Raw genomic sequence first — 113055 nt, 5'->3', positions numbered from 1 at the left:
GCGCTGAGTTTTTCGGTGAACTGGGTTTCCAGGTCCAGGTATTGGGCCCAGTTGTGACGGGAGGTACTGCCGGCGTCGGCATCACGGAACCCACCGAGGCCCGAACTGCCGGTCTGATAGTAGGACGCCGGCTCGCCCGCTTCGATTTGATAACCCTGGCGCAGGTATTCGCCGCCAAAAGCCACCGAGACGGGATAGGGCAAGAAGCCCACATCGAACTCACGGGACAGGTCCAGGCTGACTTGGCGCTGATCGTTGCTCAGGGTGCCATTGTTGAATTTGCGCGGTGTGGCCAGGCCGAGAGAGGTGTTGATGGTCTCGGTGCCCAGTTCGTACTGGTTCTTGCCGTAGTTGGCCGACAGGTCGTAATGCCAATCGTAGGCCAGTAAGCCGCGTAAGCCGACGACCAACGAGGTGTCTTCCAGGTTGCCTTTGATCAACGGCAGGTAGCCATTAGGGTTGAGCGTTGCAATGTTGTTGGACGCATTGCTCGCCCGGTAGAACGCCGCCGTCTCGCCGCGCCGCTTGCTGTAGCCGCCGAAGCTGTAGAGTTCGGCCGCATCGCTGAAAGCGTATTCGGCGTTGAACTGGAACTTGCCTTCATCAGTAGCCGGCTCGCCCTGGCGGAACACGCGCTGGCCATAAGTCGTGGAGCCTACGCTGCCGGGCCGTAAATCATGGCCGGCGCGGTTGGTGTAATCGTTGTCGGCCCCTTCGCCCGAGAGGTTGATAAAGCCGTTATCGCCCAGCGCCAGCCCGGTGTTGCCGCTGAGGTTGCGCTGGATACCATCGCCTTTTTTGTACTCACCGAACTTGCTGGAGATCGAACCGCCGTGGTCAGCGTGCTTGAGGATCACGTTGATCACCCCGGCAATCGCATCCGAGCCGTAGCGGGCGGACGCGCCATCGCGCAGCACTTCGATATGGTCTACCGCCGACAGCGGGATCGCATTCAAATCCGCCGGTGCCGAGCCACGCCCCACGGCACCGCCAAGATTGACGAAAGCGCTGGTATGACGGCGTTTACCATTGACCAGCACCAGTACTTGATCCGGCGACAGGCCGCGTAGCTGCGCCGGGCGCACCAGCTCGGCACCATCCACCAGGCTCGGACGGGGGAAGTTGATCGATGGAATCAACCGCGCGAGTACCGCTCCCAACTCATCGGAGCCGGTGCTGCGCAGGGCTTCGCCGGAAATTACGTCGACAGGCGACAGTGATGCACTGGCGGTGCGCTCTTGGGCGCGGGTGCCGGTGACGATCACGGTGTCCAGTCTGGGTGCCTCGGCGGCGGGTGTTTCGGCCGCCAGGGCTGAGTTGAATCCCACAGCGGTCAGCAAATTGGCCGACAAAATCGCTGTGTACAGCGCGTGCTTCTTGTAGCTCCCCATACCGCTCCCCTTGGAATCTACCCGGAACTTCAATGCTCCGAGTTCTTGCGATCGATCCGGCTGGCGGCGGTGGCGGTCATTTATTGGTTATTGGAAGAAAGTCGGTAGTCCGTTGCTTATAGCTTAATAAGATCTCTCCTACTGAAAAAATAACCAAATTGCATAAGCATAGGCAACCTTGCTTTCAGCTCAGGTTCAGGCCACTCGGAACGCCAACCGTCAAACTGTAGACGTTCAGCGACCCACCCTAGCCGCCCCTTCAAACGACTACCGAGGTCGAACCATGAAATACCTTTTTACCAGCCTGCTGCTATTGGCGCCGGCCGCGACAGCGCTGGCCACCGAAGACGAAAAAGGCTTCTGGTACGCACAGACCAGCCTGTACACCCGGCATTTTTCACCGGACCCACAGCACAATAATCATCAGGATTTGATCAACCTGGAGCGCAATGAAGCGTCAGGGCAGGTGTATGGCGCAGCAACGTTTCGTAACTCGTTCAGCCAGCGTTCTTACTATGTCTACGCCGGCAAGCGCTACGACATTGCTGATTCACCGCTCTATGTGAAGGTGACGGCGGGCGCACTCCAGGGTTATCGCGGCCAATACCGCGACAAGATCCCGCTCAACAAATTTGGCGTGGCACCGGCGATCATTCCTTCAGTGGGCGTGCATGCCGGCCCGGTCGCCAGTGAGTTCGTATTGCTCGGCTTCAATGCAGCGATGCTGACGGCCGGCGTGCGCTTTTAAGGGCGAGGTGCGTAGGCAAACACGTCGGCACGCATCTGATGCGCATCCATACCGGCGTCGACCAGCGCATCCAAAGTGCCATAGATCATGGCCGGCGAGCCGCTGGCGTAGACATGTACGGTCTTGAGGTCGGCAATGTCCTCACATACGGCTTCGTGCAGCAACCCGCAGCGCCCTTCCCAGCCGCACAGGTCGCTGACAACCTTGTGCAGGAACAGGTTGGGCAGTTGCTGCCACTGTGCCCAGTGTTCGATTTCGTAGAAGTCTTCCGGGCGACGCACGCCCCAATAGAGATGCACCGGGTGCTTGAAGCCGGAGGCACGGCAATGCTCGATCAGGCTGTGCATCTGCGCCATGCCGGTGCCGGCGGCAATCAGCACCAGTGGCCCGTCGGGCAACTCGGCCAGGTGGGTGTCACCAAATGGCAGCTCGACGCGCGCCATCTGGTTGCGCTGCAATTGTTCCAGCAGGTTGCGGGCACTGTCCTCACGGGCCAGTACATGCAGCTCCAGATCGCGCCCGGCGTGGGGTGCTGAAGCCAGGGAGAATGCCGATTTCTCACCGTTCTCCCGCTCGATCATCAGGTACTGGCCGGCGTGGTAACGCACCGCCTTGCCGGCCGGCGCACGCAGGCGGACACGCCATACATCGCCGCCCACTTCCACGCACTCACTCAACTGGCACGACAATTTGCGCAACGGCAACTCTCCCGGCGCCAGCACGCCATCCCACAACACAATGCAATCTTCCAGCGGTTCGGCGATGCAAGTGTAAAACTCACCATGGTCACGTACCTCGCCGGCCTGCTGTACCCGGCCCTCCACCAACAGCGCCGCACACACATGGCACACGCCGTTGCGACAGGCCTGGGGGCACTCGTAGCCGAGGCGGCGCGCGCCTTCGAGGATTCGCTCGCCAGGGACCAGCTCCAGCACCGCGCCGGAAGGTTGCAGGGTTACACGCATCAATCTATTCCCAATTCTTTCCAGATCGCATCGACACGGGCAGTGACGGCTTCATCCTTGACGATTACACGGCCCCACTCGCGGGTGGTTTCACCCGGCCATTTGTGGGTGGCATCCAGCCCCATCTTCGACCCCAGGCCCGATACCGGCGAGGCGAAGTCGAGGTAATCGATCGGCGTATTATCGATCATCACCGTATCGCGCTTGGGGTCCATGCGCGTGGTGATGGCCCAGATCACGTCGTTCCAGTCGCGGGCATTGATGTCGTCGTCGGTGACGATAACGAACTTGGTGTACATGAACTGTCGCAAAAACGACCACACACCCAGCATTACCCGCTTGGCATGGCCTGGGTACGACTTTTTCATGGTCACGACGGCCATGCGATACGAGCAGCCTTCCGGCGGCAGGTAGAAGTCGGTGATTTCCGGAAATTGTTTTTGCAGGATCGGCACGAACACTTCGTTGAGTGCCACGCCGAGAATGGCCGGCTCATCCGGCGGACGGCCGGTGTACGTGCTGTGATAGATCGGCTTGATCCGGTGAGTGATGCGCTCCACGGTGAACACCGGGAAGCTGTCGACTTCGTTGTAGTAACCGGTGTGGTCGCCGTAGGGGCCTTCATCGGCCATTTCGCCCGGATGAATCACGCCTTCAAGAATGATTTCCGCAGTGGCCGGTACTTGCAGGTCATTGCCACGGCACTTCACCAGTTCGGTGCGGTTACCGCGCAGCAGACCGGCAAAGGCGTATTCGGACAAGCTGTCGGGCACCGGAGTTACCGCGCCCAGGATGGTCGCCGGGTCAGCGCCCAGAGCCACGGAGACCGGGAACGGCTTGCCCGGGTGTTTTTCGCACCACTCACGGAAATCCAGGGCGCCGCCACGGTGGCTCAACCAACGCATGATGACCTTGTTGCGGCCGATCACTTGCTGACGGTAGATACCAAGGTTCTGGCGGTCTTTGTTCGGGCCTTTGGTGACGGTCAGACCCCAGGTGATCAGCGGACCGACGTCGCCGGGCCAGCAGGTCTGCACCGGCAGCATGGCCAGGTCGACATCATCGCCTTCGATGACCACTTCCTGGCAGACCGCGTCCTTGACCACTTTGGGCGCCATGGCAATGATCTTGCGGAAGATCGGCAGTTTCGACCAGGCATCCTTCAAGCCCTTCGGTGGCTCGGGCTCTTTGAGGAAGGCCAGCAGCTTGCCGATTTCGCGCAGCTCGCTGACCGACTCGGCGCCCATGCCAAAGGCCACGCGCTCGGGTGTGCCGAACAGGTTGCCAAGCACCGGGATATCAAACCCGGTCGGCTTCTCGAACAGCAGCGCCGGGCCCTTGTTACGCAAGGTGCGGTCGCAAATCTCAGTCATTTCCAGCACCGGGGAAATCGGCATCTGGATACGTTTCAACTCTCCGCGCTGCTCAAGTTGCTGCACGAAATCCCGAAGATCCTTGAATTTCATTAACCATGCCACCCGTAAAATAGGCGTACATCCTACCTGCTCTGAGGGCGGCTGGCAGCTTAATTGGCCGTCAGCCCCCGTGATTGCAGCGAACGGAACAGAGGTTCCAGGAAGGCTTCAATGTGCCGGGCGCCTACGTCGGAGATATGGTTGTCGTCGGTGTACAACGACTGGCCATTGAGCTCTACCCGGCACAACCTATCGGCACCGCACAGCAATGGCGCAGGGTCCAGCACTGCCACGCCGCTATCGGCGGCAGCCAGTTGGTCAAACAGCCCGGTAATGAACGCCTGACGCTTGGTGTGTTCCGCCAGGGCGAGCCCCTCGCCGTCCACTGGGCGGTTCATCATCGCCAGGCGACTGAGGCGGTAAGGCACGATGATTTCCTGCAGCGGCACTTCCTTGACCAGCCAGACCCGATGCCCGGCCGCACGCAACCCACGGATGCGCTCGCGCAGGCCTTCGGCAAACCGTTGTTCGGCGACGGCACGTACGTACTTGCCGGTGGCGGGGTCCTTGAGCGCATGCTCCGTGTCACCCGACATCTGCCCGTAAAGGTACAGGCTCCAACGCGCCGCCAGCACTACATCGCTGAAGCGTTGCTCGGTCATCGCCTTCTCGACGCGCTGGTTGAAATGCGCGCACCGGGCAATATTTTCCAGGCCATCCAAGGGTATGCAACCTGCAAAGCTGGCTTCGACCAGGCTGATATCGTGGCGCTTGGCGCCCTCTTTGAGGGCCGGAATCAACGCAGTGGCATGGCTGTCGCCCCATACCAGAGCCGATAACGAGCCATCTTTAGGGCCGAAGTGGCAGAACAGCCGCTCGTCGGGCGTGTCCTTATCCGCCATGCAGGCCAGCAGCTCCGGGCTCCATGTCTTGGCCCGGGCAAACTGCAGCGCTTGTTCGGACAGGCGTGAAGGCACACCGTCGGATGTGCGAATCGCCACACCGGTCAGGCCAAGGCACAGGATGCCGGCGCCGGCAGCAGCCAGGATCGCCTTGCGTCCGGCGAGCAAGCGTTTTTCCCGGAACGGTGCTTCCACAAAGCGCCATGACAGGTAGCCCAGTACCAATGAAAGCAACATCAGCCCAGCCAGCTCCAGTGGGCTCAAACCATCCACTGCGGCGTAGGTGGCATAGACGAACACCGGCCAGTGCCACAGGTACCAGGAATAAGAGATCAGCCCGATGCCCACCATCACCCGCGAACTCAACAGTCGTCCGACCCAGGTGTACTGCTGGCCGTTGGCCCAGATCAACCCGACCACGCCCAGCACCGGCAGCAGCGCGGTGGCGCCTGGGAACGGCGTGGTTGCGTCGAAACCGAACACCGCGATCAGGATCAATGCCAGGGAAACCAGGCTGACCCCTTGAGCCAGGGCCGGCGAGGCCCGCCAGTCGCGCATGGGCAGTACCGCAAGCATGGCACCGGCCAGCAGTTCCCAGGCTCGCAGATGCAACAGGAAGAACGCCTTTTGTGGCTCATGGGACACCGCCCAGACGCTCATGCCAAACGACGCCAGCAATACACCGAAGAGTGCCACGCGCCAGTGTTTCAAGCGGCTTGAGAGCAACGTCAGCAACAGCGGGAAGAAAATGTAGAACTGCTCCTCCACGGCCAGCGACCACGTGTGCAGCAAGGGCTTGATGTCGGAAGACGCATCGAAGTAACCATGCTGCCGGGAAAACAGCAGGTTAGACGTGAATATCACCTGATAGTGCGCGGAGCGCCCCAACTCCTCATAGTCCTTGGGTGCCAGCAGAAACCAGCCCACCGCCAACGTCGCGGCCATCATCACGAACAGCGCCGGCAGGATGCGTCGGGCACGGCGCGCCCAGAAGTCGATGAAACTGAAACGCCCCGCCTGGCGTTCGCGCCAGATAATGGAAGTGATCAGAAATCCGGAAATGACGAAAAATACGTCAACACCGACAAAACCGCCGGTAACGCCAGGAACGCCGAAGTGAAACAACACGACAGCGAGGACAGCAATGGCACGCAGCCCGTCGATGTCTCTTCGGTATGCAAGAGTGGTCATAAAGTGATGGTCAGTCTGTTGCGAAAGGGATGAGCGTAGCCGCGCGTAAAACTTTTGGTACCTAACGGACACTTATGCCATAAAAAAGCTCAATTTCGACGCAAAAAAAAATGGCGCCACTGGGGGCGCCATTTTTCGGACCTGAAACGTCGTATTACTTGCGCTTCATCGACAAGAAGAACTCGTCGTTGGTCTTGGTGGTTTTCAGCTTGTCGACGAGGAACTCGATGGCGGCTACTTCGTCCATCGGGTGCAGCAACTTGCGCAGAATCCACATGCGTTGCAGTTCGTCGTCGGCTGTCAGCAACTCTTCACGGCGGGTGCCGGAACGGTTGATGTTGATCGCCGGGAACACACGCTTCTCGGCAATGCGACGGTCCAGGGGCAATTCCATGTTGCCGGTACCCTTGAACTCCTCGTAGATCACTTCGTCCATCTTCGAGCCGGTTTCAACCAGCGCGGTGGCGATAATGGTCAGCGAGCCGCCTTCTTCGATGTTCCGCGCAGCACCGAAGAAACGTTTCGGTTTCTCCAGGGCGTGAGCATCGACACCACCGGTCAATACCTTGCCGGAGCTCGGGATCACGGTGTTGTAGGCACGGGCCAGACGGGTGATGGAGTCGAGCAGGATCACCACGTCCTTCTTGTGTTCAACCAGGCGCTTGGCCTTCTCGATCACCATTTCGGCAACCTGCACGTGGCGGGTTGGCGGCTCATCGAACGTCGAGGCAACCACTTCGCCGCGCACGGTGCGCTGCATTTCAGTCACTTCTTCCGGGCGCTCATCGATCAGCAGCACGATCAGATGAACTTCAGGATTGTTACGCGCGATGTTCGCTGCAATGTTCTGCAGCATGATGGTCTTACCGGCTTTCGGCGGTGCGACGATCAGGCCACGCTGGCCTTTGCCGATCGGGGCGCACAGGTCGATCACACGACCGGTCAAGTCTTCGGTGGAACCGTTACCGGCCTCCATCTTCATGCGCACAGTCGGGAACAGCGGGGTCAGGTTCTCGAAGAGAATCTTGTTTTTCGCGTTCTCGGGGCGATCGAAGTTGATCGTGTCGACCTTGAGCAGGGCGAAATAACGCTCGCCTTCCTTCGGGGGACGGATCTTGCCAACGATGGTGTCACCGGTGCGCAAGTTGAAGCGACGGATCTGGCTCGGCGAGACATAAATATCGTCTGGGCCGGCGAGATAGGAAGCGTCTGCAGAGCGGAGGAAGCCGAAGCCGTCCTGGAGAATCTCCAGCACGCCATCACCGGAGATTTCCTCGCCGCTTTTCGCGTGCTTTTTCAGCAGGGAGAAAATCACGTCCTGCTTGCGCGAACGGGCCATATTTTCTATGCCCATCTGTTCGGCCAATTCGAGCAGTTCGGTAATCGGCTTTTGCTTGAGTTCAGTCAGATTCATATAGGAATGACGTAATCATTTATGGAGGGGGGAAATTAAGCTTTTGGCTTAATGAGGCCGCGCCGCAGAGAAGGCGACAGGATCGCGTACTAATCGAAAAGGAATGCGTCGGCGACGGCTTGCAGGGGGCAGTGGAGAAACCAGTGCGGGGCCGAATGTACCACCTGAATTTGGGAGCGTCTAGCCCTGTTTCACGAAAAAGCCCCGCAATTTGCGGGGCTTTTTTGTCGGCGCTTAGATGTTGGCGTCGAGGAAAGCTTGCAACTGAGACTTCGACAGCGCGCCTACCTTGGTGGCTTCGACGTTGCCGTTCTTGAACAGCATCAACGTTGGAATACCACGCACGCCATGCTTGGCCGGGGTTTCCTGGTTGTCGTCGATGTTCAATTTGGCAATGGTCAACTTGCCTTCGTAGGTGGTCGCAATGTCGTCCAGGACAGGAGCGATCATTTTGCAAGGGCCGCACCATTCAGCCCAGTAGTCAACCAGCACCGGGCCTTGAGCCTTGAGTACTTCGGCCTCAAAGGTCGCGTCCGTGACGTGCTTGATAAGATCGTTGCTCATGGATGTCTCCGGATTGTAAGCAAAAAAAACGTTGCCCATCATAGCCGCCCTTCCCCCGTTCAGGAAGCCGCCTCTGATTGAGTCTTCCTATGATGATGCATGAGTTTGGGTATAGGCCAACTCACGGCGTCACGGGAGTGACGAAGGCGATACCGGTGCGCAATGCCGCATTGCGCACGTGTTCCTGCATGGTTTTCTGTGCCGCCGCACTGGCGCGCCGGGCCAGGGCACGCAGGATCCTGCGGTGCTCCTGCCAGGTCTCCATGGCACGCTCTGGCCGGATGAACGGTAGTTTCTGACTTTCCAGGAATACGTCGGCGCTGGCGCTCAGAATACTCACCATTGCCTGGTTGCCGCTGGCCAGCAAGATGCGCTGATGAAATTCGAAGTCCAACCGGGCGGCGGCTTCAAAATCACCCGCCTTGAGCACCTTGCGCATCGCCTCAAGGTTATCTTCCAGCGTGTCCAGCTCATCGATCGTCAACATGACCGCCGCCAGCCCTGCGGCAAACCCTTCCAGGGCATAGCGCAATTGGAAGATATCCGAAGGGGTGGCCTGGGCGGCGAAGGGCCAGGCAAACCCCGGCGCCTCCTGTACCTCTTGAACGAACACACCTTTCCCCGGCTGCACACTGACCACGCCCAAGGCACTCAAGGATGACAATGCCTCACGCAACGAGGCTCGGCTCACCCCCAACTGCACCGCCAGGTCACGCTGGGACGGCAGCGCATCACCGGCCGCAAAGCCCTGTTCCTTGATCAGTTTGCGGATGGCCTGCAGGGCCGCTTCCGGTACGGCTTGGGCGATGGAATTCATAGAATGACTCAAGGTTCCAGACAACTGAGCGCCTAGTTGTAAAGCTATTCGCAGCCCCCGGCAAGCCACGCCCCAAAGGAGCCCGCGCGGCTTTGTGAACGCCCGAAAAGGGTGCGAATCGCCAGCCAACTGTTCAGACCAGTAAGACCACATAACTCAGCAAATTCCAGTGATCCAGGCCATCTGCACCGTCATGGCATGGGCCATGCAATAGCTCAAAACAGAACATTCCCTCGTCTCTTCCGGAGAGTTGCCATGACCAAGCGCTACAGCGCCCTGCTCACTGCCTTGTTTGCCAGCCTGATGCTGGGCCAGGCACCCGCCCAGGCCAACGGTCTGGACGATATCGTTGCCCGCGGCACCCTCAAGGTCGCCGTACCCCAGGATTTCCCACCCTTCGGCTCGGTCGGCCCCGACATGAAGCCACGCGGCCTGGACATCGACACCGCCAAACTGCTGGCCGACCAACTCAAGGTCAAGCTGGAGCTGACCCCGGTCAACAGCACCAACCGCATCCCGTTTCTCACCACCGGCAAGGTCGATCTGGTGATTTCCAGCCTGGGCAAGAATGCCGAGCGGGAAAAGGTCATCGATTTCTCCAAGGCCTACGCACCGTTCTACCTGGCCGTGTTCGGTCCGCCTGACGCGCCCATCAGTACCACCGACGACCTCAAGGGCAAGACCATCAGCGTGACCCGTGGCGCCATTGAAGACATCGCGCTGACCGCCGTGGCCCCCAAGGAAGCCACCATTAAACGCTTCGAAGACAACAACTCGACCATCGCCGCCTACTTGGCCGGTCAGGTCGACCTGATCGCCAGCGGCAACGTGGTCATGGTGGCAATCAGCGAGCGCAACCCGAAACGCGTACCGGCGCTGAAGGTGAAACTCAAGGACTCGCCGGTGTACGTGGGCGTGAACAAAAACGAGCCGGCCTTGCTGGAGAAGGTCAATCAGATTCTGGTCGCGGCCAAGGCCGACGGCAGCCTGGAAAAGAACGCGATGCAGTGGCTCAAAGAGCCGTTGCCTGCCGATCTCTGAAGCGGAGCTGATCCATGGCCTATCAATTCGACTTTGTGCCGGTGCTGGCCAATACCGACCTGCTGTTGCGTGGCGCGTTGTTCACCCTTGAACTGACGGCCATCGGCGCGATCCTGGGGGTGGCCCTGGGCATCGTCGGCGCCGTGGTGCGGGCGTGGAAAATTCAGCCATTCGCCTGGCTGTTCGGTGTGTATGTCGAGTTGATCCGCAACACGCCGTTCCTGGTGCAGTTGTTTTTCATCTTTTTCGGCCTGCCGTCCCTGGGGCTGAAAATCACCGAGTGGCAAGCCGCCGCGCTGGCAATGGTGATCAACCTCGGCGCTTACTCAACCGAGATCATCCGCGCCGGTATCCAGGCCATCCCTCGCGGGCAACTGGAAGCCGCCGCCGCGCTGGCGATGACGCGCTTCGAAGCGTTCCGCCACGTGGTGCTGCTGCCGGCGCTGGGCAAGGTGTGGCCGGCCTTGAGCAGCCAGATCATTATCGTGATGCTCGGTTCGGCGGTGTGTTCACAGATCGCCACTGAGGAACTCAGCTTTGCCGCCAACTTTATCCAGTCGCGCAACTTCCGCGCGTTTGAAACCTATGCCCTGACCACCCTGGTATATCTGTGCATGGCGCTGATGATTCGTCAGTTGCTCAACTGGATCGGTTACCGATTTGTGATGAGGAACAGCCGATGAGTGATTTTTCCTTCTGGGATATCGTGCGCAACCTGGCCACCGGCCTGCAGTGGACCTTGTTGTTGTCGCTGGTGGCGTTTCTCGGCGGTGGCGTGATCGGCCTGCTGGTCATGACGATGCGCATCAGCCGTAAAGCCTTCCCGCGCAATGTCGCCCGTACCTACATCGAACTGTTCCAAGGCACGCCGCTGTTGATGCAACTGTTCCTGGTGTTTTTCGGTATAGCCCTGCTCGGTGTGGACATCTCACCGTGGTTGGCGGCGGCGATTGCCCTGACCCTGTTTACCAGCGCCTACCTCGCCGAAATCTGGCGCGGTTGCGTCGACTCCATCGCCCATGGGCAATGGGAAGCGTCGGCCAGCCTGGCGCTGAACCCACTTGAACAACTGCGCTACGTGATCCTGCCCCAGGCCTTGCGCATTGCAGTGGCGCCCACCGTGGGTTTCTCGGTGCAGGTGGTCAAAGGCACCGCCGTAACCTCGATCATCGGCTTCACCGAATTGACCAAGACCGGCGGCATGCTCGCCAACGCCACCTTCGAGCCCTTCATGGTCTACGGCCTGGTGGCCCTTGGTTACTTTTTGCTCTGCTACCCCTTGTCCCTCAGTGCGCGCTACCTGGAAAGGAGACTGCATGCCTCTGCTTAGAATTTCCGCCCTGCATAAGTATTACGGCGATCATCACGTACTCAAAGGCATCGACCTGACGGTGGATGAAGGCCAAGTGGTAGCCATCATTGGCCGCAGCGGCTCGGGCAAATCCACCCTGCTGCGCACCCTCAATGGCCTGGAGTCGATTAACGATGGCGTGATCGAAGTCGATGGCGAGTACCTCGACGCCGCTCGTGCCGACCTGCGCAGCCTGCGGCAGAAAGTCGGCATGGTTTTCCAGCAATTCAACCTGTTCCCGCACCTGACGGTGGGTGAGAATGTGATGCTGGCGCCCCAGGTGGTGCAGAAAGTGCCGAAGGCCAAGGCGGTACAACTGGCCAGGCAGATGCTGGAGCGCGTGGGTCTCGGGGAAAAGTTCGACGCATTCCCTGATCGCCTCTCCGGCGGTCAACAACAGCGAGTAGCGATTGCCCGAGCCCTGGCCATGTCGCCCAAAGTGTTGTTGTGCGATGAAATCACCTCGGCCCTCGACCCGGAGCTGGTCAATGAAGTACTCAGCGTAGTGCGCCAACTGGCCAAGGACGGCATGACCTTGATCATGGTGACCCACGAAATGCGCTTTGCCCGGGAAGTCGGCGACAAGCTGGTGTTCATGCACCAGGGCAAGGTGCATGAAGTGGGCGACCCCAAGGTATTGTTTGCCAACCCGCAAACCCCGGAGTTCGCCAATTTCATCGGCTCAGTGGAACAGCCGGACTGACCAGTTCGAAACTGCCCTGGCTTTCCAGTACCGTCTGATAGCGCACCTGGAAGGTATCGGCCGGCACATCGGTGTCGACATCGACCTGGGCCGTCAGCCGTTTGCCTACCGCTCTTGCCACCAGGACCTGGCCCGGTAATAACTGCCCGCGCGCAGCTTCACCGGGCAGGTGTGCCAGCGCCCAGTCGACGGCGCGCCCATCCATCTGGGCATGCTTGAGACTCAGGCGCAAGCGCCCCTGTTGCCCAAACCGAAAACCTCGCCCATCTGCCGCGCCAATAAATCGCAACGCGATTGCCGAAGGCTCTGCACACAGCACGTTCAAGTGCAGCGTGCGCGAACCGAGCGTCACCGAGGGGCTTTCGAGCAATGCCTCACGGTGAACAACGCCGTAGTCGATACGCGACTGGCTCAGCGATAGCCGACAATTTTCTGCCCGAGCCCCCTGGACCATCCACACTGCGCAGAACAGTGCGAATCCTGTGCATTTCAGCTTAACGCCCATGGCACACCGCCGAGCCTGTCTCATAGAACTTGTCATTGTCGGGCTGGGCCTTTGAGGCAAGGTTCAACACACAGGAGGACGAGTCCGACATGGAAACCCGCAAATTTTGCGCGTCGTTGAGGTCGTTCAGGAAAATCATGCCCTCTCCCACCACACTGGTCAGAAAACGATTGTGCTTGTCGAACACCGAAGCGCCCTGGGGCAGAGGTCGACCTTGTTGGTCGCTGGCAGTCAGTAATACGCGGCGCACTTTGACGACCTCGAAAGCCACGGTATTGACCGACCCTCGCCCTGCGACGAGCACCTGCGTGCCGTTCTTCAAGTCAACACGCTTGGGCAGGGACTGGGTTTGCACTTCGATACGGCTGCGGGTGTACGCGGGCAAGCCCGGGATCACCGCCTGCCCTTTGAAGTCGGTCCATACAGGCCCTTGCGGGGTGTCGATTCTCGCAGCGCCGATGTCACCCACCGAGGCGATCCCAAACGTGTCCTGCACGGTATAAGGCGAGAATGTCAGCCCGCCTTCGTGAGCCACGACGCCGCCCTGCAACTGCCCTGTATAGCTGGTGGTCTGGCCATCCCGGCTGACACCCAGGCCGAGCCGGGTATAACGGGGCATCAGGTCCAACTGGCCACGAACCGACTGCTCCCGGTGACTGAAGTCACGCTCGGTGCCCACTTCGTAGCGCACGTAATCATTGACCCGCTCACTGAACGCGGTACCGGCACGGGCCTGATTCCCGCGACGACTGACGTAACTGTTCACGCGACGCTCGCCCCCCAGGGGCACACTGACCTGCAGTCGCATGGACAAGTCATTATCCAGGCCACGCTCACCACGACTGTCATCGCGCGTAGCATTAAAGCGGGCCTGAGAGCCGCCTACCTGCGAATCCGCGACCAACGCCACATCGGCGTAGCGAAACGACTTGTTCCATGCGGCAAATACATGCTCGGAGGTTTGCCCGTCAAATTGAGCACTGCGGGTATAGCCCAGCGAAAATACCCCCAACGTGGGTTCAACCCAGCTCATACCCGCCGTGTACTGATGCTTGAAGCGCGAACCCAGCTCATCGGCCCTGGCTGGGCGTCCCGCTTCAAGGACCTCGCGGTAACCTCGGGTCTGCAGGGTCGAACTGAGGTTGAGGTCAATGTTGGCGGCCACCGGGCTGCTCACGGTTACGCTGCTGCGTGAACCGGATACCGCGCCGCGATTGTCCCGGGACAGGTTGTGGCGTGCTCCAACGGAAACCCGCTGGAAAAATACACTGCTCAGAGCACCGCCCGCCGACCAATACTCATCGGTACTCAACAAACCGAATCCCGCCGACGAATCGCGCCCCAAGCCCCACGTACCGCTGCCCATGGCAACGACAGGCGTCGGAGCCTCATCAAGCGTGTTTTCACGTACCTTGCCCAGGGAGAAATAGTAACCGGGGGCCGCCGGGGCCGCCCCCGCGAACGAAGCCGCGGGCACCACGAAGTTACGCTTGGCGCCCCGCACGTCGATGACGCTGACCTCCAGGTCGCTGGTGCCATTGAGCAGAGGCAAGCCTGTGAGCCTGAAAGGCCCTTCGGGCACCAGCGTGCTGTGGACCAACACCCCCGATTGGCGCACCTCAATTCGCGACTGGCTTTGGGCCAGCCCCTCCACCACGGCACTGTTGCTGCCTGACGGCACGCGTGACTGGCCATCCGGCGAGAACTGCACACCGGATAACTGGATACCGCCAAACAGCGGGTTATTACTGGAAATCTGGCCGGCCTGGAAAGTCGACTGCAACGCAGCGATATCCCGCTGTGCATAGGCATACAGGTGCTCGGTTCTGGCGTTCCCATTGTCGGACACATAGAACTGGCGACTGCGAACAATCCAGTCGCCCAAGTTGAAACCCGCTTCGGTATAGGCCGAAACGAATCGGCTCGGCCCGCCGCGCGAATGGCTGTCGAACCCCTGCACGTCATAGTTGAACAGAGCAGCAGCTCCGCCTCGGGAAAACGCGGCGGCCTCCCATTGCGGTTCACGCAGTGACTGAGTAGGCACGACCAGTGCTACTTCATTGCTGCCGGGCCGAAGCCGCACCATTGTCGTCGGAAAGGCGCCAAGGAAATCCTGGCAGGCAGGCCCCGAGGCAACACCTTCATGGACGGTGCCACCAGGGTTAACCAGACCGGCTTTCTCCAGCAAGCCGGCGGTGAAACACAGCTGCCCTTGAGAGTCGAACTGCGCATCAACCAACCCGAGCGGGCTTCCATTAACGCGCAGTCCCACCACATGCGTGCCTTCGCGAAAACGCGCCGCACTGCGAAAGTAATCGGACACCTTCGGATCGATACCGTGGGTGGTGAGTGCCGCCAGGTCGAAACCTTCCCCCAACTCCAGCGCGGGGACAAAACCGGGCAAGCTCCAGAGCGTCGCAACCCCCACAAACAAGGTGGGCCGCCTGGGCCATAACGATGCGACAAGCCTGTTACTCGATGTCATGGATCGATCAACCCCCACTGGTGCTGATCGGGGCTCGGTAGGGATCCGCCGAAAACCCGTAGACCGTGGCCGGTTGAATCTCGACCCCCGTCAAGCCTTCCAGCACACCCTCAACCTTCACCGCCAGGGTTTCACCCGGCAAAATGTAGGTACGCGGCAAAGTAGCCGGGGTGCCTCGTGGAAGTAACTGCACCTCCGGCGCCAGGCGCACCACATAAGGACTGTCGTTGTGAACCTTGAGATGCGCCCCTGCTTGCACCCACTTCAGTAGTTCCCAAGGGGTTTGATGCACCGGCAAATCCCGTGGGTGCAGGATCAGCGGTAAATTCTGCCGCAGGGTGATACCGATGGTCGCACCATCCGCCGCGCGCGCCTGGGGAATACCCTCGAAGGTCACTCGCTTCAAGCGCTGGGTCTGGAGGGACGTCTTCAGGGTACTGATGAACCGTACCAACTGAGTCTCACCGGCCTCCACACGGGTAATAGGCGGTGTAACAATCAATAGCGGCTCCATGTCCTCGGGAATGTTTTCAATCACCGAATGAAGCAGGGCCGGTATTGCATCGGTATTTTTTATGTTTATCGTGGCTTCGCCCTGTGCTTCATAAAGCATGACTACTGTCGTTTCCGGCAACATACCGTCCGCAGTTGCTACGCCAATAGAACTCAAGAAAAACCCCGCACATAACAACCACGCATTATTTATTACTGAAAGACTGGGCACCCAGTACGCTCCACGACTTAGAAGTGACGATTAATCAACTGACGCCCACTTAAAAACAGCCGACAAGAAACAGTCAGTTTCCTGGTCGGCTGTATTTCAGTCGCTTAGATGTAGCTCAGTTCAAGTGTGGCGCGCCCATCAAGGGTAATGTCTCGGCTGAGGTCCAGATCCTGGCCTTTATTGATGACCGCCCTGACAGCGATAGTCCCGGTCAACTGCGCGATCGGGGCGGGAACGGCAGTTACGCTGGATCGCCAGGAGTATTGGGAAGGCGACTGCGCGACTTTTCCATCACTGTTCTGCCAGGCACCGCTGCCGATACGCATGATGGGGTTGAGCACCGTGGTCGACGCCCTGAGGTCCTTCAGGGTGACGGCAAAACCACCGGTCTTACGGCCGGCCGCCAGGCCCAGGCCGAAGTTGTGTGTCTCGGTATAGCCCGCCCCAAGCGCATTCAGGATCCCAGGTACTTTGCTGCCCGCCTGCAGGTCGATAAATTTCAGCCCGAACTTGGCGGGCGTAGTACCGCAACTGACGGTCAGGGGGGTGGTCTTTTCCGCGAGTGGGTTGAATGCCGTCGGGAGCAGTTGACCCGAAGGAATTTCGCCGTAGTTGATAATGCCACCACCGGTCATGCTGAGGTTACACGCGGCCGGTTTGATCGTGCCCCTGACGATCAGTTCGGCAGTAGTGGATGCCTGTGCGTTGAGGGTCGTGGCCAGGCAAGCGATACCAAGAGTCAATCCAACAATTTTTTTCATATTCAACCTGTCACAGAAATTTATCAGGTGTATTTATTTTTTTTACAAGACAATCCATAAATAAATAACACCACGGCAAAATTGCCGAGTGACAGTCTGTCTGCTTGGTACTTGACTAAAGAATAAGACGGCACTTCAATTATTGTGGGAGCGGTAAAAATAAAGTGTCAGCGTGGCACCTCCCTACGGTAGGCGTAATTGATATAAAGAATAAAAACCCGGCATTTGGATTGTAGGCAAAGTGATAATCAAACTTAAAACCTGCATTAGTTAAAGCTTCCTACATTGCCTAGAAGTCCTTCGATAGAAGCTCGGGAAGACTGCCTACATTTCCTACAGTAAAGCCCTACAAGCAGTCTCAGAGAAATTCCCGAAGCACAACGCGTTGGCTCCAGCGGTCGATCGTGGCACGATGGCAAGGTTATCGACCGAGACCCCAAACCATGCCGCAATCCCAAGCCAAGAATCTGTCACTGATCGCCGCCATCGACCTGGGCTCCAACAGCTTTCACATGGTCGTGGCCAAGGCCCAGAACGGCGAGATCCGCATCCTTGAACGGCTCGGCGAGAAAGTACAACTGGCTGCCGGGATCGACGATGAGCGCCAGCTCAATGAAGAATCCATGCAGCGCGGGCTCGATTGTCTCAAGCGCTTTGCGCAACTGATCAACGGAATGCCCTCGGGCTCCGTACGGATCGTGGGCACCAACGCACTACGCGAAGCGCGTAACCGCAACGAATTCATCCATCGCGCCGAAGAAATCCTCGGGCACCCGGTAGAAGTCATCTCCGGCCGTGAAGAAGCCCGCCTGATCTACCTGGGCGTCTCTCACACCCTGGCTGATACGCCCGGCAAGCGCCTGGTGGCGGACATCGGCGGCGGCAGTACCGAGTTCATCATCGGCCAGCGCTTCGAGCCGTTGCTGCGTGAAAGCCTGCAGATGGGCTGCGTCAGTTACACCCAGCGCTATTTCAAGGACGGCAAGATCACCCCGGCACGCTACGCCCAGGCCTACACGGCGGCGCGGCTGGAGATCATGAGCATCGAGCACGCCCTGCATCGCCTGACCTGGGATGAAGCCATCGGCTCGTCCGGCACCATCCGCGCCATCGGCCTGGCCTTGAAAGCCGGCGGCCATGGCACTGGCGAGGTCAACGCCGAAGGGTTGGCGTGGCTCAAGCGCAAGCTGTTCAAGCTGGGCGATGCCGAGAAAATCGATTTCGATGGTATCAAGCCCGACCGTCGCACCATCTTCCCGGCCGGCCTTGCGATTCTCGAAGCGATCTTCGACGCCCTCGAACTGCAACGCATGGACCACTGCGATGGCGCCCTGCGCGAAGGCGTGCTCTACGACCTGTTGGGTCGCCATCACCACGAGGACGTACGCGAGCGCACCCTCAGCTCGTTGATGGAGCGCTACCACGTCGACCTGGAACAGGCGATTCGCGTGGAACGCAAGGCTCTGCATGCCTTTGATCAGGTGGCCGCGGACTGGGACCTGGAAGACGGCGTATGGCGCGAGTTGCTCGGCTGGGCCGCCAAGGTGCATGAGGTGGGCCTGGACATCGCCCACTACCATTACCACAAGCACGGCGCCTACCTTATCGAGCACTCCGACCTTGCCGGGTTCTCCCGCGAAGACCAGCAGATGCTCGCACTCCTGGTGCGTGGCCATCGTCGTAATATTCCCAAGGACAAGTTTGCCGAGTTCGGTGACGAAGGCATCAAGCTGATACGCCTGTGCGCGCTGCTGCGCTTTGCGATCCTGTTCCACCACATCCGTGGCACCCAGGAAATGCCCCAAGTGACCCTGAGCGCCAACGGCGACAGCCTGGACGTAGTGTTCCCCAACGGCTGGCTGGATGAGAACCAGTTGACCCAGGCGGATTTCGCCCAGGAAGCGGAGTGGCTGACGCGGGTGGGGTTCAGCCTCAACGTGCGCTGACCCGATCTGAAGAACACTGAAAGACAAATGCGAGAGGGGGCTTGCTCCCGATGACGGTATGTCAGTCACTGAATACGTTGACTGAACCACCGCGATCGGGAACAAGCCCCCTCTCACATTTTTGGACAGTGTCGGGTTTTAGTTTACCGACAGAATCGGGCTGCCCAGCTTCTCCAGCAACGTCGCCTGCGCACTGCGCGGGTTCTGGTTGCCCGTTGGCGTGTTGCGCACGTAGCGGCCGTCCGATTGCAGGCTCCAGCTGTGGGTGTTGTCGGTGAGGTAGCTTTCCAGCTCCTTCTTGACCCGCATGATCAACTTCTTGCCTTCCACCGGGAAGCACGTCTCGACACGCTTATCGAGGTTGCGCTCCATCCAGTCGGCACTGGAGAGGAACATCTGCTCCTCGCCACCGTTGAGGAAGTAGAACACTCGCGTGTGCTCCAGGAAGCGGCCAATGATCGAGCGCACATGGATGTTATGCGAAACACCCACGATGCCCGGGCGCAGGCAGCACATGCCACGCACCACCAGGTCGATGCGCACGCCGGACTGACTGGCCTTGTACAGCGCACGGATGATCTTCGGATCGGTCAGCGAGTTGAATTTGGCGATGATGTGCGCCGGCTTGCCATCGAGGGCGAACTGGGTTTCCCGGGCAATCATGTCGAGCATGCCCTTCTTGAGCGTGAACGGCGCGTGCAGCAGCTTCTTCATGCGCAAAGTCTTGCCCATGCCGATCAACTGGCTGAACAACTTGCCGACGTCTTCACACAACGCATCGTCGGAAGTGAGCAGGCTGTAGTCGGTGTAGAGCTTGGCGTTGCCGGCGTGGTAGTTACCGGTACCCAAGTGCGCGTAACGGACGATCTCACCGGCTTCGCGGCGCAGGATCAGCATCATTTTGGCGTGGGTCTTGAAGCCGACCACGCCGTAGATCACCACCGCACCGGCTGCTTGCAGGCGGCTGGCCAGTTGCAGGTTGGACTCTTCGTCAAAGCGCGCGCGCAATTCGATCACGGCGGTGACCTCCTTACCGTTACGTGCAGCATCGACCAATGCGTCAACGATTTCCGAGTTGGCGCCGGAACGGTACAGCGTCTGGCGCACAGCCAGCACGTGCGGGTCTTTGGCAGCCTGGCGCAACAAGTCGACCACCGGGGTAAAGGACTCGAACGGGTGCAGCAGCAGGATGTCCTGCTTGCTCACCACATTGAAAATGTTCTCGCTGTTTTGCAGCAGTTTCGGGATCTGCGGAGTGAACGGGGTGTATTGCAGCTCAGGGTGGCTGTCCAGGCCGGTAATGCTGAACAGGCGCGTCAGGTTCACTGGGCCATTGACCTGGTACAGCTCGGTCTCACTCAGGTTGAACTGCTTGAGCAAGTAGTCCGACAGGTGTTTCGGGCAGGTGTCGGCCACTTCCAGGCGCACCGCATCGCCGTAGCGCCGCGAGAACAGCTCACCGCGCAAGGCGCGGGCCAAGTCTTCGACGTCTTCGGAATCCAGCGCGAGGTCGGCGTTACGGGTCAGGCGGAACTGGTAGCAGCCCTTGACCTTCATGCCTTGGAACAGGTCATCGGCGTGGGCATGGATCATCGACGACAGGAATACATAGTTGTCGCCAGCCCCCCCCACCTCTTCCGGTACCTTGATGATCCGTGGCAGCAAGCGTGGCGCCGGGATAATCGCCAGACCAGAATCGCGACCGAAGGCGTCGATGCCTTCGAGTTCCACGATGAAGTTCAGGCTTTTGTTTACCAGCAACGGGAACGGGTGTGTCGGATCGAGGCCGATAGGGGTGATGATCGGTGAAATCTCGTCGCGGAAGTAACGGCGCACCCACGTCTTGATCTTGGTGGTCCAGTGACGACGACGGATGAAGCGGACCTGATGTTTTTCCAGTTCCGGCAGCAGGATGTCGTTGAGGATCGCGTACTGGCGATCCACATGGCCGTGTACCAGCTCGCTGATCCGCGCCAGGGCCTGATGCGGCTGCAGCCCGTCGGCACCGGCTTGCTCACGGGCAAAGGTGATCTGCTTCTTGAGGCCGGCGACACGAATTTCGAAGAACTCGTCCAGGTTGCTGGAGAAGATCAGCAGGAACTTGAGCCGCTCCAGCAGCGGGTAGGACTCATCCAGCGCCTGCTCCAGCACACGGATGTTGAATTGCAGCTGTGACAGCTCGCGGTGGATGTACAGGCTGCTGTCATCCAGGTTAGTTACCGCAGCGACCGGGGCCGCTACCGGTGGCTCGGTCACCGCGGCAGGCGGTGCTGGCTCAAGTTCCGGCGGCGTCTCGGTGACTTGTTCAACCACCGGATGAGCGTCTTTTACGGCAACTTCTGTAAGTCCTTCGGTATTCATCGAGTGTTCCTGTGAGGGCTATTGTTGCTCTCTAAGCAATTGGGCAGCGCGGGCGGCGAAGTAGGTCAGAATGCCATCGGCGCCGGCACGTTTAAAGGCTGTCAGGGATTCGAGGATCACCCCTTCACTCAACCAACCGTTCTGGATCGCGGCCATGTGCATGGCGTATTCACCGCTGACCTGGTACACAAAGGTCGGCACTTTGAATTCCTCTTTGACCCGGTAAAGGATGTCCAGGTAAGGCATCCCTGGCTTGACCATCACCATGTCGGCACCTTCAGCCAGGTCGGCCGCCACTTCGTGCAGGGCTTCATGGCTATTGGCCGGGTCCATCTGGTACGAAGCCTTGTTGGCCTTGCCCAGGTTAAGGGCAGAGCCCACCGCATCGCGGAACGGGCCGTAGTAGGCGCTGGCGTATTTGGCCGAATAGGCCATGATCCGCACATTGACATGGCCGGCCAGTTCCAGAGCTTCACGAATCGCCTGGATGCGGCCATCCATCATGTCCGACGGCGCGACAACCTGGGCGCCTGCCGCTGCATGGGACAACGCCTGCTTGACCAACGCATCGACAGTAATGTCGTTCTGAACATAGCCATCTTCGTCAAGAATGCCATCCTGCCCGTGGGTGGTGAACGGGTCCAGGGCCACGTCGGTGATCACACCCAGCTCCGGGAAACGTTCGCGCAGGGCACGGGTGGCGCGCTGGGCGATTCCGTCCGGGTTCCAGGCTTCGGCAGCATCCAGGGACTTGAGTTCAGACGGGGTCACGGGGAACAGCGCCAACGCCGGAATCCCCAATTCAACCCAATGGGCTGCTTCTTCAAGCAGCAAATCAATGGTCAAGCGCTCCACACCCGGCATCGACGCCACCGCCTCCCGACGATTTTCCCCGTCCAGCACAAAGACCGGCAGGATCAGATCATTCGTCGTCAGTACATTTTCACGCACCAGGCGGCGGGAAAAATCATCACGACGATTGCGACGCAGACGGGTGGCGGGAAACAGGCGATGGGCAGGGGTAAAGCTCACGACAGACTCCTGAGCCCGCGTTTACGGGCGAGCGTTGCAGTTATAAGCGGCCATTATGACGAAGGAATGACAGTTGTGCTTATCGATGCGACCTGTAGTCGCATTCGTCGTTTATGTAGGATTTGTTCACTTCGTGACACATCTCGATACTTTCATGAATGTTCACGAAGGCGTAGGCTGCGCGTTCATTTCGCCAGCACCCCCAGACCATGCTTCAACAATTTCTGCATGACTTCGGCTACTTTGCGCTCTTCCTGGGCACCTTCTTCGAAGGCGAGACCATTCTGGTTCTCGCAGGCTTCCTGGCTTTTCGTGGATACATGGATATCAACCTGGTGATGGTCGTTGCCTTTTTCGGCAGCTACGCCGGCGACCAGCTTTGGTATTACATGGGCCGCAAGCACGGTCGCAAGCTGTTGGCGCGCAAGCCGCGCTGGCAATTGATGGGCGACAAGGCCCTGGAGCATATCCGCAAACATCCGGATATCTGGGTGCTGAGCTTCCGCTTCGTCTACGGGTTGCGCACGGTAATGCCCGTGGCGATCGGCCTTTCCGGTTACCCGCCGTTGCGCTACCTGCTCCTCAACGGTATTGGGGCCGCTATCTGGGCGGTGGCCCTGGGCGCTGCGGCGTATCACTTCGGCGCGGTGCTGGAGGGCATGCTGGGCAGCATCAAGAAATACGAGCTGTGGGTATTGGGCGCGTTGTTGGTACTGGGCTTCGGCCTGTGGCTGCGTCGTCGGATCAAAAACGCGCGCATCGCCCGCGAGGCCTGCGCCGAGGCCAAGGCGCGGCTCGCGGCCGAGCAGGCCCCTGTCGAGACGCCTAAGACACCAGTCGAGTAACCGGGCCTCTGCAGCAGTAGAGGCCAATCACGCTGAGCAGGCTGTAGCTCAGCAGGCCCAGCCAGCCCAGGTTGCTGGCCGGCCATAACCCGACAGCCGGCGCCAGCCATACCAGCGGTACATTCAGCACCAAGCGCGAGAGCTCTGCCTTCAGCGCCCATGGGCGATTCTCCAGGGCCACGCCCAAGGTGAACAGCCCCAGTGCCATGGCCCCCCACCCCAGAATCAACGCCGCCGTGGGCAACCCCTCGCCGAAATTCATCAAATAACTGCCAAACCCTACATACGCGGCAAATTGCAGGGCGATATAGATCTGCTGCCGCGCGTCCAACGATACTTCGAATTTGCGGAACTGGCTCAGGTCATGTTTGGCCATCGGATACCTGGCTTTCACATCCGCAGGACGCCAGCCGGTGCGCATGAACCAGATCCGCAGCTTGTCCCACCAGCGCTCGGTACGCCGCGCATCGTTCCACAGCTGTGCATAAAACTGCAGATTGGCCCAGAGCGGGTTCCAACTGGCCAGGGGCGTGGTGACGCCAAAGATCACCGGCTCGTTATCGTCCTCCTCTTGGAAAGAGCCGAACAGCCGGTCCCAAATAATGAACACGCCGCCGTAATTGCGATCCATGTAGAGCGCGTTCTGTGCATGGTGGGCGCGATGATTGGATGGCGTAACGAAGAACCACTCGAACCAGCCGAGCTTGGGCACATGACGGGTGTGCACCCAGAATTGGTACAGCAGGTTGAGCGACGCCACGCTGATAAACACCACCAGCGGCACACCGAGTACAGCCAGGGGCAGATAGAAGATCCAGCTCAACAGAAAGCCGGTACTGGTCTGACGCAGTGCGGTGGTGAGGTTGTAGTCCTCGCTCTGATGGTGCACCGAGTGCGCGGCCCACAGGATATTGCGCTCATGCCCCATGCGATGGAGCCAGTAGTAACAGAAGTCGTAGAACACGAAGGCGAACACCCAGGTCCACACGCTGTGGGCCGAGAGTTCGATCAACGCCAGGTGCTCAAGGGCGAAGGCGTACGTCAGCAACCCTACGCCCTTGGTCAGAAGCCCCGTGGTGGTAGACAACACACCCGTGCTGAGGCTGTTGATGGCGTCCGCCACGCGATAGTTGCGCGCGCCACGCCAGCGGTCGGCGAGCAGCTCGATCACGATCAAGGCGATGAAAAACGGTACCGCGTAAGGCACGAAGTCCATGGGCTAGTCCGATGTTTTTTGTTACATCAAGATTAGGTGTAGCGGCAGGAGATCCCATTGGCAACAGGTGACAAATTAGTAGACATTTAACGCCACGAAATAGGGAGAAATACTCATGAGCAAAAAGATCGCAGTGATCCTTTCCGGCTGTGGCGTATACGACGGCGCAGAAATCCACGAAAGCGTGATCACCCTGCTGCGTCTCGACCAGCGTGGCGCTCAGGTTCAATGTTTTGCCCCGGATATCGCGCAACGGCATGTGATCAACCACCTCACCGGCGAAGAGATGCCCGAGTCACGCAATGTGCTGGTGGAGTCGGCGCGCATCGCCCGTGGCGAGGTAAAGGACATACGCGAGGCGAGCGTCGACGACTTTGACGCGCTGATTGTGCCGGGCGGATTTGGCGCAGCCAAGAACCTGTCGGACTTTGCCGTAGAAGGCGCCGCTTGCACCGTCAACCCGCAGCTGCTGGAACTGGCGGAAGCCTTTGCAGAGGCCGGAAAACCCGTAGGCCTGATCTGCATCTCCCCTGCCCTGGCCGCCAAGATCTACGGCCCCGGTGTGACCTGCACCATCGGCAACTGCCCTGACACGGCAGCGGCCCTGGACAAGATGGGCGCCACCCACCAGGAATGCTCGGTGGAAGATATTGTTGAGGACAAGGCACGCAAGTTGGTGAGCACGCCGGCCTATATGCTTGGCAAACGCATCAGTGAAGTCGCTTGCGGCATCAACAAGCTGGTGGACCGGGTGTTGGAGCTTACCCACGAGAACGATTGATCGGGCCGTCGGGCACCTACGTTGGGGCGCGCGGGCTTATTCCACGCCGGCTAGCAAGCCGCCCCCAACCCAGCAATCGCGTTTTAGCTGAATCACCGCGCTGGCTGGATCAGGGCGGCTTCGCTACCCCGGCGCGGGGCAAGCCCGCTCATTGCAGCGTCAGGCAACCACTCGACGCTTTTCCGCCAGGCGACTACGGCCATACAGCACCATAATCGCCAGAATCGCCACGGCCTGCGCACTCAGCGAGTACGCATCGGCATGAATGCCCAACCAGTCGAAGTCAAAAAACGCCACCGGCCGGGTGCCGAAGATGCCCGCTTCCTGCAAAGCCTTCACACCATGCCCGGCGAATACCACCGACAGCGCGCACAATAGTGCCGCATTGATGCCAAAAAACAGCGCCAATGGCAGCTTCGCCGAGCCGCGCAAGATCACCCAGGCCAAGCCCACCAGCAGCACCAGCGCCGTGGCACCGCCGGCCAACACGGCGTTGTGCCCGGCCGGGCCTGCTTGCAACCACAAGGTTTCGTAGAACAGGATCACTTCGAACAGCTCGCGATAGACCGAGAAGAAAGCCAGCACGGCAAAACCAAAACGCCCACCGCCGCCCACCAGGCTGCTCTTGATGTAATCCTGCCAGGCGGCCGCGTGGCGGCGGTCATGCATCCACACGCCCAGCCACAACACCATCACACTGGCGAACAATGCCGTGCAGCCTTCAAGCAATTCGCGCTGGGCGCCGCTCACGTCAATCACATACGCCGCCAAGGCCCAGGTGCCCAGGCCGGCCAATAACGCCAAGCCCCAACCGACGTTGACGCTGCGCACGGCCGATTGCTGACCGGTGTTGCGCAGGAATGCAAGGATCGCCGCCAGTACCAGGATCGCCTCCAGGCCTTCGCGCAACAGGATCAGCAAGCCCGAGATGTAACTCAGTGACCAGCTCAGGCCGTCACCGCCCAACAGGCCGGCAGATTCGCTGAGTTTGCCCTTGGCCACATCCAGGCGTTGCTGCACCTGCTCGATCGGCAAACCATCCTGCAGCGACTGTCGATAGGCCATCAACGCCTTTTCGGTGTCCTTGCGCACGTTGGCGTCGACGTTATCCAGGGAGCTTTCCACCAGCTCGAAACCCTCCAGGTAAGCCGCTACCGAAAGGTCGTAGGCCTGCTCGTGCTCACCGTTGCGGAACGCGACGAGACTCTTGTCCAGGGTGGCGGCGGTGTAGTCGAGCAACTGCGCCGGGCCACGCTTGACCTGCGGCGGTTGCGCGCGCTGGGCGCGGAAGGTTGCGGCGACAGTCGGGCCGTCTGCAGCCAGCACTTCATTGGGGGTCTGGCGAGCCAGGTCGGCAAGGTTGAACACTTGCTCGCTTTTGGCGGCGGCCGGGTCGGCGGTGAAACCTGCGATGTAGGTGGCCAGGTCCCAGCGCTGACGGTCGTCCAATTGATCGGCAAAGGACGGCATGTCAGTGCCTTCAACGCCCAGGCCGAGGGTGTTGTAGATCGCGTAGAGGCTCAGGCGGTCCAGACGCGCGGCATCGCGCAGGTTGGCGGGTGGCGGGGTCATGCCCGTGCTGGCAGGCCCATCACCGGCACCGGCAGTGCCGTGGCACACCGAACAATGCTGGGCATATAGCGGTGCGCCGCGGGTCGGGTCGGGTGTAATGGCCGGTGCCTGGCTGACTTCATAAGCCACCGCCAGTTTGGCGCCCAGTTGACGAGCCTGATGGGCGACCGCCACACCGTCTTCATGGGCGGTAACCGCCGCCAGCAATTCATCGACGCCTTTGATCAACTCCGCGCGTTCAGGCCGTTCCGGCAACTGCGCTACCAAGCCTTGCAGTACCCCCAGAAACTCAACCTGTTCGCGGAATTCCGAGTCATCAACCACCTTGCCGGCCTCCACCGTCGGAGGGTAGTCGGCACCAATATAGTCCAGCAGATGCAGGGCTTGGGGGGCGCCCTCGGCAGTCGCGGCCAGCAGATTGAAACTGCACGACATCAGCGCCGGCAACATCAACCAGGCGAGAAAACGGAAGGGGGCAATCATGAATGAATCTCAAAGGTAAATACGAAGTAACACATTGTTGTGCTTTAGAGGGTTTGACTCAAGGCGTAAGTGACTTGATGTGTTGAGGGCGGGGGTTTAAAGCGAGGTGGTTGTTTTCTGGAATACTGCACAGGATCAAGAAGCGCAGGTGAAATAATCGTGCTGGGATAAAGCCCCGAAGGTATTGCGCCGAGTTTCAACGCTACAGGCAATAGCAACCGCATGTGGGAGGGTTTGCTCCCTCCCACATTTTTAATTGGCTTCGTCGATTACGCCGTTGCGCGGTGCAGGCTGGCCAGGAAACCCGCCGCGCCCACGAACAACCCGGCAAACGTCCGGTTCATGCGTTTTTGCTGTTTCGGCATACGCAACAGGCGCAGGACTTTCGACGCCAGCCCCGTGTAACCGGCCATCACGATCATATCGACGCTGATCATCGTCGCGCCCAGGATCAGGTACTGGACCAGCAACGGTGCTTGCGGGTTCACGAACTGTGGCAGTACCGCCAGCATGAACACCAGCGCCTTGGGGTTGCTGGCGTTGACCAGGAACCCCCGGAACATCATCGCCAACGGCTTGCCGATCGGGCGCACTGCCGCGTCATCGGTCATGTCCATGGGCAAGGCGCGCCATTGCTTGATCGCCAGGTACACCAGGTACGCCACGCCAAACCATTTGATGGCGTAAAACGCTGTGGAAGACGTCGCCAGAATGGCACCCAGGCCCCCCGCGACCACGGCGATCTGCATCGCCAGGCCAATTTGCAGGCCCAGGGCATTCCAGTAGCCACGTAAAAAGCCGTATCGCAGGCCGCTGGACATCGAGGCAATGGCACCTGCGCCAGGGGAAAGGGAAATGATCCAACTGGCCAGGAAAAAGGCCAGCCATGTATCGAATGCCATTACACACCTCGTTGCAAATTCGTCGTAAGCGCTAAGCTAACTCCGACCACCGAAGGCTGGCTATAAATTTCTATGCAGGCGTGTTCCAGCGTCGCACCGAGCGCTGGAAGAACAAACTGTTGGGCACCTGCACTATCGCGCCGTGAGTTCCTGCTTCTTCCAACTCGATCAGCGTGGTGTAGAGCAGGTTGATCGCCACCACACGTCCCTTCACGCCCGGCTTGTCGAGGGTGTCCACCAGCTCGACGATGTCACCCAGGCGGAAGGGCCCGACGGTGAAAATCAAGATCGCGCACAGCAGGTTGGACAGTACCGACCACATGGCAAAAAACGCCACGGCGGCGACCGCGACAAACCCCGACAGCGCCGTCCACAACACCGTGGCGGAGACACCCAGGCGGCCCAACACGAAGATCAGCGCACTGCCCATGATCAGCCAACGCAGACCACCGCGCAGGGGCATCAGCAGTTGCGGCGGGAATGGGTAGCGCTCACCCAGGCGGGTGAGCCCTTTGGCCACAAAGCGTTGAGCGAGGTAGCCGGCCAACAGGATCAGCAGAATCTGCACGCCAATCCACACCGGCTCGACCCACTGCGCCGGTAACGGCAATTGCAGCGCTTCCATCAGGACAGTGCCTCCAGCTCCGCTTGCAAGGTTTCCAGCAGTTCGAGGGCTTCCATCCAGGCTTCTTCCAACTGCCCTTCACGCACCTTGAGCTTGGCCTGTTCGGCCAGCAGGTCACGCAGCTCGTCCTTGCGTGCGGCTTCATACACGGCGCTGTCGCCCAGGCTGGCCTCAATACTGGCCAGGCGCTCGTGCACCTTGCCCAGTTCAGCTTCCAGCTTGTCGGCTTCACGCTTATGCGGCGCCAACTGTTGGCGCAGTGCGGCGGCAGCCTGGCGCTGGGCCTTCTTGTCGGTCTTGTCCGGGTTGACGGGCGTGTTGCTGGCCGGGGCGTTACGCAGACGGTAGTCCGTCAGCCAGCGGGCGTAGTCGTCCAGGTCGCCATCGAACTCTTCAACCTTGCCGTCAGCTACCAGCAGGAAGTTGTCGGTAGTGCTCTTGAGCAAATGACGATCGTGAGACACCACCAGTACCGCACCGCTGAACTCCTGCAAGGCCATGGTCAACGCCAGGCGCATTTCAAGGTCCAGGTGGTTGGTAGGTTCGTCGAGCAGCAACAGGTTGGGCCGGTCCCAGGCGATCAACGCCAGGGCCAGGCGGGCTTTTTCGCCGCCGGAGAAGTTCAGCACCGGCTCGTCGATGCGCGCACCGCGGAAGTCGAATCCCCCAAGGAAATCGCGCAAGGTCTGCTCGCGCTCGGTTGGCGCCAGGCGTTGCAGGTGCAGCAAAGGGCTGGCCTTGGCGTCCAGGGAGTCCAGTTGATGCTGGGCGAAGTAGCCCACCACGGTGTTTTCGCCGCGGGTCAGGCGACCCGACAAAGGCGACAGCTCCCCGGACAGGTTCTTGATCAGCGTCGACTTGCCCGCGCCGTTGGGGCCGAGCAAACCGATGCGGGCACCCGGCGTGAGCTGCAGCTTGACCTTCTCCAGGATGGTTTTGTCGCCATAACCCAGGCGGGCATCCGAGAGGTCCAGCAGCGGGCTCGAAATCTTCACCGACTCGCGGAACACGAAATCGAACGGCGAATCGACGTGGGCCGCCGACAGCTCTTCCATGCGCTCCAGGGCTTTGATCCGGCTCTGGGCCTGGCGGGCCTTGGTGGCCTGGGCCTTGAACCGGGCGATATAGCTTTCCATGTGCGCACGCTGCGCCTGCTGCTTCTCGTAGGCCTGCTGCTGCTGGGCCAGACGTTCAGCACGCGCACGTTCGAACGCGGTGTAGCCGCCACGGTAGAGGGTGATTTTCTTCTGTTCGACGTGGGCGATGTTATCGACCACGGAGTCGAGGAAGTCCCGGTCGTGGGAAATCAGCAACAAGGTGCCCTGATAACTCTTGAGGAAGTCTTCCAGCCACAGGATCGCATCGAGGTCCAAGTGGTTGGTCGGTTCGTCGAGCAGCAACAGATCCGAAGGGCACATCAGCGCCTGGGCCAGGTTCAGGCGCATGCGCCAGCCACCGGAGAAGTCGGCAACCGGGCGGTCCATCTGTTCGTTGGTAAAGCCGAGGCCGGCGAGCATCTTGCGAGCGCGAGCGTCGGCGGTATAACCGTCGGCACTGTCGAGTTCCGCGTGGAGGCGGGCCTGGGCGGCGCCGTCCTGGGCTTTCTCGGCCTCGGCCAGGTCGTGTTGCACCTGGCGCAGACGCAGGTCGCCATCGAGCACGTAGTCGATCGCAATGCGGTCCAGGGTGTCGACCTCCTGGCGCATATGGGCGATGCGCCAGTCGGCCGGCAGCAGACAGTCCCCGGAATCAGGGGTCAGCTCACCCAGCAACAGGGCGAACAACGTGGATTTTCCGGCGCCGTTGGCACCGATCAGGCCGGCTTTGTGACCGGCGTGCAGGGTCAGCTCGGCGTCTTCGAGAAGACGTTGCGGGCCACGCTGTAATGTTAGGCTTTGAAGTCGGATCATAATGGCGGCGGAGTCTACCAGCTTCGTTGACCGCTGGCTTGGGTGTGAATATGTGCGCTGACCTGTGGAGCTTTGCCCTTTCGACTTACGCCCGCCCGGGCGTCGAAGCCGCTTGCCTGCGCTTGCAGGAGCAGGGAGCGGATGTGTGCCTGTTGCTCTGTGGGGCATGGCTGGAACAACGGGGGGTGGCCGTGCGCACCGAGCGAATTGAGGCACTGAAACAAATCGCCGGACCTTGGCAGACACAAGTGGTTAAACCGTTGCGGCAGATGCGCGTGCAATGGCGAGCGTTGTCGCAACAGGATGAGCCGTTGGCGTCGTTACGCGAGCGGGTCAAAGCCCTGGAACTGGAGGCGGAACGCGAGTTGCTGGCACGCCTGGAAGCGTTGTCACAGGAGTGGCCGACGGAGGTGGGAGCAGGTCACCAGCCATGGCTGGAAAGACTGGCGGCTGAGGATACCGCCAATCTTGACCACGACGCGCTGCAACTGCGCGCCGTGGTCACCAGCACTTAGGAAGCGCTGGTTGGAGTGGTGCTTGGCGCTGCCGGTGCAGGGGTGCTGCTGGCCGACGCGGAGGGTGAGGCAGACGTTGCCGGGGCAGCAGCAGGTGTTGCTGGCTTGACCGGTGCGGGTGTTGCGGCGGCAGGTTTGGCAACTGGCTTAGCGGCTGGTTTTGCAGCAGCAGGTTTGGCAGCTGGCTTAGCGGCTGGTTTTGCAGCAGCAGGTTTGGCGGCTGGCTTAGCGGCTGGTTTCGCAGCAGCAGGTTTGGCAGCTGGCTTGGCCGCTGGTTTTGCAGCAGCAGGTTTGGCGGCTGGCTTAGCGGCTGGTTTTGCAGCAGCAGTTTTGGCAGCTGGCTTGGCCGCTGGTTTTGCAGCAGCAGTTTTGGCAACTGGCTTGGCCGCTGGTTTTGCAGCAGCAGTTTTGGCAACTGGCTTGGCCGCTGGTTTTGCAGCAGCAGGTTTGGCAGCTGGCTTAGCGGCTGGTTTTGCAGCAGCAGTTTTAGCAACTGGCTTGGCCGCTGGTTTTGCAGCAGCAGTTTTGGCAGCTGGCTTGGCCGCTGGTTTCGCAGCAGCAGTTTTGGCAACTGGCTTAGCGGCTGGTTTTGCAGCAGCAGTTTTGGCAGCTGGCTTGACCGCTGGTTTTGCAGCAGCAGTTTTGGCAGCTGGCTTGACCGCTGGTTTTGCAGCAGCAGTTTTGGCAGCTGGCTTGGCCGCTGGTTTTGCAGCAGCAGTTTTGGCCACTGGCTTGGCTACCGCTTTAGCAGGTGCTTTAGTGGCAACCGCTTTGCTCGCCGGCTTTTTCGCCGTGCTCGCTGCAACCGCTTTTGCAGGGGTACGAGCGCCCAGTGCTTTAGCGACGGCTTCCTTCACACGACCAACGCCCTGAGCCAATTTCAGGCTTTCCTGAGCATCTTTTTTGAGTTGGGAAATATAGGTGCGGGTTTCAGCCTGGCGATCCTTGAGGGCGTCGAGCAAGTCCTCGAGTTCTTTGACAGCGTCTTTGGCTTTGGCTTGAGCCTTGGCCTTGCCGGCAGTCGCGGCGTCTTGCAGTTTGGTGCGGGATTTGTGCAGTTTTTCTTGCGCTTTACCGCGTTGTTTTTCCAGCTTGGCGAGCAGTTTTTCTGCATCGGCCAAGGCTTGGGAACACGCGCTTTCCAGATGTTCGAGCAGGCTGCCCGAAAGTTGTTGGAGTAAGTGCAACGGGGTATTTACAGGCTTCTGTTTGGCCGACATGGTTTACCTCCTGGCTGACGTGGGTGCGGCTCATACTAGCCCTCTGCTCTTACCGCCGCTAGGGCATGTTGACAGTATCATTTGCCTTGCGTTGCAACGTGAGAAAATTCTTATCGATATAACGAAAAACCACGGCACTTTTTACCCACTCACACTGGCATAATCCGTCGCACTTTCGCCGGGAGAATGCCCATGTCGCGTTACCTTTTTCTAGTGCTTGGCTTGGGGATTTGCATGGCCAATGCGAGCGAGCAGCCCTCCTCCAAAACCATCGCGCCCGACCCGCACGATCTCGCGTACAGCCTGGGTGCAAGCCTCGGCGAACGTCTGCGCCAGGAAGTCCCCGACCTGCAGATCCAGGCGCTCGTCGACGGCCTCAAGCAAGCCTATCAAGGCAAACCGCTGGCGCTGGATAACACGCGCATCGAACAGATCCTCGCCCAGCATGAAGCGCAGATCGCAGCCGACGCCCAAGCTCCGCAAAGCGAAAAAGCACTCGCCACCGAACAGCAATTTCTGACTCGGGAAAAAGCAGCCAAGGGCGTACGCGAGTTGGCGGATGGCATCCTCCTCACCGAGTTGGTGCCGGGCACGGGTAACAAACCGTCAGCCACTGATGAGGTGCAGGTGAAATATGTAGGGCGGCTGCCCGATGGAACGGTGTTCGATCAGAGCACACAGCCGCAGTGGTTCCGTCTGGACAGTGTGATCAGTGGCTGGAGTTCTGCATTGCAACAGATGCCGGTAGGCGCGAAATGGCGCTTGGTAATTCCATCTGCACAGGCTTATGGCGCAGACGGCGCCGGTGAGTTGATTCCACCATATACACCGTTGGTGTTCGAGATCGAATTGCTCGGTACTCGCCGCTGACCCAATAAAAAACGGTGCGCCATGCGCACCGTTTTCTGTACTGCTATCGAGGGTCAGGCCTGGGTAGCAGGTTCTTGCATGTGAGCGTTGTGCAGCACTTCGATCAGGCAGTCTTCCAACTCAAAACGCTCATGCAACAGCGCGCCCAACTCTTTGAATTTTGCCGCAACACATTTACCGGCATCACACAGATCGGTGAACGCCAGCAGGCTCTCGGTAATGGCATCAATACGCGGGTAGATCGTCTCCGCCAGCTCCAGACCACGCTGATCATCAAAGGCTTGCGCCTCCTTGGTCAGTTGCTCGTAGACGCCAAAATGGCCGGCAGACACGTAGTCCACCAATACACCGCAGAAGTCTTGCAACGGTTCGCGGTTCTCAGCCAGTGCTTCGGGCTTGGCACCGAGAGCATCAAAGGCCCGAACCAGTTCGTGACGTGCCTTCAGCCAGCTGTCGATCAGCTTGTGCACCCCACCCCAGCGTTCCTGAGCATTCTGACAACTTTCCAGCATGATGATCTCTCTTCCCTATAGGGGCGCTGCTGCCTTGTGCCCATGCAACATTCAAGGATAAAGCAGCAGCCGGACAAGGCCGCGTCCGATAAACAGATTTGATAACGCGTGCGGGCCAGATTATGCCCGCATGACTATGGCTTCAAGGTACGCAGGAGAGAAAGTTCATACAAGTGTTTAATCCCGTCCTACAACCCGAACCCCATATTCATGACAGCGCAATGCGCAAACGTTGGCTGAACAACAACCGTGAAAACTGCATGAATCCCAAAACAAGCATCGCTGAAAAGAACAATAAGCTCCATTCGGGAAGGCTCAGGTCGAACAGCGTCCAGTTGATCTCAACGCAATCGACGGTGCCGTTGAAGACCGACCGTACCGCCTGCCAAAAGGAAAGGTTTTCAATCATGTACTGAAGGCTCGGCCAGCAATTCTGAATCTGGTCCGATGGCGCGTTCTGCAGCAATACCTGGCGCACGGCGGTGATGGCGCCGAAACACGCACACCCCATGCTCGCCAGTCCGTACAGGTAAAGGCCGGAGCGTCCCGGGTTATGAAGGGCCGCGATCAAGCTGATCAGTGCATAGATGGCGAGAAACAACCGTTGTACCTGGCACAGGAAGCAAGGCTGTAACAGCGCGCCGTATTCCAGGTAGAAAGACGCGCCCAACGTCAGCGCACCAACCATGAACGCCAGGAAAAACATAGAGCGTAAAGGGGCCAAAGACATTGTTTATCCGTACCGCGAGAGATAGGACGCTACGGTAGAGGAAAGGCCCGACCCCTTTCAATACGTCCCAGAGCAGACAATTCCGCGAAACCGTAGGGATATCCCGTAAGAACCTGGAGGAAACCCCACAATTACACGTAGGAATTGAACAGCAAGACATTTGCAGCGGGGGTTTGCGCAGAGTTCAGGGTTGAGCGTTCAGGGCTGGCTGTCAGATAGCTCCACGCCAACCCTTCACCTTTTTCTAACGTCAAACCCGCGCAGGTACGGGCAATGGAGAGGCCAGGAGGCGGTTGTCGAGCAACCCCAGGCCTTCCTGAAACAGTTGGTTACTGCGCTCGGTATCGCCCAATTGGGCCAGCAGACGGGCCAGCTCGGCACATGCCTCAGGGTTACGCTGCACCTGCAGGCTGCTTTCCAGATAGTCACGCGCCTTGCCCCACAAACTGTTTTGCAGGCATAGGCGTCCCAGCGTCAGCAACAGGCTGGCATCATCCGTATGATCCTTAAGCCAGCTTTCGGCAAACTTCAGCTGACGGGCCGGGTCACTGCCGCGCAATAACCCATAAAGCCGAATAAGGTGACTGTCGTATCCACGCTTGATCGCACCGCGCAGCACCTCTTCGGCTTTGGCGTCAGCGCCCAGTCGACGCAGTTGGTCGGCGTAAGCCAACACCAGTTGCGGTTCCTGACGCTGGGCGGAAGTCAGCTGCTCCCAGGCCCGCTCAAGCGACTGCAAGCCGGCTTCGCCCCGCTCTTCACGCTGGGCCGCCACACCCAGGTTTTCACCCCAGGCGCGACGCTCCAATTCAGCCAGTTCGCTGGCGGGAAGCACCTTGTCCTTACGCAGCTCCGGTAACAAGCGAATTACCGACGACCAATCGCCTCGCTGCTGATGCAGGCGCTGCAACTGGCGCAATACCTGCGCGTTATGGGGGTGACGCTCATGCATTGCCTGCAACGTGACCAGGGCGCCGTCAGTATCGCCACGGTCCATCTGCAATTGCGCATGGCTCAAGGCAATGGCAAGTTCCGCCTGAGGCTGGCGTTCCAAGGCACGTTCCAGCAAACCGTCGGCCTCTTCGTAACGCCCCTGCTCATTGGCCGCACGTGCTGCGCCAAGGTAATACAGCAATGGTTGGCGCTCCGCCTCGGCGGCGCGATACAGATGGCGCTCGGCGCTGGCCCAACGGCCCTCGGCAAGGTCCATCTGGCCCTGTTCGATCGCAATCTGTACACGGCGACTGCGATTGCGCCGCGACCATGGGTTGACCACGCCCCCGGAGGTGGTGACCAGGCTCCATAAAACACGGACCAGGTAGATCGCCAGGCCGATGGCAAACACCGCCACCAGCGTGGCCCACAAGCTCGATTCGTAATGCAGCACATGGGGATAGGTAATCAGCACGTAGCCGGTGTGTTTCGAAATGCCCACGGCCAATGCCAGAGCGATTGCAATCGCCAGCACCAGGATCACATAGAAACGCTTCATCGACTCTACTCCTGGGTCGTCGGCGTGCCCGCCGACGCCTTGGCTTCATCGGCAGACAGATGACGGCGCTCAAGATACGCCTGCACCGCCGCGAGGCTTGCGGCCAGGTCCGGCGTCACCACCGACACAGCCTTGGGCTCCAGTTCGGCAATACGCGCCAGCATCGCTTTGCTCTGCGGGTTGTCCTGGTTGAAATTGTCCTGCAGCACGCTGCGCGCTTCGCCCAGGGAGCGGCTGTACACCGCAGCCTCACCGTTGAGCGCCGCCCATTGGGCTTGCTCAAGAGCCAGACTCAGGGCCAGACGCACCTGGTTCAAGCCTTGGCCGGCCAGCAGCGGGCGAATGTTGTCGTCAGGGTTGAAGTCGATGCGGAAGTAGCGGGAAATCTGCTCCCACCACTGACTCAAGCGGTTTTCCGTATCGGTGGTCGGACGCCCCTGGGAGGCCGGCTCGGTGAGCTGGTACTCCGGTGCGACAGCCGCCAGCTGTACGATCTGGTCACGCAGCGCTGCCAATTGCAGATAGAGCCCGGTGCGGTCTGGCTGCTCGGTACTACGCAGTGCGGCAAGGCTCTTGGCCAGTTGCTCGCGGGCGGCGAAGGAACCGGGATCGCTCTGTTCGCGAAGAATTTCGTCGGCACCCTGGACCAGTGACTGAGCACTGTTGATGTCCTGCAGGGCGGACAAACGCAAACTGGCCAGACGGATCAGGTGCTCGGCTTCGGCCAGGCGCCAATCCTTGCGACTGGCGCCCAGCACCGTCTCCAGACGCTGGCTCAAACGCTGCTGATCACCTTGTAACTGAGCCACCAGGCGGCGACGTTCCTCCAGCTCGTCAGCACTGGGCAATTGTGCCAGACGCGCCGCCAGCTGTTGCTGGCTCTGCTTGAAGGATTGGGACTGGTCGTCGAGGGTCTGCACCTGGCTCAACTGCTGCTGGTTGCTGGCCTGCAGGCTACGGACCTGCCAGATCCCCCAGCCGCCGGCGGCAACACCCGCGGCGCCAAGCAGCAAGGCGACGATTGCCAGGCCATTGCCACGGCGCGGCGCGGTGACCGGTGCAACCTGCGCATCGAGCGCGGGCTGAGCTTCATCTTTAGGCAAGGCTGTTTCGCTCACGTATCCGTCCTTTGCGTATCAGAGAGTGGGAACGGAATGGCTCCGTAACGCCACTAACAAAGCCGCGGCACTCGCGCCACGACAATCCACAACTTTTTCTGCACCTGCGGCCCGCGCCATCTCATAGACTCGCGGGCTGGGTACGAACAATGGCAGCCGTGCCACCTGTGGCCAATCCGGCCCGGCCAGGGCTTGCAGGTGCAAAAAACCCTGCCCACTGCTGACCACCACGCCGTTCAAGCGTTCCAACTGGATGCGCTGCATCAGCACCCCAGCGTCATAGGCCGGCAAGAAACGGCGGTACAACTCCAGATAGTCGACACTAGCACCTTGTTCGCGCAAACGCTCAGCCAGCAACTCTCTGCCGCCTTCACCTCGCAGGATCAGTACACGGGCATCCGGGCCTGCGACAGCCTCGCGCAAGGCGGGCATTGCAAGCAAGGCCTCACTGTCGTCGCCGGTTTGCGGATATTGAACGTTCAGGCCGTGGTCGGCCAGTACCTGTGCGGTGGCGGCGCCGACGCTGAACCAGGGCAATTGCGGGCAGACACGATCGAGTTGCTGCAAGGCAAGACGCGCGGCAGGCTTGCTTACCACAATCACCGCGCAATAACGGCCCAGGCCCCTGAAAACAGCCTGTTGCTTAGCCGTGACCGGCAGCGCTTCGATATCCAGCAAAGGCAGGCTGCTGCTGAAAACGCCGGCCTCGGACAATGACGCCGCCAGCGCCATCGACTCTTCAGCAGGCCGCGTCAGCAGCACACGCCACTGGGTCACTGCGGGCCCGCCTCACCGTAGACTTTTTGCAAAATGGCGCCGGCGCCCTTGGCCAACAGTTCCTCGGCCACCTGGATGCCCAAGGTTGTGGCGTCACGCTGTGGCCCACGCGCTTGAGCGGTGAGCAACGTACCGCCGTCGGGGTCGCCTACCAAGCCACGCAACCAAAGGTTTTCACCTTCCAGAACCGCGTAACAGGCAATGGGCACTTGGCAACCACCGTTGAGGTGCTTGTTCAGGGCGCGCTCAGCCGTGACACGGACTTCCGTATCAGGATGATCAAGGGGTTTGAGCAGGGTGTGAATTTCACTGTCGGCAGTACGGCATTCGATACCTACGGCACCCTGCCCGCCTGCGGGCAAGCTGTCTTCGATACTGATCGCCGAAGTGATGCGATCTTCGAAGCCCAGCCGGATCAAACCGGCAGCTGCGAGGATGATTGCGTCATACTCACCGGCATCCAGCTTGGCCAGACGGGTGTTGACGTTGCCGCGCAAGAAGCGGATTTGCAGGTCCGGACGACGGGTCAACAACTGCGCCTGACGACGCAGGCTGGAGGTGCCCACGATACTGCCCAACGGCAATTCGTCCAGGGACTTGAAGGTATTGGAAACAAACGCATCACGCGGGTCTTCGCGTTCGCAGATGCAATACAGGCCCAGGCCTTCGGGGAAGTCCATAGGCACGTCTTTCATTGAGTGCACGGCGATGTCGGCTTCATTTTCCAGCAGCGCCGTTTCCAATTCCTTGACGAACAAACCCTTGCCGCCGATCTTCGACAGTGGCGAATCCAGCAGCTTATCGCCACGACTGACCATGGGCACCAGGGTCACCTTGAGACCCGGATGGGCCTGTTCAAGGCGTGCTTTGACGTATTCGGCCTGCCACAAGGCCAAGGCGCTTTTACGGGTGGCGATGCGGATTTCGCGAGAGGACATGGATCAATCCGTACTGAATAGATACGGCAGATAATAACAGCTCAGGCAGACACGCTTTGATTTGAATCAGCAAGTGCGGGGCCTCCCTGGCCGCATCGCACCGGGATCGGAATTGAAAACCTCGCCGCAGCCCTTGGGCTAAAGCTGCTGCATCATCTTGCGCACGCCGGCGACATGGCGTCGGCTGACGATCAAGGCATCACCGTTAAGCCCTTTCAAAAACAGCTGAAAGTGCCCAAGGGGTGTGCGCTGCAGGCGCTCTATCCGCTCACGGGCCACCAACGCGTTGCGGTGGATACGCACGAAGCGGTCGCCGAACTCATCCTCGAGGGCCTTGAGGGGCTCGTCGAGCAACACTTCGCCCGTCTCGTGCCGCAGGGTCACGTACTTGTGATCGGCAATAAAGTAGACCACCTGGCCCAAGGGAATCAGTTCGATGCCCTTACGGGTCCGCGCACTGATATGGCTGCGAGGCCCATTGCCACTTTGGGCGGCGGGCAGGGTCAGGGCACCGAGTTGGACGCGATTCGGGCGCTCGGCCTTTTTCAGGGCCTTGAGCAAGGCTTCGGCGGTCACCGGCTTGACCACGAAACTGACGCCACTGGCTTCAAGCGTCTGCGCGGCGAACTCCTCTTGAGCGGCGCACAACACCACCGCGGGTGGCGACTCGCGCTCGCTCAATCGCGCGGCGACTTGCAGGCCATCCAGGCCCGGCATACGGATATCGAGTAACACCACATCCGGCTTGAGGCTGTCGATCAGCGTCAACGCCTCCTCGCCGTTGGTGGCGCTCGGTTCAAGGACGGTATATCCCTCGAGCTCACTGACCAGACGGCTCAGTCGTTCGCGGGCTTGGGGTTCGTCATCAACGATCAGGACATTCATATTGCGCTGGATTCCTGCGTGAGTCTCGCACAAGGATAACGTAGACAGGTGCGGTGACTTGCGTCACAGCGATCCACGCTAAGACTAGCGCGAGCGGCAAAAAGTGCCCCAAGAGTGGCACTCATATTTACCCGGACCTGTTCAATTGCGCCCAAGACCGGCCGCCTTAGGGCATCGTCGTAGGGTTTACTGATACACAATCCGAATACCCCCCTTTTTAATGGATAGTCCGGGCTTCGACCGCATCACCCGACTTTGGTGCATTCACGCTCTATCAGTGCAACTGTAGACGCTCACTGAGACCACATTGCTCAATCGTCAAATATCGTTTCAATAAACATCTGGCTCCAGTCTCTTCCCGGACGCGTTCGGCGGCAAGGCACTTAGCCATCCTTTGTACAAATAAAAATGCCGACCACCCGCAGCACCGCCTCCACAAGCAACCCTGTTATTATCGCCGGCACACCTCCATGCCTCTTTTAAGCAGATCACGAGCGAATCCATGAGCACCGACAAGACCAACCAGTCCTGGGGCGGCCGCTTCAGTGAACCCGTCGACGCCTTCGTCGCCCGCTTCACCGCCTCCGTCACCTTCGACCAGCGCCTGTACCGTCACGACATCATGGGCTCGATCGCCCACGCCACGATGCTGGCCAAGGTCGGCGTACTGACCGATGCCGAGCGCGACAGCATCATCGACGGCCTGACCACCATTCGCGGTGAGATCGAAGCCGGTACGTTCGACTGGCGCATCGACCTGGAAGACGTGCACATGAATATCGAAGCGCGCCTCACCGATCGCATCGGTGTGACCGGCAAGAAACTGCACACCGGTCGCAGCCGTAACGACCAGGTAGCCACCGATATCCGTCTGTGGCTGCGCGACGAAATCGACCTGATCCTCTCCGAGATCACCCGCCTGCAAAAAGGGTTGCTGGAACAGGCCGAGCGCGAATCGGACACGATCATGCCCGGCTTCACCCACCTGCAGACCGCGCAGCCCGTGACCTTCGGCCACCACCTGCTGGCCTGGTTCGAAATGCTCAGCCGTGACTACGAACGCCTGGTGGATTGCCGCAAACGCGCCAACCGCATGCCTCTGGGCAGCGCCGCGCTGGCGGGCACCACTTACCCGATCGATCGTGAATACACCGCACAACTGCTGGGTTTTGACGCCGTGGGCGGCAACTCCCTGGACGGCGTGTCGGACCGTGACTTTGCCATCGAATTCTGCGCCGCAGCCAGCATCGCGATGATGCACCTGTCGCGGTTCTCCGAAGAGCTGGTGCTCTGGACCAGCGCGCAATTTCAGTTCATCGACCTGCCAGACCGTTTCTGCACCGGCAGCTCGATCATGCCGCAAAAGAAAAACCCCGACGTGCCTGAGCTGGTGCGTGGCAAGAGCGGTCGTGTGTTCGGCGCGCTGATGGGCCTGCTGACCCTGATGAAAGGTCAGCCACTGGCCTACAACAAGGACAATCAGGAAGACAAGGAGCCGCTGTTCGACGCCGCCGATACTCTGCGCGACTCGCTGCGCGCCTTTGCCGACATGATCCCGGCGATCAAGCCCAAGCACGCGATCATGCGTGAAGCGGCCCTGCGCGGGTTCTCCACCGCAACCGACCTGGCTGACTATCTGGTGCGCCGTGGCCTGCCGTTCCGTGATTGCCATGAAATCGTCGGGCATGCCGTGAAATACGGCGTGGACACCGGCAAAGACCTGGCGGAAATGAGCCTGGAGGAGCTGCGCCAGTTCAGCGACCAGATCGAGCAAGACGTGTTTGCCGTGTTGACCCTGGAAGGCTCGGTCAACGCCCGCAACCACGTGGGCGGCACTGCGCCGGCACAGGTCAAGGCAGCCGTCGCGCGCGGTCAGGCCCTGCTCGCCAGCCGCTGATCCAGGCTGCCGGGAAACAGAGCTTGCTCGGATAACCCAAAAAATGTGGGAGGAGGCTTGCCTCCTCCCATGTTGAACTCCGGCAGTTCTGACTATTTCTTGGCGGCAATCATCGCCAAAAACCCCGGCATTGCCGCTTCCCTGTCCGCCGCCACTTTCTGAGCATTGGGCATAGCGTGCAGTCGCTCCAGCAGTGCTTTGGCCTGCGCATAACCTTCAAGAAAATCCATACCGAACAGCTTTTCGCCCACCGCACAGGCAAGATTCACGCTGTACATAAAATACAGATCGGCAATCGTAAAGCTCTCACCCGCCACATAAGGTGCAAACTTGCCGTGCCGCCCCAGCGACCCGATCCCCAACAGCAGCTCGGCCTTGGATTTTTCCTTGATTGCCTCCGGCACCGGCATACCAAAAAAGGCCTCGGCGAAACACGCGCGGGCCGGTAACTCGATATACAGTTCAATCTCCCGACACAAAGCCAACACCTGGGCGCGCTGAAACGGCTCGCCCGGCAACAGTGACGGGCCTTCCTGGGTTTGCTCGATATATTCAAGGATCACACTGGTCTCGTTGATGAAACCCTGCTTCACACCCAGCACCGGCACCTTGCCACGCGGGCTTACAGCCAGCGCCTCTGGGGTCTGCCCTGCGAAAAACAGCACTTCCTCGAACGGCAGCCCTTTTTCCATCAGCGCCAGTTTGACCATGTTGTAGTAGTTACTGACCGAAAATCCGTAAAGCTTGAGCATTGGGTATGCCTCCAGGCCGGGTGTGGGGTTGGCTGCATCTGTTATAGATCGTCGACCTCGGCCTGGCCAGCAGCATCACCTGCCTGAATGGGCGTAGACTGGCGCCCTTTCATTGAGGAACCCGCCATGAGCGAGCCGACCGATATCGACAACGACGAAGAAGAGTTCACCGAAAGTACCCTGACCCAGGCGATCGAAAACCAGATCGAAAGCGACAACCCGCCTGCCGCCAAGGCCACCTTCAACAAGCTGACACTGGTGGGTTACGAACGTGAGGACATTCTGAATCTCATGGCCCATGTATTGGCCGTAGAAATCGACAAGATGCTCGAGGAAGACCGCGCATTCGATACCCAATGGTATGAAACCGCCCTGCGAGCCCTGCCTGAGCTACCACCGGAAAACGACTGAGCCCGGGATTATCCGTGGCAGGGAAGCTGGCTTCCCCGCCACAAACCTGCGCCATATCAAGACTCAAGAGTTTGTGACTGGACAGCCCGGCAAAGTGCGTTCACCTTATGCCCTGCTAGCCTCTAATAAATTTTAGAAAGTCTGGAGTCCTTATGTCGTATACCCCTGAGTTGGTTGCCGAACTGGAAATCCTTGCACTCTTCAACCTGGGCAGCTCCCAGGAAGGTCTTAAAGTCCACCAGACCGCCGCTCCCACTGCCATCGCCGCCGCCAAGCGCCTGTTTGAAAAAGAACTGATCACCCAGCCCGACGGTGGCTACCTGACCAGCCTGGGCCGGGACGCAGCGCAACACACCCAAGATCTGCTGACAATCCTGAATACGACCAAAAAAGAAGCCGCTTGAAACTTGATGACGCCCATGGAATCCGTCGCTTGCGGATTCCATGGGCGTAGCTGTGGACGTCACAAAATTCTGGCGCCAAAACCTTTTCCCTCTAAACCTCCTACGCTTCTGGCTGTAAACTCCTACACGGCCGCCCATGTCGGGCTCTGCGAGCCAACGACTAGAAATGACCCGCACCCATGAGATCCGTCCCGACCTGGATGAAGGCATCGACCGCAAGGTGCTGGCACAACTGCGCGCACGCTTCATGGCACTCAACGAAGGCCGCATGGCCCGGGCCGTCGAAGGGCTGACACCACGCCAGCAAAGCGTCTTGGCGATGTTGCCGCTGTTTTTCCACGTCAATCATCCGCTGTTGCCTGGCTACGTCTCCGGGAGCACGCCGGCCGGCCTGTCCAACTTCGAACCCGACGCCCAGGCCCTCGCCGAAGCCCAGCGCCTGACCCGCTCGTTCTCCTACAAGTCGCGCCCGGTCAATCAGCCCAGACCGATCCACGGCCTGTTCCTGATGGGCAGCCTCGGTACCCTGGCGCAGGCGGATCAAAGCGATATGGACGTGTGGGTGTGCCACGCCCCGGACCTCAACGAAAGCGAACTGGCCGAGCTGCGCAAAAAGTGCCACCTGCTGGAAGCCTGGGCGCTGACGATGGGCACGGAGGCGCACTTTTTCCTGATCGAGCCGACGCGCTTTGTCCTGGGTGAACGTGATACGCAGCTCAGCTCCGACGACTGTGGTACCACCCAGCATTACCTGCTGCTGGATGAGTTCTACCGCACCGCCATTTGGCTGGCCGGGCGCACGCCGATCTGGTGGCTGGTGCCCGTGTATGAAGAAACCCGCTATGCGGAGTTCACCCATGCGCTGGTTTCCAAGCGGTTCATCCCCGCCGAGGACACGCTCGACCTCGGTCACCTGGCGCACATTCCTCCGGGCGAGTTCATTGGCGCCGGCCTGTGGCAACTGTTCAAAGGCATCGAGTCGCCCTACAAGTCGGTGCTCAAGCTGCTACTGACCGAGGTCTACGCCAGTGAGCATCCGAACGTACAGTGCCTGAGCCTGCGCTTCAAACGGGCGGTGTTCGCCAACCAGTTGGACTTGGATGAGCTTGACCCGTACATCGTGGTCTATCGTCGGATCGAGGAATACCTCAAGGCACGCAACGAGCCGGAGCGCCTTGAACTGGTGCGGCGTGCGCTGTACCTGAAGGTCAACCGCAAGCTCAGCGCCGGCCAGCGCGCCCCCAGTTGGCAACGCCTGCTGTTGGAGCGGTTGGCCCACGAGTGGGGCTGGGACCAGCGTCAACTGACCCTGCTGGACAGCCGCAGCCAGTGGAAAGTGCGCCAGGTCGCGCTGGAACGCCGGGCGCTGGTCAATGAACTGAATTACAGCTACCGCTTCCTGACTCAGTTCGCACGGACTGAGCAGAGTGCCAGCCCGATCAACAAACGCGACCTCAATGTACTCGGCCGACGCCTATATGCGGCCTTTGAACGCAAGGCCGGCAAGGTCGAGTTCATCAACCCAGGCATCGCCCCGGACCTGGCCGAAGACACCCTCACCCTGGTGCAATCGCCCAACCGCAAAGAACCGGGCCAATACCATTGGGGCCTGTATAACGGCAGCCTGACGGCACTGGAATGGGAGCACTTCGCGCCGATCAAGCGCAGTCGCGACTTGCTGGAAATGCTCACCTGGTGCCATCGCAATGGCGTGATCGACAGCAGCACGCGCCTGGCGCTGCACCCTGGCGCCAGCGACATGACGGAGTTCGAGCTGTTCAACCTGCTGGGCAGCCTGCAACAGACCATCCCCCTGCCCCTGGCCAGCGTCGATGAAGAGCGCCTGTTGCGCTCGGCGGTTCCGGAAGAAGTGTTGTTGCTGATCAACGTTGGCGTCGACCCGCTCAAACATCACCGCGACCTGAACATCCTGATGACCACCGAGCGCACCGACTCGCTCAGCTATGCCGGTGTACGCGACAACCTCGTGCTGACCCTGGACCAGGTCACGCTCAATAGTTGGAACGAGGTGATGGTCAGCCGCTACGACGGCCCCCACGCGCTGCTCGACTGCCTGCGTGATTACCTCAACCAACTGCCGTCGGATCACTTGCCCCGGCTGCGAGTGCGGTGTTTTTGCCACAACCGTGCACAGTTCATTGCCCAGCGCGTCGAAGAAATCTTCGATACCGTACAAAACCTGCTACTCGGCCGAGGCAATCACCGCTACCTGCTCCAGGTGCAGCAGCATTACCACGTAATGGAACTGGTGCCGGGCCAGGCCAACCATGTGTCCTTACCCACCCAGGACGCACTGATCGCCTACCTCAGCGAAGAACTGGCCAGCTACAGCCCGCTGCACCTGGACGCTATGGCCCTGGAAGGCCACGACCTGGCGCTACTGCTCCCCATGGGCATGGCCGATTGCGTACAAGTGTTCTACCGAGTCAATGAAGGCCAGGCCGAGCTGTATGTCCTGGATGAGTTCAACGCGCTATGGCAGCAACGTTTGCCCTTCCATGATGAACAGAGCCTGTTGGCGCCGCTGCAACGCTTCCTTCAATCGATCATCTATCGCCGGGAGGCCCTTTCGTCCCTGGACACACAGCAACCGTTGGGCGAGGTGCAAACCCTGTATTACCAACTATTGCCGTCTGGGAGCGGCCGCGCACGCGGCATTGAGCCTCGGCCGGCACCTTCGACCCCGGCCAACAAACCGTTTTATGACGTGCAGGCGATTATCGGCAAGGCTGCTCCCGGCCAGGTGGGCATCACGCTGTACTGTAATCAGCGGGAGTTTTCCGAACTGGAATTTGGCGACCAACTGTTTGCCGTGGTCGCCCAGGAGATCGTCGGGCAACGCCGCGAAGCCGAGCGCTACCGCTGCTACATCACCGACCTGGACCTCTCGGGCCTGCTCGGTGATGTGCAAAGCCCGAGCAACCTGTATCTGCGCTACAAGGCCGAGCTTGAACTGTCGCTCAATAAGGCGCTGAACCAGATTTAGAGAGGAAAGGCGCCGCCATCCTTGGGCTGGTCTTCAACGCTGAGCAGTTCCAGCTTGAGGGTCTTGCCGCCCGGTGCCGGCCAGTCGATGTGCTGGCCTATCTGCAGGCCGAGCAACGCACTGCCCACCGGCGCCAGGATCGAGATCTTGCCTTCATCGGCATTCGCATGTTTCGGATAGACCAGGGTCAGGTGGTAGTCCTTGCCGCTGCCTTGTTCGCGGCAATGCACACTGGAGTTCATGGTCACGACACCCGCAGGCACTTCATCGTGGCCAACCACGTCTTCAGCGCGGTCGAGTTCGGCTTGCAACGCTTCGACGCCGGGAGACTCGTCGCCCAGACGGTCGATCAATTGCTCCAGACGCTGCACGTCAAGACGGGTGAGGATGATGGAAGGTGCGGTGGTCATGATTCAGGCAGACTCCTTTTTTCTGCACAAAAAAGCAAAACCCCGCCAAAAAAGGCGGGGTTCTCACGGACCTCGATGAGTTGAGGTGTATCCGGACACTACCACAGCGTCATAAATAAACAAGACGGCCTCAGGTGCGCGCCCTACGCTGCTCGGCTTCGGCACAGATCACCCGGCGCCGGGAGTCGTCGGCAGAGCGCCATTCGCGGATGTCTTCCACGTGACGGAAGCAGCCGAGGCAGACCTTCTGCTCATCCAGGCGACACAAACTGATACAAGGTGACGGCACCGCCGGGCTGACATTACTGAACAGCGGCTTGGGCGGACGTACAGGTGCAGGCTGGGTCACAGTCAGATCTCGTCGAAGTCCAGCTCGACGCCGGTATAGTCGTCGACCAGGCGCGTGAGCATCTCGCCCAACAGCTCTTCACTCTTGTCGCACTGCCATTTGCCGCTTTCTTCGTCATAGTCGAAGTGAACGCCACCAGAACGCGCCGCCAGCCAGAGCTGACGCAGCGGCTCCTGACGACTGAAGATCAACTGCTGGCCGCTCTCGAACTTGACGGTCAGCACGCCGGCCGAATTTTCCAGGTCCACGTCCAGGCCGCTGTCATCGAAAATATCTTCCAGCGCCTGCTGGGTAGAATCCACCAAGTCGTGAAAACGGGCTTCGGTCAAACTCATAGTGGCAACCTCAAAAATGTCTGGTTCTGCTCAAGCGCCGCACCATACGGGCGAGCCTCTCCGAATGCAAAGAATACCGATTTCATCCACGATGGCTGCATGAAAAATCCTCAGCCACCATAGCCCGCTTCCCAGCTATCACGGCAACCCCCCGCCGGACGGGTATTCCGGCACATAGGCAAGCTGGCGGGTGGTCGGTATACTCGGGCGCAATTAATGCATATTCAAGGATTTCGCCATGAAGCGCCTGATCTCTTCCCTTGCTGCGCTCGTCGCGGTCGCCTGCCTCGTTAGTGCCTGTGGTCAAAAAGGCCCGCTGTACCTGCCCGATGACAGCAAAGACCCAAATGATCAGGCGCAATCGTCGCAGTCCAAAGCGCACAAGCACGACACATACTAAGGGAACCTCATGGACGCTTTTAACTACCGGGACGGCGAGCTGTTCGCGGAAGGCATGGCGCTGTCCGCGATTGCCGAGCGCTTTGGCACCCCGACCTATGTGTACTCCCGTGCGCACATCGAGGCCCAATACCGCAGCTTTGCCGACGCACTGGAAGGTACTCCGAGCCTGGTTTGCTACGCGGTCAAGGCCAACTCCAACCTGGGTGTACTGAATGTCCTGGCGCGCCTGGGCGCCGGTTTCGACATCGTCTCCCGTGGCGAGCTGGAACGCGTACTGGCAGCCGGTGGCAAGGCTGACAAGATCGTGTTTTCCGGCGTTGGCAAAACCCGCGAAGACATGCGCCGTGCGCTGGAAGTCGGCGTGCATTGTTTCAATGTCGAATCCACCGACGAGCTTGAACGCCTGCAAGTAGTCGCCGCCGAGATGGGCGTTCGCGCGCCGATCTCCCTGCGCGTCAACCCGGACGTCGATGCCGGCACCCACCCGTACATTTCCACCGGCCTCAAAGAGAACAAGTTCGGCATCGCCATTGCCGACGCCGAAGACGTGTACATCCGCGCCGCCCAACTGCCAAACCTGGAAGTGCTGGGCGTTGACTGCCACATCGGCTCGCAACTGACCACGCTGCCACCGTTCCTGGACGCCCTCGACCGCCTGCTGGCACTGACCGATCGTCTCAGCGAATGCGGCATCTACCTGCGCCACATCGACCTCGGTGGTGGTGTGGGCGTGCGTTATCGCGACGAAGAGCCGCCGCTGGTATCTGACTACATCAAGGCAGCAATCGAGCGTATCGAGGGCCGCGGCCTGACGCTGATGTTCGAGCCGGGGCGCTACATCGTCGCCAATGCCGGCGTGCTGCTGACCCAGGTCGAGTACCTCAAGCACACCGAGCACAAGGATTTCGCCATCGTCGACGCGGCGATGAACGACCTGATCCGCCCGGCGCTGTACCAGGCCTGGATGAACGTCACCGCCGTGACGCCTCGTGCGGGCGTTGCCCGTGCCTACGACATCGTCGGCCCGATCTGCGAGACCGGCGACTTCCTGGCCAAGGATCGTCAGCTGGCCCTGGAAGAAGGCGATCTGCTCGTCGTGCACTCGGCGGGTGCCTATGGGTTTGTCATGAGCTCCAACTACAACACCCGCGGCCGTGCCGCCGAGGTGCTGGTGGACGGTGATCAAGCGTTTGAAGTGCGTCGCCGCGAGACGGTAGCCGAGTTGTATGCTGGCGAAAGCCTGCTGCCGGAGTAAGCCATGCTGCTGCGTTTTACCAAGATGCACGGGCTGGGCAATGACTTCATGGTCCTCGACCTCGTCAGCCAGCACGCGCACATCCAGCCCAAACACGCTAAACAGTGGGGCGACCGTCACACCGGCATCGGTTTCGACCAGTTGCTGATCGTCGAGGCGCCGAGCAACCCGGAGGTGGATTTCCGTTATCGGATCTTCAACTCCGACGGTTCCGAAGTGGAGCAGTGCGGCAACGGGGCACGTTGCTTTGCGCGCTTTGTGCTGGACAAGCGCCTGACCGCCAAGCGCCAGATTCGCGTCGAGACCAAGAGCGGCGTGATTGAACTGGATGTCCGCAGCGATGGCCAGATCAGCGTCAACATGGGCGCGCCACGCCTGGTGCCGGCGGACATTCCGTTCCAGGCCACCGAGCAGGCCGCCAGCTATGCGCTGGACGTTGACGGCAAGAACGTCGACATCGCTGCCGTCTCCATGGGCAACCCGCATGCAGTGCTGCGGGTCAATGACATCAATAACGCCCCCGTGCATGAATTGGGGCCGAAGATCGAACACCACCCGCGCTTTCCGGCGCGGGTCAATGTGGGCTTCCTGCAGGTGATCGACCGTTCCCGCGCGCAATTGCGTGTGTGGGAACGCGGCGCCGGCGAAACCCAGGCCTGCGGTACCGGTGCTTGCGCCGCTGCCGTGGCCGCGATCAGCCAGGGGTGGATGGATTCGCCGCTGCTGATCGACCTGCCCGGCGGACGTTTGTCCATCGAATGGGCAGGCCCTGGCCACCCGGTGATGATGACCGGGCCGGCCTCGCGCGTATACGAAGGACAGGTCCGTCTATGAGTGAGCCAAACCAATGACCGATAAGCCTCAAGTACCCGCACAAGCATCCCCGATCGACAGTCTGGAGGCCGCTGCCGTCGCGGCGTACCTTGAGGCTCATCCGGACTTCTTCGTAACCCATGAAGAACTGCTGCCGGCCCTGCGCATCCCTCACCAGCGCGGCGACACCGTCTCGCTGGTAGAGCGCCAGATGAACATCCTGCGCGAGCGCAACATCGAAATGCGCCATCGGCTCTCCCATCTGATGGACGTAGCCCGCGACAATGATCGCCTGTTCGACAAGACACGCCGCCTGATTCTGACCTTGATGGACGCCAACAGCCTGGAAGAAACGGTGATCGCCGTGGAAGACAGCCTGCGCCAGGACTTCCAGGTGCCTTTTGTGAGCCTGATCCTGTTCAGCGACAACCCGATGCCGGTGGGTCGCTGGGTCAGCGGCAGCGAGGCACAGACGGCTATCGGCGGCCTGCTGTCCGAAGGCAAAACCATCAGCGGCACCTTGCGCGAACACGAGCTGGACTTCCTGTTTGGTGCCGAACAACGCAAGCAGATCGGCTCCACCGCCGTGGTAGCCCTCAGCCACCAGGGCCTGCATGGCGTATTGGCCATCGCCAGCCGGGATCCTGCGCACTACAAGAGTTCGGTGGGCACGTTGTTCCTCACCTACATCGCCGAAGTGCTTGGCCGCGTATTACCGCGCTTCACCAGCACCTTGCGCGCGGTACGCTAGCCATGGAGCGGCAACTGGACGCTTATTGCGCTCACCTGCGCAACGAGCGCCAAGTGTCGCCCCATACCCTGGAAGCCTACCGACGGGACTTGAACAAAGTCCTGGCACACTGCGAAAAACAGCAGATCACCAGCTGGAAGGCCTTGGACATCCAGAGCCTGCGCAGCTTGATCGCCCGCCTGCACCAGGCCGGCCAATCTTCGCGGAGCCTGTCGCGCCTGCTATCAGCAGTGCGTGGGCTGTATCACTATCTGAATCGCGAGGGCCTGTGCGACCACGACCCGGCCAACGGCCTCTCTCCGCCGAAGGGCGAACGGCGCCTGCCCAAGACCCTGGACACCGATCGCGCCCTGCAATTGCTCGATGGCGCCGTTGAAGACGACTTCCTCGCCCATCGCGATCAGGCGATCCTTGAATTGTTCTACTCCTCGGGCCTGCGCCTGTCGGAACTGACCGGCCTGAACCTTGACCAACTGGACCTGGCCGACGGCCTGGTGCAGGTGCTCGGCAAGGGCAGCAAGACCCGCGTACTGCCGGTGGGCAGGAAAGCCCGGGAAGCCTTGCAACTGTGGCTGCCTCTGCGCGCCCTGGCCAACCCGGCGGACGATGCCGTGTTTATCAGCCAGCAGGGCCGACGCCTCGGACCTCGGGCGATCCAGATGCGAGTCAAGGCGGCCGGTGAACGAGAGTTGGGGCAGAACCTGCACCCACACATGCTGCGACACTCCTTTGCCAGCCATCTGCTCGAATCGTCCCAGGATCTGCGGGCAGTGCAGGAGCTGCTCGGCCATGCCGATATCAAGACCACGCAGATCTACACCCACCTCGACTTCCAACACCTGGCAACGGTGTACGACAGCGCCCATCCACGGGCCAAACGCATCAAGGGCGGCGACTCATGAGTATCAAGCTGATTACTTTCGACCTGGACGACACCCTGTGGGACAACGTGCCCGTCATTATCAGCGCCGAAGCGTCGATGCGTGAATGGCTGGCGACCCATGCGGCCAAGGTCGGCGACCTGCCGCTGGAACATTTCGCCGACCTGCGCCGGCAAGTGCTGGAGCGGCATCCCGAGTTGAAGCACCGCATCAGCATCCTGCGTCACCGGGTGTTGCTGCGTGCATTTGAAGAAGCCGGTTATCCGCAGCCTGAAGCCGAGCAGATGGCGGACATATGCTTCGAAGCATTCATCCATGCGCGTCATCAGCTCACGCCTTTTCCCGAAGCCGAGCCCATGCTTCAAGCCTTGCGCCAGCACTTCCTGCTGGGAGTGATCACTAATGGCAACGCCGATGTGCAACGTGTGGGGCTGGCAGACTACTTCCACTTTGCCCTGCGTGCTGAAGATATCGGCATTGCCAAGCCGGATGCGCGGCTGTTTCAAGAGGCGTTGCAGCGGGGTGGCGTGGATGCAACCCAGGCGGTGCATATTGGCGATCACCCGGGGGATGACATTGCCGGAGCGCAGCAGGCGGGACTTCGAGCGGTGTGGTTCAACCCTGCGGGCAAGGCGTGGGAAGCGGACAAGCGTCCGGATGCGGAGATTCGCAACCTGACCGAGCTGCCGCAATTGCTGGCAAGCTGGAACTAACCGATATGAAAAAGCCCGCAGCGACGGCGGGCTCTTCTTACAAGCAGGTGACTGACCTCAGATAGGTCGGCTGCCGTACTTGTTATCCGGCTTCTTCGGTGGATCTGCCACCACGTTGGCCTCGACTTCCTGCACTTTGCCGCCTTTAGCGAGGAACTCTTCCATCGCACGGGCCAGCGCATCGCGCTCTTTGTTCTTGGCTTCGACACTCGGCAGCTCGTCTACCGATACAGCTGCCTTGGCTTTGCCTTTGGCCGCAGGAACAGGTACGTCATCGCCACTGTCGTCGTCAGCAACGTCTTCCGCCGCTGCTTCAAGACCTTCTTCGGTCTCGTCGTCATCACCGACTTCGAGGTCGTCGTTTTCCAGATCATCGTCGCTCATGTTCTACCTCATGACTTGCGAAAAGCAGATTAGTTATAGCCCAGCTTCACCCTCTGTCGAAGGTTGCCGGAAAAAAATCAACGTCCACTGGATTAACCAGTGGCTTATGCCTCATCACCGTGCAAGGTGGCGAGGACTTTACGAGCACCGCCATGATCACGGTGCTCGCCCAGATAAACACCTTGCCAGGTCCCCATTGCCAAGCGGCCGGCCTTGACCGGCAAACTCAGCTGGCAGCCCAGGAGACTGGCCTTGAAGTGCGCCGGCAGATCATCCGGACCTTCGTCGTTGTGTTCAAACCCTGCCTGGCCCTGCGGCACCAGCAAGTTGAAATAACGTTCGAAGTCACGGCGAACCGCCGGATCGGCGTTCTCGTTGACAGTCAACGAGGCCGAGGTGTGCTGCAGCCACAGATGCAACAGGCCCACACGGCATGCCTTCAACTCAGGCAAGCCGGCCAGCAACTCGTCGGTTACCAGGTGAAAGCCCCGGGGCTTGGCCCGCAAAGTAATCAGGGTCTGTTGCCACATACAGTTCTCCGCCCATCGGCGCGCATTCTAGCGTGCTCTGGAAAAAAACAAAGTGCCGAATACGCCTACATGCCTGTAAGACATTCGCACAGTAAAAAGCGCCGTGTGCGTCTCATCACAAAGTCCGCACAAAAACCGTTCCAGCATCTTGGGACTGACAAACGCCAGACAAAAAAATGCCCGGCAAGCCGGGCATTTTTTTTTCGTGTACTTACAAGTTGTAGCCGCGCTCGTTGTGCTGCGCCAGGTCGAGGCCGACCGCCTCTTCTTCCTCGGAAACCCGCAGGCCCATAACCGCATCCAGCACCTTGAGGATGATGAAGGTCACGATAGCCGTGTAGATCACGGTAAAGCCGACGCCTTTGCACTGAATCCAGACTTGCGCCGCGATATCAGTGGTGGCTGCGTTGAAGCCGCCCAGGGAAGGTGCCGCGAACACACCGGTCAGGATCGCACCCAGGATACCGCCGATACCGTGCACGCCGAAGGCATCCAGGGAGTCGTCGTAACCCAGCTTGCGTTTCAGGGTGGTGGCGCAGAAGAAACACACCACGCCGGCAGCCAGGCCGATTATCAAAGCGCCCATCGGGCCAACGGTACCGGCGGCCGGGGTGATTGCCACCAGGCCAGCCACCACGCCCGAGGCGATGCCCAGTGCGCTTGGCTTACCGTGGGTGACCCACTCGGCGAACATCCAGCCCAGCGCCGCAGCAGCGGTAGCGATCTGGGTCACCAGCATCGCCATACCGGCAGTGCCGTTGGCCGCCGCAGCGGAGCCGGCGTTGAAGCCGAACCAACCCACCCACAGCATGGCCGCGCCTACGAGGGTGTAACCCAGGTTGTGCGGTGCCATTGGGGTGGTCGGGAAGCCTTTACGTTTGCCGAGCACCAGGCACGCCACCAGGCCGGCCACACCCGCGTTGATGTGCACCACGGTGCCACCGGCAAAGTCCAGCACACCCCAATCGCCCAGCAACGAACCCGGACCGCCCCATACCATGTGGGCAATCGGTGCGTAGACCAGGGTGAACCAGACGCCCATGAAGATCAGCATCGCGGAGAACTTCATACGCTCGGCGAAAGCACCAACGATCAGCGCAGGGGTAATGATGGCGAAGGTCATCTGGAAGGTAACGAACACCGCCTCAGGGAACAGCGCCGCTGGGCCAGTGATGCTCGCAGGGGTCACGCCCGACAGGAACAACTTGGACAGGCCACCCACAAAGGAGTTGAAGTTGACGACGCCCGCTTCCATACCGGTGGTATCGAACGCCATGCTGTAGCCGTAGACAAACCACAGGATGGTGACAAGCCCGGTGATGGCGAAGCACTGCATCATCACGGAAAGAATGTTTTTGGAGCGAACCATGCCGCCGTAAAACAGCGCCAGGCCCGGAATGGTCATGAACAGCACCAGCGCGGTGGATGTGAGCATCCACGCCGTGTCGCCGGAATTGAGGACTGGGGCAGGTACTGGGTCCGCCGCCAATGCCAGGGCTGGCATTACGAGGGACAACAGGGCTCCTAGCCCTGCGAATTTACGCAGAGTCATATTGTTTTCTCCTGGGGCGTTGGGGGTTTGGCGGCTTAGATTGCGTCGGTATCGGTTTCGCCGGTACGGATGCGAATAGCCTGTTCCAGATTGACCACGAAGATCTTGCCGTCACCGATCTTGCCGGTGTTGGCCGCCTTGGTTATCGCCTCGATAACCCGGTCAAGATCCTTGTCGTCAATGGCGACATCAATCTTCACCTTGGGCAGGAAATCAACCACATATTCCGCGCCGCGATACAGCTCGGTATGACCCTTCTGCCGACCGAAGCCTTTGACCTCAGTAACGGTAATGCCCTGCACGCCGATCTCGGACAGTGACTCGCGTACATCGTCCAACTTGAACGGCTTGATGATGGCAGTGACTAGCTTCATGAAAACTCTCTCCCGAATTGGTGGACTTGCCCCAGGAAAACAAACCCGTCTCAAGTCTAAGCGCAGTGCCTGGCTTTGTAACGCATCGTCGCCTCGGCAATTACCGTGGCGACGCCAGCGAACCACTGGTGACGAAACCTGTACCCCTGATCCGTCGGCGCACTGCATTCGTCACAGCGACTGCATCAGTGCATGGGTCATGATCGTCTAAGCAGAAACCTTGCCAGCTCCGTAAAAAACAACGAAATCAATCCTTTGCTCACTTATGCCCACCTTCGGGGCTTTTTGCCGACAGCAATGCGCACAAAAACAGTGCGCCGCCGCCAGCCCCCTTGCGCGAAAAGCGTGCGCCTCGCGACGTGAAAAAGACTATAGACGCTGCGTGATACACTGGCGCCCAACAGTTTTCCGGAATATTTCCCATGCTCGCGCCCAAAGACCTCCTCGACGCACTCAGCGGCCACGCCTCTCGCCTGCTCAGCGGCGACACCCCGCTGCCCCGCAATGAAATCGAAAGCCAATTCAAGGCGCTGTTGCAAAGCGGCTTCAGCAAGCTCGACCTGGTCAGCCGGGAAGAGTTCGACAGCCAGATGGTGGTGCTTGCGCGCACGCGGGCGCGGCTGGAAAGCTTGGAGGCGAAGGTCGCAGAACTGGAAGCGCGGTTGACGCCGAACCAAGAGTAACGCGCGCACCTGCAGGAGCGAGGGGCTATCAACCTGTGGCGAGCGAGCATGCTCGCGCTGGGCTGCGAAGCAGCCCCGATACAGCCTACATGTTTCTTCAGATGGAGCGCGTTGCCTGGTTTTGGGGCCGCTTCGCGTACCAGCGCGAGCAAGCTCGCTCGCCACAAACGCCAAACCTTGCTCGCGCAAATCGTCCAGGATCACGCGGGCAACCAATACAAACGCGCCGTCCTTGAGCTCTTCGCGAGCCGGGTTCGCTCCTGCAATCGTTCGCTGAAACTTCCCGGATACGTTCTGTAAAACCTCCTCCGCTTCGCTCTTACCCACCTCGTCTACCCTTGAAAAACCGCAAGAAGTGGCCCTATCTCAAGGAACGAGCATGTCCCTCGCCATCGTCCATAGCCGCGCCCAGATTGGCGTCGAAGCCCCCGCCGTGACCGTCGAAGTGCATATGGCCAACGGCCTGCCGTCCCTGACGCTGGTGGGTCTGCCGGAAACCGCCGTCAAGGAAAGCAAGGACCGCGTGCGTAGCGCCATTCTCAACTGCGCACTGCAATACCCCTCCCGCCGCATCACCCTCAACCTAGCGCCCGCTGACCTGCCCAAGGACGGCGGGCGTTTTGATCTAGCGATTGCCTTGGGGATTCTGGCGGCCAGCATGCAAGTACCGGCATTGATGCTCGACGACGTGGAATGCCTCGGGGAACTGGCGCTGTCCGGCGAGGTGCGGGCCGTCAAAGGTGTGCTGCCGGCGGCATTGGCAGCGCGCAAGGCCGGGCGCACTGTAATAGTGCCCCGGGCGAATGCCGAAGAAGCCTGCCTGGCCTCGGGACTGAAGGTGATTGCGGTGGACCACCTGCTGCAGGTGGTGGCGCATTTGAACGGGCATGTGCCGATTGAGCCCTACAAGTCGGATGGCTTGCTGTGCTTGAACAAACCCTATCCGGACTTGAGCGAGGTACAGGGACAGCTTGCGGCCAAACGCGCGCTGCTGATTGCCGCTGCGGGCGCGCATAACCTGCTGTTCAGCGGGCCGCCCGGCACCGGCAAGACCCTGCTCGCCAGCCGACTGCCCGGGTTATTGCCACCGTTGAACGAACAGGAAGCCTTGGAAGTCGCAGCGATTCAGTCGGTGGTCAGCCTGACGCCGCTGAGCCATTGGCCGCACCGGCCCTTTCGCCAGCCGCATCACTCGGCTTCCGGGCCGGCGCTGGTAGGCGGCGGCTCAAAACCGCAACCGGGCGAAATTACCCTGGCCCATCATGGCGTGTTGTTTCTGGATGAGTTACCGGAGTTTGATCGCAAGGTGCTGGAGGTGCTGCGCGAACCCCTGGAATCGGGGCATATCGTGATTGCCCGCGCCCGTGACCGGGTGAGTTTCCCGGCCCGCTTCCAACTGGTCGCAGCCATGAACCCTTGCCCCTGCGGCTATATGGGCGAACCCAGTGGGCGCTGCCGTTGCACATCGGAGCAGGTCCAACGCTATCGCAATAAACTCTCAGGGCCGTTGCTGGATCGCATCGACCTGCACCTGACCGTCGCACGGGAAACGACAGCACTTAATCCGACGCCACAGCCCGGCGATACCACGCAGAAGGCTTCAGCACGGGTAGCCGACGCGCGGGAACTCCAGCAGCAGCGTCAGGGCTGCGCCAATGCATTTCTCGATCTGCCGAGGTTACGCCAGCATTGCGCACTGTCCAAACCGGATGAGGCCTGGCTGGAGAGTGCCTGCGAGCGGCTTACCCTGTCCCTTCGAGCAGCCCACCGGCTGCTGAAAGTTGCGCGAACGCTGGCAGACCTGGAAGGCTCAGGCAAAATAGGCCGCGACCACATTGCCGAAGCGCTGCAATACCGGCCTGCAGCGTCCAGCCCGGCCGATCAACGATAAACGGCGTGAAGCCAGCAAAGCGCAACCACTCTGCTCATGTGCGTGGCGCATGAACCTTTAGGACCGCTTATTAAGCCCTACTGCGCTGGGCTGATGCGCCTAGAACATGCCAGGCGACACCCTGGGCCAGATGCCCAGGGCAGGACAATCAACGGAACCGGTCCACTTCATGGCGCAAATCCGCTGCCAGGGTTTCCAGTTCCTTCGCGGTAATTGCCAGGTTCGACACCACTTCGCGCTGCTCGCTGTTGGCCAACGCAATGCTCTGCAGGTTGCTGCTGAGCACGTTGGCCGTGCTGCTCTGCTCCTGGGTCGCCGTGGTGATCGCCGCAAACTGCTGCCCGGCCGAGCGGCTTTGTTCGTCGATACGTGCCAGGGCCGAGGCCACATCGGCGTTACGCGCCAAGCCCTCCTGCATCAGCACATTGCCGTGTTCCATCGTGCTGATGGCATTGCCGGTTTCCTGCTGGATGCTCTGGATCATCCCGGATATTTCGTCCGTGGCCTGACGGGTACGCGACGCCAGGTTGCGCACTTCGTCGGCAACTACGGCAAAGCCACGCCCCTGCTCACCGGCCCGGGCGGCCTCGATGGCGGCGTTGAGAGCCAGCAGGTTGGTCTGCTCGGCGATCGAGGTGATCACCCCCACAATCCCGCCAATTTCCTGGGACCGCTGACCCAAGGTGTTGATCACCGTGGCCGTGCTGTTAAGCGCCGAGGCGATGTGCTCAAGGGACGACGAAGCCTCTTGCATCGAGGCACGGCCGATGCGGGTTTGCTGGGCGTTTTCCTGGGCCAGGCGTTCGGTATTGCCCATGTTGTCGGCAATGTTCAACGAAGTGGCGCTGAATTCTTCCACCGCTCCGGCCATGCTGGTGATCTCGCCGGACTGCTGCTCCATGCCGTCATACGCCCCGCCGGACAAGCCGGACAGTGCCTGCGCACGGCTGTTGACCTCTTCGGCCGCCTTACGGATATGCGAAACCATGGTCGACAGCGCTTCGCCCATCTGGTTGAAGCTGCGCGCCAATTGACCGATTTCATCGTGGCTGGACACGTTCAAGCGTGCGCTCAAGTCACCAGCGCCGAGCGCTTCGGCCTGACGCACCAAGTCACTCAGAGGCTGCAGTTTCCGGCGCAGCAACCACACCACTGCGCCCACCGCCAGCAACATCGCCAACAGGCTGCCGATTATCAGGCGAACCCCCACCGCCCACGTTACCGCGCGAATCTCGGATTTTGGCATGCTCGCCACAACCGACCATGGGCCGCCTTCAAATGGCACCGCGACGCTATAGAAATCTTCGTTCTTGTCACTCCAGAATTGCCCTGCGCCGGGCTCCTTCGCCAACTCGAGCATCACCGGAATGGCCTGATCGGCCGCCTGCACGCCGGCCGGTGGTACCAGCCAGTGTTTCTGTTCATCGAGCAGGGCCAGGGAACCGTTCTGGCCGATCCGGAAACGCTTGAGATTGTCGAACTGGGTTTTCTGTTCGTCGGTGTAATCAAAACCGATGAACAACACGGCGATCACTTTGCCGCCAGTGTCCCGCACCGGGGTGTACTGGGTCATGTAGGCGCGGTCGAACAGCACGGCACGTCCCACATAACCTTGCCCAGCCAGCAGGCGCTGGTACGCCGGATGTTGGTGATCGAGCACGGTACCGATGGCGCGGTTGCCGTCCTGCTTGGTCAGGGAGGTGCTGACGCGGATAAAGTCCTCACCACTGCGTACGAATACAGTAGCCACACCGCCGGACATTTGCTTGAACTCATCCACTTCCCCGAAGTTGTTGTTCAACACAACGTCGCCCAGGTACAGGCTCGGCGTTTGCACGCCGGCCACAGTCACCGGCTGGTCCGCCCGCACGCTCAAACCGGCGCCGAAGCGCTTTTCAAACAGCCCGCTCAAACGCTGGGTACTTTCGCGCAAGGTGCCGTGGAAGGTGTTGAGTTGATCGGCGAGCAGGCGCGCCTCGCTGGCCAGGTGTTCCTCGCGGGTGTCGAGGTTGGCGGAGTCGAGGGAACGCAGGGCGAAGACCGTACTGCCGCTGATGACGACAGCCAGAATGACGGCCAAGGCGAGACCTAATTGGGAGGCGATCCGAGCGCGAGGTTGAGACATGACAGCTCCTGGCCGAGGCCAGGATCATCCTGATCTCTTAGCGCTGCTCGGCAAATTATCTAGTGGGTAACGTTGGAGCACGATGGTCCCAACATCCTTTCTTCGGCGGATGCGGGCAATACTTGAGCGCTGTGCAAAGGTATTGCGCAAACGATTGCACCCCCCAATCAATCCAGGCGCTCAACCTGTGGCAATTCCATCGCGCGGACTTCCCCTTGAAGAAACTCCGCCAGCCGCCGCAAGCGTTCACCACCCGTGCGGGTTTTCGGCCACACCAGGTAGTAATTTTCCCCACTGGCCACCGCCGTTGGCCACGGCAGGCTCAAGCGCCCCTGGGCCACATCCTCGGCCACCATCAACAGGTCGCCCATGGATACACCGTAACCCCGCGCGGCAGCGATCATGCCCAGCTCAAGAGTATCGAACACCTGCCCGCCCTTGAGCGACACCTGGGATGACAGCCCCATGCGCTCCAGCCAGTTGCGCCAATCGCGGCGGTCGGGCGTGGGGTGCAACAGTTCGGCGCCGGCCAGGCGTGCGACGTCCCAAGGCCCATCCTCCAGCAAGTTCGGCGCACCCACCGGGATCAGCAATTCGGGGAACAAGTAGCTGGCTTCCCAATCCGTCGGAAAATGCCCGTAGCTGAGCAACACCGCGCAGTCGAAAGGCTCCTGATTGAAGTCCACTTCATCCACGCTCATCCACGCGCTGGTCAGCTGCACTTCATTGCCCGGCTGCAAGGCCCGGAAACGACTGAGCCGCGCCAGCAGCCAGCGCATGGTCAACGTGGACGGTGCCTTCATGCGCAGGATGCCATCTTCGGCGTTCAAGGTATCGCACGCCCGCTCCAGGGCGGCGAAACCTTCGCGCACGCCGGGCAACAACAGGCGCGCGGCTTCGGTGAGCTGCAAGGTACGACCGCTGCGCTGGAACAGGCGGCAGGCGAAATGCTCCTCCAGGGTGCGGATGTGTCGGCTCACCGCACTCTGGGTAATCGACAGCTCCTGCGCCGCGCGGGTAAAGGAGTTATGCCGGGAGGCGGCTTCAAAGGCCCGCAGGGCATAAAGCGGAGGTAGGCGACGAGACATTGGGAAAGCTCCGACGTTGCAAGCTCGAAACCCTACCAGAATCCTTCAGGCATGAGTTTTAATCATGTAGATGATCGCATTTATCGTTTTGTGCAATCGGCTGAGAGCGACGAGAATCAACCCTTCCCCTACTCTCTGACTTTTCGAGCGTGATGATCATGCAACATCCGGCACGTACCGAACTCTGGGCCATTCTGCGGCTGTCAGGGCCGCTGATTGCCTCACAGTTGGCCCACATGCTGATGGTGCTGACCGACACCCTGATGATGGCCCGCCTGAGCCCCGAAGCCCTGGCCGGTGGCGGCCTCGGTGCGGCAAGTTATTCATTCGTGGCGATTTTCTGCATCGGCGTAATTGCCGCCGTGGGCACCCTGGTTGCGATTCGTCACGGCGCGGGCGACATCGAAGGCGCCACCCGCCTGACCCAGGCCGGGCTCTGGCTCGCCTGGCTGATGGCCCTGGCGGCGGCGTTGCTGCTGTGGAACCTCAAGCCAGTGCTGTTGCTGTTCGGCCAAACCGAATCCAACGTACATGCGGCGGGGCAATTCCTGACTATCCTGCCGTTCGCCCTGCCCGGCTACCTGAGCTTCATGGCCCTGCGCGGCTTTACCAGCGCCATCGGCAAAGCAACGCCGGTCATGGTGATCAGCCTGTGCGGCACCGTGCTCAACTACCTGCTCAACCATGCATTGATCGAAGGTATGTTCGGCCTGCCGAAACTGGGCTTGATGGGCATCGGTCTGGTCACGGCAATCGTTGCCACCAGTATGGCCTTGGCACTGATGTGGTACATCCGCAGCAACCGGGCTTACGCGGCCTACCCGCTGGGTACCGGCCTGCTACGCCTGAACACTCAATACTTGCGCGAGCTGTGGCGCCTGGGCCTGCCGATTGGCGGCACCTATGCAGTGGAAGTCGGGCTGTTCGCCTTCGCCGCGCTGTGCATGGGCACCATGGGCAGCACGCAGTTGGCGGCGCACCAGATCGCGCTGCAAATTGTTTCGGTGGCGTTCATGGTGCCGGCGGGAATGTCATACGCGTTGACCATGCGCATCGGCCAACATTACGGTGCCGGGCAGTTGTTGCAGGCGCGCCTGGCCGGGCGCGTCGGTATCGGCTTTGGAGCCATGGTGATGCTGGGATTTGCCGCGGTACTGTGGCTGTTTTCCGACCCGTTGATCGGGCTTTTCCTTGATCACAACGACCCGGCTTTCCATGACGTGATCGTCCTGGCCGTCAGCCTGCTGGCCGTCGCCGCCTGGTTTGAACTGTTCGACGGCGTACAGACCATCGCCATGGGCTGCATCCGCGGACTGAAGGACGCCAAGACCACCTTCCTCGTGGGTTTGGGCTGCTATTGGCTGATCGGTGCGCCCTCGGCGTGGGTGATGGCCTTCACGCTGGGCTGGGGGCCGACCGGTGTGTGGTGGGGCTTGGCGCTGGGGCTGGCCTGCGCGGCAATCACCCTGACCTGGGCGTTTGAAGCGAAGATGAAGCGGATGATTCGCCGGGAGCCTGAAATCCATACCGAATTCCAGGCCATGCAGCCGGACTAGAGGCTGGAGGACGCTAACCCAACAGCGCGTCCTGGCTCTTGCCGAAAGTCAGGTACTCCACCAACTGAGGCAACGGCAACGGCTTGCTGATCAGGTACCCCTGGGCCTGGTCGCAGCCAAACAGGCGCAACAAGGCCAATTGCTCAGGGGTTTCCACGCCTTCGGCCACGACTTCCAGATTGAGGTTGTGGGCCAGGTTGATCATCGCGTGCACCAACTTGCGGTTCTCCTCGCGCTCTTCCATGCCACCGACGAAACTCTTGTCGATCTTCAACAAGGCAATTGGCAGGCTGTTGAGGTGTACGAACGATGAGAAACCGGTGCCGAAGTCATCCAGGGAAAACCGCACGCCGAGGCGCCCCAGAGCATCCATGGTCTGCTTGACCAGATCGCTGCGACGCATCACGGCGGTTTCGGTCAGTTCGAACTCCAGCCACTTCGCCTCCACGCCGCGCTCGGCAATCAGCCGACTGAGTGTGGAGAGCAACTGACTGTCCTGGAACTGGCGAAATGACAGGTTGACCGCCATGTGCAGCGCAGGCAGGCCACGTTCACGCAGGTCTTGCATGTCGCGCAGGGCCCGGGAAATGACCCAATAACCCAGCGGCACGATCAAACCGCTCTGTTCGGCCAAGGGTACGAATTCACTCGGCGGCAACAGGCCACGCTCACCATGGCGCCAACGCACCAGGGCTTCCAGGCCAACGATATGCCCGTCGTCCAGATCCAGTCGCGGCTGGTAATGCAGCTCCAGCTCGTCACGGCGCAATGCACGGCGCAGCTCACTTTCAAGGTCCGCCAGGCTGCGGGCGTTGCGGTTGATGCGTTCGTTGAAGATATGAAAGGTACAGCCCTGGGTGCTCTTGGCCTGCTGCATGGCAATGTGGGCGTGCCACATCAATGGGTCTGCACCGGCGCGCGCGCGGGCATGCGCCACACCCAGGCTGCAACCGATCAACAGGCTTTCGCCGTCGACCCAGTACGGCTCGGCCATCACTTCGGTGATGCGCTCGGCCATCCACTCGGCGCGTTGCGGCGCCCGTCGGGTGTCGATCAGCAGGGCGAACTCATCGCTGCCCAGGCGTGCCAACTGGTCACCGGCTTCGAGCTGGCTTTTGAGCCGCGACACCACTTGCAGGATCAAGCGGTCACCGGCCTGATGACCTAAAGCGTCGTTGGCGTGACGGAAGTTGTCGAGGTCCAGATGGCCGAGGGCCAGGCCGCGACCTTCGTTTTCCGCCAGCCGCGCCGCCAGCAGGGTCTGGAAACCCTGGCGGTTGGCGATACCGGTGAGCGGGTCCTGTTCGGCCAGGCGCTGCAACGTGTTCTCCAGCACACCACGCTCACGGACATGGCGCAGGCAGCGGCGCAATGTATCGGTATTCAATACGTCCCGCACCAGCCAGTCGCTGGCACCCAGCGGAGAAATCAGCGGCTCCTGCTCCAGCAGCAATACGCAGGGCAAGCTGCAACGGCCAGGGCCGGGTTGCAGGCCAGGCGTGGTCAATAGCACAGCGCCGTGGTCGTCATCGAACAGACGACTCACCGAGTCCCAATTGGGAGCACTGATCAGCACAGCCCCATCGCCCATCGGCGCCAGGCACTCGCGCAGCAAGGCTGCCCACTCAGGCGCATCGGCCAGAAGCAGCAAACGCAAGGGTTCGACAGGCGTGGACAAGCTAGCTCCCTAGACTCTGCAAGATTTCATTGGCGGCGGGCAGTACGGCGTGCTGCCCCTCACAATCACCCATGATAAGACTTATCAAATGCGCAGGCTGCATACATCAGCTGCAAAAGCTTCCACATCCTGCGGCAAAGTATCAAAAGCGGCAAATTTAGATCGAGCGGTACGTCACACTGTCGTTCTGTGAGAGCAGAATCCTGCGAGCCTGTTAAAATGCCCGCCCTTTTGAACAACGACTCCCTGAATTCCGTATGTCCCGACTCAACCCCCGGCAGCAAGAAGCCGTGAACTACGTCGGCGGCCCTCTATTGGTGCTCGCCGGTGCTGGCTCCGGCAAGACCAGCGTGATTACCCGCAAGATCGCGCACCTGATCCAGAACTGCGGCATCCGCGCGCAGTACATCGTCGCCATGACGTTTACCAATAAAGCGGCGCGGGAAATGAAAGAGCGTGTCGGCACGCTGCTCAAGAGCGGCGAAGGCCGCGGCCTCACTGTCTGCACCTTCCACAACCTGGGCCTGAATATCATCCGCAAGGAGCACGTGCGCCTGGGCTACAAGCCAGGTTTCTCGATCTTCGACGAAACCGATGTGAAGTCGCTGATGACCGACATCATGCAGAAGGAGTACGCAGGCGACGACGGCGTGGATGAGATCAAGAACATGATCGGCGCCTGGAAAAATGACCTGATCCTGCCGGCCCAGGCCCTGGAAAACGCGCGCAACCCCAAGGAACAGACCGCCGCCATCGTCTATACCCACTATCAACGCACGCTCAAAGCGTTCAATGCGGTGGACTTCGACGACCTGATCCTGTTGCCGGTGAAATTGTTCGAGGAGCATGCCGACATCCTCGAAAAATGGCAGAACAAGGTGCGCTACCTGCTGGTAGACGAATACCAGGACACCAACGCCAGCCAATACCTGCTGGTGAAAATGCTGATCGGCAAGCGCAACCAGTTCACCGTGGTAGGCGACGACGACCAGTCGATCTACGCATGGCGCGGCGCCCGTCCGGAAAACCTGATGCTGCTCAAGGACGACTATCCGTCCTTGAAAGTGGTGATGCTGGAGCAGAACTACCGCTCCACCAGCCGCATCCTGCGCTGCGCCAACGTGCTTATCTCCAACAACCCCCACGAGTTCGAAAAACAACTGTGGAGCGAGATGGGCCACGGCGATGAGATCCGCGTGATCCGTTGCCGCAACGAAGACGCGGAAGCCGAGCGCGTGGCCGTGGAAATCCTCAGCCTGCATCTGCGTACCGACCGGCCGTACAGCGATTTCGCGATTCTGTACCGCGGCAACTACCAGGCCAAACTGATCGAACTGAAATTGCAGCACCACCAGGTGCCGTATCGCCTGTCGGGCGGCAACAGCTTTTTCGGACGCCAGGAAGTAAAGGACCTGATGGCCTACTTCCGGCTGATCGTGAACCCGGACGACGACAACGCCTTCCTGCGTGTGATCAACGTGCCGCGCCGCGAAATCGGCTCAACCACCCTTGAAAAGCTCGGCAACTACGCCACCGAACGCAAGATTTCGATGTACGCCGCCACGGATGAAATCGGCCTCGGCGAACATCTGGACACCCGCTTCACCGACCGTCTGTCGCGCTTCAAGCGCTTCATGGACAAGGTGCGCGAGCAGTGCGCCGGCGAAGACCCGATCAGCGCCCTGCGCAGCATGGTCATGGACATCGACTATGAGAACTGGCTGCGCACCAACAGCTCCAGCGACAAGGCCGCGGATTACCGCATGAGCAACGTCTGGTTCCTGATCGAAGCGCTGAAGAACACCCTGGAAAAAGACGAAGACGGAGAAATGACCGTCGAGGACGCCATCGGCAAGCTGGTGCTGCGCGACATGCTCGAACGCCAACAGGAAGAGGAAGACGGCGCCGAAGGTGTGCAAATGATGACCTTGCATGCCTCCAAGGGCCTGGAATTTCCCTACGTGTTCATCATGGGCATGGAAGAGGAAATTCTCCCGCACCGCTCCAGCATCGAAGCCGACACCATCGAAGAAGAACGGCGCCTGGCCTACGTGGGTATTACCCGTGCGCGTCAGACGCTGGCCTTCACCTTTGCCGCCAAGCGCAAGCAATACGGCGAAATCATCGATTGTGCCCCCAGCCGGTTCCTCGACGAGCTACCGCCGGATGATCTGGCCTGGGAAGGCAATGACGACACCCCGACCGAGGTGAAGGCCGTTCGCGGCAATACCGCCTTGGCGGATATACGCGCGATGTTAAAGCGCTAGAATCGACTACTTTTTAATCTACTTTCGACGCGTGTTGCGTCAACAGAGGAAGCTTTCCGTGGAAGCACTGCACAAGAAAATTCGCGAAGAAGGCATCGTGCTTTCCGATCAGGTACTCAAGGTCGACGCCTTTCTGAACCACCAGATCGACCCGCAGCTGATGAAACTGATCGGCGACGAATTCGCCGCGCTGTTCAAGGATTCGGGCATCACCAAGATCGTCACCATCGAAGCTTCGGGCATCGCGCCGGCGATCATGACCGGCCTGAACCTGGGTGTGCCGGTGATTTTCGCACGCAAACAACAGTCCCTGACCCTGACTGAAAACCTGCTTTCGGCAACGGTGTACTCCTTCACCAAGAAAACGGAAAGCACGGTGGCCATTTCCCCGCGCCACCTGACCAGCAGCGACCGCGTGCTGGTCATCGATGATTTCCTGGCCAACGGCAAGGCGTCCCAGGCGCTGATTTCGATCATCAAGCAAGCCGGCGCGACCGTGGCTGGCCTGGGGATCGTGATCGAGAAGTCATTCCAGGGTGGCCGTGCGGAGTTGGATGCGCAGGGATACCGAGTGGAATCCCTGGCACGGGTCAAATCCCTGGCCGGTGGCGTGGTCACCTTCATCGAGTAATCGCAGCCCCGTGCCTATCCTGTGTGGGCACGGTTAACAATGTGGGAGCAAGCGCGCTCCCACATGCGTTTTGTGGTGTTGTTCAGTGCGCCGTGGCCTGCAGGCCGGCGAGCAGCAGGCGCTGATACAGGTCCTCTTTCAGGCCTTCCGGCTTATCCAGCCGCATGCGCTTCAGATGCTCTGGAAATGCCTCCGGTTCCGGTGCATCCAGCGCAGCCCTGCCCAACTCCAGAATCTCCGTCAGCTTGAATTTGCTCTTGAGCCAGTTCAACGCGCGCAACAGGTCTCTTTCTTCGTCAGTGAAATCAGTGCCCAGTGGATACTCGGGAAACAACCGCCGATGCCGCGCCTGAATGTCCTTGAGCCGCTGCGGGGTATTGTCGGTAAAACGTGGGTCCAGCTGGAAATCCTGAGGCAACTTGCCCGCCTTTTTCGCCTGCTCAATCAAGTCACCCTGAAAGCGTGAATCGCTGATATTGAGCAGCGCCTCGATCACCTTGGCGTCCGTCTGCCCACGCAGGTCGGCAATGCCGTATTCGGTGATGACAATGTCGCGCAGGTGCCGCGGAATGGTGCAATGGCCGTAGTCCCAGACGAGATTGGAACTGACCTCACCCGCCGACTCGCGCCAGCTGCGCAGGAGCAGAATCGAACGCGCGCCTTCGAGCGCATGGCCTTGGGCGACAAAGTTGTACTGGCCACCCACGCCGCTGAGCACACGGCCGTCTTCCAACTGGTCAGCTACGCCCGCACCGAGCAGCGTCACCATGATCGCGCTGTTGATAAACCGAGCATCCAGCCGTTGCAATCGCTTGAGCTCTTCCTGGCCATAGAGTTCGTTGATGTAGCTGATGCGGGTCATGTTGAATTCAAGGCGCTTGGTGTGGGTCATTTCCTGCAAGCGCTGGTAAAAGCTACGCGGCCCAAGGAAGAAACCGCCGTGGATCGACACGCCGTCGGGCTGCGCGGCGTCGTCCAGGGTGCCAGCATTGGCTTGCGACTGGGTGGCCACATCTGGGTACACCTTGCGCCGCACGATCCCGGCATCGGCCAGCACCAACAGGCCGTTGACGAACATTTCGCTGCAACCATAAAGGCCCCGCGCAAAGGGCGCGACACCGCCCTCACGGCTGATCAGCGGTGCCCACTGATACACGTCCAGGTCCGTCAAGAGTAGCCGATAGGCTTCGTTATCGGCCTGGCGCGCCAGCAGGGCGGCGGTCAAAGCATCGCCCATGGAGCCGATGCCGATCTGCAAGGTACCGCCATCGCGCACCAACGTGCTGGCATGCAGGCCGATAAAATGATCCTGGAAGCCCACCGGCATATTCGGTGTGGAGAACAGCGTGGTGCTGTCCTTTTCATCAAGCAGGTAATCGAACGCGTCCATGCCCAACTCGGCATCGCCGGGCATATAGGGCAAATCAGTGTGGACCTGGCCCACGATCAGGATCGTCTCGCCGGCTTCGCGGCGCTTGGCGATCATCGGCAACAGATCAAGGGTGATATCGGGGTTGCAGCTCAGGCTCAGGCGATCAGGATGTTCAGCGCTGCTGGCCACCAACTGCGCCACCAGGTTCAGGCCCGCGGCGTTGATGTCCCGCGCGGCGTGGCTGTAGTTGCTGCTGACGTAATCCTGCTGGGCCGGTGCGCTGTGGAGCAGGCTGCCAGGCTGCATGAAGAACTGCTGTACTCGAATATTGCTCGGCAAGCTGTCCTTGTGCAGGTCAGCGAGAAAATCCAGCTCCGGGTAATCGCCGAATACGCGCTCGATAAAAGGCTCAAGAAAGCGCTTCTGCAAGCCGTCACCCATCGTGGGACGGCCCAGGCTCAGGGCGGTGTAGATCGTCAGCGACCGCTCCGGCAGCTTGGCGATGCGCCGATAGAGTGCGTTGGCGAACAGATTGGGTTTGCCCAACCCCAGGGGCATGCCCATGTGGATATGCGCCGGCAAGCGTGCCAGTACTTCGTCAACTGCTTGCTCGATTGAACACAACTGCACCATCCGACCCTCCTGAACATTCCATGATTAGGGGTTGGACCGAGCTTGCCGGGTCTTTGCTGCAATGAACAGCTCCTAATCATAAAGAGCAGGCACAAAAAAGCCGCTGGTGAGCGGCTTTTTGGCGAAGATCGGCGGATTACAGCCCAGACATCTTCTTGATTGCGCCTTCAAGGTCTTCAAGGCTGCAATCAGCACAGGTACCCATCGGCGGCATGGCATTCAAACCGTGCTTGGCAACCTGTGCCAAGCCTTTGGTGCCTTTCTCGGGCGACTCGATCTTGAGCTCTGCGAGTACCGCATCCACATGGCCAAGCCGCTCTTTCCAGGCGGCCGTGTCGCCAATTTTCGGCGCGTTCAGCAATCCGGTGCCGTGGCACGCATTGCAATGCTTGGCAATGACATCATCCGGCGTTTTCGCCGCGCCACCGCCGCCCGCAGCCACTGCAACCTCCATCCCCTTGCATTCCTGGCCTTGAACACAGACTTGGCCGACAGGCTCCAGGCGCTTGGCAATCTCATCATTGGTCGCAGCTTGAGCGCTGACAGCCCATAGGGCCAGTACGGTTGCTGGTGCAGCCAGCATTTTCATAATTAGGTTCACGCGTTCACCCTCAATGGTGGCTATTCACGCCTGCGGCCACGGTTTCGCAGGCGGCGAAAGTATAACGGTTAGCCCGCCGGGCCGAAACAACCCTATTAAATAAAGGGAGATTCGACCTCGCGGAATGCAGCTACGGGCGCCTCTACAACGCTGGCAGGACGCCTCTTCTTTAAAAGTTCGCGGGCGTGGCTGCGCTGATTAGTCGCGCCGGCACATCGAACGGGTTGCGAAAACGATGGGGCTTGGTGCTTTCAAAGTAGTAGCTATCGCCGGCTTCGAGCACAAAAGTTTCAAGGCCGACCACCAACTCCAGGCGACCTTCCACCAGAATCCCGGTTTCCTCGCCTTCGTGGGTGAGCATCTCTTCGCCGGTGTCGGCACCCGGCGGGTAGATTTCGTTGAGAAACGCAATCGCCCGGCTGGGGTGCGCACGGCCCACCAGCTTCATGGTGACGGCACCGTCCGAGATGTCGATCAGCTCATTGGCTTTATAGACGATCTGGGTCGGTATTTCCTGGAGGATCTCCTCGGAAAAAAACTCGACCATGGACATGGGGATGCCGCCCAGCACCTTGCGCAAGGAACTGATCGAGGGGCTGACGCTGTTTTTTTCGATCATCGAAATGGTGCTGTTGGTGACGCCCGCGCGCTTGGCGAGCTCACGCTGGGAAAGACCTTTGAGCTTACGGATGGATTGCAGTCGTTCGCCGACGTCCAATGCAGGAGCCTCCTAGGATTCAGGCGTTGTTGTATTGAGCGTTATCATGGCGACAGCGTTCAGTATTTACAACACTTGAGCCTAAATCCCGGGCAGCTGTGTTCGTACCTGCTGGTCAAGCGCCGCAATAGAGCCTTGGCACGCGGCGCAGGTTGCAGAAGATCTGGTAGGGAATGGTCTGGGCGGCGGTTGCGACGTCGCTGGCCAGTATGTTTTTACCCCACAACTCCACCGTCGAACCGAGGCCGGCCTGTGGGACGTCTGTCAGGTCGACGCACAGCATGTCCATGGAAACACGGCCCAGCAATTGGCTGCGCTGTCCGGCCACCAGCACCGGCGTGCCGGTGGGCGCGTGACGTGGGTAACCGTCGGCATAACCCATGGCAACCACTCCGATGCGCATCGGCTTGGGCGTGATGAATTTTGCGCCATAGCCCACCGGCTCGCCGGCCGGCAATTCGCGCACACAGATGACTTTGGACTCCAGGGTCATCACCGGCTGTAAACGTGCGGCAACGGCCTGGTCTTCGCCAAACGGCGTGGCCCCATACAACATGATGCCCGGGCGTACCCAGTCGCTGGATACCCCCGGCCAGCCCATCACCGACGGCGAATTACGCAGGCTCACCTCGGCCGACAAGCCCTGGCGCGCGGCGTCAAACACCGCAACCTGCTCATTGCTGCTGACGCAATCAAGCTCATCGGCGCGGGCGAAATGGCTCATCAGCACGATCTTGGCCACGTTGCCGCTGGCCAGCAGCCGCTGGTAGGCCTCGTGGTAGTCCTTGGGGTGCAGGCCCACGCGGTGCATGCCCGAATCCAGCTTGAGCCAGACCGTCAGCGGTTTGCTCAAGCGGGTCTGCTCGATCGCGTCCAGTTGCCATAGCGAATGCACCACGCACCAGAAATCATGCTCGATGATCAGCGGCAGTTCATCGGCTTCGAAAAAGCCTTCCAGCAATAACATCGGCGCCCGAATACCGGCGGCGCGCAGTTCCAGTGCCTCTTCGATGCACGCCACGGCAAACCCGTCCGCCTCCGCTTCCAGCGCCTGGGCCACACGCACGGCGCCATGGCCGTAGGCATCGGCCTTAATCACCGCGAGAGCCTTGGCCCCCGTGACTTCGCGGGCCAGTTGGTAATTGTGGCGCAGGGCTTGGAGGTCGATCAGGGCACGGGCAGGACGCATGGCGGCAGGCTTCTAGGCGGCAAAGTGAAGAAAAACCGGCACCGACCAATAACATCGGTACCGGGGAGGAATCTGGGTTAAGGCAACGCGGCCACGACGGACAGCTCTACCAGAATTTCCGGTTCGCACAGTTTGGCTTCAACCGTGGCACGGGCCGGAGCGACACCCTTGGGCAGCCACTTGTCCCATACCGCGTTCATACCGGCGAAATCGGCGTCGATATCTTTCAGGTAAATCGTCACCGACAGCAGTCTGGTTTTGTCGGTACCGGCCAGGTCCAGCAAACGCTCGATATTGGTCAAGGTTTCACGGGTCTGTTGTTCAATCCCGGCGCTCATGTCGTCGCCGACCTGGCCTGCCAGATACACGGTACCGTTGTGAACGACGACCTGGCTCATACGCTCATTGGTGAGCTGGCGCTGGACTGACATGTCTTGCAGACTCCTGGTGGTTGCCATAACGGGAAATATCGAGGCCTTCGGCGCTGATCTGCGGGGTTTTCTTCGCCATCAGGTCGGCCAACAAACGACCAGAGCCACAGGCCATGGTCCAGCCGAGAGTGCCGTGGCCTGTATTCAGGAACAGGTTCTTGAGCGGGGTGGCACCGACAATCGGTGTGCCGTCAGGGGTAGTCGGGCGCAGGCCCGTCCAGAACGTGGCTTCGGCCAGATCACCGCCCTGAGGATAAAGGTCGTTGACGATCATCTCCAGGGTTTCACGCCGACGCGGGTTAAGCGACAGGTCAAAACCGGCTATTTCAGCCATGCCGCCTACACGGATGCGGTTGTCGAAGCGGGTAATGGCGACCTTGTAGGTCTCGTCGAGAATAGTCGACGTCGGCGCCATCGCCGGGTTGGTGATCGGCACGGTCAGCGAGTAGCCCTTGAGCGGGTACACCGGCGCCTTGATCCCCAGCGGCTTGAGTAACTTCGGCGAATAACTGCCCAGGGCCAACACGTAGCGGTCGGCGGTTTCCAGCTTGCCGTCGATCCAAACGCCGTTGATGCGGTCGCCCGCATGGTCCAGGCGCTGGATATCTTGTTCGAAACGAAACTCCACGCCCAGCTGCCTGCACATTTCGGCCAGGCGCGTGGTGAACATCTGGCAATCGCCGGTCTGGTCGTTCGGCAGGCGCAGGGCACCGGCCAAGATATCCGTAACGCTGGCCAAGGCTGGCTCAACGCGAGCGATTCCAGCACGATCAAGCAGCTCGAACGGCACACCGGACTCTTTCAGCACGGCGATGTCCTTGGCGGCGCCATCGAGCTGGGCCTGGGTGCGGAACAGTTGGGTCGTACCAAGGCTTCGGCCTTCGTAGGCAATGCCGGTCTCGGCGCGCAGCTCATCAAGGCAGTCGCGGCTGTACTCGGACAGGCGCACCATGCGCTCCTTGTTCACCGCGTAACGGCTGGCGGTGCAGTTGCGCAGCATCTGCGCCATCCACAGGTATTGGTCAATATCGGCGGTGGCTTTGATCGCCAGCGGTGCATGGCGTTGCAACAACCACTTGATAGCCTTGAGCGGTACGCCCGGCGCGGCCCAGGGCGAGGCATAACCAGGGGAGACCTGGCCTGCGTTGGCGAAACTGGTTTCCATGGCAGCGGCAGGCTGACGGTCGACCACAACCACCTCAAAGCCGGCCCGAGCCAAATAGTAGGCACTGGTCACCCCAATGACGCCGCTACCCAAGACCAGAACGCGCATTTTTATATCCTCATCGCGGCTTGACCGCTGACGTGTGTTGTTCGAGCAATGATGCGCGCAGTATAAAAAGCAATCACCAGTGCATTTCACTATATAACTGCCTATATTTGGCGACAATTCTCGGCAGTAACCCTTTTCACAGAGGCGTATCCCCTATGCGTACCAACACTCAAACCAAGCGGGAGCTGGACAAGATCGATCGCAATATCCTGCGCATCCTGCAAACCGACGGGCGCATTTCGTTCACGGAGCTTGGAGAGAAGGTGGGGCTGTCGACCACGCCATGCACCGAGCGCGTGCGTCGGCTGGAGCGCGAAGGGATCATCATGGGGTATAACGCACGGCTAAACCCGCAGCACTTGAAGGGTAGTTTGCTGGTATTTGTCGAGATCAGCCTCGATTACAAGTCCGGCGACACCTTTGAAGAATTCCGCCGCGCCGTACTGAAACTGCCCCATGTACTGGAATGCCACCTGGTGTCGGGGGACTTTGACTACTTGGTGAAAGCGCGGATTTCGGAGATGGCGTCGTACCGTAAATTGCTCGGCGATATCCTGCTCAAACTCCCCCACGTGCGCGAATCCAAGAGCTATATCGTGATGGAAGAGGTGAAAGAGAGCCTGAACCTGCCAATCCCGGACTGACTGGCGCATCCGGATCAAATAGGGGGGCAAGCTTCCCTAATGCCAGTCAGTTAAAAAGGAGAAAGGCTAAAAAGTAACCTGTGGCGAGGGAGCTTGCTCCCGTTGGACTGCGCAGCAGTCCCATGCTTTGTAAACAAAGAGCGGGGCCGCTTCGCGGCCCAACGGGAGCAAGCTCCCTCGCCACAAATACAGCGTTCACCCTTAACTGACTGGCATTAGGCAAGCTTCCCACGCGTTTGACCGCATACGCTTACTAGACCAGCACCTGTCGGGTGCTCGCCATGTAGGCGTGGATCTGCTTCTCCACCCGCGGGTGAATCAGCTCTTCCGGGCGCCGCCCATTCGGGCATGGCAAGGTCTTGGTGGTGCCGAACAACCGGCAGATCAACGGGCGCTCGTCATACACCGTGCAGCCGTTGGGGCCAAGGTGCACGCAGTTCAGCTCATCCATGGCCGCCGCCTGTTCGGCGGCGGTCTTGCGTGGCAGGCGCGACATTTCTTCGGGTGATGTCGTCACTGGCCCACAGCAGTCGTGGCAACCAGGAACGCATTCGAACGAAGGAATCTGTCGGCGCAGCGCGCTGATTTTATGACTGTTGCAACTCATCAAGACACATACCGAACGGCGAATAGGCAGGGATTCTGACGCAAAACGCCCTGCGCAGACAGCTTCATCCGACCGCTGTATCCTGCGTCAAATTTTCCAAACAGGGATGCTCCCCATGACTGCCAGCGCCCGGCACACCTCCTCTTACTACGCAGCCAGCAGCGTGTCGCAGCCCGACTACCCTGCGCTGGCCGGTGAAATACGCGCGGATGTGTGCGTGATTGGCGGCGGTTATTCCGGGCTGAATACCGCGCTGGAGCTGGCCGAGCGAGGCTTCAGCGTGGTGCTGCTGGAAGCACGCAAGGTCGGCTGGGGCGCCAGCGGGCGTAACGGCGGCCAGTTGATTCGTGGCGTCGGTCACGGCCTGGACCAGTTCGCCAACGTTATCGGCGCCGACGGCGTGCGCCAGATGAAAATGATGGGCCTGGAGGCGGTGGAAATCGTGCGCGAACGCATCGAGCGCTATCAGATCCCGTGCGACCTGACGTGGGGTTATTGCGACCTGGCGAACAAACCCCACCATCTGCAGGGTCTGGCTGAAGACGCCGAAGAGCTGCGCAGCCTCGGCTACCGTCATGAAGTACGCCTGCTGCAAGCCAACGAAATGAGCAGCGTAATCGGCTCGGAACGCTATGTGGGTGGCATGATCGACATGGGCTCCGGCCACCTGCACCCGTTGAACCTGGCCCTCGGCGAGGCCGCCGTTGCGCAGCGATTGGGGGTGAGGCTGTTTGAACAATCCGAAGTCATACGCATCGACTATGGCTCCGAGGTCAACGTACACACCGCTCAAGGCAACGTACGCGCCAAGACGCTGGTGCTGGCCTGCAATGCTTATCTCAATGGCCTGAACCCGCAGTTGAGCGGCAAAGTGCTGCCCGCCGGTAGCTACATCATCGCTACCGAGCCGTTGAGCGAAGCCCAGGCCGCCAACCTGCTGCCGCAGAACATGGCCGTGTGTGACCAGCGGGTGACGGTGGACTACTTCCGCCTGTCCGCCGATCGCCGTCTGTTATTCGGCGGCGCCTGCCATTACTCGGGCCGGGATCCCCAGGACATCGCTGCCTATATGCGGCCAAAAATGCTCAAGGTGTTCCCACAACTGGCCACCGCTAAGATCGACTACCAGTGGGGTGGCATGATCGGCATCGGCGCGAACCGCCTGCCGCAGATCGGCCGGTTGGCGGACCACCCCAATGTGTATTACGCCCAAGCCTATGCAGGTCATGGCCTCAATGCCACGCACCTGGCCGGCAAACTGCTGGCCGAAGCCATCAGCGGCCAGCAGCAGGGACGCTTCGACCTGTTCGCCCGGGTACCGCACATCACCTTCCCCGGCGGCAAGCATTTGCGCTCGCCGCTGTTAGCGCTGGGCATGCTCTGGCATCGCTTAAAGAGCTGATCTGATTCAGCCGCGCCAGAAGGGTTTCAAACCTTCCTGGCGCGCTTGTTCTGCCGTCAGCCCTACATCGCGCAATTGCTCCGGGGTGAGGTCCAGCAGCGCCTTGCGGGTGTGAAGACGGCGCCGGAACAGGCTCCAGCGGCAGAACGTCGACACTGCCCGCTCCTGCCCCGCCTCTAATTCCTGACCGTGTAATGCCAACCGCACATCGCTCATGCCGCTCATTTTGCCGCCCCTCGTTTGCCTGTTGCCATGAGTGACTAGGATCAACGAGCAGGCACAACCATTACAGATCCAACAAAACTTTATTAAAACCATACAGAACCTGTCTTAAGGCGCTTGAATCCTGTATTTTCCGTGCATCTGTACTGGTCTCTCAGGAGTGGCCGCATGACCCTTTACGTCAACCTTGCCGAACTGCTGGGCACGCGCATTGAACAAGGCTTCTATCGCCCCGGTGATCGCCTGCCTTCCGTGCGGGCACTGAGCGTGGAACACGGGGTCAGCCTGAGCACCGTACAACAGGCTTATCGCGTGCTGGAAGATAACGGCCTGGCAATGCCCAAACCCAAGTCCGGTTACTTCGTGCCCGTGGGCCGGGAGCTGCCGGCACTCCCCGAAGTAGGCCGCCCGGCCCAACGGCCGGTAGAGATTTCCCAATGGGACCAGGTACTGGAGCTGATTCGCGCGGTGCCACGCAAAGATGTCATACAGCTGGGTCGTGGCATGCCGGATGTATTGTCGCCCACCCTCAAACCTCTGCTGCGCAGCCTTGCCCGTGTAAGTCGTCGTCAGGACCTGCCTGGGCTGTATTACGACAACATCCTCGGCTGTATGGAATTACGTGAACAAATTGCTCGGCTGTCGCTGGATTCCGGCTGCCAGCTCACCGCCGAAGATATCGTCGTCACTACCGGTTGCCATGAGGCACTGTCTGCCAGCATCCACGCTATCTGTGAGCCCGGCGACATCGTCGCCGTGGACTCGCCGAGCTTCCACGGCGCCATGCAAACCCTCAAGGGCCTGGGCATGAAGGCCCTGGAAATCCCCACCGACCCCATCACCGGTATCAGCCTGGAAGCTCTGGAGCTGGCGCTGGAACAGTGGCCGATCAAGGTCATCCAACTGACCCCCAACTGCAATAACCCACTGGGCTACATCATGCCCGAGGCACGCAAGCGAGCGTTGCTGACCCTGGCCCAACGCTTTGATGTGGCGATCATCGAAGATGACGTGTATGGCGACTTGGCCTACAGCTACCCACGCCCGCGCACCATCAAATCCTTTGACGAGGATGGTCGTGTATTGCTCTGCAGTTCCTTTTCGAAAACCCTGGCGCCGGGCCTGCGTATTGGCTGGGTGGCTCCGGGCCGGTATCTGGAACGGGTACTGCACATGAAATACATCAGCACTGGCTCTACGGCGACACAGCCGCAGATCGCCATTGCCGAATTTCTCAAGAATGGCCACTTCGAACCGCATTTACGGCGGATGCGCACCCAATACCAGCGCAATCGCGACATGATTCTCGACTGGGTCAGCCGTTACTTCCCCGCCGGTACCCGCGCCAGCCGACCTCAAGGCAGCTTCATGCTGTGGGTAGAACTGCCGGAAGGCTTCGACACCCTCAAGCTCAACCGCGCCCTGATGGAACAAGGCGTACAGGTGGCCGTAGGCAGCATCTTTTCTGCATCGGGCAAATACCGGAACTGCCTGCGCATGAACTACTCCGCCAAGCCAACCCCGCAAATCGAAGAAGCGGTGCGCAAGATCGGCGCAGCCGTGATCAAGATACTCGCCGAGGCTGACGACTGACCTTTCCTCGGAATTAACCGTCATATGCCCACAACCGCCCTGATCCGGATGCAGCGCCTTTGATGACTCGACGGCTTTTACCATTTTTCCTGCTGGGCGCCGTGGCCCTGGGTGGCTGCGCCACGGTGGACGCCCCGCGCATTCCCAGCGACGCGCTGCCCGCCACACAATCGTCGTTCGGCCGCTCGATCCAGGCCCAGGCCGCGCCCTATCAAGGCCGCTCCGGCTTTCGCCTGCTCCCCAACAGCAGCGAAGCGTTCATGGCGCGCGCCGAGCTGATCCGCAATGCCCAGACCAGCCTCGACCTGCAGTACTACATCGTCCACGACGGCATCAGCACGCGCATGCTGGTGGATGAACTGCTCAAGGCAGCAGATCGTGGCGTACGCATCCGCATTTTGTTGGACGACACCACCAGTGACGGTCTCGACCAGATCATCGCCACCCTCGCCGCCCACCCACAGATCCAGATTCGCCTGTTCAACCCGCTGCACCTTGGACGCAGCACTGGCGTGACGCGAGCCATGGGCCGCTTGTTCAACCTGTCGCTGCAACACCGGCGCATGCACAACAAACTGTGGCTGGCGGATAACAGCGTGGCCATCGTCGGCGGACGCAACCTGGGGGATGAGTACTTCGACGCCGAACCTAATCTGAACTTCACCGATATCGATATGCTCAGCGTGGGGCCGGTGGCCGAGCAGCTCGGGCACAGCTTTGATCAGTACTGGAACAGCGCCCTGAGCAAGCCCATCGACGACTTTGTTTCCAGCAGCCCGTCCAAGGGCGACCTGGCCGCGACTCGCGTACGCCTGCAGGACTCGCTGGCCGAATCACGCCAGCAGAATCACGTGCTGTATAACCGCTTGCGCACCTACCAGACCCAACCGCGCATGGATATCTGGCGTCGCGAGCTGATCTGGGCCTGGAACCAGGCACTCTGGGACGCGCCGAGCAAGGTGCTGGCCAAAGCCGACCCGGACCCGCATCTGCTGCTCACCACCCAACTGGCGCCGGAACTGAGAGGCGTCAATTATGAGCTGATGATGATCTCGGCGTATTTCGTCCCGGGCCAGCCCGGACTGGTTTACCTGACTGGCCGCGCCGATGCCGGCGTGTCGGTAAGCCTGCTCACCAATTCTCTCGAGGCCACCGATGTACCGGCGGTCCATGGCGGCTACGCGCCTTATCGCAAGGCGCTGTTGGAACACGGTGTAAAACTCTACGAATTACGCCGCCAGCCGGACGCAGGCGGCAAAGGCAGCGGCAGTGGCCCGCACCTGTTTCGCCGGGGTGCGTTCCACGGTTCAGACTCCAGCCTGCACAGCAAGGCGATGATTTTTGACCGGGAAAAATCGTTTATCGGCTCGTTCAACTTCGACCCACGCTCGGTGCTGTGGAACACCGAAGTCGGCGTATTGGTGGACAGCCCTGAGCTGGCGGAACATGTGCGCAACCTGGCACTGGAAGGCATGTCGCCGGCCCTGAGCTACCAGGCGAAATTGCAGGAGGGCCAGGTGGTATGGGTCACCGAGGACAATGGCCAGTTGCACACCCTGAGCCGCGAGCCGGGCAGTTGGTGGCGGCGACTCAATGCCTGGTTCGCCACGCGTGTAGGGCTGGAGCGCATGCTCTAAGCCGGTTGCGCGACGCCGAATGCGCCCTGGCGCAACAACAGCAGCACCAGGCCCAACGCGCCGGCCGCCATCAGCAACGGCAAGGCATGCCCGCTGATCCACTGGCTGCCGGCGCCGGCCACCAGCGGGCCGATCAGGCAACCGATGCCCCACAGCTGCGCCACGTGGGCATTGGCGCGCACCAGCGCATCATCGCGGTAGCGCTCGCCGATCAGGATCAACGACAGCGTGAACAACCCACCGGCACTTGCGCCGAAGACCACCCACACCGGCCAGATCAGCAGTGTGTGCATCAACAACGGAATCGCCAGGCTTGAAGCCAGCAACAGCACCGCACAGCTCAAGAACAACGTACGCCGCGGCAAATAGTCGGCCAAGGCGCCGATCGGCAATTGCAGCAAGGCATCGCCGACTACCACTGTGCTGACCATCGCCAGGGCGATCTCGGCAGTGAAGCCTTGTTGCAGGCAATACACCGGCAGCAACGTCAGAATCATCGCTTCGAACGCAGCGAATAACGCCACCGCCCACGCTATCGCCGGCAAGCTCCGACAGAAGCGCCACAGGTCGCCGAAAGTCACGCTGAACGATTCGGCAGTGGGCGCGCCGGAACGCCCCAACAGCAGCAGCGGCGCAACCATCAACAGACTCACGCCAACCCAAAAGCCATAATCCTGCTCGGTGCCGAGTACACCAAGCAGCAGCGGCCCCGAAAGCTGGCTCAAGGCATAACTGCAGCCATACAGCGCGACCAGACGGCCACGCCATTGCTCCACCACCAATTGGTTGATCCAGCTTTCACCGAGGATAAATACGATAGTCAGGATCACCCCAATCATCAGGCGCAGCACCAGCCAGACCGGGTAACTCGGCAGGATCGCCAGCAAGCCTATGGAAAACGCCCCGGCCCACAGGCATAGGCGCATCAGATTGGCAGTGCCCAACCAGGAGGCCATGCGGCTGGAAACCTTGGCGCCCAGCAACACACCAAAGGCCGGCATCGCGGCCATCACCCCGATGGCGAAACTGCCGTAGCCCCAGCCCTCAAGGCGCAGCGACACCAGCGGCATGCTGACGCCCAAGGCCAGGCCGACACTCAGAACCGAGGCCAGGACGGCGAAATAAGTCGCCCAACGCATTCCACGCTCCTGTGGATAATGATGAGAACACACAAAACGAAGGTAGAAGGGGGCTTGCTTCCGATAGCAGGGTATCGTCGCCACATTGAGCGACTGATCCACCACATCGGGAGCAAGCCCCCTCCTACGTTTTTTACAGCGGTAAATCCTGAAAGTTACAGCTTGATCCAGGTCGACTTCAGTTCGGTGTACTTGTCGAATGCATGCAGCGACTTGTCGCGACCATTGCCCGACTGCTTGAAGCCACCAAACGGTGCGGTCATGTCGCCACCGTCGTACTGGTTGACCCACACGCTACCGGCACGCAAGGCCTTGGCAGTCAGGTGTGCCTTGGAGATATCGGCGGTCCACACGGCTGCGGCCAGCCCATAGACGGTGTCGTTGGCGATCTTGATCGCTTCCTCGGCACTGTCGAAGGTAATCACCGACAGAACCGGGCCAAAGATCTCTTCCTGGGCAATCTTCATGGCATTGGTCACGCCGTCGAAAATCGTCGGCTCGACGTAAGTGCCACCGGTTTCTTCCAACGTACGCTTGCCACCGACTACCAGCTTGGCGCCGTCGTCGTGGCCGGCCTGGATATACGAGAGCACATTGTTCATCTGCTGGGTGTCTACCAACGCGCCGACGTTGGTCACCGGGTCCAGCGGGTTGCCTGGCTTCCAGCCTTTGAGGGCCTCGATCACCAGCGGCAGGAATTTATCCTTGATGGAGCGCTCCACCAGCAGGCGTGAACCGGCGGTACATACTTCGCCCTGGTTGAAGGCGATGGCACTGGCAGCGGATTCGGCGGCGGCCTGCAGGTCCGGGGCATCGGCGAACACGATGTTCGGGCTCTTGCCACCGGCTTCCAGCCACACGCGCTTCATGTTCGACTCGCCGGAGCGGATCAACAGCTGCTTGGCGATCTTGGTGGAGCCGGTGAACACCAGGGTATCGACATCCATGTGCAGCGCCAGGGCGTTGCCGACGGTGTGGCCATAACCCGGCAGCACGTTGAACACGCCCTTCGGTATACCGGCCTCAACGGCCAGGGCCGCGATGCGGATGGCGGTCAGCGGGGATTTTTCGGAAGGCTTGAGGATCACCGAGTTACCCGTGGACAGCGCCGGGCCGAGCTTCCAGCAGGCCATCATCAATGGGAAGTTCCACGGCACGATGGCAGCTACCACACCCACCGGCTCGCGGGTTACCAGGCCCAACTGATCGTGTGGGGTGGCCGCCACCTCGTCATAGATCTTGTCGATAGCCTCACCGCTCCAGCTCAGCGCACTCGCCGCACCGGGTACGTCGATGTTCAGGGAATCGCTGATCGGCTTGCCCATGTCCAGGGTTTCAAGCAGCGCCAGCTCTTCGGCATTCGCCTTGAGCAACGCGGCGAAACGGATCATGGTGGCTTTGCGTTTGGCCGGCGCCAGGCGCGACCAGACACCGGAATTGAAGGTGGCGCGAGCATTTTCCACGGCACGCTGGGCATCAGCGGCGTCGCAGCTGGCGATGGTGGCCAGCAGGCGACCATCGACCGGGCTGATGCATTCGAAAGTGTCACCGGAAACAGCGGCGGTGTACTCGCCATTGATATAGGCGCGGCCTTCGATTTTCAGATCCTTGGCACGTTGTTCCCAGTCGGCACGGGTCAGGGTGGTCATTCGAGTGTCCTCCTCTTATTGAATACGAGGGCCGGGTGATATCCCACGGCAGCCTCAAAGAATGCTTGCCCGACCAGCCTGCTGTTCGGCTCAAGGCAGCTGCCACCCTAAACCAGCGGCTGGGGATGTTTCAATATATTTGACATAACGCCGGTAAACGCCCTTGCGATGTTCATTTTAATAAACATAGACTTTGATCTCTCCAACCCAGGCCAGACGGGACACGCACATGAGCATCCAGGACATCGTCGACTTCAGCCAAGCCAACACCGCCCCCGACCGCTATCGCCCTGCCGCCGAAAAAATCCTCAAGGGCAATCCCGAACAAACGCTCTACAACCACTACAACAGTCCGTGCGGCCAGATGAGTGCAGGCGTGTGGGAAGGTGAGGTCGGGCAATGGAAGGTCAATTACACCGAGCACGAGTACTGCGAAATTGTTCAGGGTGTTTCTGTATTGCGGGATGCCGAAGGCAATGCCAAGACCTTACGTGCCGGTGACCGCTTCGTGATTCCCGCTGGTTTCAGCGGCACCTGGGAGGTGCTGGAGCCGTGCCGCAAAATCTACGTGGTGTTCGAACAGAAAGCCTGAGCAGCAAATTTCAGGCAAAAAAAAGCCCGGATCGTGAGATACGGGCTTTTTTTCACAAGAAAGGCAATCAATTACTTGATTTTGCCTTCTTTGTAGATCACGTGCTTGCGAACGCGCGGGTCGAACATTTTCTTTTCGAGCTTGTCCGGGGTAGTACGCTTGTTCTTGTCGGTAGTGTAGAAGTGACCAGTACCGGCGCTAGAGATCATTCGAATCAATTCACGCATGATATAGCTCCTTAGATTGTGCCAGCGCGGCGCAATTCAGCCAGCACGACAGTGATGCCACGCTTGTCGATGATGCGCATGCCTTTGGCAGATACGCGCAGACGGACGAAACGTTTCTCTTCTTCAACCCAGAAGCGGTGATGCTGCAGGTTCGGCAGGAAACGACGACGGGTTTTGTTATTTGCGTGGGAAATGTTATTCCCAGTCACCGGACCCTTACCGGTAACTTGACAGACTCTCGACATGCCTCAGCCCTCTAAAACCACATGCCCAACCCGGCATGGGTTGGCCGCTTAATCTCTCAGTCATTTGGCGCCAGGCGCCGCGTTTCTTTAGGGTCTTACCGGCTACACCTACAAACGAAGGAACCGGGCCCCTAGAAAAGAGCGCTGCTTTATACCAGAAAGACCCCCATGCAACAACAGCCCGTGCGTTTTTACCGACTTAAATCTTGCCGTCGAACGCTTGAACCGTTGCCAGTAAGGGCCGCTGCCACAGCTGACCGCTCGTCGCACAGAATGATTTGCGACGCCTGCGTGCCGATGAGGCGCGCAGCGAAATGCGCTGAGGCACCATCAAAACAGCATTTGAGGCAAAAGCACAGGCGAAAATGAACTAGTCATTTATCCAGCAGACCACTACGGTAGGCTTTTTCCAGACTGCACTCGCAGATGGGCCTTCGATCTGCACAGGAAACCGAATATGCGCCTCGCTGCCCTACCGCTATTGCTTGCCCCGCTTTTTATCGCACCGCTGGCCGTTGCCGCCACCAGCTTGAGTGTGTGCACCGAAGCCAGCCCCGAGGGGTTCGATGTGGTGCAATACAACTCGCTGACTACCACCAACGCCTCAGCCGACGTACTGATGAATCGCCTGGTGGACTACGACGCAGTCAGCGGCAAGCTGGTACCCAGCCTGGCAGACAGTTGGGACGTGTCCGCGGACGGCCTGACGTATACCTTCAAGCTGCGCCCGAATGTGAAGTTTCATCGCACCGAATATTTCACGCCAAGCCGCACCTTGACGGCTGAAGATGTGCGTTTCAGCTTCGAGCGCATGCTCGATCCGGCCAACCCATGGCACCAGGTCGCCCAAAGCGGCTTCCCCCATGCGCAGTCGCTGCAATTGCCCACGCTGGTCAAAAAAATTGACGCCCTTGACCCGCTGACCGTGCGCTTCACCCTCGATCACGCCGACTCCACTTTCCTCGCGGCGTTGAGCATGGGGTTCGCGTCGATCTATCCGGCGGAATATGCCGACAAACTGCTCAAGGCCGGCACACCGGAGAAACTCAACAGCCAACCGATAGGCACTGGCCCGTTCGTGTTTGTGCGTTTTCAAAAAGATGCCGTGGTTCGCTACAAGGCCAACCCGGACTACTTCGGCGGCAAACCGGCTGTGGATAACTTGATCTTCGCCATCACCCCGGATGCCAACGTGCGTTTGCAGAAACTGCATCGCGACGAATGCCAGATCGCCCTGTCGCCCAAGCCACTGGACGTCGGCGAAGCCGAAAAGGACCCGGCACTCAAGGTGGAGAAAACTGCCGCCTTCATGACCGCCTTCGTGGCCATCAATAGCCAGCACCCACCTCTGGACAAGCCCGAAGTGCGCCAGGCGATCAACCTCGCCTTCGACAAGGACAGCTACCTCAAGGCCGTATTTGAAGGGACTGCCGAAGCCGCCAATGGGCCTTACCCGGCCAACACCTGGAGCTACGCCAAGGACTTGCCGGGTTACCCGCAGGACCTCGCCAAGGCCAAGGCGCTTCTGGACCGAGCCGGGCTCAAGGACGGTTTCAAGACCACCATTTGGACACGCCCCACGGGCAGCGTGCTGAACCCCAACCCGAACCTCGGCGCACAGTTGCTGCAGGCGGACCTGGCCAAGGCAGGCATCCAGGCTGAGATCCGTGTAATCGAGTGGGGCGAGTTGATTCGCCGCGCCAAGGCGGGCGAGCATGACCTGTTGTTCATGGGCTGGGCTGGCGACAACGGCGACCCGGATAACTTCCTGACCCCGCAATTCTCGTGTGCGGCGGTGAAATCCGGGACGAACTTCGCCCGCTACTGCGACCCCGCGCTGGACAAGCTGATCAGCGCCGGCAAGACCACCAGCGAGCAAGGGGTACGCAGCAAGTTGTATCAACAGGCCCAGGCGCTTATCCAGCAACAGGCGCTGTGGCTGCCGCTGGCGCATCCGACGGCATTTGCCCTGACGCGCAAGAATATCGAGGGGTATCAGGTGAGTCCGTTTGGACGCCAGGATTTCTCCAAGGTTAGTGTTAAGCCTTAAGCGGCAAGCCTTAAGCTGCAAGCTCACTTGAAGCTTGCAGCTTAAGACTTACAACTGCTCCCCTCCTACATCCACCCGTATTCAGCCATCGATAACGGGTCACCCTCGCCTACGATGATGTGATCCAGCACGCGCACATCCACCAACTCCAGCGCCTTCTGCAATAACTTGGTCAATTTTCGATCAGCTGCGCTCGGTTCAAGACTTCCGGAGGGGTGGTTGTGGCACAAGATCAAGGCTGCTGCGTTGTACGACAGTGCGCGCCTGACCACTTGCCGAGGGTAGACCATCGCCGCATCGATGGTGCCCTGGGATAACACCTCAAACCCCAGCACTTGGTGTTTTGAATCGAGAAACAGGCAGCCGAAGGTTTCGTGGGGCTCCTGGCGCAACAATGCCTTGAGGTAGTCGCGGACGGCTACCGGGCTTTCCAATACGGAGCCTGTGCGCAGCCGTTCGGCCAGGTGGCGCCTGGACATTTCCAGCACTGCCTGCAGCTGGGCGAACTTTGCCGGCCCCAGCCCCAAATGCTGGCTGAACAGGACCTGGCTGGCCTCCAGAAGCGGGCGCAGCCCACCAAATTGCTCCAAAAGATGGCGCGCCAGGTCGACCGCACTTCTGCCGGACACCCCAGTACGCAGGAAAATTGCCAACAGCTCGGCATCGGACAGGCTTGCCGCGCCCCACTCCAAAAGCTTCTCCCGCGGACGCTCCTCTACGGGCCAATCACGAATACTCATCCCATCTCCCTGCGCATGTGCGTCGCTGTTGCCTGGCGGACGCTGTGTTATCGTAGGCCCTCTTTTTGCGTGCGATTTCACCTGGGGAGGGGGCATCGCAGGCGTCACTGAACTGGCATCACTGAACTGGAAAGGCAAACCAATGCAGCGTCTGTATCGGAAACGCATCGTTCTCGGCGTCGGCGGCGGCATTGCCGCCTACAAGAGCGCAGAGTTGGTTCGCAGGCTCCTGGACCAAGGCGCGGAAGTGCGCGTGGTCATGACCCGCGGCGGCAGTGAGTTCATCACTCCGCTGACCATGCAGGCCCTGTCCGGCCACCCGGTTCACCTGGACTTGCTGGACCCGGCAGCAGAAGCCGCCATGGGCCATATCGAACTGGCCAAGTGGGCAGACCTGGTGCTGATCGCCCCGGCGACCGCCGACCTGATCGCCCGCCTGGCCCAAGGTATTGCCGATGACCTGCTGACTACGCTGGTACTGGCCACCGACGCCACCGTTGCCATCGCACCAGCCATGAACCAGGCCATGTGGCGCGACCCGGCCACCCAGGCCAACACCCAGCTCTTGCAAAGCCGTGGCCTCAAGGTATTCGGCCCGGCATCCGGCAGCCAGGCCTGCGGCGACGTGGGCATGGGCCGCATGCTCGAAGCCACGGACCTGGCACTGTGTGCCGCCGAGTGCTTCCAGCACCTGGCCCTCACCGGCAAGCACGTACTGATCACTGCCGGCCCCACCCAGGAAAACATCGACCCGGTGCGCTACATCACCAACCATAGCTCAGGAAAAATGGGCTTTGCCTTGGCAGAGGCCGCGGTTGAAGCAGGCGCACGCGTCACCCTGATCACCGGCCCGGTCCATTTGCCGACCCCTGATCGTGTCACGCGAATCGACGTAGTGAGCGCCCGCGACATGTTGGCGGCTTGCGAAGCAGCCATTCCATGCGACCTGTTTATAGCCTCAGCAGCGGTTGCGGATTACCGCCCGGAGGTTGTGGCCCCGCAAAAGCTCAAGAAAGACCCTACAAACGGTGACGGCCTGCTCCTGCAAATGGTGCGCAACCCGGACATTCTCGCCAGCATCGCGACGCGTCCGGATCGCCCGTTCAGCGTCGGCTTCGCGGCCGAGACCGAGCACCTGCTGGACTATGCCGCGCGTAAATTGAAAGACAAAAACCTCGACCTGATCGTTGCCAACGATGTCGCCAACCCGAGCATCGGCTTCAACAGCGAGGAAAATGCCTGCAGCGTGATTGACCGCGACCTGCACGCGACCCTTTTCGCCCAGACCAGCAAGGGCAAGATTGCCCGCCAACTGATCTCCTTTATCGCCCAACGGCTGAACCAGGTTTAATTTTCATGCACGCTTTGCAAGCCAAAATCCTCGACCCACGCATCAGCAACGAATTCCCACTGCCGGCCTACGCCACACCGGGCTCCGCCGGGCTGGACCTGCGCGCCATGCTCAAGGAAGACACTGTCCTGGAACCGGGCCAGACCATCCTCATCCCTACGGGCCTGGCGATCTACGTGGGCGACCCAGGCCTGGCCGCATTGATCCTGCCGCGCTCCGGCCTGGGCCACAAACACGGCATTGTGCTGGGTAACCTCGTGGGCTTGATCGACTCCGACTATCAGGGTGAATTGATGGTGTCGTGCTGGAACCGTGGCCAGACGGCCTTCAACATTGCCGTCGGTGAACGCATTGCCCAGTTGGTGCTGGTGCCGGTGGTACAGGCGCACTTCGAACTGGTGCAGGAATTCGACGAAACCCAACGCGGTGCAGGTGGTTTTGGGCATTCCGGCAGCCACTGACTAAGCTGAATCAGGCCGGACGCTCCTGTCCGGCCCGATACCACCGCACGGCTTACCAGGTTGAAGAATGCGCGGACCTAATCAGCGAGTTTTTCTAAACAAAATCAATGTATTACGCGAACGCCATAACGAAGCCAGTATTCCGATGGCATTTTTGCACCACGAACTCTCTGCCGAAAACGTCGTCATACCCTTCAGTTTGAGCCTGCCGGTCAGCCACTTTAAGGCCAGCCTTGCCCCCTTCAGATGGAGTTTCCCCCGCGATGAGTACCGCAGCCCGAGTAGCCCCGACCTTTCCCGACAGCATCTTCCGCGCCTACGACATTCGTGGCGTCGTGCCCAAGACCCTGACCGCCGAAACCGCCTACTGGATCGGCCGCGCCATCGGCTCCCAGAGCCTGGCTCAGGGCGAGCCTAATGTTTCGGTCGGACGTGACGGTCGCCTGTCCGGCCCGACGCTGGTGGAACAACTGATCCAGGGGCTGGCCGACAGTGGTTGCCACGTCAGCGACGTGGGCCTGGTACCGACACCCGCGTTGTACTACGCCGCCAACGTGCTGGCCGGAAAATCCGGGGTGATGCTCACCGGCAGCCATAACCCGTCGGACTACAACGGCTTCAAGATCGTCATTGCTGGCGATACCCTGGCCAATGAGCAGATCCAGGCCCTGCATGACCGCCTGAAAAACAACGACCTGACCAGCGGCCAGGGCACCATCACCAAAGTCGACATCCTGCAACGCTACTCTGATGAAATCACCCGTGACGTCAAACTCGCGCGCCGCCTCAAAGTGGTGGTGGACTGCGGCAACGGCGCGGCCGGCGTGATCGCCCCGCAGCTGCTCGAAGCCCTGAACTGCGAAGTGATCCCCTTGTTCTGCGAGGTCGACGGTAACTTCCCCAACCACCACCCGGATCCAGGCAAGCCGGAAAACCTGGTAGACCTGATCGCCAAGGTCAAGGAAACCGGGGCTGACGTCGGCTTGGCCTTCGACGGCGACGGCGACCGTGTGGGGGTGGTGACGGAAACCGGCGAAATCGTGTTCCCGGATCGCCTGCTGATGCTGTTTGCCCGCGACGTGGTGGCACGCAATGCCAACGCCGAGATCATCTTCGACGTGAAGTGCACCCGTCGCCTGACGCCGCTGATCAAGGAATATGGCGGTCGCCCGCTAATGTGGAAGACCGGTCACTCGTTGATCAAAAAGAAAATGAAGGAAACCGGCGCGCTGCTGGCCGGCGAAATGAGCGGCCACGTGTTCTTCAAGGAGCGCTGGTTCGGCTTTGACGACGGTATTTACAGCGCTGCGCGCCTGCTGGAAATCCTCAGCAAGGAAAAATCCACCGCCGAAGAGCTGTTCCAGACCTTCCCGAACGATATTTCTACGCCTGAGATCAATATCCATGTGACCGAGGAGAGCAAATTCAGCATCATTGACGCACTGCACGATGCGCAATGGGGCGAAGGTGCCAACCTGACCACCATTGATGGTGTGCGAGTCGATTACGCCAAAGGCTGGGGCCTGGTTCGCGCGTCCAACACCACACCGGTGCTGGTGCTGCGTTTCGAGGCGGATACCGAGGCTGAGTTGCAGCGCATCAAGGACGTGTTCCACGCCCAGTTGAAACGTGTTGCCCCTGATCTCCAATTACCGTTCTGATTTTTTACCGGAGCCCTGAATGACCCTCGAACGCGAAGCCGCCGCCAACACTGCCAAGGTACTGTCCGAAGCGTTGCCTTATATCCGACGCTACGTCGGCAAGACGCTGGTGATCAAGTATGGCGGCAATGCCATGGAAAGCGATGAGCTCAAAACCGGCTTTGCACGCGATATCGTGATGATGAAGGCGGTGGGCATCAACCCGGTGGTGGTGCACGGCGGCGGCCCGCAAATCGGCGACCTGCTCAAGCGCTTGTCGATCGAGAGTCACTTCATCGATGGCATGCGCGTTACTGACGCGCAGACCATGGACGTGGTGGAGATGGTCCTCGGCGGCCAGGTGAACAAAGACATCGTCAACCTGATCAACCGCCATGGCGGCAGCGCCATCGGCCTGACCGGCAAGGACGCAGAACTGATTCGCGCGAAAAAACTGACGGTGACCCGCCAGACGCCGGAAATGACCCAGCCGGAAATCATCGATATCGGCCAGGTGGGCGAAGTAATCGGTATTAACACCGATCTGCTGAACCTACTGGTCAAAGGCGACTTCATTCCCGTGATCGCGCCGATCGGCGTAGGTGCCAATGGTGAGTCCTATAACATCAATGCCGACCTGGTAGCCGGCAAAGTGGCTGAAGCACTGAAGGCTGAAAAGCTGATGCTGCTGACCAACATCGCCGGCCTGATGGATAAACAGGGCAAGGTGCTCACCGGCCTGACCACCCAGCAAGTAGACGACCTGATCGCCGACGGCACCATCTACGGCGGCATGCTGCCGAAGATCCGTTGCGCGCTGGAGGCGGTGCAAGGCGGCGTGGGCAGCTCGCTGATCCTGGACGGCCGGGTACCGAATGCGATCCTGCTGGAAATCTTCACCGATACCGGTGTGGGTACGCTGATCAGCAACCGCAAGCGTCCTTAAGCACCAGAAAACAAAAGGCCCCGCTCAATCCGATTGAGCGGGGCCTTTTTATGCATGCTGATTCCGCTGGAGAAATGGAGACCCCCTGCGGGAGCGGGCTCTCTCTCACAGAGCAATCGGTGTCAGACGCCGAACTGCTCGCGGTATGCACGCACCGCCGGCAGGTGCTGCTTGAGCTGCGGATCATCTTCCAGGAACTGCAACACCTGGTTCAACGACACGATGCTCACGACCGGAATGCCAAAATCGCGCTCCACTTCCTGGATCGCCGACAGCTCACCGTTGCCACGCTCCTGGCGGTTCAGCGCAATCAGTACGCCGGCGGCCTTGGCGCCGTCCTGAGAGGCGATGATCTGCATCACCTCACGGATGGCGGTGCCGGCAGTGATGACGTCATCGATGATCAGCACTTGACCCTTGAGTGGCGCCCCCACCAGGCTGCCGCCCTCACCATGAGCCTTGGCCTCTTTACGGTTGAAACACCATGGCAGATCCTGCCCGTGATGTTCAGCCAAAGCCACGGCGGTCGCAGCCGCCAAGGGGATGCCCTTGTAGGCCGGGCCGAACAGCACGTCGAATGAAATACCGCTTTCAACGATGGCCGCCGCATAGAAACGACCCAGTTGAGCCAGGGCCGAACCGGAGTTGAACAAGCCCGCATTGAAGAAGTACGGGCTGGTGCGCCCGGACTTGAGGGTGAACTCACCGAAGCGCAAAACGCCGCGATCGATGGCAAAACGAATGAAATCGCGTTGATACGCCTGCATGAAAAAAAGCCTCAGATACCACGGATTTAGCTAATTAGGTAGACGCCGTGTATCATACACGCACGCGATTTTTGGGGCCATTTATGCGGATCATCAGTGTGAACGTTAATGGTATTCAGGCTGCAGTCGAGCGTGGTTTGCTCAGTTGGCTGCAAGCACAGAATGCCGACGTCATCTGCCTGCAGGACACCCGCGCCTCCGCCTTTGAACTGGACGACCCAGCCTTCCAACTGGATGGCTACTTCCTTTATGCCTGCGATGCCGAAGTGCCCACCCAAGGTGGCGTGGCTTTGTACTCGCGGTTGCAACCCAAGGCGGTCATCAGCGGCCTCGGCTTCGAGACAGCCGACCGCTACGGGCGCTACCTGCAAGCCGATTTCGACAAGGTCAGCATCGCGACCTTGCTGCTCCCTTCGGGGCAGAACGGCGATGAAGACTTGAACCAGAAGTTCAAGCTAATGGACGACTTCGCCCGTTACCTGGATAAACAGCGGCGCAAACGTCGCGAGTACATTTATTGTGGCTCGCTGTACGTGGCGCAACAGAAGCTGGATATCAAGAACTGGCGCGACAGCCAGCAATCCCCGGGCTTCCTGGCGCCGGAACGGGCCTGGATGGACGAGATTGTCGGCAACATGGGCTATGTCGATGCCCTGCGCGAAGTCAGCCGCGAAGGCGACCAGTACAGCTGGTGGCCGGATAACGAACAGGCTGAGATGCTCAACCTGGGCTGGCGTTTCGACTACCAGTTGCTGACCCCTGGTCTGCGCCGGTTTGTACGCAGTGCACGCCTGCCGCGCCAGCCACGCTTCTCGCAGCACGCGCCGCTGATCGTGGACTACGACTGGACACTGACCATCTGAGGTCTTTTTCCAGGAACAAAAAAACCGACATCGCTGTCGGTTTTTTTGTGCCTGTCTGTCAGCTGAACACCGGTTATCTGATCACACGCCAGGTCAAGGGATAGCGGTAGGCGATTCCCTTGTTGGCCTTGATGCTGCCAATGATGGTCAGCACCACCGTGGCAATCGCCAGGGCGAACATCAGGAAAAAGCCAATCACCGCGAAGGCCAGCACAATGCAAGCGATCCAGGCGATCGCCACGGTGATCTGGAAGTTCAAGGCTTCCTTGCCCTGGTCATCAATGAACGGGTCCATTTCCTTCTTCATCTGCCACAGGATCAACGGCCCCACGACGCTGCCGAAGGGAAACACGAACCCCAGAAACGCCGCGAGATGGCACAACATTGCTCCCTGGCGCACTTCGTAGGAAGGCGTAGGTACAGGCATTTGGCTGTTGTCATTCATGGCGTTTCTCCTTGAGACGAGCTCAGTCAGCCAGTGCGGCGTTCTGCAGTTCGAAGATCTCGGTCATGCCTTTCTGGGCCAAAGCCAGCATGGCATTCAACTCGGCCGGCTGGAACGGTGCGCCTTCAGCGGTGCCCTGCACTTCGATGAAGCCACCGGTACTGGTCATCACCACGTTCAGGTCGGTCTCGGCAGCCGAGTCTTCCAGGTAGTCCAGGTCCAGCACAGGCTCGCCCTGGTACATGCCCACCGAGACGGCGGCGATCATCTGCTTGAGCGGGTCACCGCCCTTCAGGCCGCCACGCTTCTTGATCACTTTCAGCGCATCGACCAAAGCCACCATGGCGCCGGTAATGGACGCCGTGCGGGTGCCACCGTCAGCCTGGATCACGTCGCAGTCGACATACAGGGTCGCGTCACCCAACTTGGACATATCCAGCGCGGCGCGCAGGGAACGGCCAATCAGGCGCTGGATTTCCAGGGTACGACCACCTTGCTTGCCACGGCTGGCTTCACGCTGGTTACGCTCGCCGGTGGCGCGCGGCAGCATGCCGTATTCGGCGGTCAACCATCCCTGGCCCTGGCCTTTGAGGAAACGCGGCACGCCGTTTTCGACGCTGACGGTGCAGATGACCTTGGTATCGCCAAACTCGACCAGTACAGATCCCTCGGCGTGTTTGGTGTAGTTGCGGGTGATGCGGATCGAGCGGAGCTGATCGGCAGCGCGACCACTTGGACGTTTCATAGGGAGACACCTGTACTAAGGACGAAAAACTGCCGAGCATTATAGAGCCGCGAACCGATTCGGGGCACTGCTAAAAAATCCGGTTACCAATGGCAAGCCTGTCGCCCATTGTTTGGGCGCATTCACCCCACTGCGCTACAATCCTGCGCCTTCGCAGCCTGTCGGCTTCAATTTACCCATCAGCCCGTATTTGCGGGACTGCATCGCGAGGTACCTCCATGGTGCACAGCATGACCGCCTTCGCCCGCGTCGAAAAAGCCGGCGCCCAAGGCACCCTGAGCTGGGAACTGCGCTCGGTCAACAGCCGCTACCTGGAGCCGCACCTGCGCCTGCCGGAGTCTTTCCGCGACCTCGAAGGCGCCGTGCGTGAAGCGCTGCGCCAGGGCATCTCCCGCGGCAAGCTGGAATGTACCCTGCGTTTTACCGAAGAAACCACCGGCAAGCCCCTGCAGGTCGACCGCGACCGCGCCGCGCAACTGGTCGCCGCGGCGGAAACCATCGCCAGCCTGATCAAGCAGCCCGCCGCGCTCAACCCACTCGAAGTGCTCGCCTGGCCCGGCGTACTGGTGGCCGACGCCACCGATCCGCAAGCGCTGAACGCCGAGGCCCTGGCCCTGTTCAATCAAGGCTTGAAGGAGCTCAAGGCCGGCCGCGAACGCGAAGGCGCCGAACTGGCCCGCCTGATCAACGAACGCCTGACTTCAATCGAAGAAGACGTGGTCATCCTGCGTGAGCTGGTGCCGCAGATGCTCGCCACACAGCGCCAAAAGGTCCTTGACCGCTTTGCCGACATGAAGGCCGACCTGGACCCGACGCGCCTGGAGCAGGAAATGGTCCTGCTGGCCCAGAAAAGCGACGTTGCTGAGGAACTCGATCGTCTCAGCACCCACATCCTCGAAGTGCGTCGTGTACTCAAGTCCGCCGGTGCCGCCGGTCGGCGCCTGGACTTCCTGATGCAGGAACTCAACCGCGAAGCCAATACACTGGGCTCCAAGGCGTTTGATCCACGCAGCACACAAGCGGCGGTCAACCTCAAAGTGTTGATCGAGCAGATGCGCGAACAAGTACAGAATATTGAGTAAGGCAACTTCCATGACCCACAGTACCGGCACCCTTTACATCATTTCCGCCCCTTCGGGCGCGGGCAAGAGCAGCCTGGTCAAGGCCCTGACCGACGCTGACGAGCAGATCCGCATCTCGATCTCGCACACCACCCGCGCCATGCGCCCGGGCGAGGTAAACGGCGTGCACTACCATTTCGTCGAGCGCACCGAGTTCGTCAAGATGATCGAGCACGGCGACTTCCTGGAACGTGCCGAAGTATTCGGCAACCTCTACGGCACCTCGCAAAGCCACCTGCAGCAGACCCTGGACGAAGGTCACGACCTGATCCTGGAAATCGACTGGCAGGGCGCCGAACAAGTACGCAAGCTGATGCCCCAGGCGCGCTCGATCTTTATCCTGCCGCCGTCCCTGGAAGCCTTGCACCAGCGCCTGACCAACCGCGGCCAGGACAGCGATGAGATCATCGCAGGCCGTATGCGCGAGGCCGTCAGCGAAATGAGCCACTACGTCGACTACGACTACCTGATCATCAATGACGATTTTGCCCACGCACTGGATGATCTGAAGGCAATTTTCCGCACCAATCAGCTCCAGCAGAAGCGCCAACAGCAGCGTTTCGGCAAATTGCTCGCCGAACTGCTCGGTTGATTAGCCCTTCCCAAAACCGCCGCAAGGGCTTTACATTGGCACCTGTAGCGGTTTTGCGAGGGCCTGCGAAAAATCAGCGCTTCCCTAAACGCTGGTGATTTTTTAAACTGTTTAGTCCGCTTGCCCAGCCGGGCAGCGCGCATCTTGCATTCGCTCCGAGGAATACCATGGCCCGCGTAACCGTTGAAGACTGCCTAGAACACGTGGATAACCGCTTTGAGCTGGTCATGCTCTCTACCAAGCGTGCCCGTCAATTGGCCACTGGCGGCAAAGAGCCTCTGGTCCAGTGGGAAAACGACAAGCCTACCGTTGTGGCTCTGCGTGAAATCGCTGAAGGCCTGATGAGCTACGAGTTCATCGCCGAGCAGGAAATCGTTCAGGACGAACCGCTGTTTGCAGCGTTCGAGGACGAGTCCAACGAGGCCGTCTAAGCCTATGCCTGGTCGACGTAGCACGGCGCGGGGTCACAGCCTACGGCAGGAGTTCACACTTTGCCGAGCATAGACGCCCTCGCCGATCGCTTATCGGCCTACCTCGGCCCAGACCAGGTCAACCTGGTCCGCCGAGCGTATTTCTACGCCGAACAAGCCCACGACGGCCAACGCCGCCGCAGTGGCGAGGCGTATGTCACCCATCCTCTTGCGGTGGCAAATATTCTCGCCGACATGCACATGGACCATCAGAGCCTGATGGCCGCGATGCTGCATGACGTGATCGAAGACACCGGCATTGCCAAGGAAGCGCTGAGCGCGCAATTTGGCGAGACCGTGGCCGAATTGGTCGATGGGGTCAGTAAACTGACCCAAATGAACTTCGAGACCAAGGCCGAAGCCCAGGCGGAAAACTTCCAGAAGATGGCCATGGCCATGGCCCGCGATATCCGGGTGATTCTGGTCAAGCTGGCCGACCGGCTGCACAACATGCGCACGCTGGAAGTACTGTCCGGCGAAAAACGCCGACGCATTGCCAAGGAAACCCTGGAAATCTATGCGCCCATCGCCAACCGGCTGGGCATGCATGCCATTCGTATCGAATTCGAAGACCTCGGCTTCAAAGCCATGCACCCCATGCGCTCGGCGCGCATCTACCAGGCGGTCAAGCGCGCCCGGGGCAACCGCAAGGAAATCGTCAACAAGATCGAAGAATCCTTGAGCCATTGCCTGGCGATCGACGAGATCGAAGGCGAAGTCAGTGGCCGGCAGAAACACATCTACGGCATCTACAAAAAGATGCGCGGCAAGCGGCGGGCCTTCAACGAGATCATGGACGTGTACGCGTTCCGGATCATCGTCGACAAAGTCGACACCTGCTACCGCGTGCTGGGCGCCGTACATAATTTGTACAAACCCCTGCCGGGTCGCTTCAAGGACTACATCGCCATTCCCAAGGCCAACGGCTATCAGTCGCTGCATACCACGCTGTTCGGTATGCACGGGGTACCGATCGAGATCCAGATCCGCACTCGGGAAATGGAGGAGATGGCCAACAACGGTATTGCTGCCCACTGGCTCTACAAGTCCAGCGGCGACGAGCAACCCAAAGGCACCCATGCCCGTGCCCGCCAGTGGGTAAAAGGCGTGCTGGAAATGCAGCAACGTGCCGGCAACTCCCTGGAATTCATCGAAAGCGTGAAGATCGACCTGTTCCCGGACGAGGTTTATGTGTTCACGCCCAAAGGCCGCATCATGGAGCTGCCCAAAGGCTCCACGGCGGTCGACTTTGCCTACGCAGTGCACACCGACGTGGGCAACAGCTGCATCGCCTGCCGGATCAATCGTCGTCTCGCGCCGCTGTCCGAACCCCTGCAAAGCGGCTCCACGGTCGAGATCGTCAGTGCTCCGGGCGCCCGCCCGAACCCGGCGTGGCTCAATTTCGTCGTCACTGGCAAGGCGCGTACGCACATCCGTCATGCCCTGAAACTGCAGCGCCGCTCCGAGTCCATCAGCCTGGGCGAACGCCTGCTGAACAAGGTACTCAACGGTTTCGACAGCGCCCTCGACAAAGTCCCGCAAGAGCGCGTGCAAGCGATACTCAGCGAGTATCGCCAGGAAACCATCGAAGACCTGCTGGAAGATATCGGCCTGGGAAATCGCATGGCCTACGTGGTCGCCCGACGCCTGCTGGGCGAAGGCGAACAGCTGCCAAGCCCCGAAGGCCCGCTGGCGATTCGCGGCACCGAAGGCCTGGTGCTCAGCTACGCCAAGTGCTGCACGCCGATCCCGGGCGATCCGATTGTCGGCCACCTGTCCGCCGGCAAAGGCATGGTGGTGCACCTGGACAACTGCCGCAACATCACCGAAATCCGCCACAACCCGGAAAAATGCATCCAGCTCTCGTGGGCCAAGGATGTCACCGGCGAATTCAACGTCGAGTTGCGGGTGGAGCTGGAGCACCAGCGCGGCTTGATCGCGCTGCTCGCCAGCAGCGTCAATGCGGCCGATGGCAATATCGAAAAAATCAGCATGGATGAGCGCGACGGCCGCATCAGCGTGGTCCAGTTGGTGGTCAGCGTTCACGACCGCGTGCACCTGGCCCGCGTGATCAAGAAGCTGCGCGCCCTGACCGGGGTCATCCGCATCACCCGCATGCGTGCTTAGCACTTCAAATAAGTCATCTTCTCTTACAAGGAGTCACAAATGACCAAGACTGTTATTACCAGCGACAAGGCCCCGGCCGCCATCGGTACTTATTCCCAGGCGATCAAGGCAGGCAACACCGTCTATATGTCCGGCCAGATCCCATTGGACCCAAAGACCATGGAACTGGTTGAAGGCTTCGAAGCACAGACCGTACAAGTCTTCGAAAACCTCAAGTCCGTCGCCGAAGCTGCCGGCGGTTCGTTCAAGGACATCGTCAAACTGAACATCTTCCTCACCGACCTCAGCCACTTCGCCAAGGTCAACGAGATCATGGGCAAGTACTTCGAACAGCCCTACCCTGCCCGCGCCGCCATCGGCGTGGCCGCCCTGCCAAAGGGCGCGCAGGTTGAGATGGACGCGATTCTGGTCATCGAGTAAAGCACCCGGCGCAGCCTCCACAGGCTGCGCCGACTTTGTTTTAAAAGGATTTCTTAATGCGCAAAGCGCTTGTAGCCTCTTCGTTGCTCGCCCTGTTGTTGGGCGGCTGCGCCAGCAACCCTGCCGACCTGGACGCGGGTGGCACCTGGATCAACCAGGCCGCCATTGACGCAGCTGCCAAGGGTGGCCCTTTGCGTGAAGCCCTGCAGAGCAACGGACCGAACCTGGAATGGGAGGTCAACACCAAAGCGCTGCAGGCTCGCTACTACAATGGCTTTGAAGTGGCTGAAGGCAAGTTGCTCGGCGAGAAACCCGGCGCCTGGAGCGTCGAGTTCTATGGCAGCTCCGCCACTGAACTCAAGCGCAAAGGCAAACAACTGCTGCAAGTGGCCAACGACAACGAACCTGAACAAGTGTTCGCCCGCGCCAAAGACCCAGCCCCGGAAGGCGCGCCCCTGGGCGCCAACTTCGAACGGGCACTGTATGCAGCCTATATGGGCGGCGACTGGAAGATCACCGACGGCAACGGTGACGGTTCCACGGTGCAGTTCCTGGCCAATGGCAAGGTCGCCGGCCTGCCTGGGGTCGATCAATACTCGCTGTGCCTGGCAGGTGATTGCGCCTCGATGAGCGGCGGTTACGACAGCATCTGGCTGCAACTGAACGGCAAAGGCAATCCGTGGATCTTTTCCCGTAAAGGCAAGCAACTGGAAATCTTCCAGGCGGTGAACACTGCGCAGGCGGATGAAGTGCCTTCGTTTACGCCAGGCCCGCGCCAGTGGTTGCTGGAAAAACAATGATGAAAAAAAAGAGCCCAAGGGCTCCTTTCTTCATTCAGCACTTACCTTCAAGAATCGCCGCATACCCCTCGCGGTAACTTGGATAGGTCGGCACCCAGCCCAACCCTTTCGCTCGCGCATTGCTGCATTGCTTGCTGCCGGCGCGCCGCACACTCGCATCATCCGCCCATTCGGTCACGCCCAGGTATCCACGCAACCAGTCCACTACCTCGGCCAACGGCGCAGGCGCGTCATCGACGCCGATATAGACCGTTTCCAACGCTCCACCCTGCTCCACATGCCGCAGCAAGAAGGCCAGCAAGCCCGCCGCATCATCCGCGTGAATCCTGTTGCCATATAAAGGCGGATCGATTGCCACACGGTAACCTTGGCGCACCTGGGTCAACAGCCACTCCCGACCCGGGCCGTAGATACCAGTCAACCGCACGATGGTCGCGGGGATACCGCTATTGAGGGCGACTTGCTCCGCTTCCAGCATCACTTGGCCGGAATAGCCTTTGGCCTGAGTATCGGAGGTTTCATCGACCCATTCGCCATTCTGCTGCCCGTACACGCTGCTGCTGGAGACAAACAGTAGATGTTTCGGCTCCTGCCCGTAGTCCTGCAGCCACTCCAGCACATGCTGCAAGCCTTGCACATAAGCGGCGCGATAGCCGGCTTCATCGTGGTCCGTTGCGGCAGCGCAATACACCAGGTAATCCACCCCGCCGATCGGCCAGGTGTCGGGGCAGTCCTTCTTGAACAGGTCACCGGCGATGCCTATCACACCGTCGGGCAGGCGCGAAACATCGCGACGCAGACCATGAACCTCCCATTCCGAGGCCAGCAATTGGCTAGCCAGCCGACTACCCACATCGCCGCAACCGGCAATCACAACAGAAGGCGCAGACATCTCAAAACTCCGTTCTTAAAGGCGCAGATTAGCCGCCGAAGATGACCAGCGGCCAGCAAAAGGACAAATAAAGTAACTGTATTACTTTAGTTAACAAGAATTACTTGCAATAATGACCACCCATTTGTCCTCGGCCCAAAGGGTCTGGAAGGACGATCACCCATTTTCTTCTCTCAGGTCCGGCCAGCATGACACGTAATACCAACCCCGCTTCGCCAACCATGCTTCACAGCCCGTCCCGCGCCTGGCGCACGATGGCTGCGATGCTGTTCAGCGTACTGCTGGCACCGACCGCCGCATTCGCTGACGCCACTGCTCCAGCCGCTCCGGCTGCCGCCGAGCACAGTGCCGCAACCCCGACGGCGCCTGCCGCCGCTCCGGTAGCCACCGATCCGACCCAGGCTGCAACGCCAGCGCCTGCCGACGAGACCGGGGTTGTGCTGGAAGAAGACAACACCCTGGGCATGGCCCATGACCTGTCGCCGTGGGGCATGTACCAGAACGCTGACGTGGTGGTGAAAGCCGTGATGATCGGCCTGGCGATCGCCTCGATCATTACCTGGACCATCTGGATCGCCAAAGGCTTTGAGCTGCTGGGCGCCAAACGCCGCCTGCGCACAGAAATCGTCCACCTGAAAAAAGCCACCACCCTCAAGGAAGCGAGCGACACCGCCACCAAGAAGGGCACCCTGGCCAACCTGCTGGTGCATGATGCGCTGGAAGAAATGCGCCTGTCGGCCAACACGCGCGAAAAAGAAGGCATCAAGGAACGCGTCAGCTTCCGCCTTGAGCGCCTAGTTGCCGCCTGCGGTCGCAACATGAGCAGCGGCACCGGCGTCCTCGCGACCATCGGCTCCACCGCGCCATTCGTCGGTCTGTTCGGTACCGTATGGGGCATCATGAACAGCTTCATCGGTATCGCCAAAACCCAGACCACCAACCTGGCCGTCGTTGCCCCCGGTATCGCCGAAGCCTTGCTGGCGACCGCCCTGGGCCTGGTTGCCGCGATTCCTGCGGTGGTGATCTACAACGTGTTCGCCCGTTCGATTGCCGGCTACAAGGCCCAGGTATCGGACGCGTCGGCAGAAGTCCTGCTGCTGGTCAGCCGCGACCTCGATCACCTGCCTACCGAGCGCAGCTCGCAACCGCACATGGTGAAAGTGGGGTAATCAGCCATGGGCCTGCATTTGAATCAAGGCGACGACGAGCTCGTCGAGAACCACGAGATCAACGTCACGCCGTTTATCGACGTGATGCTGGTGCTGCTGATCATCTTCATGGTGGCGGCGCCTCTGGCGACCGTAGACATCAAGGTCGACCTGCCCGCGTCAAGCGCCAAGCCTGCGCCGCGGCCGGAGAAACCGATTTTCCTCAGTGTGAAGGCAGACCAACGCCTGTTCCTGGGCGAGGAAGAAGTCAAAGCTGAAACCCTGGGCCCTGTGCTCGATGCCAAGACCCAAGGCAAGAAAGACACGACGATCTTCTTCCAGGCCGACAAGGGCGTGGACTACGGCGACCTGATGAGCGTGATGGATGCCCTGCGGGCCGCCGGCTACCTCAAAGTGGGCCTGGTCGGACTTGAGACGGCAGCCAAGAAATGATCACGACGCGCCACAAACTGACGCGTTATGGCACCAGCCTTGCCGTCGTGCTGGGCGTGCATGCCGTCGCGATCATCATCGCGCTCCAATGGTCTGCGCCGCATCCGGTGCAGTTGCCGCCGGCCGCCATGGTCATCGACCTGGCCCCGATGCCCGCGCCACCACCACCGGCACCGCCCAAGGTGATCACGCCGCCGCAACCGCCTGCTCCAGTGGAAGAGCCGCCTCTGCCGAAACTGGCCGAGGCGCCCAAGCCAACGATCCAGGTGCCCAAGCCGGTCAAACCCAAGCCCAAGCCTGCGCCGCCCAAGCCGGTGGAGAAAAAGCCCGAGCCGCCGAAGGAAAAACCTTCCGAAGAGCCGCCGAGCGAAACACCACCGACCAATACGCCGGCCGAGAAATCGGCCCAGCCGGCGCCTGGCCCGTCGCCCCAACAGGTCGCAGCCAAAGCGTCCTGGGAAGGCGCCTTGCTGGCGCATTTGCAGAAGTACAAGAAGTACCCGCCCAGCGCTCAACGCAGCGGCAAGGAAGGCCTGAACCGTTTACGCTTCGTGGTCGATGGTGAAGGCAATGTATTGTCCTATGAGTTGGTAGGCCGTTCCGGTAACGTCGACCTGGACCGTGCGACCCTGGACATGATCCGTCGTGCCCAGCCACTGCCCAAGCCACCGGCTGACATGTTGAAAAGCGGCAGCGTCGAAATCGTTGCGCCATTCGTCTACAACATCGAGAAACGTCGTCGGTAACTCCGAACGTGGTGAGGCCCCCCTCACCACGCTCAGCAAAATCCCCGCTCAATCCTCACCAAACTTCTGATAACGTGCGTCTATCGATTGCAGCCGGTATGCTTGGCCTGCAACCTCATGGACGCCCGCTATGACTCTTACAGAATTACGCTACATCGTGACCCTCGCCCAAGAGCAGCACTTCGGCCATGCGGCCGAGCGTTGCCATGTCAGCCAACCGACGCTGTCGGTGGGCGTGAAAAAGCTTGAAGACGAACTCGGTGTGCTGATCTTCGAGCGCAGCAAAAGCGCCGTGCGCCTCACCCCGGTCGGCGAAGGCATTGTCGCCCAGGCCCAGAAGGTCCTGGAGCAAGCCCAAAGCATTCGCGAACTGGCACAGGCCGGCAAAAACCAACTGACGGCACCGCTCAAAGTCGGCGCCATCTACACCGTCGGCCCGTACCTTTTCCCGCACCTTATCCCGCAACTGCACCGCGTCGCGCCGCAGATGCCGCTGTATATCGAAGAAAACTTCACCCACGTGCTGCGCGACAAGCTGCGTAACGGCGAGCTGGACGCGATCATCATCGCCCTGCCGTTCAACGAAGCGGACGTGCTGACCCTGCAGCTCTACGATGAGCCGTTCCAGGTACTGATGCCGGCCTCGCACCCCTGGACCCAGAAAGAAACCATCGATGCCGCCTCGCTCAACGACAAGAGCCTGCTGCTGCTCGGCGAAGGCCACTGCTTCCGCGATCAAGTACTCGAAGCCTGCCCGACCCTCACCAAGGGCAACGATGGCGCCAAGCACACCACTGTAGAGTCCAGCTCCCTGGAGACGATTCGCCACATGGTCGCTTCCGGCCTGGGCATTTCGATCCTGCCGCTGTCGGCGGTGGACAGCCATCACTACGCCCCCGGCGTGATCGAAGTGCGCCCGCTCACACCACCGGTGCCCTTCCGGACCGTGGCCATTGCATGGCGCGCCAGTTTCCCGCGACCGAAAGCCATTGAGATCCTCGCCGACTCGATCCGCCTCTGCTCGGTGGCCAAGCCGCCTGTTGCGAGCTGACCCGTCGTATGACTGAACTGTCCCAGGTGTCGGTGACGGCACTCAAGGGTGTCGGCGAAGCCATGGCCGAGAAGTTGGCCAAGGTCGGCCTGGAGAACCTCCAGGACGTGCTGTTCCACCTGCCGCTGCGCTACCAGGACCGTACCCGAGTGGTACCCATCGGCCAGTTGCGGCCTGGGCAGGACGCAGTGATCGAAGGCACTGTCAGCGGCGCCGACGTGGTGATGGGCAGGCGCCGCAGCCTGGTGGTACGCCTGCAGGACGGCACCGGCGGGCTGAGCCTGCGTTTCTACCACTTCAGCAATGCGCAGAAAGAGGGCCTCAAGCGGGGCACCCGCGTGCGCTGCTACGGTGAAGCACGACCCGGCGCTTCGGGCCTGGAGATCTACCATCCCGAATACCGCGCCATCACCGGCGACGAGCCACCGCCGGTAGACACCACCCTCACACCGATCTACCCGCTCACCGAAGGTCTGACTCAACAACGCCTGCGCCAGTTGTGCATGCAGACCCTGACGATGCTCGGCCCGAAAAGCCTGCCCGACTGGCTGCCCATGGAGCTTGCCCGCGACTACCAACTGGCCCCCCTGGACGATGCGATCCGCTATCTGCACCACCCGCCCGCCGACGCCGATGTCGACGAACTGGCCCTGGGTCATCACTGGGCCCAGCACCGCCTGGCCTTCGAAGAGTTGCTGACCCACCAACTGTCCCAGCAACGCCTGCGCGAAAGTATGCGCTCGCTGCGCGCGCCGGCGATGCCCAAGGCCACGCGCCTGCCCGCACAATATCTGGCCAACCTCGGCTTCACCCCGACCGGGGCACAGCAGCGCGTCGGTAATGAAATTGCCTACGACCTGAGCCAGCAAGAACCGATGCTGCGCCTGATCCAGGGCGACGTGGGCGCAGGCAAGACCGTGGTCGCCGCCCTCGCCGCCCTGCAGGCACTGGAGGCCGGTTATCAGGTAGCACTGATGGCGCCTACGGAGATTCTCGCCGAACAACATTTCATTACCTTCAAACGCTGGCTCGAACCCTTGGGCCTGGAAGTGGCGTGGCTGGCCGGCAAACTCAAGGGCAAGAACCGCGCGGCGGCGCTGGAACAGATCGCCGCAGGCGCACCCATGGTGGTCGGCACCCACGCACTGTTCCAGGACGAAGTGCAATTCAAGAACCTGGCACTGGTGATCATCGACGAGCAACATCGCTTCGGCGTACAGCAGCGCCTGGCCCTGCGCCAGAAAGGTGTGGACGGGCGCATGAACCCGCATCAGTTGATCATGACCGCCACGCCGATCCCGCGCACCCTGGCCATGAGCGCCTATGCCGACCTCGACACCTCGATTCTCGACGAACTGCCCCCCGGTCGTACGCCGGTCAATACCGTGCTGGTCACCGACACCCGCCGCGTGGAAGTGATCGAGCGGGTGCGCGGTGCCTGCGCCGAAGGCCGTCAGGCCTACTGGGTGTGCACGCTGATCGAAGAGTCCGAAGAACTGACCTGCCAGGCCGCCGAAACCACCTATGAAGATCTCAGCAGTGCCTTGGGCGAACTGAAGGTCGGGTTGATCCACGGCCGCATGAAGCCCGCGGAAAAAGCCGCGGTGATGGCCGAATTCAAGGCTGGCAATCTCCAACTGCTGGTGGCCACGACGGTGATCGAGGTGGGTGTGGACGTACCCAACGCCAGCCTGATGATCATCGAAAACCCCGAGCGCCTCGGCCTGGCGCAACTGCACCAGTTGCGCGGCCGCGTCGGCCGGGGCAGCGCGGCCAGCCATTGCGTGCTGCTCTACCACCCGCCGCTTTCACAGATCGGTCGCCAGCGCCTGGGCATCATGCGTGAAACCAACGATGGTTTTGTCATCGCCGAAAAAGACCTCGAACTTCGCGGCCCCGGTGAAATGCTCGGCACACGCCAGACCGGCCTGCTGCAATTCAAGGTCGCCGACCTGATGCGCGACGCCGATCTGTTGCCCGCCGTGCGCGACGCGGCACAAGCGCTGCTGGAACGCTGGCCGGAGCATGTCAGCCCACTACTGAATCGTTGGCTGCGACACGGGCAGCAATACGGCCAAGTGTGACGCTTGACTCACTTATCCGACCAACACCTGTATCAAGCTGGTTATACTTCTTGGACTGTACGAATTTGGATCAGGCCATGTCAGAAGTAGCCCTCGCCACAGCCTCACTGACCGCCCCGCCGGTCATTCGGGCTCTGCTCGCAAAGCTCGCCATCCCCTACACGGAAGTTGCCGAACAACCTGGCCTGAATCCCGCGCGAAAGGTCCAGGCGGTGCTGCTGGAAGATGCCGTTGGCGTCCTCATGGTGCTGTTTCCCCAGAACCAGTTGCTCGACCTCAACCGCTTGGCCGAACTGACCGGGCGCCGCCTGACGGCCGTGGCGCCGGAGCGCATCGAACGCATGCTGGGCAAGCATGAACTGAGCCTGCTGCCGGGCCTGCCCGCGCTGACCAGTTCGCCCTGCCTGTACGAAGGCAGCCTGCTGAACGAGCCGAGCCTGCTGGTGCATTCCGGTGAAGCCGGGCTGCTGCTGGAAATCGCCAGCGACGTATTCAAAACCATGCTCACCAAGGCCAGCGCCGGACACTTCGGCGAGCCGCTGAGCAACATCCGCCCCAACCTCGATCGCCCCAATGACGACCGCGAGGAAATTACCCAGGCGATGCAGGCGTTCACCGCCCGCCGTATCCAGCAACGCCTGGAAGCGACCATCGAGATTCCGCCGCTGGCCGATACCGCGCAAAAAATCATCAAGCTGCGCGTCGATCCCAATGCCACCATCGATGACATCACCAGCGTGGTGGAAACCGACCCGGCCCTTGCCGCCCAGGTGGTGAGCTGGGCGGCGTCGCCGTACTACGCGTCGCCGGGCAAGATTCGCTCAGTGGAAGACGCCATCGTGCGCGTGCTGGGCTTTGACCTGGTGATCAACCTGGCGCTGGGCCTGGCCCTGGGCAAAACCCTGAGCCTGCCTAAAGATCATCCACACCAGGCTACCCCGTACTGGCACCAATCGATCTACACCGCCGCCGTGATCGAGGGCCTGACCCGCGCCATGCCGCGCGCCCAGCGTCCGGAAGCCGGCCTGACCTACCTGGCCGGCTTGCTGCACAACTTCGGTTACCTGCTGCTGGCGCACGTATTCCCGCCGCACTTCTCGCTGATCTGCCGCCACCTGGAGGTCAACCCGCACCTGTGCCACAGCTATGTCGAACAGCACCTGCTGGGCATCAGTCGCGAGCAGATCGGCGCCTGGCTGATGCGCTACTGGGACATGCCGGACGAACTGTCCACCGCCCTGCGCTTCCAGCACGACCCGACCTACGACGGCCAATACGCCGAGTACCCGAACCTGGTGTGTCTGGCCGTACGTTTGCTGCGCAGCCGTGGCATCGGTTCCGGACCGGACGAGGCGATTCCGGACGCGCTGCTGGCGCGCTTGGGTCTGAGCCGGGAGAAGGCTGAGGATGTGGTGGCCAAGGTGTTGGACGCCGAGGTGTTGTTGCGCGAGTTGGCATCGCAGTTCAGCCAGGGCTGAATCTGTGGCCTGTCCGGCCGCTATCGGGAGCAAGCCCCTTCCCACATTCGACCGCATTCCAGAACTGGAGCTCGATCAAATGCGCGAGGAGGCTTGCTCCCAAGGCATTCAACTGGTTTTCACCGAAAAGTCTCAGCCCTTCTTTTTCTTCGGCTTCAAATATTTGGTCAGACCCTGGAACCAGATCACCAGCGCCGGGTTTCCCTTGATCTGGATCGACTTGTCCTGAATCCCCGTCATGAACGCCAGTTGCTTGTTCTTCGCCTGCATCGTGGCGAAGCCATAGGCAGCGTCTTTGAAGGCAATGGCAAATGCCGGTGACGGGTGAACACCCGAACGGCTGGTGATGCGCTGGTCTTTGACGATGAAGTGACGGGCAACCTTGCCGTCGAGGGTCTGCAACTGGAACGCCAGGTCTTTATCACCCAACTGTTGCTGGAAGGCAGGATTGGTGCGGCTGGCTTTGCCCATCATCAGGCCCAGCACCCACAGCAGAAGACGAAATTTCATGCACACGGCCTCGGTGTATTTATTAAGTGGCCGCAGCAGTGTAACGATTTGCAGGCAGAACGCCACCGATCTCGCGCTTTAGCGGGAGATCGGCAGGCGTTTAACGCTTATAGCAACATCTTACTCAAACGTTAGGGCAAGGCACCGGCGCCCAGTCGGCCAGGTTCGGATCGCGGCAAGTGCCTTCGATCTGTGCCTTACCGGCGCTGGCGACCTGCTTGCTTTCGGCTTGCTTGGCCTGCACGGTCTGGATGCTCTTCTCGGTGGTCACCGCTTCTTTAGGCACGGTCGGCAGCACTGGCTTTTTCGCCGGTTTTACCGCTTTCTTGCCCTTGGTCGGCGTTACCACAGGTGTGGTATCGGCGGTGGCCACGGTGACGACGTCGTTACGTTGCACGCCAACCTGTTGCAGGTCTTTCTCGTAAGCCTGGGTGTAGTTGTTCAGGTCTTCGCTGGCTTTGCCGTTGACCGCGACGATCAGGTCATTGGATTCTTTCAGGCCGGCGACGATTTCCGCCAGGCGCTTGCGGCCTTCGGTGTCGTTGACGGTCTTGGCCTTGCGATCATTCACCAGCTTGGTGAATGCGCTCTGGTAGCACTGCTGGGACGCTTTGGCGTAAGCGGTGCTGCGGTCGATGTCGGACGCGCTTTTGTTGAAGTCGTTGGAGTAGGACGCGATGCGCTGCTTGTCATCGGCGATCTGCTTTTGACGCTCGGTGTAGTAACCCGCCGCGCCGCCAGCCAGAGCGCCGCCCGCTGCACCGATGGCCGCGTTGCGACCGCGCTTGTCGGCGTCGCCGGTCAGGGCGCCGAGCAATGCACCACCGGCCGCGCCAAGGGCCGCACCGGTCACCACCGACTTGGTCATGTTCGAATCGGTGGCACGCAGGTGTTGCACCGGCTCGTAGCAGTTCGGGTAGTACTCGACCTTGGTGCTCGACGCGACCTTGGAGGCCGGCGACGTCGCGCAACCGGTCAATACGGTGCTGAAACCGGCTGCGATCAGCAGCAGATGACGCTTGGAAACCGCCTTACGGGAAAAAAGCATAGGTGTGATCTCTGTTTAGTTTGACTTGCCCAGCACGGCCCACCGCCGCCTGAGTCCCTTCCAAGCTCGCCGCACAACCAACGGTCAAGACCGCTGACCGCTCGCTGCGAGCAGTTCCTTCAAGATCGTTGCCGGGTCGGCCCGCTGTTGCTTGCGGTAGTTGCCGACATGGCGAACGAACAGTGTCGCGCGCGTCACCAGGCTCTTGCCGAGCACGGGTTTGCGATCCAACTCTTCCTTGATCCGTTGAAACTGGGCCTGGATCACCGCATCGGTATAGCGGGTGCCGGTGGCCAGGTTGTCGATGTAGATCGCCACCGCGCCATCGAGGGCGCTGCGGCCATTGTCGATGGCAGTGGCGAACAGCGCCGCACTGGCGTCGTCCTTGTTGGCGACAGCCTGATCGCGGCTCTTCTGCAGGTTGATCAGCCGGATGTTGTAGTTGCTGATGGTCTCGGCCACCAACGCGGCTGACTGAATCAGGTTGCCCGCCGCCTCTTCGCGTTGCTGGGCGATCAGCGAGACGTTGCGCTTGAGTTCTTCGTTGACCAGCCCCAGTTCGGCTTGCAGCTTGGGATCGACGCTGGCGGCAATGATGGTGTCCAGGCGCTTGGTCGGGTCCTGGGCATCGTCGATGGCGTCGGTCAGCGAGGCCAGGCGCCCTTCTTTCTGCCACTGGGCAAACAACTCTTTGTAGCGCGAACGCGGCGCCGATAACGCGCCAATCGCCACGCGGAAACCGGTGGTCTCGTTACTTTGCTCGGTGCCATCGGCGGCGAACAGCGGGTACTCGCGGCGCATGCCGGTAAACAGCGTGCCCTCACCTTCAAGGTAATTGCCGCCCTTGACCACAAAGCCGCCGTAGGTGCCCTGGCGACGCCCGGCGTGTACCAACTGGAAAGATTCCTGGACCATCTCCGCCGCATTGCCGATCACATCGAACAGGCCTATCGGGTTGGGCAACTTGGTGCCGATGGGCATCAGGCGTGCAGCCTGGCCGGTGCCACCGGCCACCTGGTTGAACACCGCGTAATCGGCCAACGGGCCGTCGCCTTCGCTGCCTTCGACGCGCCGAGGAAACAACCGCCCCTCAAGCTCCTGACGGCTCACCGCCTGGCCGCCGCGTGCCGCGTATTCCCATTCCACTTCAGTGGGCAGGCGCACAAAACCCAGGCCGCCATCTTCGGCCGACGAACCGCGACCGCTGACCGGTAGCAAATCCCGGTGGTATTTCATCAACCAGGCGCTGTACACCGCCGAGAAGCGTTCGGCTTCAAAACGCGACAGCTTGACCTTGGGCAACCGTGCCGCCACACCGGTGGGAATGTCGCAGGCCGGCGCCGGCTCGCCGCTGGCCAGGGACTGCGCCTGGGCCATCACCGCAGCGTATTGGCGGGCGGTCACTTCATACTTGCCGATGAAATACAGCATGGGCTTGAGCGGGGTCTTGGCGTCGGTCTTCGGCATCAGGGGCGCGATGACTTTATTCCAGTCATTGGGCAGATCCTTGAGGGTGAACTGGCCGTTGATGAAATCGCGACGGTATCCGGAAATAAACGATTGCTGGTAACCCGCCTCGCCTTCGGCGAAGGGGTAGCCGAGGCTGATTTCGCGATCGTCCAGGGTGCCCTGGGCCAGTACATAGGCGTAACGGAACACCATGTTGCCTTCGCACGGCAGCGGCAGGCTCACATCGTCAGGCAACGGTTTTGGATTATCGAGCTTGTCGCTCGCCTCATCAGCCCAGGCCATCGAGGCCAGGCTCAGCACCACACAAGCACCCAGTAACTTATACATCTCTGATTCCTTCAGAAGCCTGGATACGCGCCACACGCCAACCACCACAGGCCGCCGCCACGGCACTGACGCCGAGGACTGCAACCAGGGCCAGGCCGTAATGACGCGCCAGCAGGTGGCTGGCGTACTCGCCCGGCACCTGCGCGAATAACTTATTCAAACCCGCCTCGGCCAGCCCATACAAGCCGGCACTGAGCAAGGCAGCTGCGCTTGCGCTGTACAGCGCCTGCACCACCACAAACAGTAGCAACCCTGCGGTGGAAAAGCCCAGCAGGCGCAACACCGACAGTTCCCGGCGCTTGCGCGCCACGGCGGCCAAGGCCCCGGCGAAGATCGCCGCAAATGCGCCCGCCAAGGCCAACCCGGCGATGATCCAGAACACGATCGACAGGTTGCGGCTCAACGACTGCACCTGGGCGATGGTGTTCGCCTGGGTCGACACCAACAGGTTCTGCCCGGCGAAATACACACGCAACGGTTCCACATCGGTGAGTTGGCGGGCGTACAGACGAAATGCCGGGTACACCCGCTGCTTCTTCCCATCGACCGCTTCACCTGCCCACCCCAACGCCGGCACCGCACGGCCGTCGCGATAATCTTCCGCCGCTTCCAGCAGGCCCAAGCCGGCAAACAAACCGTCACGGGCGAAAGCGTCCAACGGCAACACTGCCAATACCTGCAAACGCGTGCTCTGCGCCTCGACACGCCCGGCTACTTGCCGCGCAAAACGGGTTTCCAGCCAATCGCCGGGGCGTGCCGCGAGTTTTTCCGCGGCGGTGTGACTCAGCACGATCTGGTCCAGGCCCTTGGGCATCGGCAAACCCGCGAGTAGCGGATCACCGGGCGCGGTTGGCAGCATCTCCAAGGTCAGTGCACCGACCTGCGCCGTCGCCGCAATCTGTCGCGTACGCGGCACGGCAAACGCCACGTCGCGGCGCTGCGCCAGTTGCTCGACAAACGCGCTGCTGAATCGACCACCGCCCAACGGAATAATTTCACGGGTTGCGGGGTCGGTCTCCAAGCGTTCAGTCAAACTGCCAACCAGTCCAAATTTCAGGCCGAATAACACCAGCAACGGCGCGATTACCGCCACCAACGCCAACACCGAACAGGCCGACAGCCAGGCATCGTTGCGGTAATCCTGCCAGGCCAGGGACGCTACCAAGCCGATACGCATCAGCATGCCTCCCCGAGGGTGGCTGTGACGCCGCCGTCAGTGTCGCGGCGGCAACTGATGCGCCGCACCTGCAAGCCACTGGCCCGGGCCAAGGGCTCGTCATGGGTGGCGATCACACAGGCAGCACGGTGTTCGCGCGCCTGGGCCAGCAACGCCTGCATCACCCGTTCGGCATTCAGCGGGTCCAGGGACGCGGTCGGTTCATCCGCCAGCACCAGGCGCGGCCCATGGGCCAGGGCGCGGGCACAACTGACACGCTGACGTTGGCCCACCGACAGCGCAGCGGGCTTCTTGGCCAACTGGTCACTGATCTCCAACTGCTCGGCCAGCCGCGTCACGCTGCCGTCATCCGGCAAGCCCAGCAGTTGTCGGGACAAGGCGATATTGCTGCGCACATCGAGAAAACCCAGTAGCCCGCCGGTTTGCAGCACATAGCCCAGATGCCGGCTGCGCAACTCGGCCAACGTGGATTGCCGATCCGCTCGCCACAACCCACCGATGTCCTGCTGATTGAACTCGAACTGCCCGACCTGATCCGGCGCCAGTACCAACGCCAACACATCCAGCAAGGTGCTCTTGCCACAACCGCTGGGCCCAACGATCGCCAGTTGCTCACCCGCGCGCAGGTGCAGCGCCGGGATCACCAGGCTATAACGCTGGCTACCGACACCCCGACTCTTGTGCATCGCGCTCAGGTTCAGCATTACGGCAATGTCGACAACGGCACGCGGTACAAGGCATCGCCCGGCTCGGCATCGCCGAAACGAACCCAGTTGGCCACGTCATTGTGGAAGGTTTCGTAGAGGCGGATTTTCGAATCCAGCTCATCGATAAAGTCTTCCTGCTCGGCCACGCTCAACGACAACCACAAATCCTGGGTCATGTTCAGCGACTTGCTGCGGTACGGCAGGCCCTCCAGGTATTCGCCGAGGAGGCCGCCATCGGCCAGGTTGCCGCCCTTGCGCAACGCTTGCGGGTCGCGGCTCATATAGGCCGAGGCGCTGGCGATTTCCTGGAAGAAATCCTTGGGCGAGCTTTGTGTTTTGCGCGCCGCGTCGACGATCAATTTCAGCGACTGCTGCAAATCGTTGAGCTGCAATTTGGTCAGCATCACGCACACTTGGAACGCCGGCAACGCCGGGTTGGTCAGGTCGCGGTCGGCGGTCCAGGCACTGACCAACTGCGGTGCCTGGCTCGCGGTTTTGCGACCGAGGAAATCCATGTGCATGGCATAGCCGACGGCTGCGGATTTGTCAGCCAGGCTCGGCGCGCTGTTCAGCAACGGCACCGGCTGCGGCGTGTTACTGCGCACTTGGTGGACGAGGTTGGCGAACACCGTGCCGATCTCATCCACGCGCTCGCCCAGTTTGTGCACGTCGCCGCCCGGCACCGGCGTGTACAGATCACCGATCTGCGGGTTGGCGTCAGCCGTGAGGATGCGGTACTGGCTCTCGGCGCCGGCGTGGGTTTTCTTGCCGGCATCGGTGCGCAGGTGCAACGCGTAGATCTTGATCTGTTTACCCAACGCGGCCTGGCGCACTTCGGCTTCGTTCATCTGGGTGGTGGCGAACGGGTCGTTCTTGCGCAACGCACCGGCATCGGTGACCAGCAGGATTATGCGCCCGCCGTAGCCGGACCAATCCATACCATCCACCGCCTGCATCACCCCGGCGAAAGCGTCTTCGTTGAACGAGTGGCTGGACACGGTGGATGCCTTGACCTGCCGTGCCATGTCGAGAAAACGCTGCGGGTCGCGGCCTTGATCCAGGGTGATCAGGGTCTTGGCTACGTATTCCAGGCCCGGGGTCTTCTTGATGCTGTTACGAAAGCCCACCAGGCCGAAGCTCACGCTGTCCAGTTCGCCGCGTTCGGCGATGCGGGTTTGCAACTCATGCACCACGTCACGGACCTGGTCGATGTAGGGCTGCATCGACACGGTGGTATCGACCACCAACACCACGGCGGTACGGAACGCATCGGCGTTGACGGCAGGTGCAGCCGACTTGGCGACACTGCTGCCAGGGTCGATGGATGCCACGTTGAGCAACTGCACCGGCTGGCCGTTTTCGTCGAAGCTCTCTTTGGCGTCGAAGATCGGCAACAGGTAGAACTG

Annotated in this window: 106 protein-coding genes and 3 pseudogenes (2 of these 109 cut by a window edge); 48 read left to right on the top strand and 61 right to left on the bottom strand. The window is 60.4% G+C overall.

Annotation, left to right across the window (positions count from 1 at the left end; genetic code table 11):
- Positions 1 to 1391 carry the 5' portion of a TonB-dependent siderophore receptor gene (locus EXW71_RS14315; RefSeq protein ID WP_134659341.1) on the bottom strand. 997 nt of this gene lie to the left of the window's left edge, so only the first 1391 of its 2388 coding nucleotides appear in the window; its start codon is at positions 1389 to 1391; the stop codon falls past the left edge of the window.
- A 283-nt stretch (positions 1392 to 1674) separates the two neighbouring features.
- Here EXW71_RS14315 and EXW71_RS14310 point away from each other — a divergent pair, with 283 nt between their 5' ends.
- Positions 1675 to 2139 (top strand): sn-glycerol-3-phosphate transporter, encoded by a 465-nt coding sequence (locus tag EXW71_RS14310; protein WP_134659343.1) that lies wholly within the window; start codon positions 1675 to 1677, stop codon positions 2137 to 2139.
- On the opposite strand, the gene EXW71_RS14305 is transcribed toward EXW71_RS14310, so the two are convergent.
- The 6 genes from EXW71_RS14305 to EXW71_RS14280 all read right to left on the bottom strand — a co-directional run bounded on the left by EXW71_RS14305 (position 2136) and on the right by EXW71_RS14280 (position 9407).
- Positions 2136 to 3104, bottom strand: a complete 969-nt coding sequence (locus EXW71_RS14305; protein ID WP_134659345.1) for a CDP-6-deoxy-delta-3,4-glucoseen reductase — start codon at positions 3102 to 3104, stop codon at positions 2136 to 2138. The two genes, EXW71_RS14310 and EXW71_RS14305, sit on opposite strands and share 4 nt — an antisense overlap.
- The gene (ubiD, locus tag EXW71_RS14300) at positions 3104 to 4570 is read right to left on the bottom strand and encodes a 4-hydroxy-3-polyprenylbenzoate decarboxylase (protein WP_134659347.1); all 1467 of its coding nucleotides are present in this window, start codon (positions 4568 to 4570) and stop codon (positions 3104 to 3106) included. Before ubiD ends, EXW71_RS14305 begins: the two co-directional genes overlap by 1 nt.
- A gap of 59 nt (positions 4571 to 4629) precedes the next feature.
- Positions 4630 to 6612 (bottom strand): acyltransferase family protein, encoded by a 1983-nt coding sequence (locus tag EXW71_RS14295; RefSeq protein WP_134659348.1) that lies wholly within the window; start codon positions 6610 to 6612, stop codon positions 4630 to 4632.
- Between the two features lie 154 nt (positions 6613 to 6766).
- Positions 6767 to 8026, bottom strand: a complete 1260-nt coding sequence (rho, locus tag EXW71_RS14290; protein WP_003206716.1) for a transcription termination factor Rho — start codon at positions 8024 to 8026, stop codon at positions 6767 to 6769.
- A 234-nt stretch (positions 8027 to 8260) separates the two neighbouring features.
- A complete protein-coding gene (gene trxA / locus EXW71_RS14285; protein ID WP_003213989.1) occupies positions 8261 to 8590 on the bottom strand; it encodes a thioredoxin TrxA in 330 nt (109 codons plus the stop codon).
- A gap of 121 nt (positions 8591 to 8711) precedes the next feature.
- Entirely contained in the window at positions 8712 to 9407 is a 696-nt protein-coding gene (locus EXW71_RS14280) for a FadR/GntR family transcriptional regulator (RefSeq protein ID WP_123716477.1), read from the bottom strand.
- Positions 9408 to 9662: 255 nt separating this feature from the next.
- Here EXW71_RS14280 and EXW71_RS14275 point away from each other — a divergent pair, with 255 nt between their 5' ends.
- Genes EXW71_RS14275 through EXW71_RS14260 form a run of 4 tightly spaced genes read left to right on the top strand, consistent with a single transcriptional unit; the run spans position 9663 to position 12502 of the window.
- A complete protein-coding gene (locus EXW71_RS14275) occupies positions 9663 to 10448 on the top strand; it encodes a transporter substrate-binding domain-containing protein (protein WP_123716478.1) in 786 nt (261 codons plus the stop codon).
- Between the two features lie 14 nt (positions 10449 to 10462).
- On the top strand, positions 10463 to 11131 hold the full coding sequence (locus tag EXW71_RS14270) for an amino acid ABC transporter permease (RefSeq protein ID WP_134659350.1): 669 nt from the start codon (positions 10463 to 10465) through the stop codon (positions 11129 to 11131).
- Positions 11128 to 11778 (top strand): amino acid ABC transporter permease, encoded by a 651-nt coding sequence (locus EXW71_RS14265; RefSeq protein ID WP_123716480.1) that lies wholly within the window; start codon positions 11128 to 11130, stop codon positions 11776 to 11778. Before EXW71_RS14270 ends, EXW71_RS14265 begins: the two co-directional genes overlap by 4 nt.
- Positions 11765 to 12502, top strand: a complete 738-nt coding sequence (locus EXW71_RS14260) for an amino acid ABC transporter ATP-binding protein (RefSeq protein WP_123716481.1) — start codon at positions 11765 to 11767, stop codon at positions 12500 to 12502. The genes EXW71_RS14265 and EXW71_RS14260 overlap by 14 nt, the downstream gene beginning before the upstream one ends.
- Here the strand turns inward: EXW71_RS14260 and EXW71_RS14255 are convergent.
- From EXW71_RS14255 to EXW71_RS14240, 4 genes are all read right to left on the bottom strand, one after another.
- The gene (locus tag EXW71_RS14255) at positions 12474 to 13007 is read right to left on the bottom strand and encodes a hypothetical protein (RefSeq protein WP_134659353.1); all 534 of its coding nucleotides are present in this window, start codon (positions 13005 to 13007) and stop codon (positions 12474 to 12476) included. The two genes, EXW71_RS14260 and EXW71_RS14255, sit on opposite strands and share 29 nt — an antisense overlap.
- Positions 12997 to 15492 (bottom strand): fimbria/pilus outer membrane usher protein, encoded by a 2496-nt coding sequence (locus EXW71_RS14250; protein ID WP_134659355.1) that lies wholly within the window; start codon positions 15490 to 15492, stop codon positions 12997 to 12999. The genes EXW71_RS14255 and EXW71_RS14250 overlap by 11 nt, the downstream gene beginning before the upstream one ends.
- A gap of 7 nt (positions 15493 to 15499) precedes the next feature.
- Entirely contained in the window at positions 15500 to 16183 is a 684-nt protein-coding gene (locus EXW71_RS14245; RefSeq protein WP_256657129.1) for a fimbria/pilus chaperone family protein, read from the bottom strand.
- Between the two features lie 137 nt (positions 16184 to 16320).
- Positions 16321 to 16977, bottom strand: a complete 657-nt coding sequence (locus EXW71_RS14240; protein ID WP_134659359.1) for a DUF1120 domain-containing protein — start codon at positions 16975 to 16977, stop codon at positions 16321 to 16323.
- 443 nt (positions 16978 to 17420) lie between these two features.
- On the opposite strand from EXW71_RS14240, the gene ppx reads away from it, so the two are divergent.
- Positions 17421 to 18923, top strand: a complete 1503-nt coding sequence (ppx, locus tag EXW71_RS14235; protein ID WP_134659364.1) for an exopolyphosphatase — start codon at positions 17421 to 17423, stop codon at positions 18921 to 18923.
- Between the two features lie 138 nt (positions 18924 to 19061).
- Here ppx and ppk1 read toward each other — a convergent pair whose 3' ends face one another.
- Together ppk1 and hemB are read right to left on the bottom strand one after the other, a co-directional pair.
- The gene (ppk1, locus tag EXW71_RS14230) at positions 19062 to 21284 is read right to left on the bottom strand and encodes a polyphosphate kinase 1 (protein ID WP_123716487.1); all 2223 of its coding nucleotides are present in this window, start codon (positions 21282 to 21284) and stop codon (positions 19062 to 19064) included.
- An 18-nt stretch (positions 21285 to 21302) separates the two neighbouring features.
- The gene (hemB, locus tag EXW71_RS14225) at positions 21303 to 22316 is read right to left on the bottom strand and encodes a porphobilinogen synthase (protein WP_134659366.1); all 1014 of its coding nucleotides are present in this window, start codon (positions 22314 to 22316) and stop codon (positions 21303 to 21305) included.
- Positions 22317 to 22525: 209 nt separating this feature from the next.
- Here hemB and EXW71_RS14220 point away from each other — a divergent pair, with 209 nt between their 5' ends.
- Positions 22526 to 23161, top strand: a complete 636-nt coding sequence (locus EXW71_RS14220; RefSeq protein WP_123716489.1) for a DedA family protein — start codon at positions 22526 to 22528, stop codon at positions 23159 to 23161.
- Here EXW71_RS14220 and EXW71_RS14215 read toward each other — a convergent pair.
- The gene (locus EXW71_RS14215; RefSeq protein WP_134659368.1) at positions 23142 to 24377 is read right to left on the bottom strand and encodes a sterol desaturase family protein; all 1236 of its coding nucleotides are present in this window, start codon (positions 24375 to 24377) and stop codon (positions 23142 to 23144) included. The two genes, EXW71_RS14220 and EXW71_RS14215, sit on opposite strands and share 20 nt — an antisense overlap.
- Positions 24378 to 24492: 115 nt before the next feature.
- Here EXW71_RS14215 and elbB point away from each other — a divergent pair, with 115 nt between their 5' ends.
- Positions 24493 to 25158, top strand: coding sequence for an isoprenoid biosynthesis glyoxalase ElbB (gene elbB, locus EXW71_RS14210; protein WP_134659370.1), 666 nt, complete (start codon positions 24493 to 24495; stop codon positions 25156 to 25158).
- A gap of 159 nt (positions 25159 to 25317) precedes the next feature.
- On the opposite strand, the gene EXW71_RS14205 is transcribed toward elbB, so the two are convergent.
- The 4 genes from EXW71_RS14205 to EXW71_RS14190 all read right to left on the bottom strand — a co-directional run bounded on the left by EXW71_RS14205 (position 25318) and on the right by EXW71_RS14190 (position 30650).
- On the bottom strand, positions 25318 to 27213 hold the full coding sequence (locus EXW71_RS14205; RefSeq protein WP_134659372.1) for an FTR1 family protein: 1896 nt from the start codon (positions 27211 to 27213) through the stop codon (positions 25318 to 25320).
- A 269-nt stretch (positions 27214 to 27482) separates the two neighbouring features.
- Positions 27483 to 28115 (bottom strand): LysE family transporter, encoded by a 633-nt coding sequence (locus tag EXW71_RS14200; RefSeq protein WP_134659374.1) that lies wholly within the window; start codon positions 28113 to 28115, stop codon positions 27483 to 27485.
- Between the two features lie 70 nt (positions 28116 to 28185).
- Positions 28186 to 28740 carry a mechanosensitive ion channel family protein gene (locus EXW71_RS14195; RefSeq protein WP_123716494.1) on the bottom strand — a complete coding sequence of 185 codons (555 nt, stop codon included), beginning with the start codon at positions 28738 to 28740 and terminating at the stop codon, positions 28186 to 28188.
- Entirely contained in the window at positions 28740 to 30650 is a 1911-nt protein-coding gene (locus tag EXW71_RS14190; protein ID WP_134659376.1) for an ATP-binding cassette domain-containing protein, read from the bottom strand. The genes EXW71_RS14195 and EXW71_RS14190 overlap by 1 nt, the downstream gene beginning before the upstream one ends.
- 50 nt (positions 30651 to 30700) lie before the next feature.
- Here EXW71_RS14190 and EXW71_RS14185 point away from each other — a divergent pair, with 50 nt between their 5' ends.
- Entirely contained in the window at positions 30701 to 31165 is a 465-nt protein-coding gene (locus tag EXW71_RS14185) for a TIGR02444 family protein (RefSeq protein ID WP_134659378.1), read from the top strand.
- On the opposite strand, the gene EXW71_RS14180 is transcribed toward EXW71_RS14185, so the two are convergent.
- Positions 31162 to 32385: an AlgP family protein gene (locus EXW71_RS14180; RefSeq protein WP_134659380.1), complete on the bottom strand. Its 1224-nt coding sequence runs from the start codon at positions 32383 to 32385 to the stop codon at positions 31162 to 31164. The genes EXW71_RS14185 and EXW71_RS14180 overlap by 4 nt on opposite strands.
- Before the next feature lie 192 nt (positions 32386 to 32577).
- Here EXW71_RS14180 and EXW71_RS14175 point away from each other — a divergent pair, with 192 nt between their 5' ends.
- The gene (locus EXW71_RS14175; RefSeq protein ID WP_134659382.1) at positions 32578 to 33255 is read left to right on the top strand and encodes an FKBP-type peptidyl-prolyl cis-trans isomerase; all 678 of its coding nucleotides are present in this window, start codon (positions 32578 to 32580) and stop codon (positions 33253 to 33255) included.
- 53 nt (positions 33256 to 33308) lie between these two features.
- On the opposite strand, the gene rsd is transcribed toward EXW71_RS14175, so the two are convergent.
- From rsd to EXW71_RS14140, 7 genes are all read right to left on the bottom strand, one after another.
- Positions 33309 to 33767, bottom strand: a complete 459-nt coding sequence (rsd, locus tag EXW71_RS14170; protein WP_123716499.1) for a sigma D regulator — start codon at positions 33765 to 33767, stop codon at positions 33309 to 33311.
- Positions 33768 to 33975: 208 nt separating this feature from the next.
- Positions 33976 to 34497, bottom strand: a complete 522-nt coding sequence (locus EXW71_RS14165) for a disulfide bond formation protein B (RefSeq protein WP_134659384.1) — start codon at positions 34495 to 34497, stop codon at positions 33976 to 33978.
- 250 nt (positions 34498 to 34747) lie between these two features.
- Positions 34748 to 35989, bottom strand: coding sequence for a heme biosynthesis protein HemY (locus EXW71_RS14160; RefSeq protein WP_123716501.1), 1242 nt, complete (start codon positions 35987 to 35989; stop codon positions 34748 to 34750).
- A gap of 5 nt (positions 35990 to 35994) precedes the next feature.
- Positions 35995 to 37107, bottom strand: a complete 1113-nt coding sequence (locus EXW71_RS14155; protein ID WP_134695653.1) for a uroporphyrinogen-III C-methyltransferase — start codon at positions 37105 to 37107, stop codon at positions 35995 to 35997.
- Between the two features lie 18 nt (positions 37108 to 37125).
- Positions 37126 to 37884 carry a uroporphyrinogen-III synthase gene (locus EXW71_RS14150; RefSeq protein WP_134695651.1) on the bottom strand — a complete coding sequence of 253 codons (759 nt, stop codon included), beginning with the start codon at positions 37882 to 37884 and terminating at the stop codon, positions 37126 to 37128.
- Positions 37881 to 38822 carry a hydroxymethylbilane synthase gene (gene hemC / locus EXW71_RS14145; protein WP_134659386.1) on the bottom strand — a complete coding sequence of 314 codons (942 nt, stop codon included), beginning with the start codon at positions 38820 to 38822 and terminating at the stop codon, positions 37881 to 37883. The genes EXW71_RS14150 and hemC overlap by 4 nt, the downstream gene beginning before the upstream one ends.
- Before the next feature lie 138 nt (positions 38823 to 38960).
- Positions 38961 to 39707 carry a LytTR family DNA-binding domain-containing protein gene (locus EXW71_RS14140; RefSeq protein WP_123716504.1) on the bottom strand — a complete coding sequence of 249 codons (747 nt, stop codon included), beginning with the start codon at positions 39705 to 39707 and terminating at the stop codon, positions 38961 to 38963.
- Positions 39708 to 40209: 502 nt separating this feature from the next.
- Between EXW71_RS14140 and argH the strand changes: the two genes are divergently transcribed.
- A complete protein-coding gene (gene argH / locus EXW71_RS14135; protein ID WP_134659388.1) occupies positions 40210 to 41604 on the top strand; it encodes an argininosuccinate lyase in 1395 nt (464 codons plus the stop codon).
- 92 nt (positions 41605 to 41696) lie between these two features.
- Here the strand turns inward: argH and EXW71_RS14130 are convergent, their stop codons facing one another.
- The gene (locus tag EXW71_RS14130; RefSeq protein WP_123716506.1) at positions 41697 to 42356 is read right to left on the bottom strand and encodes a glutathione S-transferase family protein; all 660 of its coding nucleotides are present in this window, start codon (positions 42354 to 42356) and stop codon (positions 41697 to 41699) included.
- Between the two features lie 126 nt (positions 42357 to 42482).
- Between EXW71_RS14130 and EXW71_RS14125 the strand changes: the two genes are divergently transcribed.
- The 3 genes from EXW71_RS14125 to EXW71_RS14115 all read left to right on the top strand — a co-directional run bounded on the left by EXW71_RS14125 (position 42483) and on the right by EXW71_RS14115 (position 46178).
- The gene (locus tag EXW71_RS14125) at positions 42483 to 42767 is read left to right on the top strand and encodes a hypothetical protein (RefSeq protein WP_106575823.1); all 285 of its coding nucleotides are present in this window, start codon (positions 42483 to 42485) and stop codon (positions 42765 to 42767) included.
- A 152-nt stretch (positions 42768 to 42919) separates the two neighbouring features.
- Entirely contained in the window at positions 42920 to 43171 is a 252-nt protein-coding gene (locus EXW71_RS14120) for a TIGR02647 family protein (RefSeq protein ID WP_123716508.1), read from the top strand.
- 166 nt (positions 43172 to 43337) lie between these two features.
- The gene (locus EXW71_RS14115) at positions 43338 to 46178 is read left to right on the top strand and encodes a class I adenylate cyclase (protein ID WP_134659390.1); all 2841 of its coding nucleotides are present in this window, start codon (positions 43338 to 43340) and stop codon (positions 46176 to 46178) included.
- On the opposite strand, the gene rnk is transcribed toward EXW71_RS14115, so the two are convergent.
- From rnk to cyaY, 3 genes are all read right to left on the bottom strand, one after another.
- Positions 46175 to 46588: a nucleoside diphosphate kinase regulator gene (rnk, locus tag EXW71_RS14110; RefSeq protein WP_123716510.1), complete on the bottom strand. Its 414-nt coding sequence runs from the start codon at positions 46586 to 46588 to the stop codon at positions 46175 to 46177. The genes EXW71_RS14115 and rnk overlap by 4 nt on opposite strands.
- A gap of 130 nt (positions 46589 to 46718) precedes the next feature.
- On the bottom strand, positions 46719 to 46937 hold the full coding sequence (locus EXW71_RS14105) for a DUF1289 domain-containing protein (RefSeq protein WP_123716511.1): 219 nt from the start codon (positions 46935 to 46937) through the stop codon (positions 46719 to 46721).
- Positions 46938 to 46939: 2 nt separating this feature from the next.
- The gene (gene cyaY, locus EXW71_RS14100) at positions 46940 to 47272 is read right to left on the bottom strand and encodes an iron donor protein CyaY (RefSeq protein ID WP_123716512.1); all 333 of its coding nucleotides are present in this window, start codon (positions 47270 to 47272) and stop codon (positions 46940 to 46942) included.
- Positions 47273 to 47510: 238 nt separating this feature from the next.
- Between cyaY and EXW71_RS14095 the strand changes: the two genes are divergently transcribed.
- Genes EXW71_RS14095 through EXW71_RS14070 form a run of 6 tightly spaced genes read left to right on the top strand, consistent with a single transcriptional unit; the run spans position 47511 to position 52087 of the window.
- Positions 47511 to 47672: a lipoprotein gene (locus EXW71_RS14095; protein WP_123716513.1), complete on the top strand. Its 162-nt coding sequence runs from the start codon at positions 47511 to 47513 to the stop codon at positions 47670 to 47672.
- 9 nt (positions 47673 to 47681) lie between these two features.
- Complete coding sequence (lysA, locus tag EXW71_RS14090) at positions 47682 to 48929, top strand: diaminopimelate decarboxylase (RefSeq protein WP_123716514.1); 1248 nt, start codon at positions 47682 to 47684, stop codon at positions 48927 to 48929.
- A gap of 3 nt (positions 48930 to 48932) precedes the next feature.
- The gene (gene dapF / locus EXW71_RS14085; protein ID WP_134659392.1) at positions 48933 to 49763 is read left to right on the top strand and encodes a diaminopimelate epimerase; all 831 of its coding nucleotides are present in this window, start codon (positions 48933 to 48935) and stop codon (positions 49761 to 49763) included.
- A 13-nt stretch (positions 49764 to 49776) separates the two neighbouring features.
- The gene (locus EXW71_RS14080; RefSeq protein ID WP_134659394.1) at positions 49777 to 50493 is read left to right on the top strand and encodes a DUF484 family protein; all 717 of its coding nucleotides are present in this window, start codon (positions 49777 to 49779) and stop codon (positions 50491 to 50493) included.
- A 2-nt stretch (positions 50494 to 50495) separates the two neighbouring features.
- Complete coding sequence (gene xerC / locus EXW71_RS14075; protein ID WP_123716518.1) at positions 50496 to 51395, top strand: tyrosine recombinase XerC; 900 nt, start codon at positions 50496 to 50498, stop codon at positions 51393 to 51395.
- Positions 51392 to 52087 (top strand): HAD family hydrolase, encoded by a 696-nt coding sequence (locus EXW71_RS14070; protein ID WP_134659395.1) that lies wholly within the window; start codon positions 51392 to 51394, stop codon positions 52085 to 52087. Before xerC ends, EXW71_RS14070 begins: the two co-directional genes overlap by 4 nt.
- 57 nt (positions 52088 to 52144) lie before the next feature.
- On the opposite strand, the gene sutA is transcribed toward EXW71_RS14070, so the two are convergent.
- From sutA to glnK, 4 genes are all read right to left on the bottom strand, one after another.
- Positions 52145 to 52471 (bottom strand): transcriptional regulator SutA, encoded by a 327-nt coding sequence (gene sutA / locus EXW71_RS14065; protein WP_123716520.1) that lies wholly within the window; start codon positions 52469 to 52471, stop codon positions 52145 to 52147.
- Positions 52472 to 52575: 104 nt separating this feature from the next.
- Positions 52576 to 53001, bottom strand: a complete 426-nt coding sequence (locus EXW71_RS14060) for a secondary thiamine-phosphate synthase enzyme YjbQ (protein WP_123716521.1) — start codon at positions 52999 to 53001, stop codon at positions 52576 to 52578.
- A 211-nt stretch (positions 53002 to 53212) separates the two neighbouring features.
- Positions 53213 to 54553, bottom strand: coding sequence for an ammonium transporter (locus tag EXW71_RS14055; protein WP_123716522.1), 1341 nt, complete (start codon positions 54551 to 54553; stop codon positions 53213 to 53215).
- Positions 54554 to 54588: 35 nt separating this feature from the next.
- Complete coding sequence (gene glnK / locus EXW71_RS14050; protein ID WP_002555808.1) at positions 54589 to 54927, bottom strand: P-II family nitrogen regulator; 339 nt, start codon at positions 54925 to 54927, stop codon at positions 54589 to 54591.
- A 422-nt stretch (positions 54928 to 55349) separates the two neighbouring features.
- On the opposite strand from glnK, the gene EXW71_RS14045 reads away from it, so the two are divergent.
- A complete protein-coding gene (locus EXW71_RS14045; protein ID WP_123716523.1) occupies positions 55350 to 55610 on the top strand; it encodes an accessory factor UbiK family protein in 261 nt (86 codons plus the stop codon).
- 379 nt (positions 55611 to 55989) lie between these two features.
- Positions 55990 to 57501, top strand: a complete 1512-nt coding sequence (locus tag EXW71_RS14035; protein ID WP_134659399.1) for a YifB family Mg chelatase-like AAA ATPase — start codon at positions 55990 to 55992, stop codon at positions 57499 to 57501.
- A gap of 148 nt (positions 57502 to 57649) precedes the next feature.
- On the opposite strand, the gene EXW71_RS14030 is transcribed toward EXW71_RS14035, so the two are convergent.
- Together EXW71_RS14030 and EXW71_RS14025 are read right to left on the bottom strand one after the other, a co-directional pair.
- Positions 57650 to 59626, bottom strand: a complete 1977-nt coding sequence (locus EXW71_RS14030; RefSeq protein ID WP_134659401.1) for a methyl-accepting chemotaxis protein — start codon at positions 59624 to 59626, stop codon at positions 57650 to 57652.
- Between the two features lie 167 nt (positions 59627 to 59793).
- Positions 59794 to 60714 (bottom strand): LysR substrate-binding domain-containing protein, encoded by a 921-nt coding sequence (locus EXW71_RS14025; RefSeq protein WP_134659403.1) that lies wholly within the window; start codon positions 60712 to 60714, stop codon positions 59794 to 59796.
- Positions 60715 to 60866: 152 nt separating this feature from the next.
- Here EXW71_RS14025 and EXW71_RS14020 point away from each other — a divergent pair, with 152 nt between their 5' ends.
- Positions 60867 to 62270 carry a NorM family multidrug efflux MATE transporter gene (locus EXW71_RS14020; RefSeq protein WP_134659405.1) on the top strand — a complete coding sequence of 468 codons (1404 nt, stop codon included), beginning with the start codon at positions 60867 to 60869 and terminating at the stop codon, positions 62268 to 62270.
- A 13-nt stretch (positions 62271 to 62283) separates the two neighbouring features.
- Here the strand turns inward: EXW71_RS14020 and EXW71_RS14015 are convergent, their stop codons facing one another.
- On the bottom strand, positions 62284 to 63948 hold the full coding sequence (locus EXW71_RS14015; protein WP_134659407.1) for a bifunctional diguanylate cyclase/phosphodiesterase: 1665 nt from the start codon (positions 63946 to 63948) through the stop codon (positions 62284 to 62286).
- A gap of 257 nt (positions 63949 to 64205) precedes the next feature.
- Between EXW71_RS14015 and rep the strand changes: the two genes are divergently transcribed.
- Complete coding sequence (rep, locus tag EXW71_RS14010) at positions 64206 to 66215, top strand: DNA helicase Rep (protein WP_123716529.1); 2010 nt, start codon at positions 64206 to 64208, stop codon at positions 66213 to 66215.
- A 58-nt stretch (positions 66216 to 66273) separates the two neighbouring features.
- The gene (locus EXW71_RS14005; protein WP_123716530.1) at positions 66274 to 66846 is read left to right on the top strand and encodes a xanthine phosphoribosyltransferase; all 573 of its coding nucleotides are present in this window, start codon (positions 66274 to 66276) and stop codon (positions 66844 to 66846) included.
- 82 nt (positions 66847 to 66928) lie between these two features.
- On the opposite strand, the gene EXW71_RS14000 is transcribed toward EXW71_RS14005, so the two are convergent.
- The 7 genes and pseudogenes from EXW71_RS14000 to dadA form a co-directional block, all read right to left on the bottom strand.
- Positions 66929 to 68851 carry an acetyl-CoA hydrolase/transferase C-terminal domain-containing protein gene (locus EXW71_RS14000; RefSeq protein ID WP_134659409.1) on the bottom strand — a complete coding sequence of 641 codons (1923 nt, stop codon included), beginning with the start codon at positions 68849 to 68851 and terminating at the stop codon, positions 66929 to 66931.
- 136 nt (positions 68852 to 68987) lie between these two features.
- Positions 68988 to 69080, bottom strand: a pseudogene (locus tag EXW71_RS29400) (cytochrome c5 family protein); the annotation flags it as partial.
- Positions 69069 to 69305 (bottom strand): annotated as a pseudogene (locus tag EXW71_RS29395) (hypothetical protein); the annotation flags it as partial. The pseudogenes EXW71_RS29400 and EXW71_RS29395, both read right to left, overlap by 12 nt.
- A gap of 316 nt (positions 69306 to 69621) precedes the next feature.
- On the bottom strand, positions 69622 to 70170 hold the full coding sequence (locus EXW71_RS13990) for a cupin domain-containing protein (protein WP_003176893.1): 549 nt from the start codon (positions 70168 to 70170) through the stop codon (positions 69622 to 69624).
- 115 nt (positions 70171 to 70285) lie between these two features.
- Positions 70286 to 71359: an alanine racemase gene (alr, locus tag EXW71_RS13985; protein WP_134659411.1), complete on the bottom strand. Its 1074-nt coding sequence runs from the start codon at positions 71357 to 71359 to the stop codon at positions 70286 to 70288.
- Positions 71360 to 71436: 77 nt separating this feature from the next.
- Positions 71437 to 71790, bottom strand: a complete 354-nt coding sequence (locus EXW71_RS13980) for a RidA family protein (protein ID WP_134659413.1) — start codon at positions 71788 to 71790, stop codon at positions 71437 to 71439.
- Complete coding sequence (gene dadA, locus EXW71_RS13975) at positions 71762 to 73063, bottom strand: D-amino acid dehydrogenase (protein ID WP_134659415.1); 1302 nt, start codon at positions 73061 to 73063, stop codon at positions 71762 to 71764. The genes EXW71_RS13980 and dadA overlap by 29 nt, the downstream gene beginning before the upstream one ends.
- A 155-nt stretch (positions 73064 to 73218) precedes the next feature.
- Here dadA and EXW71_RS13970 point away from each other — a divergent pair, with 155 nt between their 5' ends.
- A complete protein-coding gene (locus EXW71_RS13970; protein ID WP_003176896.1) occupies positions 73219 to 73707 on the top strand; it encodes an Lrp/AsnC ligand binding domain-containing protein in 489 nt (162 codons plus the stop codon).
- A gap of 253 nt (positions 73708 to 73960) precedes the next feature.
- Here the strand turns inward: EXW71_RS13970 and EXW71_RS13965 are convergent, their stop codons facing one another.
- Positions 73961 to 74314, bottom strand: a complete 354-nt coding sequence (locus EXW71_RS13965) for a YkgJ family cysteine cluster protein (protein ID WP_134659418.1) — start codon at positions 74312 to 74314, stop codon at positions 73961 to 73963.
- A 115-nt stretch (positions 74315 to 74429) separates the two neighbouring features.
- Here EXW71_RS13965 and EXW71_RS13960 point away from each other — a divergent pair, with 115 nt between their 5' ends.
- Entirely contained in the window at positions 74430 to 75716 is a 1287-nt protein-coding gene (locus tag EXW71_RS13960; RefSeq protein WP_134659420.1) for an FAD-binding oxidoreductase, read from the top strand.
- Between the two features lie 6 nt (positions 75717 to 75722).
- Here the strand turns inward: EXW71_RS13960 and EXW71_RS13955 are convergent, their stop codons facing one another.
- Entirely contained in the window at positions 75723 to 75941 is a 219-nt protein-coding gene (locus tag EXW71_RS13955) for a DUF1127 domain-containing protein (RefSeq protein ID WP_123716537.1), read from the bottom strand.
- 165 nt (positions 75942 to 76106) lie between these two features.
- Here EXW71_RS13955 and EXW71_RS13950 point away from each other — a divergent pair, with 165 nt between their 5' ends.
- Together EXW71_RS13950 and EXW71_RS13945 are read left to right on the top strand one after the other, a co-directional pair.
- Positions 76107 to 77531 carry a PLP-dependent aminotransferase family protein gene (locus tag EXW71_RS13950; protein ID WP_134659422.1) on the top strand — a complete coding sequence of 475 codons (1425 nt, stop codon included), beginning with the start codon at positions 76107 to 76109 and terminating at the stop codon, positions 77529 to 77531.
- A gap of 62 nt (positions 77532 to 77593) precedes the next feature.
- Positions 77594 to 79168: a phospholipase D family protein gene (locus EXW71_RS13945; RefSeq protein WP_134659424.1), complete on the top strand. Its 1575-nt coding sequence runs from the start codon at positions 77594 to 77596 to the stop codon at positions 79166 to 79168.
- Here the strand turns inward: EXW71_RS13945 and EXW71_RS13940 are convergent.
- Entirely contained in the window at positions 79165 to 80307 is a 1143-nt protein-coding gene (locus EXW71_RS13940; protein ID WP_134659427.1) for an MFS transporter, read from the bottom strand. The two genes, EXW71_RS13945 and EXW71_RS13940, sit on opposite strands and share 4 nt — an antisense overlap.
- A 155-nt stretch (positions 80308 to 80462) precedes the next feature.
- Positions 80463 to 81956 carry an aldehyde dehydrogenase gene (locus tag EXW71_RS13935; RefSeq protein WP_134659429.1) on the bottom strand — a complete coding sequence of 498 codons (1494 nt, stop codon included), beginning with the start codon at positions 81954 to 81956 and terminating at the stop codon, positions 80463 to 80465.
- Positions 81957 to 82185: 229 nt separating this feature from the next.
- On the opposite strand from EXW71_RS13935, the gene EXW71_RS13930 reads away from it, so the two are divergent.
- Positions 82186 to 82548 (top strand): cupin domain-containing protein, encoded by a 363-nt coding sequence (locus EXW71_RS13930; RefSeq protein ID WP_123716542.1) that lies wholly within the window; start codon positions 82186 to 82188, stop codon positions 82546 to 82548.
- A gap of 71 nt (positions 82549 to 82619) precedes the next feature.
- Here EXW71_RS13930 and rpmG read toward each other — a convergent pair whose 3' ends face one another.
- Together rpmG and rpmB are read right to left on the bottom strand one after the other, a co-directional pair.
- A complete protein-coding gene (gene rpmG, locus EXW71_RS13925) occupies positions 82620 to 82775 on the bottom strand; it encodes a 50S ribosomal protein L33 (protein WP_003176906.1) in 156 nt (51 codons plus the stop codon).
- 11 nt (positions 82776 to 82786) lie between these two features.
- Entirely contained in the window at positions 82787 to 83020 is a 234-nt protein-coding gene (gene rpmB, locus EXW71_RS13920; protein ID WP_010207494.1) for a 50S ribosomal protein L28, read from the bottom strand.
- A gap of 457 nt (positions 83021 to 83477) precedes the next feature.
- Here rpmB and EXW71_RS13915 point away from each other — a divergent pair, with 457 nt between their 5' ends.
- Positions 83478 to 85070, top strand: coding sequence for an ABC transporter substrate-binding protein (locus EXW71_RS13915; protein WP_134659431.1), 1593 nt, complete (start codon positions 83478 to 83480; stop codon positions 85068 to 85070).
- 65 nt (positions 85071 to 85135) lie between these two features.
- Here EXW71_RS13915 and radC read toward each other — a convergent pair whose 3' ends face one another.
- Complete coding sequence (gene radC, locus EXW71_RS13910) at positions 85136 to 85810, bottom strand: DNA repair protein RadC (protein WP_134659433.1); 675 nt, start codon at positions 85808 to 85810, stop codon at positions 85136 to 85138.
- A 142-nt stretch (positions 85811 to 85952) separates the two neighbouring features.
- Between radC and coaBC the strand changes: the two genes are divergently transcribed.
- From coaBC to argB, 4 genes and pseudogenes are all read left to right on the top strand, one after another.
- Positions 85953 to 87161: a bifunctional phosphopantothenoylcysteine decarboxylase/phosphopantothenate--cysteine ligase CoaBC gene (coaBC, locus tag EXW71_RS13905; RefSeq protein WP_123716545.1), complete on the top strand. Its 1209-nt coding sequence runs from the start codon at positions 85953 to 85955 to the stop codon at positions 87159 to 87161.
- Positions 87162 to 87166: 5 nt separating this feature from the next.
- Positions 87167 to 87622: a dUTP diphosphatase gene (gene dut / locus EXW71_RS13900; RefSeq protein WP_134659434.1), complete on the top strand. Its 456-nt coding sequence runs from the start codon at positions 87167 to 87169 to the stop codon at positions 87620 to 87622.
- A gap of 254 nt (positions 87623 to 87876) precedes the next feature.
- A pseudogene (locus EXW71_RS13890) lies at positions 87877 to 89283 on the top strand (phosphomannomutase/phosphoglucomutase); the annotation flags it as partial.
- A gap of 19 nt (positions 89284 to 89302) precedes the next feature.
- A complete protein-coding gene (gene argB / locus EXW71_RS13885) occupies positions 89303 to 90208 on the top strand; it encodes an acetylglutamate kinase (RefSeq protein WP_123716548.1) in 906 nt (301 codons plus the stop codon).
- Between the two features lie 122 nt (positions 90209 to 90330).
- Here the strand turns inward: argB and pyrE are convergent, their stop codons facing one another.
- Positions 90331 to 90975 (bottom strand): orotate phosphoribosyltransferase, encoded by a 645-nt coding sequence (pyrE, locus tag EXW71_RS13880; protein ID WP_134659436.1) that lies wholly within the window; start codon positions 90973 to 90975, stop codon positions 90331 to 90333.
- A gap of 83 nt (positions 90976 to 91058) precedes the next feature.
- Between pyrE and EXW71_RS13875 the strand changes: the two genes are divergently transcribed.
- Entirely contained in the window at positions 91059 to 91838 is a 780-nt protein-coding gene (locus EXW71_RS13875; protein ID WP_003195493.1) for an exodeoxyribonuclease III, read from the top strand.
- Between the two features lie 73 nt (positions 91839 to 91911).
- On the opposite strand, the gene EXW71_RS13870 is transcribed toward EXW71_RS13875, so the two are convergent.
- A complete protein-coding gene (locus EXW71_RS13870) occupies positions 91912 to 92283 on the bottom strand; it encodes a DUF4870 domain-containing protein (RefSeq protein ID WP_123716550.1) in 372 nt (123 codons plus the stop codon).
- 22 nt (positions 92284 to 92305) lie between these two features.
- Positions 92306 to 93028 carry a ribonuclease PH gene (gene rph / locus EXW71_RS13865; protein WP_134659438.1) on the bottom strand — a complete coding sequence of 241 codons (723 nt, stop codon included), beginning with the start codon at positions 93026 to 93028 and terminating at the stop codon, positions 92306 to 92308.
- Positions 93029 to 93246: 218 nt separating this feature from the next.
- On the opposite strand from rph, the gene EXW71_RS13860 reads away from it, so the two are divergent.
- The 6 genes from EXW71_RS13860 (at position 93247) to EXW71_RS13835 (ending at position 98558) form a co-directional block, all read left to right on the top strand.
- Positions 93247 to 94110, top strand: coding sequence for a YicC/YloC family endoribonuclease (locus EXW71_RS13860; RefSeq protein ID WP_123716551.1), 864 nt, complete (start codon positions 93247 to 93249; stop codon positions 94108 to 94110).
- 10 nt (positions 94111 to 94120) lie between these two features.
- On the top strand, positions 94121 to 94741 hold the full coding sequence (gene gmk, locus EXW71_RS13855; protein WP_123716552.1) for a guanylate kinase: 621 nt from the start codon (positions 94121 to 94123) through the stop codon (positions 94739 to 94741).
- Between the two features lie 167 nt (positions 94742 to 94908).
- Positions 94909 to 95172 (top strand): DNA-directed RNA polymerase subunit omega, encoded by a 264-nt coding sequence (gene rpoZ, locus EXW71_RS13850; protein ID WP_060753671.1) that lies wholly within the window; start codon positions 94909 to 94911, stop codon positions 95170 to 95172.
- A gap of 60 nt (positions 95173 to 95232) precedes the next feature.
- Positions 95233 to 97338 carry a bifunctional GTP diphosphokinase/guanosine-3',5'-bis pyrophosphate 3'-pyrophosphohydrolase gene (gene spoT / locus EXW71_RS13845; RefSeq protein ID WP_123716553.1) on the top strand — a complete coding sequence of 702 codons (2106 nt, stop codon included), beginning with the start codon at positions 95233 to 95235 and terminating at the stop codon, positions 97336 to 97338.
- 39 nt (positions 97339 to 97377) lie between these two features.
- Positions 97378 to 97758 (top strand): RidA family protein, encoded by a 381-nt coding sequence (locus EXW71_RS13840; RefSeq protein WP_003176922.1) that lies wholly within the window; start codon positions 97378 to 97380, stop codon positions 97756 to 97758.
- A 56-nt stretch (positions 97759 to 97814) separates the two neighbouring features.
- The gene (locus EXW71_RS13835; RefSeq protein ID WP_123716554.1) at positions 97815 to 98558 is read left to right on the top strand and encodes a hypothetical protein; all 744 of its coding nucleotides are present in this window, start codon (positions 97815 to 97817) and stop codon (positions 98556 to 98558) included.
- 34 nt (positions 98559 to 98592) lie between these two features.
- On the opposite strand, the gene EXW71_RS13830 is transcribed toward EXW71_RS13835, so the two are convergent.
- Entirely contained in the window at positions 98593 to 99450 is an 858-nt protein-coding gene (locus tag EXW71_RS13830) for an SDR family oxidoreductase (RefSeq protein WP_134659440.1), read from the bottom strand.
- 188 nt (positions 99451 to 99638) lie between these two features.
- Here EXW71_RS13830 and exbB point away from each other — a divergent pair, with 188 nt between their 5' ends.
- The 6 genes from exbB to EXW71_RS13800 all read left to right on the top strand — a co-directional run bounded on the left by exbB (position 99639) and on the right by EXW71_RS13800 (position 106410).
- Complete coding sequence (gene exbB / locus EXW71_RS13825; RefSeq protein WP_134659442.1) at positions 99639 to 100619, top strand: tonB-system energizer ExbB; 981 nt, start codon at positions 99639 to 99641, stop codon at positions 100617 to 100619.
- A gap of 6 nt (positions 100620 to 100625) precedes the next feature.
- Complete coding sequence (exbD, locus tag EXW71_RS13820; RefSeq protein WP_003195519.1) at positions 100626 to 101051, top strand: TonB system transport protein ExbD; 426 nt, start codon at positions 100626 to 100628, stop codon at positions 101049 to 101051.
- Positions 101048 to 101797, top strand: coding sequence for an energy transducer TonB (locus tag EXW71_RS13815; protein ID WP_134659444.1), 750 nt, complete (start codon positions 101048 to 101050; stop codon positions 101795 to 101797). The genes exbD and EXW71_RS13815 overlap by 4 nt, the downstream gene beginning before the upstream one ends.
- A gap of 130 nt (positions 101798 to 101927) precedes the next feature.
- Positions 101928 to 102848 (top strand): hydrogen peroxide-inducible genes activator, encoded by a 921-nt coding sequence (locus EXW71_RS13810; RefSeq protein ID WP_123716558.1) that lies wholly within the window; start codon positions 101928 to 101930, stop codon positions 102846 to 102848.
- Between the two features lie 8 nt (positions 102849 to 102856).
- Positions 102857 to 104932: an ATP-dependent DNA helicase RecG gene (recG, locus tag EXW71_RS13805; protein WP_123716559.1), complete on the top strand. Its 2076-nt coding sequence runs from the start codon at positions 102857 to 102859 to the stop codon at positions 104930 to 104932.
- A 77-nt stretch (positions 104933 to 105009) separates the two neighbouring features.
- Complete coding sequence (locus tag EXW71_RS13800) at positions 105010 to 106410, top strand: aminoacyl-tRNA deacylase and HDOD domain-containing protein (RefSeq protein ID WP_134659446.1); 1401 nt, start codon at positions 105010 to 105012, stop codon at positions 106408 to 106410.
- Between the two features lie 132 nt (positions 106411 to 106542).
- On the opposite strand, the gene EXW71_RS13795 is transcribed toward EXW71_RS13800, so the two are convergent.
- The 6 genes from EXW71_RS13795 to EXW71_RS13770 all read right to left on the bottom strand — a co-directional run.
- Positions 106543 to 106920: a hypothetical protein gene (locus tag EXW71_RS13795; protein ID WP_028618482.1), complete on the bottom strand. Its 378-nt coding sequence runs from the start codon at positions 106918 to 106920 to the stop codon at positions 106543 to 106545.
- A 124-nt stretch (positions 106921 to 107044) separates the two neighbouring features.
- The gene (gene tagQ / locus EXW71_RS13790) at positions 107045 to 107968 is read right to left on the bottom strand and encodes a type VI secretion system-associated lipoprotein TagQ (protein ID WP_123716562.1); all 924 of its coding nucleotides are present in this window, start codon (positions 107966 to 107968) and stop codon (positions 107045 to 107047) included.
- A gap of 84 nt (positions 107969 to 108052) precedes the next feature.
- The gene (locus tag EXW71_RS13785) at positions 108053 to 109765 is read right to left on the bottom strand and encodes an SUMF1/EgtB/PvdO family nonheme iron enzyme (RefSeq protein WP_134659448.1); all 1713 of its coding nucleotides are present in this window, start codon (positions 109763 to 109765) and stop codon (positions 108053 to 108055) included.
- Positions 109758 to 110942 (bottom strand): ABC transporter permease, encoded by a 1185-nt coding sequence (locus tag EXW71_RS13780; RefSeq protein ID WP_134659450.1) that lies wholly within the window; start codon positions 110940 to 110942, stop codon positions 109758 to 109760. The genes EXW71_RS13785 and EXW71_RS13780 overlap by 8 nt, the downstream gene beginning before the upstream one ends.
- Complete coding sequence (locus EXW71_RS13775; protein ID WP_123716565.1) at positions 110942 to 111646, bottom strand: ABC transporter ATP-binding protein; 705 nt, start codon at positions 111644 to 111646, stop codon at positions 110942 to 110944. The genes EXW71_RS13780 and EXW71_RS13775 overlap by 1 nt, the downstream gene beginning before the upstream one ends.
- On the bottom strand, positions 111646 to 113055 hold the end of the coding sequence (locus tag EXW71_RS13770) for a serine/threonine-protein kinase (RefSeq protein ID WP_134659452.1). Its footprint extends 1560 nt past the window's final position; the window shows 1410 of its 2970 coding nt (coding positions 1561–2970); the start codon falls outside the window, past its right edge; it ends in the stop codon at positions 111646 to 111648. Before EXW71_RS13770 ends, EXW71_RS13775 begins: the two co-directional genes overlap by 1 nt.

Origin of the sequence: Pseudomonas sp. BCA17, assembly GCF_004519405.1 — a bacterium.
Taxonomy (GTDB): domain Bacteria; phylum Pseudomonadota; class Gammaproteobacteria; order Pseudomonadales; family Pseudomonadaceae; genus Aquipseudomonas.
This window is presented reverse-complemented; position numbering and strand designations above follow the sequence as displayed.

Excerpts from the sequence above, each read along its gene's own strand:
- EXW71_RS14310 (WP_134659343.1), top strand. The coding sequence starts at position 1,675 with ATGAAATACCTTTTTACCAGCCTGCTGCTATTGGCGCCGGCCGCGACA.
- EXW71_RS14305 (WP_134659345.1), bottom strand. The coding sequence starts at position 3,104 with ATGCGTGTAACCCTGCAACCTTCCGGCGCGGTGCTGGAGCTGGTCCCT.
- ubiD (WP_134659347.1), bottom strand. The coding sequence starts at position 4,570 with ATGAAATTCAAGGATCTTCGGGATTTCGTGCAGCAACTTGAGCAGCGC.
- EXW71_RS14295 (WP_134659348.1), bottom strand. The coding sequence starts at position 6,612 with ATGACCACTCTTGCATACCGAAGAGACATCGACGGGCTGCGTGCCATT.
- rho (WP_003206716.1), bottom strand. The coding sequence starts at position 8,026 with ATGAATCTGACTGAACTCAAGCAAAAGCCGATTACCGAACTGCTCGAA.
- trxA (WP_003213989.1), bottom strand. The coding sequence starts at position 8,590 with ATGAGCAACGATCTTATCAAGCACGTCACGGACGCGACCTTTGAGGCC.
- EXW71_RS14280 (WP_123716477.1), bottom strand. The coding sequence starts at position 9,407 with ATGAATTCCATCGCCCAAGCCGTACCGGAAGCGGCCCTGCAGGCCATC.
- EXW71_RS14275 (WP_123716478.1), top strand. The coding sequence starts at position 9,663 with ATGACCAAGCGCTACAGCGCCCTGCTCACTGCCTTGTTTGCCAGCCTG.
- EXW71_RS14270 (WP_134659350.1), top strand. The coding sequence starts at position 10,463 with ATGGCCTATCAATTCGACTTTGTGCCGGTGCTGGCCAATACCGACCTG.
- EXW71_RS14265 (WP_123716480.1), top strand. The coding sequence starts at position 11,128 with ATGAGTGATTTTTCCTTCTGGGATATCGTGCGCAACCTGGCCACCGGC.
- EXW71_RS14260 (WP_123716481.1), top strand. The coding sequence starts at position 11,765 with ATGCCTCTGCTTAGAATTTCCGCCCTGCATAAGTATTACGGCGATCAT.
- EXW71_RS14255 (WP_134659353.1), bottom strand. The coding sequence starts at position 13,007 with ATGGGCGTTAAGCTGAAATGCACAGGATTCGCACTGTTCTGCGCAGTG.
- EXW71_RS14250 (WP_134659355.1), bottom strand. The coding sequence starts at position 15,492 with ATGACATCGAGTAACAGGCTTGTCGCATCGTTATGGCCCAGGCGGCCC.
- EXW71_RS14240 (WP_134659359.1), bottom strand. The coding sequence starts at position 16,977 with ATGAAAAAAATTGTTGGATTGACTCTTGGTATCGCTTGCCTGGCCACG.
- ppx (WP_134659364.1), top strand. The coding sequence starts at position 17,421 with ATGCCGCAATCCCAAGCCAAGAATCTGTCACTGATCGCCGCCATCGAC.
- ppk1 (WP_123716487.1), bottom strand. The coding sequence starts at position 21,284 with ATGAATACCGAAGGACTTACAGAAGTTGCCGTAAAAGACGCTCATCCG.
- EXW71_RS14220 (WP_123716489.1), top strand. The coding sequence starts at position 22,526 with ATGCTTCAACAATTTCTGCATGACTTCGGCTACTTTGCGCTCTTCCTG.
- EXW71_RS14215 (WP_134659368.1), bottom strand. The coding sequence starts at position 24,377 with ATGGACTTCGTGCCTTACGCGGTACCGTTTTTCATCGCCTTGATCGTG.
- elbB (WP_134659370.1), top strand. The coding sequence starts at position 24,493 with ATGAGCAAAAAGATCGCAGTGATCCTTTCCGGCTGTGGCGTATACGAC.
- EXW71_RS14205 (WP_134659372.1), bottom strand. The coding sequence starts at position 27,213 with ATGATTGCCCCCTTCCGTTTTCTCGCCTGGTTGATGTTGCCGGCGCTG.
- EXW71_RS14200 (WP_134659374.1), bottom strand. The coding sequence starts at position 28,115 with ATGGCATTCGATACATGGCTGGCCTTTTTCCTGGCCAGTTGGATCATT.
- EXW71_RS14195 (WP_123716494.1), bottom strand. The coding sequence starts at position 28,740 with ATGGAAGCGCTGCAATTGCCGTTACCGGCGCAGTGGGTCGAGCCGGTG.
- EXW71_RS14190 (WP_134659376.1), bottom strand. The coding sequence starts at position 30,650 with ATGATCCGACTTCAAAGCCTAACATTACAGCGTGGCCCGCAACGTCTT.
- EXW71_RS14185 (WP_134659378.1), top strand. The coding sequence starts at position 30,701 with ATGTGCGCTGACCTGTGGAGCTTTGCCCTTTCGACTTACGCCCGCCCG.
- EXW71_RS14180 (WP_134659380.1), bottom strand. The coding sequence starts at position 32,385 with ATGTCGGCCAAACAGAAGCCTGTAAATACCCCGTTGCACTTACTCCAA.
- EXW71_RS14175 (WP_134659382.1), top strand. The coding sequence starts at position 32,578 with ATGTCGCGTTACCTTTTTCTAGTGCTTGGCTTGGGGATTTGCATGGCC.
- rsd (WP_123716499.1), bottom strand. The coding sequence starts at position 33,767 with ATGCTGGAAAGTTGTCAGAATGCTCAGGAACGCTGGGGTGGGGTGCAC.
- EXW71_RS14165 (WP_134659384.1), bottom strand. The coding sequence starts at position 34,497 with ATGTCTTTGGCCCCTTTACGCTCTATGTTTTTCCTGGCGTTCATGGTT.
- EXW71_RS14160 (WP_123716501.1), bottom strand. The coding sequence starts at position 35,989 with ATGAAGCGTTTCTATGTGATCCTGGTGCTGGCGATTGCAATCGCTCTG.
- hemC (WP_134659386.1), bottom strand. The coding sequence starts at position 38,822 with ATGTCCTCTCGCGAAATCCGCATCGCCACCCGTAAAAGCGCCTTGGCC.
- EXW71_RS14140 (WP_123716504.1), bottom strand. The coding sequence starts at position 39,707 with ATGAATGTCCTGATCGTTGATGACGAACCCCAAGCCCGCGAACGACTG.
- argH (WP_134659388.1), top strand. The coding sequence starts at position 40,210 with ATGAGCACCGACAAGACCAACCAGTCCTGGGGCGGCCGCTTCAGTGAA.
- EXW71_RS14130 (WP_123716506.1), bottom strand. The coding sequence starts at position 42,356 with ATGCTCAAGCTTTACGGATTTTCGGTCAGTAACTACTACAACATGGTC.
- EXW71_RS14125 (WP_106575823.1), top strand. The coding sequence starts at position 42,483 with ATGAGCGAGCCGACCGATATCGACAACGACGAAGAAGAGTTCACCGAA.
- EXW71_RS14120 (WP_123716508.1), top strand. The coding sequence starts at position 42,920 with ATGTCGTATACCCCTGAGTTGGTTGCCGAACTGGAAATCCTTGCACTC.
- EXW71_RS14115 (WP_134659390.1), top strand. The coding sequence starts at position 43,338 with ATGACCCGCACCCATGAGATCCGTCCCGACCTGGATGAAGGCATCGAC.
- rnk (WP_123716510.1), bottom strand. The coding sequence starts at position 46,588 with ATGACCACCGCACCTTCCATCATCCTCACCCGTCTTGACGTGCAGCGT.
- cyaY (WP_123716512.1), bottom strand. The coding sequence starts at position 47,272 with ATGAGTTTGACCGAAGCCCGTTTTCACGACTTGGTGGATTCTACCCAG.
- EXW71_RS14095 (WP_123716513.1), top strand. The coding sequence starts at position 47,511 with ATGAAGCGCCTGATCTCTTCCCTTGCTGCGCTCGTCGCGGTCGCCTGC.
- lysA (WP_123716514.1), top strand. The coding sequence starts at position 47,682 with ATGGACGCTTTTAACTACCGGGACGGCGAGCTGTTCGCGGAAGGCATG.
- dapF (WP_134659392.1), top strand. The coding sequence starts at position 48,933 with ATGCTGCTGCGTTTTACCAAGATGCACGGGCTGGGCAATGACTTCATG.
- EXW71_RS14080 (WP_134659394.1), top strand. The coding sequence starts at position 49,777 with ATGACCGATAAGCCTCAAGTACCCGCACAAGCATCCCCGATCGACAGT.
- xerC (WP_123716518.1), top strand. The coding sequence starts at position 50,496 with ATGGAGCGGCAACTGGACGCTTATTGCGCTCACCTGCGCAACGAGCGC.
- EXW71_RS14070 (WP_134659395.1), top strand. The coding sequence starts at position 51,392 with ATGAGTATCAAGCTGATTACTTTCGACCTGGACGACACCCTGTGGGAC.
- sutA (WP_123716520.1), bottom strand. The coding sequence starts at position 52,471 with ATGAGCGACGATGATCTGGAAAACGACGACCTCGAAGTCGGTGATGAC.
- EXW71_RS14060 (WP_123716521.1), bottom strand. The coding sequence starts at position 53,001 with ATGTGGCAACAGACCCTGATTACTTTGCGGGCCAAGCCCCGGGGCTTT.
- EXW71_RS14055 (WP_123716522.1), bottom strand. The coding sequence starts at position 54,553 with ATGACTCTGCGTAAATTCGCAGGGCTAGGAGCCCTGTTGTCCCTCGTA.
- glnK (WP_002555808.1), bottom strand. The coding sequence starts at position 54,927 with ATGAAGCTAGTCACTGCCATCATCAAGCCGTTCAAGTTGGACGATGTA.
- EXW71_RS14045 (WP_123716523.1), top strand. The coding sequence starts at position 55,350 with ATGCTCGCGCCCAAAGACCTCCTCGACGCACTCAGCGGCCACGCCTCT.
- EXW71_RS14035 (WP_134659399.1), top strand. The coding sequence starts at position 55,990 with ATGTCCCTCGCCATCGTCCATAGCCGCGCCCAGATTGGCGTCGAAGCC.
- EXW71_RS14030 (WP_134659401.1), bottom strand. The coding sequence starts at position 59,626 with ATGTCTCAACCTCGCGCTCGGATCGCCTCCCAATTAGGTCTCGCCTTG.
- EXW71_RS14025 (WP_134659403.1), bottom strand. The coding sequence starts at position 60,714 with ATGTCTCGTCGCCTACCTCCGCTTTATGCCCTGCGGGCCTTTGAAGCC.
- EXW71_RS14020 (WP_134659405.1), top strand. The coding sequence starts at position 60,867 with ATGATCATGCAACATCCGGCACGTACCGAACTCTGGGCCATTCTGCGG.
- rep (WP_123716529.1), top strand. The coding sequence starts at position 64,206 with ATGTCCCGACTCAACCCCCGGCAGCAAGAAGCCGTGAACTACGTCGGC.
- EXW71_RS14000 (WP_134659409.1), bottom strand. The coding sequence starts at position 68,851 with ATGGTGCAGTTGTGTTCAATCGAGCAAGCAGTTGACGAAGTACTGGCA.
- alr (WP_134659411.1), bottom strand. The coding sequence starts at position 71,359 with ATGCGTCCTGCCCGTGCCCTGATCGACCTCCAAGCCCTGCGCCACAAT.
- EXW71_RS13980 (WP_134659413.1), bottom strand. The coding sequence starts at position 71,790 with ATGTCAGTCCAGCGCCAGCTCACCAATGAGCGTATGAGCCAGGTCGTC.
- dadA (WP_134659415.1), bottom strand. The coding sequence starts at position 73,063 with ATGCGCGTTCTGGTCTTGGGTAGCGGCGTCATTGGGGTGACCAGTGCC.
- EXW71_RS13970 (WP_003176896.1), top strand. The coding sequence starts at position 73,219 with ATGCGTACCAACACTCAAACCAAGCGGGAGCTGGACAAGATCGATCGC.
- EXW71_RS13965 (WP_134659418.1), bottom strand. The coding sequence starts at position 74,314 with ATGAGTTGCAACAGTCATAAAATCAGCGCGCTGCGCCGACAGATTCCT.
- EXW71_RS13960 (WP_134659420.1), top strand. The coding sequence starts at position 74,430 with ATGACTGCCAGCGCCCGGCACACCTCCTCTTACTACGCAGCCAGCAGC.
- EXW71_RS13955 (WP_123716537.1), bottom strand. The coding sequence starts at position 75,941 with ATGAGCGGCATGAGCGATGTGCGGTTGGCATTACACGGTCAGGAATTA.
- EXW71_RS13950 (WP_134659422.1), top strand. The coding sequence starts at position 76,107 with ATGACCCTTTACGTCAACCTTGCCGAACTGCTGGGCACGCGCATTGAA.
- EXW71_RS13945 (WP_134659424.1), top strand. The coding sequence starts at position 77,594 with ATGACTCGACGGCTTTTACCATTTTTCCTGCTGGGCGCCGTGGCCCTG.
- EXW71_RS13940 (WP_134659427.1), bottom strand. The coding sequence starts at position 80,307 with ATGCGTTGGGCGACTTATTTCGCCGTCCTGGCCTCGGTTCTGAGTGTC.
- EXW71_RS13935 (WP_134659429.1), bottom strand. The coding sequence starts at position 81,956 with ATGACCACCCTGACCCGTGCCGACTGGGAACAACGTGCCAAGGATCTG.
- EXW71_RS13930 (WP_123716542.1), top strand. The coding sequence starts at position 82,186 with ATGAGCATCCAGGACATCGTCGACTTCAGCCAAGCCAACACCGCCCCC.
- rpmG (WP_003176906.1), bottom strand. The coding sequence starts at position 82,775 with ATGCGTGAATTGATTCGAATGATCTCTAGCGCCGGTACTGGTCACTTC.
- rpmB (WP_010207494.1), bottom strand. The coding sequence starts at position 83,020 with ATGTCGAGAGTCTGTCAAGTTACCGGTAAGGGTCCGGTGACTGGGAAT.
- EXW71_RS13915 (WP_134659431.1), top strand. The coding sequence starts at position 83,478 with ATGCGCCTCGCTGCCCTACCGCTATTGCTTGCCCCGCTTTTTATCGCA.
- radC (WP_134659433.1), bottom strand. The coding sequence starts at position 85,810 with ATGAGTATTCGTGATTGGCCCGTAGAGGAGCGTCCGCGGGAGAAGCTT.
- coaBC (WP_123716545.1), top strand. The coding sequence starts at position 85,953 with ATGCAGCGTCTGTATCGGAAACGCATCGTTCTCGGCGTCGGCGGCGGC.
- dut (WP_134659434.1), top strand. The coding sequence starts at position 87,167 with ATGCACGCTTTGCAAGCCAAAATCCTCGACCCACGCATCAGCAACGAA.
- argB (WP_123716548.1), top strand. The coding sequence starts at position 89,303 with ATGACCCTCGAACGCGAAGCCGCCGCCAACACTGCCAAGGTACTGTCC.
- pyrE (WP_134659436.1), bottom strand. The coding sequence starts at position 90,975 with ATGCAGGCGTATCAACGCGATTTCATTCGTTTTGCCATCGATCGCGGC.
- EXW71_RS13875 (WP_003195493.1), top strand. The coding sequence starts at position 91,059 with ATGCGGATCATCAGTGTGAACGTTAATGGTATTCAGGCTGCAGTCGAG.
- EXW71_RS13870 (WP_123716550.1), bottom strand. The coding sequence starts at position 92,283 with ATGAATGACAACAGCCAAATGCCTGTACCTACGCCTTCCTACGAAGTG.
- rph (WP_134659438.1), bottom strand. The coding sequence starts at position 93,028 with ATGAAACGTCCAAGTGGTCGCGCTGCCGATCAGCTCCGCTCGATCCGC.
- EXW71_RS13860 (WP_123716551.1), top strand. The coding sequence starts at position 93,247 with ATGGTGCACAGCATGACCGCCTTCGCCCGCGTCGAAAAAGCCGGCGCC.
- gmk (WP_123716552.1), top strand. The coding sequence starts at position 94,121 with ATGACCCACAGTACCGGCACCCTTTACATCATTTCCGCCCCTTCGGGC.
- rpoZ (WP_060753671.1), top strand. The coding sequence starts at position 94,909 with ATGGCCCGCGTAACCGTTGAAGACTGCCTAGAACACGTGGATAACCGC.
- EXW71_RS13840 (WP_003176922.1), top strand. The coding sequence starts at position 97,378 with ATGACCAAGACTGTTATTACCAGCGACAAGGCCCCGGCCGCCATCGGT.
- EXW71_RS13835 (WP_123716554.1), top strand. The coding sequence starts at position 97,815 with ATGCGCAAAGCGCTTGTAGCCTCTTCGTTGCTCGCCCTGTTGTTGGGC.
- EXW71_RS13830 (WP_134659440.1), bottom strand. The coding sequence starts at position 99,450 with ATGTCTGCGCCTTCTGTTGTGATTGCCGGTTGCGGCGATGTGGGTAGT.
- exbB (WP_134659442.1), top strand. The coding sequence starts at position 99,639 with ATGACACGTAATACCAACCCCGCTTCGCCAACCATGCTTCACAGCCCG.
- exbD (WP_003195519.1), top strand. The coding sequence starts at position 100,626 with ATGGGCCTGCATTTGAATCAAGGCGACGACGAGCTCGTCGAGAACCAC.
- EXW71_RS13815 (WP_134659444.1), top strand. The coding sequence starts at position 101,048 with ATGATCACGACGCGCCACAAACTGACGCGTTATGGCACCAGCCTTGCC.
- EXW71_RS13810 (WP_123716558.1), top strand. The coding sequence starts at position 101,928 with ATGACTCTTACAGAATTACGCTACATCGTGACCCTCGCCCAAGAGCAG.
- recG (WP_123716559.1), top strand. The coding sequence starts at position 102,857 with ATGACTGAACTGTCCCAGGTGTCGGTGACGGCACTCAAGGGTGTCGGC.
- EXW71_RS13800 (WP_134659446.1), top strand. The coding sequence starts at position 105,010 with ATGTCAGAAGTAGCCCTCGCCACAGCCTCACTGACCGCCCCGCCGGTC.
- EXW71_RS13795 (WP_028618482.1), bottom strand. The coding sequence starts at position 106,920 with ATGAAATTTCGTCTTCTGCTGTGGGTGCTGGGCCTGATGATGGGCAAA.
- tagQ (WP_123716562.1), bottom strand. The coding sequence starts at position 107,968 with ATGCTTTTTTCCCGTAAGGCGGTTTCCAAGCGTCATCTGCTGCTGATC.
- EXW71_RS13785 (WP_134659448.1), bottom strand. The coding sequence starts at position 109,765 with ATGTATAAGTTACTGGGTGCTTGTGTGGTGCTGAGCCTGGCCTCGATG.
- EXW71_RS13780 (WP_134659450.1), bottom strand. The coding sequence starts at position 110,942 with ATGCGTATCGGCTTGGTAGCGTCCCTGGCCTGGCAGGATTACCGCAAC.
- EXW71_RS13775 (WP_123716565.1), bottom strand. The coding sequence starts at position 111,646 with ATGCTGAACCTGAGCGCGATGCACAAGAGTCGGGGTGTCGGTAGCCAG.